This window comes from Bacillus spongiae, from assembly GCF_037120725.1.
In the GTDB taxonomy this organism is placed as follows: Bacteria; Bacillota; Bacilli; order Bacillales; family Bacillaceae_K; genus Bacillus_CI; species Bacillus_CI spongiae.
The window spans coordinates 1-115,343 of sequence record NZ_JBBAXC010000004.1; the positions used below are offsets into that span (position 1 = coordinate 1).

The 115,343-nt window shown below is 35.0% G+C and carries 109 protein-coding genes, 4 pseudogenes and 1 other annotated feature (1 of these 114 running past the window's edge); of the genes and pseudogenes, 18 read left to right on the top strand and 95 right to left on the bottom strand.

The annotated features are described in order from the left end of the window. On the bottom strand, positions 1-318 hold a 318-nt coding region (locus tag WAK64_RS05850), incomplete at its 3' end, for a transposase family protein (RefSeq protein WP_336586019.1). Between the two features lie 181 nt (positions 319-499). Between WAK64_RS05850 and WAK64_RS05855 the strand changes: the two are divergent. Beyond that, a pseudogene (locus tag WAK64_RS05855) lies at positions 500-613 on the top strand (IS1595 family transposase); the annotation flags it as partial. Then, positions 607-759 (top strand): annotated as a pseudogene (locus WAK64_RS22355) (IS1595 family transposase); the annotation flags it as partial. The pseudogenes WAK64_RS05855 and WAK64_RS22355, both read left to right, overlap by 7 nt. A gap of 35 nt (positions 760-794) precedes the next feature. Here WAK64_RS22355 and WAK64_RS05860 read toward each other — a convergent pair. From WAK64_RS05860 to WAK64_RS05935, 16 genes are all read right to left on the bottom strand, one after another. After that, positions 795-1,094: a hypothetical protein gene (locus tag WAK64_RS05860; RefSeq protein ID WP_336586020.1), complete on the bottom strand. Its 300-nt coding sequence runs from the start codon at positions 1,092-1,094 to the stop codon at positions 795-797. 205 nt (positions 1,095-1,299) lie between these two features. Further along, complete coding sequence (locus tag WAK64_RS05865; protein ID WP_336586021.1) at positions 1,300-1,995, bottom strand: ABC transporter ATP-binding protein; 696 nt, start codon at positions 1,993-1,995, stop codon at positions 1,300-1,302. Between the two features lie 15 nt (positions 1,996-2,010). After that, positions 2,011-3,450: an ABC transporter permease gene (locus WAK64_RS05870; RefSeq protein ID WP_336586022.1), complete on the bottom strand. Its 1,440-nt coding sequence runs from the start codon at positions 3,448-3,450 to the stop codon at positions 2,011-2,013. 204 nt (positions 3,451-3,654) lie between these two features. After that, the gene (gene thrB / locus WAK64_RS05875) at positions 3,655-4,560 is read right to left on the bottom strand and encodes a homoserine kinase (protein ID WP_336586023.1); all 906 of its coding nucleotides are present in this window, start codon (positions 4,558-4,560) and stop codon (positions 3,655-3,657) included. Continuing rightward, a complete protein-coding gene (thrC, locus tag WAK64_RS05880) occupies positions 4,557-5,621 on the bottom strand; it encodes a threonine synthase (RefSeq protein WP_336586024.1) in 1,065 nt (354 codons plus the stop codon). The genes thrB and thrC overlap by 4 nt, the downstream gene beginning before the upstream one ends. Further along, the gene (locus WAK64_RS05885; RefSeq protein WP_336586271.1) at positions 5,618-6,952 is read right to left on the bottom strand and encodes a homoserine dehydrogenase; all 1,335 of its coding nucleotides are present in this window, start codon (positions 6,950-6,952) and stop codon (positions 5,618-5,620) included. Before WAK64_RS05885 ends, thrC begins: the two co-directional genes overlap by 4 nt. Positions 6,953-7,179: 227 nt before the next feature. Further along, positions 7,180-7,332 carry a hypothetical protein gene (locus WAK64_RS05890; RefSeq protein WP_336586025.1) on the bottom strand — a complete coding sequence of 51 codons (153 nt, stop codon included), beginning with the start codon at positions 7,330-7,332 and terminating at the stop codon, positions 7,180-7,182. 229 nt (positions 7,333-7,561) lie between these two features. After that, entirely contained in the window at positions 7,562-8,506 is a 945-nt protein-coding gene (locus tag WAK64_RS05895) for a right-handed parallel beta-helix repeat-containing protein (RefSeq protein ID WP_336586026.1), read from the bottom strand. 157 nt (positions 8,507-8,663) lie between these two features. Next, the gene (locus WAK64_RS05900; RefSeq protein ID WP_336586027.1) at positions 8,664-9,956 is read right to left on the bottom strand and encodes an MFS transporter; all 1,293 of its coding nucleotides are present in this window, start codon (positions 9,954-9,956) and stop codon (positions 8,664-8,666) included. 412 nt (positions 9,957-10,368) lie between these two features. Next, on the bottom strand, positions 10,369-10,923 hold the full coding sequence (locus tag WAK64_RS05905) for a kinase (RefSeq protein WP_336586028.1): 555 nt from the start codon (positions 10,921-10,923) through the stop codon (positions 10,369-10,371). Between the two features lie 216 nt (positions 10,924-11,139). Next, positions 11,140-11,682, bottom strand: a complete 543-nt coding sequence (locus WAK64_RS05910) for a nucleoside/nucleotide kinase family protein (RefSeq protein WP_336586029.1) — start codon at positions 11,680-11,682, stop codon at positions 11,140-11,142. A gap of 397 nt (positions 11,683-12,079) precedes the next feature. After that, positions 12,080-12,553: a GNAT family N-acetyltransferase gene (locus WAK64_RS05915; protein ID WP_336586030.1), complete on the bottom strand. Its 474-nt coding sequence runs from the start codon at positions 12,551-12,553 to the stop codon at positions 12,080-12,082. Positions 12,554-12,916: 363 nt separating this feature from the next. After that, the gene (locus WAK64_RS05920) at positions 12,917-13,111 is read right to left on the bottom strand and encodes a hypothetical protein (protein ID WP_336586031.1); all 195 of its coding nucleotides are present in this window, start codon (positions 13,109-13,111) and stop codon (positions 12,917-12,919) included. Positions 13,112-13,274: 163 nt separating this feature from the next. After that, positions 13,275-13,859 carry a uridine kinase family protein gene (locus WAK64_RS05925; RefSeq protein ID WP_336586032.1) on the bottom strand — a complete coding sequence of 195 codons (585 nt, stop codon included), beginning with the start codon at positions 13,857-13,859 and terminating at the stop codon, positions 13,275-13,277. A gap of 125 nt (positions 13,860-13,984) precedes the next feature. After that, positions 13,985-14,608 (bottom strand): suppressor of fused domain protein, encoded by a 624-nt coding sequence (locus WAK64_RS05930; RefSeq protein ID WP_336586033.1) that lies wholly within the window; start codon positions 14,606-14,608, stop codon positions 13,985-13,987. 392 nt (positions 14,609-15,000) lie between these two features. Next, on the bottom strand, positions 15,001-16,173 hold the full coding sequence (locus WAK64_RS05935) for a serine hydrolase domain-containing protein (protein WP_336586034.1): 1,173 nt from the start codon (positions 16,171-16,173) through the stop codon (positions 15,001-15,003). A 107-nt stretch (positions 16,174-16,280) separates the two neighbouring features. Here WAK64_RS05935 and WAK64_RS05940 point away from each other — a divergent pair, with 107 nt between their 5' ends. Next, on the top strand, positions 16,281-17,183 hold the full coding sequence (locus WAK64_RS05940) for a LysR family transcriptional regulator (RefSeq protein ID WP_336586035.1): 903 nt from the start codon (positions 16,281-16,283) through the stop codon (positions 17,181-17,183). A gap of 161 nt (positions 17,184-17,344) precedes the next feature. Here the strand turns inward: WAK64_RS05940 and WAK64_RS05945 are convergent, their stop codons facing one another. The 3 genes from WAK64_RS05945 to WAK64_RS05955 all read right to left on the bottom strand — a co-directional run bounded on the left by WAK64_RS05945 (position 17,345) and on the right by WAK64_RS05955 (position 19,478). Further along, the gene (locus tag WAK64_RS05945) at positions 17,345-17,857 is read right to left on the bottom strand and encodes a hypothetical protein (protein ID WP_336586036.1); all 513 of its coding nucleotides are present in this window, start codon (positions 17,855-17,857) and stop codon (positions 17,345-17,347) included. Between the two features lie 527 nt (positions 17,858-18,384). Continuing rightward, on the bottom strand, positions 18,385-19,152 hold the full coding sequence (locus WAK64_RS05950) for an HAAS domain-containing protein (RefSeq protein WP_336586037.1): 768 nt from the start codon (positions 19,150-19,152) through the stop codon (positions 18,385-18,387). After that, a complete protein-coding gene (locus WAK64_RS05955; protein WP_336586038.1) occupies positions 19,149-19,478 on the bottom strand; it encodes a PadR family transcriptional regulator in 330 nt (109 codons plus the stop codon). Before WAK64_RS05955 ends, WAK64_RS05950 begins: the two co-directional genes overlap by 4 nt. Before the next feature lie 330 nt (positions 19,479-19,808). Between WAK64_RS05955 and WAK64_RS05960 the strand changes: the two genes are divergently transcribed. Continuing rightward, entirely contained in the window at positions 19,809-20,690 is an 882-nt protein-coding gene (locus WAK64_RS05960; RefSeq protein ID WP_336586039.1) for a right-handed parallel beta-helix repeat-containing protein, read from the top strand. 153 nt (positions 20,691-20,843) lie between these two features. Here WAK64_RS05960 and WAK64_RS05965 read toward each other — a convergent pair whose 3' ends face one another. From WAK64_RS05965 to fosM, 3 genes are all read right to left on the bottom strand, one after another. After that, positions 20,844-21,605 carry a class I SAM-dependent methyltransferase gene (locus WAK64_RS05965; protein ID WP_336586040.1) on the bottom strand — a complete coding sequence of 254 codons (762 nt, stop codon included), beginning with the start codon at positions 21,603-21,605 and terminating at the stop codon, positions 20,844-20,846. 201 nt (positions 21,606-21,806) lie between these two features. After that, positions 21,807-22,088, bottom strand: a complete 282-nt coding sequence (locus tag WAK64_RS05970; RefSeq protein ID WP_336586041.1) for a DUF6509 family protein — start codon at positions 22,086-22,088, stop codon at positions 21,807-21,809. Positions 22,089-22,338: 250 nt separating this feature from the next. Further along, the gene (fosM, locus tag WAK64_RS05975) at positions 22,339-22,758 is read right to left on the bottom strand and encodes a FosM family fosfomycin resistance protein (protein WP_336586042.1); all 420 of its coding nucleotides are present in this window, start codon (positions 22,756-22,758) and stop codon (positions 22,339-22,341) included. 640 nt (positions 22,759-23,398) lie between these two features. On the opposite strand from fosM, the gene WAK64_RS05980 reads away from it, so the two are divergent. Continuing rightward, positions 23,399-23,656 carry a hypothetical protein gene (locus WAK64_RS05980; protein WP_336586043.1) on the top strand — a complete coding sequence of 86 codons (258 nt, stop codon included), beginning with the start codon at positions 23,399-23,401 and terminating at the stop codon, positions 23,654-23,656. Positions 23,657-25,482: 1,826 nt separating this feature from the next. Here WAK64_RS05980 and WAK64_RS05985 read toward each other — a convergent pair. Next, positions 25,483-26,421 carry a right-handed parallel beta-helix repeat-containing protein gene (locus tag WAK64_RS05985; RefSeq protein WP_336586044.1) on the bottom strand — a complete coding sequence of 313 codons (939 nt, stop codon included), beginning with the start codon at positions 26,419-26,421 and terminating at the stop codon, positions 25,483-25,485. Between the two features lie 1,564 nt (positions 26,422-27,985). On the opposite strand from WAK64_RS05985, the gene WAK64_RS05990 reads away from it, so the two are divergent. Both WAK64_RS05990 and WAK64_RS05995 read left to right on the top strand, forming a co-directional pair. Then, positions 27,986-28,747, top strand: a complete 762-nt coding sequence (locus WAK64_RS05990) for a right-handed parallel beta-helix repeat-containing protein (protein WP_336586045.1) — start codon at positions 27,986-27,988, stop codon at positions 28,745-28,747. Between the two features lie 758 nt (positions 28,748-29,505). Further along, a complete protein-coding gene (locus tag WAK64_RS05995) occupies positions 29,506-29,988 on the top strand; it encodes a hypothetical protein (protein WP_336586046.1) in 483 nt (160 codons plus the stop codon). Between the two features lie 345 nt (positions 29,989-30,333). On the opposite strand, the gene purN is transcribed toward WAK64_RS05995, so the two are convergent. The 10 genes from purN to WAK64_RS06045 form a co-directional block, all read right to left on the bottom strand. Next, on the bottom strand, positions 30,334-30,930 hold the full coding sequence (gene purN / locus WAK64_RS06000; protein ID WP_336586047.1) for a phosphoribosylglycinamide formyltransferase: 597 nt from the start codon (positions 30,928-30,930) through the stop codon (positions 30,334-30,336). A 107-nt stretch (positions 30,931-31,037) separates the two neighbouring features. Beyond that, positions 31,038-31,226 carry a hypothetical protein gene (locus tag WAK64_RS06005; RefSeq protein WP_336586048.1) on the bottom strand — a complete coding sequence of 63 codons (189 nt, stop codon included), beginning with the start codon at positions 31,224-31,226 and terminating at the stop codon, positions 31,038-31,040. A 231-nt stretch (positions 31,227-31,457) separates the two neighbouring features. Further along, complete coding sequence (locus tag WAK64_RS06010) at positions 31,458-32,168, bottom strand: class I SAM-dependent methyltransferase (protein ID WP_336586049.1); 711 nt, start codon at positions 32,166-32,168, stop codon at positions 31,458-31,460. Between the two features lie 496 nt (positions 32,169-32,664). Next, positions 32,665-33,699: an ABC transporter permease subunit gene (locus tag WAK64_RS06015; protein WP_336586050.1), complete on the bottom strand. Its 1,035-nt coding sequence runs from the start codon at positions 33,697-33,699 to the stop codon at positions 32,665-32,667. Position 33,700: 1 nt separating this feature from the next. After that, positions 33,701-34,570, bottom strand: a complete 870-nt coding sequence (locus WAK64_RS06020) for an ABC transporter permease subunit (RefSeq protein ID WP_336586051.1) — start codon at positions 34,568-34,570, stop codon at positions 33,701-33,703. Positions 34,571-34,759: 189 nt separating this feature from the next. Then, positions 34,760-35,512 (bottom strand): arylamine N-acetyltransferase family protein, encoded by a 753-nt coding sequence (locus WAK64_RS06025; RefSeq protein WP_336586052.1) that lies wholly within the window; start codon positions 35,510-35,512, stop codon positions 34,760-34,762. Continuing rightward, positions 35,481-36,434: a DMT family transporter gene (locus tag WAK64_RS06030; protein WP_336586053.1), complete on the bottom strand. Its 954-nt coding sequence runs from the start codon at positions 36,432-36,434 to the stop codon at positions 35,481-35,483. The genes WAK64_RS06025 and WAK64_RS06030 overlap by 32 nt, the downstream gene beginning before the upstream one ends. A gap of 468 nt (positions 36,435-36,902) precedes the next feature. Beyond that, positions 36,903-37,124, bottom strand: a complete 222-nt coding sequence (locus WAK64_RS06035) for a hypothetical protein (protein WP_336586054.1) — start codon at positions 37,122-37,124, stop codon at positions 36,903-36,905. Positions 37,125-37,187: 63 nt separating this feature from the next. Further along, the gene (locus WAK64_RS06040) at positions 37,188-38,354 is read right to left on the bottom strand and encodes a phenylacetate--CoA ligase family protein (RefSeq protein ID WP_336586055.1); all 1,167 of its coding nucleotides are present in this window, start codon (positions 38,352-38,354) and stop codon (positions 37,188-37,190) included. 380 nt (positions 38,355-38,734) lie between these two features. Further along, positions 38,735-39,406, bottom strand: coding sequence for a VOC family protein (locus WAK64_RS06045; RefSeq protein WP_336586056.1), 672 nt, complete (start codon positions 39,404-39,406; stop codon positions 38,735-38,737). A 283-nt stretch (positions 39,407-39,689) separates the two neighbouring features. On the opposite strand from WAK64_RS06045, the gene WAK64_RS06050 reads away from it, so the two are divergent. Further along, the gene (locus tag WAK64_RS06050) at positions 39,690-44,213 is read left to right on the top strand and encodes a coiled-coil domain-containing protein (RefSeq protein WP_336586057.1); all 4,524 of its coding nucleotides are present in this window, start codon (positions 39,690-39,692) and stop codon (positions 44,211-44,213) included. Positions 44,214-44,259: 46 nt separating this feature from the next. Here WAK64_RS06050 and WAK64_RS06055 read toward each other — a convergent pair whose 3' ends face one another. The 4 genes from WAK64_RS06055 to proC all read right to left on the bottom strand — a co-directional run bounded on the left by WAK64_RS06055 (position 44,260) and on the right by proC (position 48,272). Then, positions 44,260-44,811, bottom strand: a complete 552-nt coding sequence (locus tag WAK64_RS06055) for a VanZ family protein (RefSeq protein ID WP_336586058.1) — start codon at positions 44,809-44,811, stop codon at positions 44,260-44,262. Positions 44,812-44,826: 15 nt separating this feature from the next. After that, entirely contained in the window at positions 44,827-45,264 is a 438-nt protein-coding gene (locus WAK64_RS06060; RefSeq protein ID WP_336586272.1) for an 8-oxo-dGTP diphosphatase, read from the bottom strand. 164 nt (positions 45,265-45,428) lie between these two features. Further along, the gene (gene tyrS / locus WAK64_RS06065) at positions 45,429-46,667 is read right to left on the bottom strand and encodes a tyrosine--tRNA ligase (protein WP_336586059.1); all 1,239 of its coding nucleotides are present in this window, start codon (positions 46,665-46,667) and stop codon (positions 45,429-45,431) included. 104 nt (positions 46,668-46,771) lie between these two features. Beyond that, positions 46,772-46,982 (bottom strand) — a binding site (T-box leader). Positions 46,983-47,423: 441 nt separating this feature from the next. Next, positions 47,424-48,272: a pyrroline-5-carboxylate reductase gene (gene proC / locus WAK64_RS06070; protein WP_336586060.1), complete on the bottom strand. Its 849-nt coding sequence runs from the start codon at positions 48,270-48,272 to the stop codon at positions 47,424-47,426. Between the two features lie 370 nt (positions 48,273-48,642). Between proC and WAK64_RS06075 the strand changes: the two genes are divergently transcribed. After that, positions 48,643-48,750: a putative holin-like toxin gene (locus WAK64_RS06075; protein ID WP_336586061.1), complete on the top strand. Its 108-nt coding sequence runs from the start codon at positions 48,643-48,645 to the stop codon at positions 48,748-48,750. Positions 48,751-49,251: 501 nt separating this feature from the next. Here WAK64_RS06075 and WAK64_RS06080 read toward each other — a convergent pair. From WAK64_RS06080 to WAK64_RS06090, 3 genes are all read right to left on the bottom strand, one after another. Continuing rightward, on the bottom strand, positions 49,252-49,836 hold the full coding sequence (locus tag WAK64_RS06080) for a histidine phosphatase family protein (protein WP_336586062.1): 585 nt from the start codon (positions 49,834-49,836) through the stop codon (positions 49,252-49,254). Positions 49,837-50,456: 620 nt separating this feature from the next. Further along, positions 50,457-50,663: a helix-turn-helix domain-containing protein gene (locus WAK64_RS06085; RefSeq protein ID WP_336586063.1), complete on the bottom strand. Its 207-nt coding sequence runs from the start codon at positions 50,661-50,663 to the stop codon at positions 50,457-50,459. Between the two features lie 11 nt (positions 50,664-50,674). Continuing rightward, a complete protein-coding gene (locus WAK64_RS06090; RefSeq protein ID WP_336586064.1) occupies positions 50,675-51,169 on the bottom strand; it encodes a hypothetical protein in 495 nt (164 codons plus the stop codon). A gap of 505 nt (positions 51,170-51,674) precedes the next feature. On the opposite strand from WAK64_RS06090, the pseudogene WAK64_RS22360 reads away from it, so the two are divergent. Then, positions 51,675-51,893, top strand: a pseudogene (locus WAK64_RS22360) (IS1595 family transposase); the annotation flags it as partial. Positions 51,894-52,218: 325 nt separating this feature from the next. On the opposite strand, the gene WAK64_RS06100 reads toward WAK64_RS22360, so the two are convergent. Together WAK64_RS06100 and WAK64_RS06105 are read right to left on the bottom strand one after the other, a co-directional pair. Further along, complete coding sequence (locus WAK64_RS06100; RefSeq protein ID WP_336586065.1) at positions 52,219-52,935, bottom strand: DUF4261 domain-containing protein; 717 nt, start codon at positions 52,933-52,935, stop codon at positions 52,219-52,221. Between the two features lie 539 nt (positions 52,936-53,474). Further along, the gene (locus WAK64_RS06105; RefSeq protein ID WP_336586066.1) at positions 53,475-54,200 is read right to left on the bottom strand and encodes a toast rack family protein; all 726 of its coding nucleotides are present in this window, start codon (positions 54,198-54,200) and stop codon (positions 53,475-53,477) included. Positions 54,201-54,636: 436 nt separating this feature from the next. On the opposite strand from WAK64_RS06105, the gene WAK64_RS06110 reads away from it, so the two are divergent. Then, complete coding sequence (locus tag WAK64_RS06110; protein WP_336586067.1) at positions 54,637-56,259, top strand: DUF2339 domain-containing protein; 1,623 nt, start codon at positions 54,637-54,639, stop codon at positions 56,257-56,259. A gap of 873 nt (positions 56,260-57,132) precedes the next feature. Next, complete coding sequence (locus tag WAK64_RS06115; RefSeq protein WP_336586068.1) at positions 57,133-57,561, top strand: hypothetical protein; 429 nt, start codon at positions 57,133-57,135, stop codon at positions 57,559-57,561. 534 nt (positions 57,562-58,095) lie between these two features. Here WAK64_RS06115 and WAK64_RS22365 read toward each other — a convergent pair. The 8 genes from WAK64_RS22365 to WAK64_RS06150 all read right to left on the bottom strand — a co-directional run bounded on the left by WAK64_RS22365 (position 58,096) and on the right by WAK64_RS06150 (position 63,632). Next, a complete protein-coding gene (locus tag WAK64_RS22365) occupies positions 58,096-58,290 on the bottom strand; it encodes a hypothetical protein (RefSeq protein ID WP_419465898.1) in 195 nt (64 codons plus the stop codon). Between the two features lie 41 nt (positions 58,291-58,331). Beyond that, entirely contained in the window at positions 58,332-58,493 is a 162-nt protein-coding gene (locus WAK64_RS06120) for a hypothetical protein (protein WP_336586069.1), read from the bottom strand. Positions 58,494-58,836: 343 nt separating this feature from the next. Further along, complete coding sequence (locus WAK64_RS06125; protein WP_419465899.1) at positions 58,837-59,154, bottom strand: hypothetical protein; 318 nt, start codon at positions 59,152-59,154, stop codon at positions 58,837-58,839. A 510-nt stretch (positions 59,155-59,664) separates the two neighbouring features. Further along, a complete protein-coding gene (locus WAK64_RS06130) occupies positions 59,665-59,859 on the bottom strand; it encodes a hypothetical protein (protein WP_336586070.1) in 195 nt (64 codons plus the stop codon). A 432-nt stretch (positions 59,860-60,291) separates the two neighbouring features. Continuing rightward, positions 60,292-61,239 (bottom strand): alpha/beta hydrolase, encoded by a 948-nt coding sequence (locus WAK64_RS06135; protein ID WP_336586071.1) that lies wholly within the window; start codon positions 61,237-61,239, stop codon positions 60,292-60,294. A gap of 82 nt (positions 61,240-61,321) precedes the next feature. Further along, positions 61,322-61,981, bottom strand: a complete 660-nt coding sequence (locus WAK64_RS06140) for a YdbC family protein (protein WP_336586072.1) — start codon at positions 61,979-61,981, stop codon at positions 61,322-61,324. Positions 61,982-62,020: 39 nt separating this feature from the next. Next, a complete protein-coding gene (locus WAK64_RS06145; RefSeq protein WP_336586073.1) occupies positions 62,021-62,872 on the bottom strand; it encodes a GNAT family N-acetyltransferase in 852 nt (283 codons plus the stop codon). A 19-nt stretch (positions 62,873-62,891) separates the two neighbouring features. Beyond that, positions 62,892-63,632: a YdcF family protein gene (locus tag WAK64_RS06150; RefSeq protein ID WP_336586074.1), complete on the bottom strand. Its 741-nt coding sequence runs from the start codon at positions 63,630-63,632 to the stop codon at positions 62,892-62,894. Between the two features lie 612 nt (positions 63,633-64,244). On the opposite strand from WAK64_RS06150, the gene WAK64_RS06155 reads away from it, so the two are divergent. Both WAK64_RS06155 and WAK64_RS06160 read left to right on the top strand, forming a co-directional pair. Beyond that, entirely contained in the window at positions 64,245-65,501 is a 1,257-nt protein-coding gene (locus WAK64_RS06155) for an MDR family MFS transporter (RefSeq protein WP_336586274.1), read from the top strand. Between the two features lie 415 nt (positions 65,502-65,916). Beyond that, entirely contained in the window at positions 65,917-66,396 is a 480-nt protein-coding gene (locus WAK64_RS06160) for a GNAT family N-acetyltransferase (protein WP_336586075.1), read from the top strand. A 49-nt stretch (positions 66,397-66,445) separates the two neighbouring features. On the opposite strand, the gene WAK64_RS06165 is transcribed toward WAK64_RS06160, so the two are convergent. The 9 genes from WAK64_RS06165 to WAK64_RS06205 all read right to left on the bottom strand — a co-directional run bounded on the left by WAK64_RS06165 (position 66,446) and on the right by WAK64_RS06205 (position 72,641). Beyond that, positions 66,446-66,850, bottom strand: coding sequence for an HIT family protein (locus WAK64_RS06165; protein WP_336586076.1), 405 nt, complete (start codon positions 66,848-66,850; stop codon positions 66,446-66,448). Positions 66,851-67,013: 163 nt separating this feature from the next. After that, positions 67,014-67,499 (bottom strand): hypothetical protein, encoded by a 486-nt coding sequence (locus WAK64_RS06170; protein WP_336586077.1) that lies wholly within the window; start codon positions 67,497-67,499, stop codon positions 67,014-67,016. A 209-nt stretch (positions 67,500-67,708) separates the two neighbouring features. Further along, on the bottom strand, positions 67,709-68,359 hold the full coding sequence (locus WAK64_RS06175) for an RNA ligase family protein (RefSeq protein ID WP_336586078.1): 651 nt from the start codon (positions 68,357-68,359) through the stop codon (positions 67,709-67,711). A gap of 12 nt (positions 68,360-68,371) precedes the next feature. Next, positions 68,372-69,331, bottom strand: coding sequence for an AAA family ATPase (locus WAK64_RS06180; protein WP_336586079.1), 960 nt, complete (start codon positions 69,329-69,331; stop codon positions 68,372-68,374). A gap of 169 nt (positions 69,332-69,500) precedes the next feature. Further along, entirely contained in the window at positions 69,501-69,902 is a 402-nt protein-coding gene (locus WAK64_RS06185) for a group-specific protein (RefSeq protein ID WP_336586080.1), read from the bottom strand. Positions 69,903-69,945: 43 nt separating this feature from the next. After that, positions 69,946-70,071, bottom strand: coding sequence for a hypothetical protein (locus WAK64_RS06190; protein WP_336586081.1), 126 nt, complete (start codon positions 70,069-70,071; stop codon positions 69,946-69,948). Positions 70,072-70,295: 224 nt separating this feature from the next. Then, entirely contained in the window at positions 70,296-70,748 is a 453-nt protein-coding gene (locus tag WAK64_RS06195) for a hypothetical protein (protein WP_336586082.1), read from the bottom strand. 115 nt (positions 70,749-70,863) lie between these two features. Continuing rightward, positions 70,864-71,568: an SAM-dependent methyltransferase gene (locus WAK64_RS06200; RefSeq protein WP_336586083.1), complete on the bottom strand. Its 705-nt coding sequence runs from the start codon at positions 71,566-71,568 to the stop codon at positions 70,864-70,866. 176 nt (positions 71,569-71,744) lie between these two features. Beyond that, positions 71,745-72,641, bottom strand: coding sequence for a serine/threonine protein kinase (locus WAK64_RS06205; RefSeq protein ID WP_336586084.1), 897 nt, complete (start codon positions 72,639-72,641; stop codon positions 71,745-71,747). Between the two features lie 638 nt (positions 72,642-73,279). On the opposite strand from WAK64_RS06205, the gene WAK64_RS06210 reads away from it, so the two are divergent. Next, on the top strand, positions 73,280-73,561 hold the full coding sequence (locus WAK64_RS06210; RefSeq protein ID WP_336586085.1) for a hypothetical protein: 282 nt from the start codon (positions 73,280-73,282) through the stop codon (positions 73,559-73,561). 494 nt (positions 73,562-74,055) lie between these two features. Here WAK64_RS06210 and WAK64_RS06215 read toward each other — a convergent pair whose 3' ends face one another. From WAK64_RS06215 to WAK64_RS06235, 5 genes are all read right to left on the bottom strand, one after another. Further along, entirely contained in the window at positions 74,056-76,590 is a 2,535-nt protein-coding gene (locus tag WAK64_RS06215) for an ornithine cyclodeaminase (RefSeq protein WP_336586086.1), read from the bottom strand. 360 nt (positions 76,591-76,950) lie between these two features. Beyond that, entirely contained in the window at positions 76,951-77,283 is a 333-nt protein-coding gene (locus WAK64_RS06220) for a hypothetical protein (RefSeq protein ID WP_336586087.1), read from the bottom strand. A gap of 402 nt (positions 77,284-77,685) precedes the next feature. After that, positions 77,686-78,387: a glycoside hydrolase family 25 protein gene (locus tag WAK64_RS06225; RefSeq protein WP_336586275.1), complete on the bottom strand. Its 702-nt coding sequence runs from the start codon at positions 78,385-78,387 to the stop codon at positions 77,686-77,688. Positions 78,388-78,654: 267 nt separating this feature from the next. Next, positions 78,655-79,749 carry an acyltransferase family protein gene (locus tag WAK64_RS06230; RefSeq protein WP_336586088.1) on the bottom strand — a complete coding sequence of 365 codons (1,095 nt, stop codon included), beginning with the start codon at positions 79,747-79,749 and terminating at the stop codon, positions 78,655-78,657. A 247-nt stretch (positions 79,750-79,996) separates the two neighbouring features. Further along, complete coding sequence (locus tag WAK64_RS06235) at positions 79,997-81,862, bottom strand: LTA synthase family protein (RefSeq protein ID WP_336586089.1); 1,866 nt, start codon at positions 81,860-81,862, stop codon at positions 79,997-79,999. Positions 81,863-82,299: 437 nt separating this feature from the next. Here WAK64_RS06235 and WAK64_RS06240 point away from each other — a divergent pair, with 437 nt between their 5' ends. Next, complete coding sequence (locus WAK64_RS06240) at positions 82,300-82,761, top strand: hypothetical protein (RefSeq protein WP_336586090.1); 462 nt, start codon at positions 82,300-82,302, stop codon at positions 82,759-82,761. 165 nt (positions 82,762-82,926) lie between these two features. Here WAK64_RS06240 and WAK64_RS06245 read toward each other — a convergent pair whose 3' ends face one another. The 4 genes from WAK64_RS06245 to WAK64_RS06260 form a co-directional block, all read right to left on the bottom strand. After that, positions 82,927-83,475: a DUF2812 domain-containing protein gene (locus WAK64_RS06245; RefSeq protein WP_336586091.1), complete on the bottom strand. Its 549-nt coding sequence runs from the start codon at positions 83,473-83,475 to the stop codon at positions 82,927-82,929. After that, on the bottom strand, positions 83,468-83,812 hold the full coding sequence (locus WAK64_RS06250; protein WP_336586092.1) for a PadR family transcriptional regulator: 345 nt from the start codon (positions 83,810-83,812) through the stop codon (positions 83,468-83,470). The genes WAK64_RS06245 and WAK64_RS06250 overlap by 8 nt, the downstream gene beginning before the upstream one ends. A 198-nt stretch (positions 83,813-84,010) precedes the next feature. After that, positions 84,011-85,267, bottom strand: coding sequence for an MFS transporter (locus WAK64_RS06255; protein WP_336586093.1), 1,257 nt, complete (start codon positions 85,265-85,267; stop codon positions 84,011-84,013). A gap of 78 nt (positions 85,268-85,345) precedes the next feature. After that, the gene (locus tag WAK64_RS06260; RefSeq protein ID WP_336586094.1) at positions 85,346-86,617 is read right to left on the bottom strand and encodes an MFS transporter; all 1,272 of its coding nucleotides are present in this window, start codon (positions 86,615-86,617) and stop codon (positions 85,346-85,348) included. Positions 86,618-87,115: 498 nt separating this feature from the next. On the opposite strand from WAK64_RS06260, the gene WAK64_RS06265 reads away from it, so the two are divergent. Together WAK64_RS06265 and WAK64_RS22370 are read left to right on the top strand one after the other, a co-directional pair. Next, positions 87,116-87,424, top strand: a complete 309-nt coding sequence (locus tag WAK64_RS06265) for a hypothetical protein (RefSeq protein WP_336586095.1) — start codon at positions 87,116-87,118, stop codon at positions 87,422-87,424. 483 nt (positions 87,425-87,907) lie between these two features. Next, a complete protein-coding gene (locus tag WAK64_RS22370; protein ID WP_419465904.1) occupies positions 87,908-88,168 on the top strand; it encodes a T6SS immunity protein Tdi1 domain-containing protein in 261 nt (86 codons plus the stop codon). On the opposite strand, the pseudogene WAK64_RS22375 reads toward WAK64_RS22370, so the two are convergent. The 26 genes and pseudogenes from WAK64_RS22375 to WAK64_RS06395 all read right to left on the bottom strand — a co-directional run. Continuing rightward, positions 88,105-88,236, bottom strand: a pseudogene (locus WAK64_RS22375) (hypothetical protein); the annotation flags it as partial. The gene WAK64_RS22370 and the pseudogene WAK64_RS22375 overlap by 64 nt on opposite strands. A gap of 147 nt (positions 88,237-88,383) precedes the next feature. Continuing rightward, positions 88,384-89,190 (bottom strand): NosD domain-containing protein, encoded by an 807-nt coding sequence (locus WAK64_RS06275; protein WP_336586097.1) that lies wholly within the window; start codon positions 89,188-89,190, stop codon positions 88,384-88,386. Between the two features lie 196 nt (positions 89,191-89,386). After that, entirely contained in the window at positions 89,387-89,626 is a 240-nt protein-coding gene (locus WAK64_RS06280; protein ID WP_336586098.1) for a hypothetical protein, read from the bottom strand. A gap of 474 nt (positions 89,627-90,100) precedes the next feature. Then, on the bottom strand, positions 90,101-91,027 hold the full coding sequence (locus WAK64_RS06285) for an alpha/beta fold hydrolase (protein ID WP_336586099.1): 927 nt from the start codon (positions 91,025-91,027) through the stop codon (positions 90,101-90,103). A 622-nt stretch (positions 91,028-91,649) separates the two neighbouring features. After that, positions 91,650-91,787, bottom strand: coding sequence for a hypothetical protein (locus WAK64_RS06290; RefSeq protein WP_336586100.1), 138 nt, complete (start codon positions 91,785-91,787; stop codon positions 91,650-91,652). 266 nt (positions 91,788-92,053) lie between these two features. Continuing rightward, the gene (locus WAK64_RS06295) at positions 92,054-93,049 is read right to left on the bottom strand and encodes an ABC transporter substrate-binding protein (protein ID WP_336586101.1); all 996 of its coding nucleotides are present in this window, start codon (positions 93,047-93,049) and stop codon (positions 92,054-92,056) included. An 899-nt stretch (positions 93,050-93,948) separates the two neighbouring features. Further along, positions 93,949-94,395: a hypothetical protein gene (locus tag WAK64_RS06300; RefSeq protein ID WP_336586102.1), complete on the bottom strand. Its 447-nt coding sequence runs from the start codon at positions 94,393-94,395 to the stop codon at positions 93,949-93,951. Positions 94,396-94,581: 186 nt separating this feature from the next. Next, positions 94,582-94,899: a hypothetical protein gene (locus WAK64_RS06305; RefSeq protein ID WP_336586103.1), complete on the bottom strand. Its 318-nt coding sequence runs from the start codon at positions 94,897-94,899 to the stop codon at positions 94,582-94,584. A gap of 211 nt (positions 94,900-95,110) precedes the next feature. Further along, positions 95,111-95,323, bottom strand: coding sequence for a hypothetical protein (locus tag WAK64_RS06310; RefSeq protein ID WP_336586104.1), 213 nt, complete (start codon positions 95,321-95,323; stop codon positions 95,111-95,113). Between the two features lie 326 nt (positions 95,324-95,649). Beyond that, on the bottom strand, positions 95,650-96,153 hold the full coding sequence (locus WAK64_RS06315) for a hypothetical protein (RefSeq protein ID WP_336586105.1): 504 nt from the start codon (positions 96,151-96,153) through the stop codon (positions 95,650-95,652). After that, positions 96,114-96,395, bottom strand: a complete 282-nt coding sequence (locus tag WAK64_RS06320; protein WP_336586106.1) for a hypothetical protein — start codon at positions 96,393-96,395, stop codon at positions 96,114-96,116. The genes WAK64_RS06315 and WAK64_RS06320 overlap by 40 nt, the downstream gene beginning before the upstream one ends. Positions 96,396-96,687: 292 nt before the next feature. After that, the gene (locus WAK64_RS06325; RefSeq protein ID WP_336586107.1) at positions 96,688-97,350 is read right to left on the bottom strand and encodes a hypothetical protein; all 663 of its coding nucleotides are present in this window, start codon (positions 97,348-97,350) and stop codon (positions 96,688-96,690) included. 74 nt (positions 97,351-97,424) lie between these two features. Continuing rightward, positions 97,425-98,471: an alpha/beta fold hydrolase gene (locus WAK64_RS06330; RefSeq protein WP_336586108.1), complete on the bottom strand. Its 1,047-nt coding sequence runs from the start codon at positions 98,469-98,471 to the stop codon at positions 97,425-97,427. Positions 98,472-99,254: 783 nt separating this feature from the next. Then, on the bottom strand, positions 99,255-99,965 hold the full coding sequence (locus WAK64_RS06335; protein WP_336586109.1) for an SDR family NAD(P)-dependent oxidoreductase: 711 nt from the start codon (positions 99,963-99,965) through the stop codon (positions 99,255-99,257). Between the two features lie 116 nt (positions 99,966-100,081). Continuing rightward, the gene (locus WAK64_RS06340) at positions 100,082-100,987 is read right to left on the bottom strand and encodes an NAD(P)/FAD-dependent oxidoreductase (protein WP_336586110.1); all 906 of its coding nucleotides are present in this window, start codon (positions 100,985-100,987) and stop codon (positions 100,082-100,084) included. A 65-nt stretch (positions 100,988-101,052) separates the two neighbouring features. Continuing rightward, on the bottom strand, positions 101,053-101,913 hold the full coding sequence (locus WAK64_RS06345; RefSeq protein WP_336586111.1) for a class I SAM-dependent methyltransferase: 861 nt from the start codon (positions 101,911-101,913) through the stop codon (positions 101,053-101,055). 97 nt (positions 101,914-102,010) lie between these two features. After that, entirely contained in the window at positions 102,011-102,388 is a 378-nt protein-coding gene (locus tag WAK64_RS06350; protein ID WP_336586112.1) for an RrF2 family transcriptional regulator, read from the bottom strand. Positions 102,389-102,762: 374 nt separating this feature from the next. After that, on the bottom strand, positions 102,763-104,121 hold the full coding sequence (locus WAK64_RS06355; protein WP_336586113.1) for an SMI1/KNR4 family protein: 1,359 nt from the start codon (positions 104,119-104,121) through the stop codon (positions 102,763-102,765). 109 nt (positions 104,122-104,230) lie between these two features. Further along, a complete protein-coding gene (locus WAK64_RS06360; protein ID WP_336586114.1) occupies positions 104,231-104,473 on the bottom strand; it encodes a hypothetical protein in 243 nt (80 codons plus the stop codon). Positions 104,474-104,712: 239 nt separating this feature from the next. Next, positions 104,713-106,893, bottom strand: coding sequence for an MMPL family transporter (locus tag WAK64_RS06365; RefSeq protein WP_336586115.1), 2,181 nt, complete (start codon positions 106,891-106,893; stop codon positions 104,713-104,715). 63 nt (positions 106,894-106,956) lie between these two features. Next, on the bottom strand, positions 106,957-107,388 hold the full coding sequence (locus WAK64_RS06370) for an SRPBCC family protein (RefSeq protein WP_336586116.1): 432 nt from the start codon (positions 107,386-107,388) through the stop codon (positions 106,957-106,959). 480 nt (positions 107,389-107,868) lie between these two features. Then, entirely contained in the window at positions 107,869-111,102 is a 3,234-nt protein-coding gene (locus WAK64_RS06375) for an ABC transporter permease (RefSeq protein ID WP_336586117.1), read from the bottom strand. Further along, positions 111,099-111,791, bottom strand: coding sequence for an ABC transporter ATP-binding protein (locus WAK64_RS06380; protein WP_336586118.1), 693 nt, complete (start codon positions 111,789-111,791; stop codon positions 111,099-111,101). Before WAK64_RS06380 ends, WAK64_RS06375 begins: the two co-directional genes overlap by 4 nt. A 268-nt stretch (positions 111,792-112,059) precedes the next feature. After that, positions 112,060-113,235, bottom strand: coding sequence for a F510_1955 family glycosylhydrolase (locus WAK64_RS06385; protein ID WP_336586119.1), 1,176 nt, complete (start codon positions 113,233-113,235; stop codon positions 112,060-112,062). 212 nt (positions 113,236-113,447) lie between these two features. Next, entirely contained in the window at positions 113,448-114,836 is a 1,389-nt protein-coding gene (locus WAK64_RS06390; RefSeq protein ID WP_336586120.1) for a sensor histidine kinase, read from the bottom strand. Beyond that, on the bottom strand, positions 114,833-115,343 hold the 3' portion of the coding sequence (locus WAK64_RS06395) for a response regulator transcription factor (RefSeq protein WP_336586121.1). Its footprint extends 197 nt past the window's final position; the window shows 511 of its 708 coding nt (coding positions 198-708); its start codon lies off the right edge, out of view — the gene reads right to left on this strand; the stop codon is at positions 114,833-114,835. Before WAK64_RS06395 ends, WAK64_RS06390 begins: the two co-directional genes overlap by 4 nt.

Genomic DNA, 115,343 nt, shown 5'->3' on the forward strand with positions numbered 1-115,343 from the left:
CTGTTCATAGAGATATTCTCTAAATCGGCTTGTCTGATGACAACCAGGCTTAACAGAATCGTAGGTTTCAGAAAAGACCTCGAGGCAGTTATGACAACGAAACCGTCTTACTCGGATAAAAAGGTACAAAGGTTTATGGAGTAGAGCCAAATCCCTTACTTTTCTTGTTCTTCTGTCGTGTACAGAGCTTGCGAGAAACCCACAGTAAGGACAACGTTCTTCTTCACATTTTTTCTCAACGACTACAAAATGAAAATTCGAACCATTTTCTTGTTTAACGACTTTAAATTCTGGCAAATCTAGTGATAGGGAAAGCATTTATAAATCCTCCTAGTGTTTGTTTAGTCGCTAACATTATGACCAGGATTTTATAGATGCTTTCCTATTTTTATGGATAAATCACAAAATTTGGTGATGAACCTAAATAAAAGGCTGTTTTCTATAAATTGTGGCTTTCTTAACCATACTGTTAAAAGGTTAATATAATAGGTGTTTAAGTATGTTGGAAAATGTTTATGAAGAGTTCAGCGATTTAACCAAATCAGAGCAATTAGCCTTATTTAACGCAATGAAACAAGACTTGTTACCAGACGAACCAGATAAAATTACGAAACAGTCAATGAGCGACAAAAACAGCGTGTAAAGAAGGGGATATACCACATTCAACACGTTAATAACTCATTTGAAAAACGAGTAGAGCAAGTTTCAGCGTGTCAAAAATTAAATTACAAAACTGTTGAACTGTTAAGAAGGGCATAAAGAAAGACTCCTTTAATTAGGTAGTCTAATTTTGTTTACTTTATTTGAGAACGGACACTACTGCCCCACGCTACTACCCAAGAAATCACTAGTGAGGCTACAGGGAAAATAATATTATAAGGTGTGTATGTGTAACTAATTTCGTATTCAGAATAATAGTGATTCCTATACCAAGCTTCATATGTTTCATATAAGATGTTTAATAACAACGTTATTAAAGGGGCAACAAACACTTTTTTAGTAAGAAAAGATACGAATACCCCTAATCCAATCACTATAAGCGGAACAATGAACAACTGCATCAGAAAAGGGTCTATTGACTCAATAAATTCCATAACTTTCCTCCCTCCCATTTATCAGAATTATATCATAATAAATTTTATCCTTGTTTATTCAAAAGCAACAATCTTTAAGAAAACAGCCAAATAAAAAAAGCTGACTCAAACAGTCTGTGACGACTTTTGAGTCAGCTAATAACTACAATACGATAGGTTATCTTTATGTTTCAGTTCTTCTAGTAGAATTTACAGAATGACTTTTCTAATATATCCTTTCGCTACTTTTTTCTTCTACATGTAACTTTCCTTTAGAAAGACGTAATGTACAATCTGAAATCGCTGCAATAGATGAGTCATGCGTAACAAGAATAATACATTTATTCTCTTTATGAGCAAGCTCTTGAAAGATTTTAATAATGTCAGAGGCCGTTTGCGCATCCACACTTCCGGTTGGTTCATCGGCAACGATTAAGTCTGATTGACAACATAGAGCGCGTGCTATTGATACACGTTGTTGCTGACCGCCACTTAAAGTCAATACTTTCTGGTGTGCCTGTTCAGCTGAAATCCCTACTTTTGCTAGCGTTTCAAGAGCAAATTCTTTTTTGTTTTTCACGTCTGATCCGGTAATTTCCATTGCCGTTAAAATATTTTGTATCGCCGTCATATAAGGTAGTAGATTATAAGCTTGAAAGACAATCGACACATATCTATTTCGAAACTTCGTTAAGCCGATGTCAGCAATGTTACTTCCTTCATATAAGACACTGCCTTCCTTTGGAACATCCAATCCACATGCTAGTGATAAAAACGTTGTTTTACCTGATCCTGAAGGACCAACAATACTATATAGCTTTCCTTTTTCAAAAGTAATAGTGAGCTTTTTCAATATATCTTGCGTTTGACTCCCGTTCCGATACCAATAGCTTACATCTTCCATTTGAAGTAATGTAGTCATTTTATCCCTCTTTTCTTAATCTTGTTTCGTTAATATCGTTTTTGGCTGTAGGCGTAATACAGTAAGCGCTGGAAGCAATGTCGAGATGATAGCGATTAAGATACCAATTCCAGCTAATAGACCAAAATCACTAAGGGTGATTTGGATCATCAATTCGTCTAATGGATCCACTTCCGGCTGAGCCATCATTTGAGCTCCCCTTCTTCCCATTCCAGCGAAGGACGCAGGCTCATTCGTCGTATCCTCACTTTCAATTTGTTGCGTCAACAGCTGTTCCCCCATTTTATTTGCGACGAGGTCTCCTGTGACAGCAGATATTCCTAAAGCAAACATGGCAATGATGAGAATTTCAACGATAAACTGTCCGATTAATTTTCCTTTTTTCTCACCAAGCGCTAGCAATACACCCATTTCAAACTTACGATCTCGAATCGAGATCATCACGATGAGTCCTAATATTACTGCGCCAGCAATTGTCACTAAATACACGACATTTTCAGAGAACGATGCAACACTAGTAATCGGTCCAATCATTTGTTGGTACAGTTGATCATTCGCATTTAGGTTGAAAACATCAAAGTCAATGCTACTGTTCGCTTCGACTTGCTCGATAAATGGATCAATATTTTTTGGATCATCAACATAATAGACAGCACTATCAATCGTACCTGCAAAGTCCTCACCCTTTAGTGTATTGACAGCTGTAAATGGCACGATTAATCTATTTGCAGGATCGAGAGCTGCGATGGACATACCCATATCATCTGTCGTTTCTGTCGTTTCATAAATGCCAACGATTTCGAGCGTTACACTCGTTTCTTCTTCTTCATTTATTCCTTGTACTTCAATAGAATCTCCTACTGCCAAATCATTTTCATAGGCTAGTGATTCTTCAATCAAAACGATATTTTGATTTTCTTCACTATCCGTAATATGCTCCCCTTCTACTAACGTGGACGTAGACTCTGTAAATTCATCCAATGAGTCAGAATATAAGACCCCTTGAAGCGTAACATCACCCATCATTCCACCTCTCATTTGAAACCCTTGTCCCTGTCCCGTTTCTGTAGATTCTTCCTCTTCCGAGCTAGGGTCCTCCTCGTACGGAACAAAATCACCAGCTAGTCCAACTGAAGTGGAGAAATAGTTGTAGCCTTTTATTTCTGAATAAGCGGTCAATTCATCCGCTTCATCTACAGCTATAGGCTCTCGTTCAATTCGTACTCGTTCACCACCCTCATTTCTTTGCTCCTCCATTGCTTTTTGCATATCAAACTCAAGTGTTACATCTCCTCCTAGACTTTGCCTTGCCAATTCAGCAGATTTCGTCGCAGCAGATTGAATGGCTAGTCCTGATAAAACAAAGACACAAATCACTGAAAAAATAAATATCTGTAGTAAACTTTTTCCCTTTCGAGCTTTTACACTTAACAATGCTCGCTTCATAAAATTCATTTAAAAAATTCCTCCTTCTTTTTGAAACAACCTTCGTATACTTAAAGACTATAATGAGAAATTATGTCAAGAAGATGTCATGAACCAAAAAACTCTTTTGTTGAAATAGGACACCCTCTCCCGCCACAACCCCCGTTAGACATTCAACGCTATCTATTTTCTCCACACAAAAAAACGAGTTCAGCCTATTTAACTGAACTCGTTTTATCTATTTATCAATTTCGACTGTATCCCTTGTTCCTCCACCTTTAAAAGACGGACCGTTGTCTTTTTAAAATATTGTTGTAGCACTTCTCGCAACGCGTCACTTGCTTCCCTCTTCACGAAGCAAGCAATGGTAGGTCCCGCTCCGCTAATAGCCACACCACATGCACCTTGTTGTTTTGCTACATTTTCAACCTCTTCGAAATAAGGTATAAGCAGCTTTCGGTATGGTTGATGAAAAAGGTCTTGACTCATCAATTCCCCAAATAGCTCCCAATCTCTTTTCCACAAGGCAGCTAGCATCATATTGCTAATGGCGGATGCTTTCGTCGCTACGTCAAAATCGATTACCTTCGGAAGAACAGCACGAGATTCCTTCGTTTTCATCTCGAATTGAGGGGACACAGTTACAATGTGAAGAGGAAAATCGGAATATGAAACGAGTTCAAAACCTTCGTTCAGCTGACAGCATACGACTAGTCCTCCATACAAGGAGGCGCCAACATTATCAGGGTGACCTTCAAATTCTGCAGCCAGTTGATGCTTTTGTTTTAACGTTAACTGTAATCCACCCACTACATCGACTAGCTCAATGCCAGCTAGCACTACTGCACCACTCGAACCGAATCCTTGAGCAAGAGGAATGTCACTGTCGATTTCAACAAAATACGGTTGTAAAACGACCGAAAATCTTTTCGCTATTTCTTTCGCGACTTGAATCATGTAATGAGTCTCATCATTTGGAAACTTCGATCCCTTTGGTGAAAGCGTGCGAACTTCCCAGTGAGAATGAGGGTAGACGTTTACGTTTAAATAAAGAGATAACGCAAGCCCGATGGAATCAAATCCAGGACCTACATTAGCCGTACTTGCGGGAACTGTAATCCGCCAATTCGCTTGTTTCATTCGCCTACCATTCCTCTAATATAGTCAATCGCTTGCTGACGATGTTGTGGTAGCTGTGTTCGTTTACTTTCCTTTGCTATTTTAGCAACGGCTGGATCTTTTAATCCATTCCCTGTTAACACTAAGACAACCCTTTTACCAGCAGGAAGCTTCTTCTTTGCATGTAATTTTAAAACCCCAGCAAGTGAGGCACAAGATGCCGGTTCGGCAAATATTCCTTCGGACCCGGCAAGCAGTCGATAAGCAGACAAGATTTCTTCATCACTCACCACATCTATCGTACCACCAGATGCTGTTACGGCTTCAAGAGCATACGTCCAGTTAGCAGGATTGCCAATTCTTATCGCCGTTGCAATCGTTTCTGGGTTCGTTATTATTCGGTCTTCTACGATGGCAGCAGCTCCTTCCGCTTCAAAACCAATCATTTTCGGTAACCCCGTATTTTTTACCTTTTCATATTCACAAAATCCCTTCCAATAGGACGTTATATTCCCCGCATTCCCGACTGGTAGAGCCACGATATCCGGTGCACAACCAAGCTGCTCACAAATCTCATATGCCCCCGTTTTTTGTCCTTCAAGCCGAAACGGATTAAGTGAATTGACGAGAGTGACAGAATCTAGTTCATTAAACATTTGGACAAGTTGAAGTGCTTCATCAAAATTCCCATGTATGGTGATAATCTCTGCACCATACATAGATGCTTGAGCAAGTTTTCCTTGCGCCACTTTTCCTGCTGGAATCACAACAATACACCTCATACCCATTCTTGCCGCATAAGCTGACGCTGACGCTGAAGTATTCCCCGTTGAGGCACAAATAACGGTATTACTACCTGACTCCTTTGCTTTTGCAACAGCCACTACCATGCCCCTATCCTTAAATGAGCTTGTAGGATTGCTCCCTTCTAATTTTGCATAAAGATCTATTTCTAATCGTTCTGAAAGACGAGTAAGCTTGATTAGTGGTGTATTTCCTTCCTGCAATGAGAGCATAGGTGTATTATCCGTAATGGGTAAAAAAGAGCGGTATTCCTGGAGTATTCCCCTCCATAACTTCATACGGTATCCCCTTCTTCCACACGATATACACTTTCGATTTTCACGACTGCTGGTACCTCTCGAAGCTCCGTCATAACCGTACGAAAATTTTCCCGTGATGCCCGATGTGTGACTAAAATAATTTCGGCTTTTTCTTCCGCTAATGGATGTTGAAGCACTTTTTCTAGGCTAACGTCGTATGTTGCAAAAATTGACGTTACTTTTGTCATCACGCCCACTCCGTCATGAATACAAAACCGGATAAAATATTTAGAATAAATTTCATCATCTGACTTTAAATGCTTTTGATATTGTGGATTTACAGAACTTTTCCCATTTACACCAAGACGCATATTCTTCATAACTCCAACTAAATCAGATACGACTGCCGTCGCTGTAGGTAAGCTCCCTGCACCAGGCCCATAAAACATCGTCTCTCCAACAGCTTCTCCGTACACATAGATAGCATTGTATTCATCATTTACAGATGCTAATGGATGAGCGTTTGAAATCAAAGTTGGTAGCACACTCACTTCAACCGCATCCTGATCTCTATGCGCATATCCGATTAGCTTCATCGTATACCCGAACTGTTTGCCGTAGCGGATATCTTCCCCGGTTATTTCTGTAATCCCTTTTACTTTCACATCATCTAACTTTATCTCCATTGAAAAGCCAAGTGTTGACAGAATCGCCATTTTCCGCGCTGCATCAAGACCTTCAACGTCTGCAGCTGGATTTGCTTCCGCAAAACCAAGCCGTTGAGCTTCTGTTAGCACATCATCATAGGAACGTCCTTCCTTTGACATTTTTGTTAAGATAAAATTCGTTGTGCCATTCACAATACCCATCATTTTGGCAATTCGATCAGAAGCAAGCCCCTCTACTAAACTCCTTAAAATAGGAATTCCGCCTGCAACACTTGCTTCATAAAACAAATCACATTGATAGTTTGCCGCGGCTGCTAACAACTCTGGGCCATATAGCGCCATTAAGTCCTTATTAGCCGTAACAACATGTTTCTTCTGTTGTAATGCCTGAATAAGGTGCTTCTTTGTCTCCTCGACTCCTCCCATTACTTCCACAATAATATCAATCTCTGGATCGAGTAGTACTTCTGCTGGGTCCACCGTTAACATAGTGGAATCTACTTGAACCTCTCGTTCTTTCTCGATGTCCTGCACTAGTACTTTTTTTATTTTCACAGGACAACCTACTTGATGAATCAGCTTATCTTGGTGATTTTCAATGACCTTTACAACCCCACTTCCGACCGTTCCTAACCCTAAAAGCCCAATCGATAAGCTATGCACCTTCGACCAATCCTCCTTGTTTTTAACAAGCAAAAGCATGTAATTTTCAAGTGAAAAGAGTGATTTATGAGGCAATATTACTCCCCTTCACAGTAAAGGTCAAGTTAATATTCTTATTTTTCTGAATTGTTAATTTAATTGAATGCGCTTCCATTGTTGAATCCACTATGTTCCTTCTTGTTCCTCCTGAACAGTAGAAAAAATTTTCTCTGCTTATCAAGTATCGATTCAGAAAGTTCTCTATAAGCTTGTCTTCAAGCTCATTCTTACCCTGTATTAAGAAAATGAGTTCGTTCATTATCACCAATCTGTTCAACCACTTGATTCACGGTTACTTCAGTCATACCGCTGTGTCCAAGTATTTTTGCGTACTCCCTATCGTTTAGAGGTAGCAATTTGTTTCTACTTGGCTGAGTCATAGTTCCATTCGCCTCTGTCGTTCATTCCTATATGGAATCTACATAAATGATCTTGTAAAAAGAATACATCAAAAAGGAGGAGCATGTAGACACTACCCTTGTTTTCCTTTTAAGTACTTTACTTTATCCGACACCTAGATGTCCTACCTTGTCAAAATAAAAACTATATGTACAAAAAAGGGGAATATATATGAATACAAAAAAACACCCCGAAGGATGCTTCGAAGGATTAATGACAAAGACCCAATGGATCACTCGTACCACATTTATTTCCTTTAAAATGATTATCATCCTCATCTAGGATATCGAAAGAAACATTACCATCTCCATTATTGAATGCTTGATTAAAGAAAATGTTATTAATTTTAGAATTAGCATCAAGCAAAATCCCGTTTTCCGTATTCATGTTCACGAAATTGCGATTGACCCTACTAAAATTTGACTCATTAATGAAAATCCCATTCACAGTGTTATTATTTACGTCATTTCTTATAACCTTATTGAAATTTGAGCTATCTATTTCAATCCCTACTGACCCATTACTATTAACCGTGTTTTTTTTAATTATACTACGAAATGATCGAATAACGTGAATGCCCTCATCAAGAATATTCCCCCTGATATAATTCCCTACAATTATGTTGCTATTTGAATCTGATGAAATATACCCATGACGCATATTATCATTCACAGTGTTTCCGTCAATCCTATTTTTATCTGAGCTATTTAAAAAAATCCCTTCAAGACTATTGTCATTAATAATATTCTCTTTAATGATATTTTTATCTGAACTGTCTAATCTGACACCAATCGCATAATTTTGGATCTTAAAATTATTTACCCTCACTCCTGTAGTATTTTCAATTATGATCCCATCACCTAGAACATTTGCTCCATCAAGCGTGGGTTGATCCTTTCCTACCCCAATGAGCTTAATTGCCTTTGTACTTATAGTGACGTTTTCTTCATATGGTGCACCTTTGTCCTTAACCAAAATAATATCTCCAGGATCAGCCATACCAACTGCATCATTAATGTTTTCAACTTCATCAGGTACAACGATCGTTTTTTCGTTAATAATCATCATCCCAATTAGAGTGAGAGTAACTAATATTAAGAGCGTGACAAAAACAATGAGAACCAACAAAAAATTGTTTCGTTTTGAAACACCCACATTCTCACCTCATTTTGAGCATTACATTTTTACATTTTATGAACGTAAAAAAATATTATGTTCTATAAACACATTGTTTCGGTAAATACATCACTATCATTGTACCTTGAACTGAAAAACGACCAAGCTCATTCTACTTGTATATTTGGTATGAGAATTAAGACGTTTCAGCTTTATGGGTTGCATCTCTCAACGATATGGCTCGGATTTCCTTAGTAAAATACATATATATACTTATGCTTAGCAATGTTAATCCACCGATTAAAGGCAGCCAAAAAGGTGAAAGGATAGTAAGTAATGAACCAGAGAGTATCATAGCGATCGGTACAATAGCCTTAACAATCGTTAAACCAGTACTAATAACTCTTCCTCTTAACTGGTCAGGTACCATTCGTTGAATCATCGTTATGATAGGGATATCAACAAATGAAGAAGAAATCCCAAAGCCTACATTTAGTAAGCAATAAAAGATTGTATAAAAAATAAGGTGATACGTTTGATTAAAGAGTAATGGTCCACTAATTAGGATTGTTAAACTAGAAATGATCATCGTCATAAGGATTAAAAACTTATGGACATTTATCATTGAGATAAATTTCCCTATGAAAATAGATCCAATGAGCATACCGAGTGGAAATGCAGCTTCAATGATTCCGAAGGACAATGAAGGTAGCTTTAAAACATTTGTAATAATATAAGGGACTGGAATCGTTGATGATAAAGTGATAAAGAAGTTAACAAGGATTGAAAGGACGATAATGCCCCGTATTTTTTTTTGTGAGAAGATATACGAAAAACCTTCTTTCAACTCTAGGAGAAAGTGGTGCTTCTCTTTCTGGTGAGAATTTTTTTCATTGAATCGGAAATTGATAAAGCATTCACTTATACTTGCAATGAAAAAGGAGATAGCATTTATTAAAATAAAGGTTTGTATATCAACAAAGGCAAAGGCCATTCCTCCTATAATTGGCCCTAAAGTATATGATAGTGAAAAGGTCATTCTTGTGATAGCATTGATCTTTATTAAATTTTTTTCATCAACAATATTCGGTTTAGATGATTCTATGCTCACACTAGCAAAGGTGCCTATGACATTTAATAAAAATGTCATTACATAAATCGAATACAAATGAAGTTCATAAAGACTAATGATGTATAAAACAAGAAGCAACGCTCCACTTAATACATCACTAAAGACTAGTATGAATTTTCGGTTCAACCGATCTGTCATAACTCCAGCTACAGGTCCTAATAGTATGGTTGGTATGATGGATAATAGTAAGTTTGTTGCAAATGAAAACGCCGAACCGGTCATTGTCAATACGTACAAACTAATAGCAAATGAAAAAACAAATGATCCAAATAACGACACAATGCTTCCAAATGAAATTAAGATTAAATTTTTCATATCAGATTTTGGATCAAATATTTGAGTTAGTATATTCCTCAATTTTTCCCCCTCCTTTATAGTAAGCTTAATTCATCGGGAAAGGGCAACATCAAGGTAATATTGATGTTTTTTTATATAATAAATGCAAAAAAGGTCGGGTTAACCCAACCTTTTCCCATAATAAAGATACGTATATATTTTCTCCCCTTCTTGTAATGGTAGTTCATACTTTCCAGGAGACTGCTTGATATAGATGATCCAACTATTTTTTCATCTGTTAAAAAATAGTTGATTTCATTCATGGTTTATGGGGTAAAGAGTATGCCGTCTTTAATAAAGTATTCATGTTCGTAGCTACATTGGAGAACCCCAATGAAAAAATTGATTGTTAACGATGTCTCCATTTTTGATACTTAAAGCAACTCCAAATTTTTTTCATTCATTACGGAATGCACAAAAAACCTTCCAGTAGTCAGATACTCTCCTTACTTCCTTCACTATCTGATACAGCTGGTTCTGTTTCTTCAACACTCTCTTCTATTTGCTTTAAAATCAGGTTCAATATATCTGATTGTGTCATATCATTCGTCAACATCGTTTCGCCATCCACGCCAAGGTAGTCTTTTGGATTCCACCAAGCTCGTAAAGAATCTTCTCCAAACTCCTTTTTCTTTGAGCGAGTTTGATGACGCTCCACTGTTTTCTCGAAGGATAGATCAAAATAGTAGGTATACGCCTTTCCTTTATAAAACTCAATTAAATATTGTAGCATTTCACCGTAACGTTGTTTATTTAAAATTCCTTCAACAATCACAAACTCACATTTATCTCTACCATACTCTGTGATTTGGCGAATTAAATCGTGAGAAAGATTTCCTTTTCTATCTTGAACGTTCAACATATCACGTCGAACAGCATCTTGAGAAACTAAAAGAGTCCCTTGTCCAAATTGTTCTTGAAGCTTTTTCGCTATCGTTGTTTTTCCGCTTCCGGAATTTCCTCGAATGATAATTAATTTAGATTCCATTTCAATTCACTCCATTCCGTTTGCCTCACCTATCAATAATCAAATTTCTATTAAATAATAATACAGTCCTACAACTTCAAGCGATTGTTACTGAACCATTTTCTTCTTTTATTGTATGGACTAACAGAGGCGTATTTTATATGTATCTACTTATTTCTTAATAGAGGGTCTTTGAGAAAGCCTCTCTAGCTATATGATATTGAAAAATGGACTGTTTTAACAGCTCGATATTTCAATTAATATGCTTTCAACAATAGTAGAAACAGATTGTGTTCCGTCAACAATAAAGTCTGAATTCGGTTTTATTGATGTTAGCATTTCAACATAGCCCCTTCTTCCTTGCAATATGTAGTTCTCCATTTCCAACAATATCTTTTCGTTCGAACAATTGTTAAAATCCCTTCTTACACGGCGTGCCAGTGCTATATCTAATGGTGTATCAATAAATATTGTAAAATCAATTATTGGACTTATTGCCGAGTTTTTATAAGAAAATGGAAAGTCAAGCACGATATAGTCTAATTGTTGATCCCTTAATGTGTTAATATCACTAATTAATGGACTTAAATTCCATTCATTATAATTTGCTCCTCTATCCACCCAATCAATTATGTCTTCAGGGCCTTCAAACTGATAGTCATCAAAATAAAGAACGTTAGCCTTTTGTAATTTTGCTGTTAATTTTTTTGCAACGGTTGTTTTTCCTCCTCCAGAAACCCCAGCTATTGCAATAACACGTGGAAGCTTTGCCTTTACCAAATATAATTCCCCTCACTTTAAATTAACTGATTCAATTATGCTCTTAAAACTCGAAATTATGTTAACCAGTAACTTTACGTACCTTCTACCAATAAAAGACCTTCTGTTTACCTTTTTTGTAGCTCAACCTTACTTTTAGATGGCTCTATATTCAACAGAGTGACATATTCGAGGTTCAGAGAGTAGCTCAGATAGCTTTATAAATAAACATCATGATGATTCTTCTTTATAGAAGTGAGCAGCTTTTGTCCGGCATTAATCGTTTCTATTAAATTTGAAGATAAAATTAACTCTATCCTTCCTACAGCTAAGGACGTGATGAATCAATGTAACTCCCTCTAGATTCTCCTGTTCATGTCTATAAAAAAATCAGTGACAAGAAACTTAATTTCTTGTCTTATCTTCTCTCGTTCTTAACCTTTTTCACCACAACTTTTTCTTTGCCGAGCGTATCACCATAATCAACAAACCCTAAGCTTGAATACAATTGATGAGCAGCATTATTCTCTGGGTGATAGCCTACTACAATCGTATCCGCATCTAGTAATTTAGCCATCTCCAACATCATTAACTTTGTCGCTACTTTTCCTATGCCCTTACCTTGATAACGTTTATCAACCATTATTCGATATATCCAATAGCCCCAATTTCCATTTAGTTCTTCTTGGACAGAATTAAACATCAAAAAACCAACTATCTTTTCTTCAAAATAGATTGCATAAGGCTTTAACGTTGGTTCAAATTTTGATTGAGCGATCGAAATTGCATTTGATTCAATATAACTCCTTTGGTCTACTGATACATCTAATAGACAACATTCATACCAATTTTCTGAACTCAATTCTTTCAATTTAACCTTAACATTAGTCAATAAAATTCCCCTTTTCCATTCAACATAACAGGAACGCCTTAACGACGTTCCCTCGTAACGATTCCTATTTATAACCTGCCTGAACCTACAATAACATAAATAAATTCTCTTTTTTTCTATAAATATACTATTCATATCATTTTATCAGTTTAAATTGTTGCTAGAAAAGGATGGGCATTTGCCAATACTAACGCTCAACATTTTCACCTATGCAGATCTGCCTAAAGAGTTTGAAGGAAGGAACAATTCAAGTTAGATGGCTAACTACCTTGATTGGTTATTGGACAATAGTGGAGTTGAACAATTGCTTTCTTCGCGTCCTGTCAAACATTAAAACATCCAACAGTTGAATTTACGGATAGTTTATTCTTTATCCTTTGTGGTAAAAAATGAGGCACAAAATAGAGTAAGTGCAAGAAAAATAAAGGATAGTGATAGGTGTTGCTCCTTATAAATAAAAGCCCCGTTAAATTTTTGTATAAACAAGGATATCCCAATAATGAAAAAAATTATTCCTAATCCAACGTTTACTTTTCCTAATAGAGTAAGATTTTTCATACAATTCATCTCCTATCTAGAAATTATCGAATGTAGTGTACAATCCATACATGAGATATACGATTATAATCACTAACTAGTTTCATTTCGGAGAATATTTGTATTTATGAATCACTCTAATATATAAGCTACAAAGATAAAGCTTCTATAATGAAAATACAAGTCACCCACTTTTAATAGGGAAAGTATTTGCTTCGTTTAGCACCCATTTTCGAACAACATCTATTGATTTATGTGATGGGTTAGAACCGTTTATTATTACATCTGCAAACCATTTTGTCGGTTCAATAAACTCGTTATAGCGGTGTCTTACAAGATCTAGATATTCTGATGTGATTTCATCAAACGTCTCTTCACTTATGTCTCTTTTTAATCTCCTTACCAATCTCTCATCTGACGGGCAATCTATGAAAACTTTTAAATCTAGTTGCTTTCTAATTTCTTCAAAATATAAGACCATTAACCCTTCGATAATTACTACATTATACTTTTGAGAAGAACATACTTCTTTAATATCGTTGCACAGTCTTACGATATCCACTGACGTAGGATGATCATAGTCATCATATAGTCTCCCATTATATGGGGCGTTAGCTTTAGGCTTTACTTTATGAAAATAATGATCTGTTGAGATGGCTTTAACGTTAGCCCCCTTTAACGAACTTGCTAATTTATTACAAAAAGTAGTTTTGCCACTTCCGGAACCTCCGGCTATTCCAATTAAAATACTATTTTGAAAATACTCCATAGCTAACTGTTATTCCTCTCTCCATTCTCCAAGCATAGCTCTGTTTCTACACTACACATGTAACATCCAGTGCCTCGCCGATTAATACGATTATAAATAGGAATGTATCCGTTCCATGTCTGTTATTAAATACGGATTATCTTTCTCATCTTCTCAATAAGGAGGTTAACTTTTCTAGAGTCGTCTTTTACAACTTGCAATTCTCGTTGAGTTATTCCAACTAATTGCAGAAAATCTACTCTCCCATGAACTGTATCAGTTCCTTCTGCCTCTGTATCCTGAACAATTAGTAGCGCAGTAATAGCAGACTCTTTCCCAATATGAAGGGAAGTTCCATTTCCAGCAACATATTGCATTGGTTCAAAAAATTTTTCTTTTGTATACGTATAACGAGCAAGATTAGATAGCATATCTGCTGCCCATAAACAATCTTCAATTGAATCCGCTTTTAGTTTAATCGTCATTTCATAGCCCCAACGACTCCATTCACCACCAAAAGATTCTTCATTTGTGTAGAGCTCCGTCATCCCATACGTTAATAGATGTTTGTACCCATTTGAAGATTGATAAATGCTAAAACCATCTAAAAATTCCTCTCCTCCAAAAAGAGAACGCTTATGGATCTCAGTTGCATAGTGTGCAGGTTCCTGATCAGCATATAGTTTCTGAAACACTTCATCTATTGCATCCCACCCTGGTGCCCAGTCTTCTTCCAATGAAGCTCTTTTCTTATATTCTTCTAAAAGCAAGAATACCCCTCCTCACATAGACTCTTTATAAATCATTGAAAAAATTATAGAAGATAAATTCTTCATTAACCTTCTCAATCTGTATCTTCTTTTACTAATTTTGGATGATACTATTATTATTTCCTTTTATATAATAAATCTTGTTTTCAATATTCTACAATATTTAGTTTGATACAAATAGAACGGTTGTTTGTAAAACACTCTTTGGCATTCCTATTTACTATATTTCCAACCATACTTATGTAATCAAGGTCTTCATTCAGCATACTGTGTTTAAAGAGTGTATTCGGTGGTAAAATATATACAAAGAAACTAAGTTTTTTTTGCTTTCTATCTTCTGATTCTTTATAACGATTTTTTTGGTTTAATTTTTCCAAAAACTTTATTAGCATTTACCTTATTGAAGGAATAATATATTTTTCTAAAAGGGGATCTACGTCCATTCCACTTGATGTTTGAACTACAACTAGATTGAGATCAGGAACAATCACCATATACTGCCCATATAATCCCATACCTCTAAAGGTATTGAATCCTAGGATAGATTTTAACCAAAGAAAATATCCATACTTATCCCCATCAAAGTTTTGATTGGTATCACCGTACGGTTTTGTACTTTCATCAACCCATCCTTTAGGGAAAATTTGCTTGTCTTCCCAACGACCATTTCTTAAATATAAATAGCCAATCTTTGCTATGTCTCTCGGTTTCATCATTATCCCTGTTCCACCATATGAAGTGCCTGATTGATCTACTGGCCATTCTACATCTGTAATTCCCATCGGTTTAAACAAATGGATTCGAGCAAAATCGGATAGACTTTGTCCAGTAGCCACTTGTACAACTTTTGATACAACTCGAGCGTCACCTGTGCTATAGTTCCAGAAGTCCGGTTCTTTTCTGATAGGACGATTCATGATAAAATATGCTGGATCTTCTGCTTGCATAAATTGATTCCATGTATCAGATTGATAAAAGCCTCTTTTTGTTTGTTCAGGAAAGTCTATTCCAGATCTCATTGTTAACAATCGTTTAATAGATAGTCCTTCTACCCAGTTATTCTTGTTTTCTATCTTGGCATCGTCGAGATAATTTAATACTTTATCGTCTACACTATTAATTTTGCCTTGTTCAATTGCGACCCCTACTAAAGCAGATGTTATGCTTTTTGTAACTGAATAAATTGGATGAAGTACTTCTTGGTTATACTCTCCCCCATATTTTTCTGCCACAATATAACCATCTTTCACTACAAGCAAACCTTCCATTGGTATGTTTTCTTTCTCTATAAAGTCAAACATATCCTGTAATAAAGCTGAATCCATCCCTACACTTTCAGGTGACGTTCTCTTCCATTCCTCTGCTGGCCAGTACTGTAAGATTTCTTCCATTTTTGTTGGAATAGCTATTAGTTCCTCTTCTGTTTGATTTTTCTCTCCTGCTAAATCAGAATCTTTTTTTATTCCATCTGATAGGTTATCTTCCGTCTCTTTATTGCTACACGCAACAACCAAAAATATCATAGAAAATAATACCATGAATGTCACCCTTATATCACTTCTCATATTTTACCTCCTAAACTATTTAATTCCATTCTATTAGCAGGTATAATATATGTAAAATATATATTATTTATAATATATATAAAAATTATATATAAGTGGTGGAAGAAATGATTGAATTATTAGAATCTTTTAAAGCTGTTGTAGAGTGTGGGTCATTATCTAGTGCAGCAAGAAAGCTACATACAAATCAACCGAATTTAACAGTAAGAATACAAAAGCTTGAACAAGATTTTGGAGTAAAACTGTTTGATCGTGAAGGAAAAAAGCTAATGTTGAATCCCATTGGAAGAAAAATGTATGATCAAACAAAGACACTACTAAATATGTATGATGAGATACGTGGGGAAATTACATTATATAACCAACCTCATTTTGGACACATTCGAATTGGAGGGGGTTTTCAGATTTTGTTAACGTCTTTACCACCATTATTATTAAAATTTAGCCAATTATACCCGAAAGTTACGTATTCTATTAACGAAATTGGACCCTCAAATGATCTATATCGTCTAGTAGACCAATACGTCATTGACTTTGGTTTCGTCGATACTAAACATTCATCGTTTGAAAATATAAATACTATTCAATTAGGAATTCATTCAAACATAAAGTTAATTGTTTCTAAAAATAGCATTTTTTCAGGACTTGACACGATCAATATTAAGGACTTAGAGAAGCTTTCCTTTATTACCTTTAAAAAAGGAACAAAATTAATGGATTTTATTGAGGAAACGCTTGAAGAGAATGGAATCTCTCTTTCAGTTAAGATGGAAATTGATCACATAGAACTGATTATTAAATTTGTTGAAATGGGCATGGGCGCTGCTTTTCTTCCTATATCTACAGGCTCTGACATTTTCGAGGATAAACATGTACAGCTATTGAATGTTAATGGGGTTGAATTTAAACAAAAACCAATTTATTTAATATACCGGAAAAATCGTTATTTTCCTCCTGCTTTAGAGCAATTCATGAATGAAGTAAACGCTCATTTCCATATTCATATATGATAACTTAAATGAAGTTGTTCTTATATTAGAAGAATTCTTAACCTACTACCTCTTTATATTTGGTTATTCTTTCACTAAATATGACCTCAACAGTATAACCTTTTAATTATAGGCTATTCCTTCTCTCGTCCAATGTCGTTCTTCGTTCTTACCTTAATAAATCAATTTTTTAAAAGATATGACGGATAAAAAGACAGACTATGAGAAGGAGGATTCATTCCTGAGGGGTCGACTATGAAACCAAGTTGGCTATAAAAGTAAAAAAATATGAAAAAGGTTACGATAAGAAAAATAGGATGACGGATAAATGACAAGTGAGTTTTGTCCTCTTTCTGCATCGTTTCTTCTTGAATAAAATAAATTAATGTCAGCATAAAGCCAATAAACAGTACAAACATTACGTATATCATGCTGTCCCAATATTTTAAGGGAATCATTTCACCAAGCATAGCACCCATCATCCCACCCATTAGTCCCGATAACATACCATCTAACACAGATAAGACACTTGTAGGCAACCCCAACATAAAACCAATAATCATTCCTATACCCATACTAATTACAGTAGAAAAAAACAGTTGTCCATTAAGAAGGATTCCAACTATCACCCCTCCTAACAATCCCGTCATCATCCCTACAACCATGGCAATCATCATACCTGTCATCTTTGTCATTCTAGTTCTCTCTCTCCAAGTGATGAACATAATCAGTGAGATTAGTAAAATTATAACAATGATTAATACAAATAATGAGGTAGTCATGCATAAACTCCCTTCTATACCGTACATTTTTAGTAAGTATATGAAAATAGACGAACGAATATACAAGTAAAAGATTAACGAAGAAGTCATGAATCCTCTATTATTTAGATTCTATTAGAAGACATTTATTGACCTTCTCCATTTCGCTTTGAAGATTTTTTCATTTCCATGCTTCTAGCGTAGTCAATGAAAAATGCTTCTCTTTATCAAGTTAACTCTCTAATTTGAGACTTTATAAAGTCACTTTTGCAAGAACGCTTCACCCTTAAAACGTTCGTGTGCTGCTGATACAATAATTTTCCTTTTCCTTCTAGTTTCTTATGAACTTTATTCCCTCATTATTTTTTTAGTATTTTCATTGATTACATTTTCCGCTGCATAGGTTCAAGAAAGGGTGCTTTTCTATCATAGAAAAGCACCCTTTCTGAAAGACCACCTATTTAATTATGTTTTTTCTCCTTTTTCTTTTCTTTTATAAAAAAGTAAAGTAAGTAAAGGGCAATACATACTTGTGAACCTATTCCTCCTATTATTACCTTCGTGTTAGTCGGAATGTTGGTCATGTTTATAAGAATCTCTGGAACATATAAGAGAATAGGGAGGATAATCCAGATCCAGGATTTGCCCGAAATCGACATTCCAACGAAAACAAGAATACAAAATACGATGGCTATAACATTCCAATTACCCCCAAACTGAATAGTTGGCGAATTATAGGTTCCATTGAAAAACAATAACGCTAAAAATAAAAGCAATGGAGTAATCCCATTAACCCCAAATATTACCCATTCTTTTATTTTCGAGACGTTGTTACTTGCTAAATACTTAAATGAAACCACAATAAGAGACAAAAACGATAATAAAATCAACGGATACCCTATTAACTGTATTAATGAATAGGATAAACCTCCTGTTAGGGCATCTCCCATTAAAATGTAAGAAAAGGCTCCTAAACAAATTAGAAAAATCGTTTTTAGCACACCTCTAAAATCTATAGGCATCTCACCCGCTATTTGCTCCATATATTCCTTTGGCGTTATTCCAATGATTTCGTCTACGTTTTTGTTGTTTTTTTCGGCTTCAAATAAATGATCTTCTAATTCATCAATAACCTCCTCAATTTCTCTTTCATTTTTCCCGCTTGAAACTAAATACATCCTTAAGCTTACTAAAAAATCGCTGCTTTCTTTGGATAGATTTATAATCATTCCTTCCCCTCCCCCAATACGTTATTTACACTACCTGAAATAGCCTTCCAATTTCTTTTAAACTCTTCCAGCTCATCTCTCCCCTTGTTCGTTAAAGTATAATATTTTCGCTTTGGACCTCCAGATGGAAGTGCCTTTTGAAAAGTCGATACTAATCCCTCTTTTCTCATTCGAAGCAATAGTGGATAAATACTTCCTTCACTAACCATCGTAAATCCGAAGGTATTTAATTTTTCCATTAATTCATATCCATAGGTTTCACCTTTGCCAATAATCGATAGAAGGCAGCCTTCTAAAATTCCCTTTAGTATTTGACTTGAAGACAATACATCCCCCCCTTTCTACAACTAAGTTGTAATACAAGGTAGTTACACAAAAAAATAATAAAGAACTACTTTGTATTACAAGTTAGTTTTAATTTACCATATACCGTTATGTAGTTCAAGGTTTGATTTACATTTTTTTCATCTTAATAGATTCTCTCTATAAGTCCTCCGAAAAATAAAGGATGATTACCGTATCCTACTCTTCAGCTGTTTTACATGATGACGGCATCATATCCATTATCATCCATAATGCTTAGTTATTCATACAAGCACAACTTGTCCTCTTTTCATATACTATAGTAAATCTATTTTTGAAAGGAGGAATGCTAGATGGCAATTCACGTCGTTCCGACCGATTTTCTAACTGTACAAGATGCAATTAATTTTGCTAGTCCAGGTGATAGTATTCAACTATTAGATGGTACGTTTGATGGGTTTGTTGTACCCAATAATAAACCTCGGCTGAAAATTTTCGGAGAAGGGATTGGAGAATCCATCATTGCAGGAGCACCACTTGGAAGCTTTGGCATTATTGTGTTAGCTGACCGAACGTCCATCCAAGGATTGACTGTTCAAGGATTTGCTTTAGGAGGGGTTCAAATTAATTCGGATAGTAATATATTAAAAGATATTGAGTCCGTCTTAAATATGGGGATAAATACGGAAGGATTTGAACTTAATGGTCAAAATAATCTATGTATACGGTGTACATCCCGACAAAATGATTTTGGAATGACGATAAATAGCGGAGAGCATAACTTTATCTACCAATGCATCATGCAAAACAATGAATTTGGTTTTTTCTCCGTCTCAAATAATAACAAGTTGATTAGTAGCGAAATTAAAGAAAATAATAGCTTCGGCATCATCTTACTAGCATTTACTACTCTGTTCGGAAGCTCGTCATTGCGAAATGGTGCTATAGGTATCTTTGTTATCTTCAATAATAATACGATTATTGAAAACATAGTTTGGGACAATGATACTGGGATTCAACTGTTTTTCTTTGGAGAAAATGTAATTGATTCAAATATCGTCCGCAAAAACGACATCAATGGGGGTATTTTTGTATCTGCTATCACCATGGACAACGTAATCCGGTTCAATAAATTAAAACTAAATGAACCTTTTGACCTTATTTCTGCCAATATAAATAACATCTTTGATGGCAATCGATGTGAGAGCAGTAACCCTCCCGGACTATGTATCTGAACCAAGTTCCTTTAATAATTTCCTGTCGAGAAGAGCCATAAAAAAAGGAGAAGCTATTGAAGCTTCTTCTTTCATTCTGTAAAAGATAGAATATTACCTTATTAAATTCTTTCATTATCATAATTGGGAGGTGACACTTTTCCTCTTCAGCTTTTATTTTGTTAATTTAAATACGATAAAATCCGCACAATGTAAGTCTTCCTCAAATAGAGGATACCTCGCTAACATTTCATCAGAAGGGACCGGTTCCACAACGGCTGACAAGGTGAAGCCTGCTTGCTGTATTGCTTTCATATAGCTCGTTAGCGTTCGATGATAGTATACGATTTTTTCCTTATGATGAACTGGAAAGTTTTGGTCATAGACACCTTCATAGAAATATCGGTGCACTTTCCAAAATTGTCTTTCTCCCTTCTCATTTCGTACCCACCCACTGTTAGGCGTAATAAAGCAAGGGTGCAAAATCGAAAAGATGCAAACTCCACCATCTGTTAAAAGGCGGTGCATTTCCCTTAAAGCAGCCTCGTAGTCTTCTAAGTCTTGAAGAACCATATTTGAAACAATCGTATCAAATTGGGCATCTGCCAAAAAACTCAGCTGCTCACAGTTTCCTTGTCGATAATGAATAGGCGCATCACTCGACGTTCTCTGCTTCGCCATTTCAATCATCTTTTGAGCATAGTCAACAGCCGTTACGATTGCTCCTTTTTCCGCCAATAGTCTACTTAAATAGCCCTCACCACAGCCTGCATCCAATACTCTTTTACCGTTTACATCTCCAAGTAAGGAAAAAATGGTTGGATTTAAGAACACCTCTCGATGAATATCCCCATGCTCCGTATAGCTTGAGATGAAGCTTTCTGCATGTTGGTTCCATCTTTTTATCGCATCATCTGTTGTCATTGTTCTTTTCATTTTACGCCCTCTTTTCTATTTTGGCCGTAACGTTACGTTTATGTGCACACTCTTATTTTTCCATACCCTTAAAAAAAGTTATAGACTTATATTTCATTTTTTAATATCATGTAGATAGAGGCATACCATCTTTACATTACATATAAAAAGCCAGGAATTCCCAAAAGGATTCCTGGCTTTTCTATTGTTTTAACCTACAGATTACTCCATATGTTGTTGACAATATTCAAGTACCATGTTTTCTTCTGCTTCTTCTAATGCAAAATCAAGATACTTCTCCGTTGTTCTTTCATAAATTTGATATTGAACCAATCGAGAGGCATTCTCTTCGACAGCAACAATGGCTCTCATATATAACCCATGCTCTGAGAAAAGCTCATCTTCTTCAGGCACTTCAATCGTAAGGAAAAATTCATAACGATCGCCAATTAATATTCCTGTCGGATCTTCAAGCTTTTCAACTGTATGTTCTAAAATCTTCATTTTTTTCTTCCCTTCCATTGTTACAACTACTTTTATGTAAAGTGCTATGTGAAGATTTTACCCCTCTTCGCTTTGATAGTCAAAAATAATAGAACTCTATTGTATTCTACAGTCCCTTTGCTTTGCGATAAACTGAAATTCTTCATCGTTATGTACACAATATCAAAAGATACGAATATTTAATGACCATATACTACTTTTAATAAACTGAGCCCATTCCCTTCAGGAACTTCTTGCCATTTTCTCATTCTTATGAAAAAAACGTCATATGCTGCTTGTCCTTTTTATAATATTGCAATCGATCTGCTAATGTTCCAGTGTGAAACTCAAATTTATGGCCGTCTGGGTTGGTAAAATAAATGGATTGTCTATCTTGTTCATCTCTTTTTCGACCTGGTAGAATATTTACGTCAAGCTTCTTTAATTTCTCCCTCATTTTCAAAAAATCTGCTTCATCGATAGAGAAAGCAATATGCGTGTATGAATGTTGAATCTCGTTACGTGGGATATCTTTTTCTTCATTGAGGGCTAACCACATTCCATTCAAATCAAAATAAGCCGTTTTCCTCCCTTTGACTAATAGCTTTGCATCAAACACTTGTTGATAAAATGCAATCGATGTTTCTAAATCGTTTACTGAAAATAAAAAATGATTAATTCCTTTTATCATGTTGCACTACCTCCATCATATAATAAATCTATTTCATTATAATATTTAAACCCGAGGAATTTCCGTAATTTTTTTGTTATCAGAGTTCTTTTCACCATTTTCTTTTTAAGAGCTATTATACATTTCTCAAATACCTATAATATAAAACTCAACATTATTATTAATTTTTACAGTCCTTATCCTTATTCTGTTACCTACCACTGAGTAGCACTTCGTTCATGGAACGCGTCTTTGCTACAAACCAACAACCCTTATCCAAACGGTTATTGGCAATATTTGTTTTGAAAATTGTGACTTCCCCGTCTTTTACCCTTTTGGATATTTCACAAAAACCTTTTCTACTTATATTTGTATGTGAGGTCATTTGTTCGAATATCTGTATGTAAGACTTCAATCCTTTATGAAATAAATCTCCTTTATTAACTCATTAGGACAAAGAAAATCAATTTCTTCAAGGTCAATTTCCATTAAAAACTCCTCACTTATTCTTTTTTGTCACATCGATTGAATAGCTTTGATTTATAGTATTTTTTGTATACTCTCAACATCTTTGATTCATTACGTATTTTTTTGTTCTTCCCATGCTATCAACATCATATTTATTAAATGAAACCTCTGTTTCATAAACTATAGCAAGGGGGTGAAAAATATAGAATCTGAAATTGTATTCTTTTTACTAGTCACAGTTCTACTTCTCATTCTCTTTTTTTCTGCTGCTTTTGCAGTTATCTTCTTGCTTAAGAAGAAAGATAACTGTTTATGTTTTCTAGGTCCATTCATCGCAATAGGTGCCGTGGCAATTGCTTTAGGAATCATTATCGGTACAATTGAGGTCGTAGATGATCCTGTTCTTGACGAGGAAGTATCTAGTGTCCCTTTCATTCAGAACATAGTTTGATTAAAAGATCTCGACTTTCTTTTTTAGTCGGGATCTTTTTGTCCTTGCAAGGGTACTGTTTTTGATAACACAATAAGAGTAATACATACTAAAAAGAAATTTATCTTCTTAATGTCAGATTCTTTATTAGTTGAGCATTGCGTTAATTCATTTCGTTTCACTGCCCTGTGGAAGCAGGGATTTTTTTACTTTCCATTTTAGATAATCACCAACCAACAGGCTTATCAATCAGTTTGTATCTTTTGTTTTTGTTCTCCTTTTTGTAGGATTCGAATTCATGAATGTTTTTTTACTTGGACATGTCCTTTTCTCCTTTCAAGCAAATACAAGGTCTGCGTATAGAATTCTATAATCAGCACCTTCTTTTCTAGTATGATTTTGGGCACATTAACCGCAGTTAGATTTATATTATGAAAGAGTCCTTAGCTAACTGATGGATATAAGGGATACTTATGGAGAATTCAGTTGGTTTATGAAAACCTTTGATAAATAGGTGGGGAATCCTAAATCTATTATAGTAAGTTTTACCTCCTCAATGGATCCTTCTAATCATTTTAATTATGGTTATAATGAAACACTATCAAATATTTTTGGTTATGAAATAATTCTTCCTGAATACATTACGTCTTCCGATTATAAGATACTTTTCGATAAAAATGATTTAAGTTATGGAAATGCCAATCAACTTAATTATGTAGTATTTTTTTAACCTTCTAATTATGGAAAACAATTTCGTGGAGACCTTCAGGAAATTCTCAATCGAAATAATTGCAGTAGCACTTTAACTTGGGACTGAGGAACACAATCTCCAGCTATTTATAAGGGGGAGTTGTTTACAGTAATAGAACCTAACCTGTTAGAACCATTTCCAATCGAAGGTTTTACAAATTCTAGCTGGAGTTATAATAATAAACTAACGTAAGCTTAAGCTCAGAAACATCTCGATGATAACGGTGCTGTATCACAATATGTAAACATTTCTTCAGATGGCAAACAATATATATTTGGCGTTTGGTTAAAAGCTAAGGAGCCTCTTAAGCACAGATAAAAATCCAAAACCACCACAATACTGAATCAACAGGGATAAAAGTAGATGTTACAACTGATTGGCAGTATTTCTCCGTAACATCTGACCAATCATTTTCTACAAATGATGGAGTAACGGCTGTAATTTGGCCAAGTGCGTATAATGGAACAACAAACTCTGTTTATGTTGGAATGCAAAACTTATTGAAGAATAATTGGTATAAGTACGAGTCAAATCTCAGATTGAAGAAAAGCAGGGAAATGATTTGAAAAGTGTCTCTGTCCCCCTGTTAGTCTATTAATAGGTTACATTGATAAGAAGGAACGATAAGCAGAAAAATGATCTGTTAGTCGCTCCTTCTTTGTTTTTAATACTTGCTTGTAACCCCAACATTATACAAAACACCATCCATTCTTCTTTTAATGTAAGTAACTTTTTTAACTCTATTATCCTCTCCCTTCTACGAGACAAAATCACAACAAGTATAAGAACTAAGAATCAACGACTTTCACTTAAAGGGAATGTAGTATAACTTGTCATCGCAGCTACCTTTTCCGAAAGAGCACCGATAGAAGCTCCGACTGAGGGCGTCGTTATCTTGAGAGATTGGTCGCGGTATGACGGGTGACTAGCTTCGGAGAATCAAAATACGATTGTCTTATGAACTTTTTAGTGGGAGAATTAAGCTTATAAACAAATCCATCATTCAAAGTGAATGGATAAACAATACAATGGTTTTATATACTAAGAAGAATAAGACTGGTTTAAAGAAAAAACATCCCGAAGGATGCCATTGGTATCAATTACAAAGCCCAACGGGGTCACTCGTGTCACATTTATTTCCTTTGAAATTGTTGTCATCTTCATCTTCGATGTCTAAATCCCCATTACCGAACGCACGATTAAAGAACAAATCATTGTTGATAGAAGTAGCCTCTAAGAAAATCCCATCTCTCTCATTTTCATTAGCGGTATTCCCTTTTATCATGTTCTGATTTGATCTGGCTGAGGAAATCCCCTGACCATTCTCATTAAAGGTATTGCCTTTCACAATGTTCCTATATGAATCGTCTAAGAAAATCCCATCACTCTCATTATCATTAGCAGTATTGCTTTTCATCATGTTCTGATTTGAACTGGCTAAGGAAATCCCCTGACCATTCTCATTAAAGGTATTGCCTTTTACCATGTTTTGATTTGAATCTACTAAGAAAATCCCCTGATCGCTATTTTCATTAGAGTTGTTACCTTTCACCATGTTGTTATTTGACCCGATAAAGTTAATTCCAACAACATTTTCCGTAACAAAATTCTTTTTTATCATATTCCTATTTGAACCGTCTAAGAAAATCCCCTCATCCTCAAAGTTTTGAACAATAAAATTCTGTAATAAAACGCCAGACCTGTCAGTAAGATCTATACCTCTACCAGTACTTGTCATAAAATCCCCATCTAATACAGGCTTCTCTTTCCCTACCCCAATCAACTTGATATTATCCGTCTTAATCTCGACGTTTTCCTCATAAGCAGTACCATCCACTTTTGGTTTTACTAAAATGATATCTCCTGGAACAGCAGCATCAACTGCACTTTGAATTGTGTCTTCATCATCAGGCACTACGATGGTTTTTTCGTTAAAGAGTATAATACCTACCACTATCACGACACCTATGAAAAGAATTCCAGTAAACGTGAAAAGTAGTGCTGTTATTGAAAATTTATCTTTGGACGTGTTCAATTCTTCACCCCCTATCACTGCAATTCAAACATTGCTCTAGCAGTGATCCTTTTTTCTTTCAAACATTGGAAAACAAACTTTTTAATCAAAAAAATTCTGACTCCATGACATGCCCAACAGGATTGTTCCTCTAAAAGAGTCATTTTTTTCTCCTCAGTTTTTTATTTGTATACTTTTCATCTTATGCCGATTGAATATTGAAATGAACTGTATTACAAACGATTTGTTGTCGTAACCCAACTTTTTTGTCTATCGATAGAGAAAGAAAAATAACTATCATAGCAAGCTTCACTTAAATGGAGGCGGACTTATTTAGATTAACTAAGGCAGAACTGAAACCTTCCAAAGCTAGATGTTCTTCTTTCGGTCTTACATACAAGAGTAAAACCTCACCTTTATCCATTCGCTGATTTTTAAGCTCTGAAAGAGTTATTCCATCTTTTCCGAGTTAATTATTTTTAACTCTTCTTTCCTTTGTTGTAGCTCTGTAATATGTAATGAGTTTGAAAGATCAACGTAGTTCCCTTCCTTATTAAACGCAAAAAATTTCAAATCATTTAGTGGTTGATAAACTTTTCCCTCACTGTTAGATAATTGATGCATCAATATTTATAGAAGAGATAGTGTATGAAAAAATTATTACATCTAAGATAACCTTTTCTAAATAGAAGGAATCCTGCCTATTGCTTTGTATCTTATAGACCTCGACCACCAAAAAAAAAAAACGTAAAGGCTAAGTGGCGAACTATGTTGATAATCCATCTCAATTATTAATACGGTGACCAATTACACATTGGCCATATTCCATTGTTCAAGGCACGATTCACCTGGACACAACTCTGACGCTCTCGAAGAGATCCTAAACAGGATACTTGGAGGAGGTAACATCGATAAGTGAGTGGGTGAACAATTGTAGAGATTCCTGTTTAGCTCTTGGGTTACGGTTTTAGACAGGATTATTTTTGGTATTTTCTTACTAGGTTCGCTCGCAGAGTCCGCATTTCTTTTCCTAGCATAATTCAATCTACTCGTAGGGCCTCAAAGGGAAACAGCGACGGTCCTTATATTGTTAGTTGTCTTTTTAATACCTCATCATGCTTTGGCCCTTTTAAAAGCCTTTGATGACGTTGATTAAAATCACAATAGATGACTGTATTGAAAATATCCTATTTGAATTTTTTCGAAAACATGACTTTAAAAATGTTGACAGAATGATTGATTAATTCAGTTATTTTCTTGTATTGGCGCATAAGATTTAAAGATGTGAAAATATAGGAGGTAACAAAAATGACCCTTCCATAAGAAAAAAATTGTGCATGAAAGGAATAGGCACTCCCCTATGTTGGCTGGTACGACCAAACGCCATTATTATTGCTATATCATAGCTCGTCCTAGGTTTCGAAAAAATATGAGATGTAGTGGTTGTAATCCCTACAATTCCTTCCTTATTATCGGGATCATTTTTGACGTCACTACACTCTTCCTAATTGTTCAGTTTGTAGACAAAATTTGAAAGATAATAAGCAGCATTTCTGAAAACCGTTCTTTCTAGGGAGGTGAAGAATTGAAAACTGATACCTCATTACTGAAGGCTATACTACTTGTTAATGTTTTAAGTCTTAGTTTATCAAGTGTTCTCACCTTAGGTGTCGTCATTGGGATAGGGATCTTTTTCTTTAACGAGAAAACTATCGTGGTGCCTGATGATGAAGACACAATTCAAGATGCAGTTAATGCAGCTGTTCCAGGAGATATCATTTTAGTAAAAACAAAAGAGGATGGGACTTCTTACAATGAAGAGGTTACTATTGATAAAGATGATCTCAAGCTAATTGGAATAGGAAAAGAGAAACCTGTATTGGATGGAACGGGAGTTATTGGTACTGGGAATGGAATCACTCTTACTAGCACTGCTTCTGGTGTGTTGGTAAAGAATTTTATTGTTCAAAAATTTGAAAAGGACGGCATTTTTTTAGACGGTTCAACTAGCAATATGATAATAGAAAATAACCTTATTAGGAATGAGGAGAAAGGCATTGAATTAGACGATTCGAATAGCAACACCATTAAGAAAAATAACCTTATTGAGAATGAAGATTTTGGTATTGGATTAGACAATTCATCTAGCAACATGATTATAAGAAATACAGTTAAGGAGAATGGTGATAGTGGTATTTTCTTAAATTCCATATCTATCAACAATGATGTGTTCAGTAACCGTGCTTTTGATAATCAGAATTTCGATATCGAAGATGATGATGCCAATAATTTCAAAGGAAATAAATGTGGAACCTCTCAAGGTTTGAATGTGGACTGTCCTAAATAAGAGCCGGCCATCTTATCAAAAAGGCTACTAGGGGTTGGACTGAAAAAATAAGGTCAAGTAGACTACAATTAATAGCACAAATACTCCCATATAAGTAATGGGTGAAGACCAGTAAATTTCGAAAGAATTAAACAGTCATTAAGTATGAAGGGGTACACTTATGGTTATGCCTTAGCTGAAACCAGGTTTAGAACTTATAAAACTGAGTTTCTAAGAGTCCACTATTTTGCTAGTATAAAAAGATTCGGCAAAAGAATTTCAAGCCTATTTTCATTGATTTAATTACATTTGAATTCGCTGAACAATAGGGTATTTGAGACCTTTCGAATACAAACTTGCCCTACTTTAAAAAATTGAATTAGTTGTTGCAAAATATATAGACAGTGTTAAAAGAACTTTATTGGTAATGGATCGATTGTCTAATCATTTACAAATTATTCTTTCACCTACAAGCTTCGAATAGCCTTTGTGATAAACATGTCCCTCGCAAAGCGAGGTCACTCCATCACAGAATTTTGTATTATTCACTACAAATCAAAGGAACATCCCCGCCTAATCAGAATACACTATCCAGTGGGTAGCGTCAGGATTTTGATCTATATGAACATACACCTATACTCAATCATATTAAGACATAGACAGTTTGTACAAAGAATAACTGTTAATAGGAAAGAACATTCCTCAAGGTTAATTCTTTATTGACATAGCGGAAAATTGAACTGACGCTTCTCTCTATTTCTAATTTAGGGGGAGTATCGTTGAGCAATTCTCAAAAAGCAAAAAATAGTGCTTTTTTTAAAATTGGAATTCTTATTTTTCTCATCGGCTTGTTAGTCCTTGGGTTAGTCTTCGTGATTTTCTTTGGTATTAAAGCAACCCAACAACCTAATGAGGATTGGGATATTGAAGTACAATTAACAGAGGCAAGGCCATCTCAGGTTCTGTATGAAAACATTGAACCCCAACCTGTTCTCGCCGAGATTTCCTTCGATACAGACCGGTTTGGTGATGATCTAGTTTCTGATCTTTGTTCAGCTGAAGTGACAATGGAAACAAAAAAAGGAGACATTTCTCAAATCGTTGAATTCGATCCGAACCCCACTCCTGGGAATGGATACACCCTACCGGCAGTATTGGTAGGTAAAAAAGTGACGAGGGTTACCATTGATCTTATTAGTATAGAAGGTGAAGGGGTGTGTAGAATGAAATTCGAGGGAGCAAACGGAACAGACTCTGATTAATACAATTGTTCCCTAGACTGATAACATAACGATTCATTTTGACTGAATTGTCCGTTATAGCAATTGATTAGGCTAAATAAATCATGATTGAATGACCATTTTTTTCCAAAACTAATTACTTCGAGCACTTCTCTAGACCGAGAAGTGCTATTTTATTTCATCATCATTTGATTTTGTAGTGTTTTAACGGTATATTCCCGCACATAGTACATCCAAAACGATTATTCCGTATATTTTAAATCAACATAGGCAACTTTTCAGTTACAAATGATTAAAAACGATTCTCTTTTCCCTTATATACTATGCCTAGTCATCATGCTGCTTGAATAGCATTGCTATCCTTACTTAAACTACTTCTCCTTTATTAATGTTCACTAATGTACTAACTAATAACTTATGCTCTGCTTCCATTACCCTTTTTGCTAATAGTTCGGGCGTGTCCGTTTTGCTAATATCGACTTTACATTGACTAATAATATTTCCTTTGTCATAATCGCGATCCACAAAATGAATCGTCACCCCTGTTTCCCTTTCTCCTGCAGCTATCACGGCTTTGTGAACATTCATCCCATACATCCCTTTCCCGCCGAATTTGGGTAATAAAGAGGGATGTATATTGAGAATTCTCCCATTAAAGGCATGCAACGTCCTTTCCCCTAATTTTTTTAAATAGCCAACAAGTAGGATGATATTAACGTCATGCTCTTTCATAATGGATAAAATTTCAGCATCAACCTTATCTAATGATCCACTTTGTCTTTCACTTACATGATAAAACGGAATGCCCTCATTTTTTGCTCTTTGTAAAGCTTGAGAAGTTGAATTATTACTTATCACAACACACGGCTTCCCTTTAAGCACACCCTCTTTAAAGGCATCAATGACACTTTGCATATTGCTTCCTCCGTGGGAGGCTAGAAATCCAATCTTTAACTCTTCCACCGTTCATTTCCTCCAGATCTTATAAAAATGTAAAGAATGACGACTATATAATTCTTGATTCCTATTACAAACTCCTTCCATAAATATATTAATCTATTAGCAATTTTTCAAATGAGGATGATTTTCTTTATTAAGATTCCGTCTGCCGGGGATTGCTTGCTGAAATCTTCTACCGATGTCCAAATCACAGGTACAGGCGTATTTTTTTCATTCAAAATGATATTGTCAAGTTCCATTAAGGAGACTAGGTCTTCTTTTGTAGATTTCCTAACTCTAACTTCATTAGTTGATTTCATTTAATCCCTCCAATTGGTTGCTTTTTACTTTTTCGATATTTGCTCGAACATTTCCTGTATGGATAATCATTGATATCATAATCCGCTTTTTAAACATTACATTCTAACTTGAAATGACGAGCTATTTTTTCAATTTGTTACACTTATCCATACTAAAATGGTATGAAAAAAAGGCACTATTAAAAGTGCCTTCTATCATTCACCTAAAAAGTATGGGGAGCCTAGCTACTATTATTCTATATTCTTTTGAAACAGACCCACCCAAAGATCGGAAAGACCGAAAAGTCCTTCTTCTTTTCCCATATCTCTCATTCTTCTTATTTCAACGGGGATCAAATTATTAAATATTTTCGTTAGTTTCTCTTCAGAATAGCCCAATCCTCCATGAAGGCTGCCTGATCGATACACTTCCCAGTCGGAAATATTGGCCCCACCAAATTTTCCACCTTCCACAAAACAAGTGAGGGCAAAATACCCGCCAGGCTTTAATGCTTTCTCTACTAAGCTTACGTAATTCAATCTTCTATGTGGGGCAATATGGTGAAAACAGCCTGAATCATACACAAAGTCGAATGCCCCTTCCTCCACTTGCAAATCAAATAGATCGCTATGAATATAATTGATTTTTACTCCTCTTTCCTCAGACCGTTCCTTCGCCCATTCTAAAGAGCTTTGTGAACAATCTACCGCATCTACTTCACACCCTTGTTCCGCTAAAAAGAGGGCATTTCTCCCCGGTCCGCATCCAAGCTCTAATATTTTTCTAGCAAAAGATTGATTCTGTTCAAAATAGGAAACTAAGTTTTCGTCCGGGATATTTTCAAAGAACGGAATGGCCTTGTTCCGATCTGAATAAAAATCATTCCAAAATGGAGTGGGCTCACGTAAAAATGAATCGAGCATTTTGAGTACATCATCATTATGTAGTATCATTTCATTCATGATTATTTCTCCTTTAATGTTAATAAATTCATTTTAACGTATAAAGAACCATTATAGGTTTCAGGCACTTTACATCCCTGTTAATTTACTTCATTAACAAAAGTATAAACAGAAGTATAACACCTCGTTAAACATCATTTTACGTACGTATACGAATCTGAAACATTTAATTAATAGGATACTACACAAACACTAAAAAACTTAATAATGAGGTTTATAAAGACCAATAAACAGGTTACTATTTTTGTGTTTTCGTATTTTTATTACAAATATTACATTTATATTACAAAAATAATGTCCTCAAAAAAATTAGGAAAACCTTCGTCCTATAAAAAACTCGCAACACCAATAGCATAAATGCATGACTTAGCGAACATTTTTATTAACTTGAATAATAACTTAATAGTAAAAAGATCAAGGGCCTGTTAATCCCCTGATCTTTTAAATACTAAATGTATATTTCCAGTTCATTCATGTATTTCATGCCTCTACCTCATTACAAGGATATACGTTCCATAAGGTTAGAGTCCTCATGTCCTTCTATTTTACGCTTTGTTTGAGCTTGTAAACTTTGACTGGTTTCTTTCGCTTTTTCATGTTGAAAATCTTCGATAGCCTTCGTTACTCCTATTAGCATAAGCTTTGCTGCTAAAATCGTAATGGTAATAAACAGAATAGGAATAAAGGGAATCCAAGGGTAGGTTGTCCATAAAAATTCCCACCAATTCCCTAGCAATCCAGACCATTCGTTCAAGTTGGGAACATACACATTATTTTCAAATACGTCCTCCACTCTCTTTGACCCTCCAATAAAACTTTTTAACACGCCAAGATGAGCGATGAGTAAAAGAACTGTCATGAATTCTCGAATCGATACTAGAATAATTTGCGGGATGATAAATGGCTTAATATGTTTCATTATATAATGACGTTTTGAAGCACCTAATACTTTTGCACTATCAATAAACTCATTGTTCATTATTTTATAATATTCATTTGAAAACAATAGCGAAAGGGAAGGAATAGAAATAGTTATTAATATAATTAAGGAAATAATTACTTTCTCTGTCACCCCATAAGAAATCGCATTTTGTTCCATCATTGGACCCACGAAGAATATCCCCTCTAGTAATAAAAACACTAGTAATGATGGGGGAAAATAATTGAATGCATCTAAAATTGGCTGAATCATTCGTCTAAATCTCTTAAAATAAAAATGCAAGATTAACCCGAACAAGACGGCTGGAAAAACTCTTAATACCGTAATAATCAAACCAAATCCAATGGTATACTTTGCCCCAATAATAATTAACAAGAAGATACTCCGATTGACATTATCTGTCCCGAGCGGTGGATATTCAAGTGGTGAGTAAGGTGGAGCTATTACCTCTCCTTCTTCAGAAAACATTAAGCTCACTTTCGGTATGTCATCTTCATACACCACAGAATACAGTATACTCAACAATAACAGACTAAACGTAATTGTAAATCCAATCAGAAATGAAGGATTTTTCACTAACCGTTTGAACAACTTAAACCACCACCCTCTCACCTGTATTTCTTTCCGTGAGCAGACTAAACAACGTTAATAAAATAAAAACAGGCAAATAAAACATAATTAAACTAAAGCTAATGACGTACATATCAGTAAATACCAACATAAAATGAGTGATTCCATATATATTAAATAGTCGCTCAAACACAATTAGGCTCGAAAGCATAAAGAGAATAACTGATTTAAAGTGATTAACTAGACTAAAAGGAACATTTCTCAGAATGTGAATAAAAAAGATATAATGCTTGGATAGTCCTTTACTTCTCACTAAGTCAACATACATTTTATCCTTTTCTTCTTGAATGAGGAGAAAAAAGATTCTAAATAAAAGAATAGAAGGAAGAATGGATAGTACGATGATTGGTGCAGCATAAACATGATCATTTAACCCAATAACCGGAAAAATCATAATTCCTGTTCTTTTATAGAACGCAATCAAGCTGTATTGAATGACGATTAAAACAAAAAGGTCAGGAACAGATTCAATAAGAGAAAAACATCTCATCATTATTTTTGATACTTTTGAAGGCAAAAGATACGTGCAATATGCAAATAAAAGCCCCATTATAACTGACACGAACAAAGCAGAAATAAAAATAATAATCGAATAAAAATAAGCATCCCAAAAAGCTGGGAACATAGGGTAGGTACGATCTGGAAGATTAGAAATGGTCAGTTCAGCTGGTTTTGCTAATGAAATGATAATATTGACTACATTACTTATGTATTGCTTAAAGCTTACATGAGTGCCACCTAAGAAAAGACCAATAAAGGCAGAGAGTAATATAATCCCGAAGGAGACAAAGAAAAACTTAATAATATTATGACTGATTGTTCGAACAAACAAAATCTAGACACTCCTTTTTTTCTAATAGTTTCCATTATACTGAATTTATTAATATATTACTATATTTCCAACGATTCTTTCATATCGAAACGGATAAAAGAAAAATGACCTCGATTTTTTTCGAGGCCATCTCCATCGTTAATACCGAAAGTAGGACGTTTTCACGGTTTATACATTTCGATACCATTACTATTTCGGGATAGAAATACCGAAGGAATCCTTTAATATTTTTGGTAGTTCGTTTTGGTCATAAGGTCGTTTCGTTTTTTGCCCATTAACCGTTGTGATTACTTCATCATCAGTAAGGGTTACTCTTCCCTTAAGTGTCCCTAGTGTCACTATCGTTTTTTGTGTGAAGGAAGATTCTGGACTTTGCTGATTCCATTGGCACACCTCTTCAAAAAATGAATAACTTCTCACTTTTTTAGTGAAGCGGTATTTCACCTTCCATTTCTGTTCATCGTATTTTTGCAAGTCATAATAGGTATCATCAACACGCTTTATTCTATAGTTTCCTCCTACGTCTTTCACCACTTCCCCATCTAAAGGAATTGGGGAATAGCTAGAATCTCCAAACCCTACATCAACGACATACTCCTTCCCATCGATGGTCACGATATTGCTTAAATGGGTGTTTTTTCGATACCATTCCGTCTCACTTTTCGCAACAGTGGAAGCAATTCGCTTTACATCATAACCAAGGCTGCTAAGCAACCAATGGAATAAACCATTCACTTCGTAGCAAAAACCGCCTCGATGATTTTCCACGATTTTTTGATAAATTCGCTCTAAGTTTAGCGTAATTGGTACTTTATGCAAAACGTCCAAGTTTTCAAAGGGGACCGTCATAATATGTTGCTTTATTAATAGTTGTAAATCCTTTAACGGATCACCTGAAAGGGCCTCTACATTAATTCTTTCTAAATATGTTTTGATATCCATATACTTTTTCCTCCTTATTTTCATTTTTCACTAATTCCTTTGGCTTGAATTGTAGGTTGACTCCAATAACCCCCATAATAATGAGCACCGTTCCAATCATGTGATAGATATAAAACGGTTCATGAAGAATCATAACGCCTGAGAGAACGCCAACAATCGTGGCGAGGTTCATAAACACTCCCGTTTGCGAGGCACTAAGCTGTGAGATGGCATAGTTAATAAGAAACGCAGTCAAAAGTGAAGCTGGAATACTCAAATATAAAATCGGCAAAATAAAATCTAGTGAATAGAGTATTTCTACATTCACTTGCTCTTGCGAAGCAAACAAGAGGATATTAAACATAACCATTCCCACAAACATCATTGCATAGGTCATTTCCATTGGTGTAAATTGCTTCGAATATTTGCGAGCAAATACCGTAAACAAGGCCATAAAAACAGCGGATAAAAAGATTAAGGTCATCCCAATAAGACTCCCTTCTCCTTCCACACCACTCATCCAGCCGATGAATACGACACCTCCCACCGAGATAAAAATAGAGAGCTTTTGTACAAAGGATGTCCTTTCCTTTAATAACAAAGCAGCTAACACTAAAACAATAATCGGATAAATAGCGGTAATAATTCCCGCTTCACTTGCTGTAGTATAGTTCATTCCGTATATTTGGAATGAGAATGCAAGCACTGGTTGAAATATTGAAAAGATAATCAGTGGAAGAACAGGCTTCCCACCATAGTGAACCTTTACAATTCGAAATAAAATTAAAAGTGACATTACTATAAAGGCAATCGTAAAACGGTAAGCTAATATATTTAACGGAGGAGCAACACTCACCACATTTTTTAAAAATAGGAAACTAAGACCTCCTAATATAGAACCGATAACCCCTGCCAAAATAGCTAATAGTTGCGTCCGACTCATAACCCACCCTCCTTTACATCTCTTATAAATTCATTGTAAAGGATGCTTAATATATCTACATCAGCGGTTTGAAGGAACCTCTTCTACAACTTTTGGAGGAGACTGAAGCATGTAAAAAGATGCACGGATCAGACTGAATATTGAATAAAGGAATTTTGATAGTTAGACATAAAAACACTTTAGAATGGATACTTTCCAATCCACCATTCAAGCATATTGTCTTGTAAGCTTAATGATTATCACTGGACAAGCCGATGACACTACGGAAAATATCCTTTTACGTATGGAATTAGATCAAAAGAGAGAATACACGTACTCGTAAAGGACTATTTTAAGTTATGTACCGAAAATAGATTAAATGAATCACACTTTTTCATAATGAAAGCCGAAACCTTAAATTAGGAATCGGCTGCTATATCAAGCTATCTTATTGTAAAATGGACGACTATCGTCCTTCCTACACCTTCTTCATTCGCCTTTAAAAATTCCAATAAAAGCGACACCTAAGCCAACTAATATAATTATGAATTCAAATCCACCTAAACTTGATTGATCATCCATAGCGATTATTCCTCCAATGACCGTCACATGTAAGCCGAGAAGCATGATTTTGATTCCAGATGTCGTCTTTTTAATAGAAATAAAAATAAAAAGGGCGGTTACGATTAAGATGGGGACAAGAATAAGCATAATGACCCTCCTCCTTTTTGAAGCATAAAAAACATAAATAAATAGATTTTAACTAACTTCCTTTTACACTTTTTCCACATTCCTTCGATCAATTAACCTTTTTTCTTCTCGATATAGTTCACCTGGTAGGACTCTTTTCAAAACTGGCTTTACTCTAAGTAAGCTTTGTAATTCTCCTACTAAAGAGGAGTGTAGCTCACGATCTGATTCAAGTATTAGCTCTAACTTGTCAACATTCTTCTCCCGTGTGACAATGGCTTGGAAATATGAGTATCCTCGTTCATGAAGGATCGTAGCTAATTGTTTTTCCCGTACAAACATACCTTTTACCTTGACCCCATCACTCACTCTTCCTAGAATCCCTACCATTCTACGTCCTTCATACCCTTCCACCCAACGTGAAAGGTCTCCCGTTCCGAAACGGATGAGTGGATAACTTTTATCGTAAAGTGTTACAACGACTTCCCCTTCCCTACCCGTCACTTCGGTACCTGTAATTGGATCACATATTTGAACATATGCGGAAGAGGTGATTTTTAATCCAGGACCGCTTTTATCTTCAAAGGCTAGACAGCCACAGTCTGCTGTTCCATAAGCTTCGTGAACGGAAAGTCCATATTCTTCACATCGCTTTCGAAAAGCGATTGATAAATTTTCTCCAGTGAAAAACACTTTTTTCAATTTGATTTCCTTCCCAACTTTCCAACCCTTCTCCTCGATGCAATCTAATAATAATCCTAAAAAGCTCGGAGTACCTACAAACCCTGTCACTCCTACATCCTTCATCATTTGTAGTTGGAGTTCACGGTTTCCAGGTCCTGCTGGAATAACCGTACAACCTAATTTTCGTAAGGCTGAATCAAACATAAAGCCCGATGGAGATAAATGATAAGAAAAAGTATTTTGAACGATGTCATTTTCATTGAAACCAGCTTCTCTTAATGCTTCTGAATACCGCCAATAGTCTCCATCCTCCGATTGAGGGTCATATATTGGACCAGGAGACATGAATACCCTTGTCATTCGCGCGATTCTCTCTGTCGCAATACCACCAAAAGGAATATCTTTTTTTTGAAGATCAATGATGTCATCTTTTTTTAACACGGGGATCCGTTGTAAGTCTTTAGATGTGTTAATGTTCTTCGGAGTTAAATTCACCTTTTTCATAATTTCTCGAAACTTTGGTGAATGATCATAAGCAAATAAGATGATTTCTTGAAAAGAAGACATTATTGCCACCTCTTTCATTAATATTCCTTGAATATGTACATTACTTCTCGCTTTCTCTTCTTTTTCCTGTTCAAAAACTAGATTTTTCTAATAGTCTATTCAGGCAAAGATTGTTTATATCTACTTTTTGCTATTGACAGCACCCAATGGATTAGTCATAGAAAATGATTTCAATTATTTAAAACGATTTTAGCGATGAGTGGTCTATTCTTCAAAAAATTCTTTTCTAATAGGTAGATAAGTTAAAACAGTTTAGCACTTCTATCATGGAGATATTCAAGAGAACGACATACCTCTTTTTAAGCAAAAAAAAGCGCAGCCATGTTGACTGCTGCCTAAAAGGGATTTCATTCAAGATATGCTAACCTATTTGATAACGTTTAACTTTCATTCACACCACTAACTACATGATTTCTCGATGTAAACTTAAGCCAACCAATCCCTTCTATCAATACTTCAAACGGATAAAATGTTGCAAAGCGATTAGAGAAGAACCAACGTCGACCTGTTTTCACCATAATAAGAAGACCATGTTCATCTCCAACAGGAGTAAACCCTTCACCATCTGGTCTAAAATTCGGGATCCCTTTTTCATTTAATATCCTCGCTAGCGGGATCACTTCATCAGCCACCACACCTACCTCACTAATATTCAGAAGGTCTAGTGATGAAAACGGTTGTTCATTTCGATTATTAAGGTTGTGCCTAGCGATGAATTCTAATATATTTCCTGCAGGGTCCTCAAAATAGATAGCATGTGCATTCCAATCCTCGAAATATACTTCATCATCCTCTTCTTCTCTGTTTAAGTTTACCTTCGATGATATCCATTCCTTTGCTTCTACCAGCTTATTTTCAGGTATATTAATAGCAACATGATAAACAGGGGCTGATTCAAAATCACCTTTATGAAAGGATAGGTTTGTTGAACCAATTCGAACGGTAAACGCCTGTTGGTTCTCTTTTATTATCGTTAAGTTTAAAACATCTCCATAAAAATCCTTCATCTCATTCAATTTTCTAGTGAACAATTTCATTTCCTTAATGTTCATGAATTTCACTCCCTTGTTATCACTTTCTATACTCATCTTACATCGATTAATAGAAAATAACCTCAGAAGAAGGATTGAAATAAACTACAACTTTTGTCTTACGGTTGATTTAATCAACTTATTTCTATATATGCGACAACTACACTCTAAATGAAATTCACCCTTCAGCTATTACAGAGATACTCCCCTATACACTTCCAGCAATTTTGTAACCATCAATCAATTGATACATATACTTTAAAGTAGATAACGCCCAGAATTTGTTAACAAGGAAGTGAAAAGATTGAACGAAAATTCAGCAAACACAGAAAATAAATCAAGGGACCCTATTCAGCTCCAACAATTAGTCATCCATTATAAATCAGAGTTAAATAAGTACAAAGGAAAGGTAGAAGAATATCAAAAAAATGACCGCTATTCTACTATTAATCAATTAAAAATACAAAACAAGCAATTACTTTTTGACAACGAAGCGTTGCAAGCAGATATCGAAAAAGCCGATGATAAACTGATACAGATGTCAAAAATAGAAACTGAACTGCAATATTTCTATGAGCTACATGAAAAACAAGTGGAACAACTTAAACAAGCTGAAGCTCAAATTGACTCGCTTTCAAAACAGATTTCAGAAACAAAGACATCCTTAGATAATGCAAATGACACTCTTTCTGAAAAAAATAATGATTTACAAATAGCAAGCGCTACAATTGATGAATTAGAGCTTAACATTCAATATAAAACAGACCAGATTACCGGACTCAATGCAAATTTAGCAGATGCAAATCAAACGATTTCGATGCAAATAGAAAGCCTCGATAGTGCTATCAATAAAATATCGCTGCTGGATCAAGAATTGGAATCAAAATCAGAGCAAATCATTGGCCTCACCACCAACCTTAATGATGCAAATCAAACGATTTCCGACCAAAAAGAACATTTAGACAATGCCACTATCGAAATTGCCTACCTTAACACAGAGCTACTCTCTAAAACCGAGCAAATTACACAGCTTTCGGCTCAACTTGAAGAAGCTATTCAATTAAATGCCAGCCAAAATGAAGAGCTGAAAAGTGCTCTCAACCATATTGACCTGCTTGAGAAAGAGCTAAATACTAAATCGGAACAGAATATCGCTGTTTCTAATGAGTTGGTTGACGCTCAACAAACCATTTCAAGTCAAAACGAAAAGCTCGATACGGCTTTCACGAAACTGGAGCTGCTCGACGAAGAACTAATGACGAAATCGGAAGAAAACATTGTTCTCTCTAATGAAATTATTGACGCTCAACAAACCATTTTAAGCCAAAACGAAAAGCTCGATACAGCTTTCACGAAACTGGAGCTGCTCGACGAAGAACTAACGGCGAAATCGGAAGAAAATATCGTTCTCTCTAATAAAGTTATTGACGCTCAACAAACGATTTTAAGCCATAATGAAAAGCTGGATACAGCTTTCACGAATCTGGAGCTGCTCGACAAAGAACTAACGGCGAAATCGGAAGAAAATATCGTTCTCTCTAATGAAGTTATTGACGCTCAACAAACGATTTTAAGCCAAAATGAAAAGTTAGAAACAGCTTTAAATAAAGTGGATCTACTTGATAAAGAAATTATCGAAAAATCCGAACACATCACCGAGGTCACTACTAAACTTGAGGACGCACTTACAACCATTTCGTCACAAAAGGAAAACTTAGATAGCGTTACCTCTCTTCATTCATCTCTTGAAGAGGAACTAAGCGTAAAATCAATACAGATTTCTGAGCTCACTGAACAACTTGAGAGTTCGGAACAAACAATTTTGAAACAAACCGAAGAGCTAAAACTAGGATTTGATCATATAAACCAGCTTAACGAAGAAAAGTTGACACAATCTGAACAAATTTCAACGTTAACCAATAAGCTTGATGAGGCTATGTTTACCATTTCTAATCAGAATGAAAGCTTGGAGGACACACACTCTTATCATGCTTCGCTCGACAAGGAGCTAAGTGCTAAATCCGAGCAGGTTTCTGAGCTTACAAACAAGCTTGGTGAGGCTAACAAGACCATTTCTGAACAAGAAGATAGCATAAATAGTGCCAACTCTCATCTCTCATCACTAAAGGCGGAGCTAGAGACTAAATCTACCCATGTATCTGAGCTAACCAATAAGCTTGACGAAGCTTTAGTTACAATTACTGTACAAAGAGATAGATTAAACTCGACGATTACAAATGGGTCTTTACTCGATGCAGAAGTTATAGCGCAATCAGAAAAAATTGCTGAACTTACCCACAAGCTAACGACCGCTGAAATGATGATATCTAGACAAAAAGAAAACTTAGATAATGCGAACAAGGAAAATTCGCTTCTAGTTTCTGATTTAGATTGTAAAATTGAGCAAATCCAATTGTTTACAAATCAATTAGAGGAAGCCCAAACCACAATCTCGATTCATAAAGAAAAGCTAGATAATGCAAACACCAAAATAACCCAATTAGGGACTGAGCTTCAATCTAGATCGGATCAAGTCAACTCACTGACAAACGAATTAGATGACTCCCATTCAACGATCTCTATTCAAAAAGAGCAACTACAAAAATCAATCTCCACTATTGAACAGCTTGATAGTGAGCTACTATTTAAAGCGAATGAAATCTCTGAACTAACGAACAAGCTTGATGAGGCCTATGAAATCATTTCAGTTCAAAAAGAAAATATAACTTATACAATGACAGAAAACACTCAATTTAATAAGGAATTACAGACTAATTCAGAAGAAATGATGATTATGGTGAATAAACTAGATGAGGCAGAGAAAAGAATTTCAGAGGAAAAAAATAATTTAAATGAGGCGTTGAACGAAATTTCACACCTTGGAATCGAGTTGCAGGCTAAAGCTGAACAAATTAGCTCCCTCTCAAACCAACTAGACGATGCACAAAAGATCAATGTTACTCAAAAAGAAAGCTTATCTGACGCACTCATTAAGGTTGATCAGCTCGACCAAGAGCTTCAATCCAAATCTGAACAAGTAATGACCTTGACAAATAAACTAAAGGAAGCTGAAGTAACGATTTTAGATCAGGAAAATACTATACAATGTTCAATTGATGAAAGTGCTCAGCTCACTGAAGAGGTTCAATCTAAATCTGAACAAGTAATAACCTTGACAAATAAACTAAAGGAAGCTGAAGTAACGATTTTAGATCAGGAAAATACTATACAATGTTCAATTGATGAAAGTGCTCAGCTCACCGAAGAGGTTCAATCTAAATCTGAACAAGTTATAACCTTGACAAATAAACTAAAGGAAGCTGAAGAAACGATTTTAGATCAAGAAAATACTATACAATGTTCAATTGATGAAAATGCTCAGCTCACCGAAGAGGTGCAATCTAAGTCTGAACAAGTTATAACCTTTACAAATAAACTAAAGGAAGCTGAAGAAACGATTTTAGATCAGGAAAATACTATACAATGTTCAATTGATGAAAGTGCTCAGCTCACTGAAGAGGTTCAATCTAAATCTGAACAAGTTATAACCTTGACAAATAAACTAAAGGAAGCTGAAGTAACGAATTTAGATCAGGAAAATACTATACAATGTTCAATTGATGAAAGTGCTCAGCTCACCGAAGAGGTTCAATCAAAATCTGAACAAGTAATGACCTTGACAAATAAACTAAAGGAAGCTGAAGTAACGATTTTAGATCAAGAAAATACTATACAATGTTCAATTGATGAAAGTGTTCAGCTCACTGAAGAGGTTCAATCAAAATCTGAAGAAATAATCGCCTTAACAACCAATTTAGATCAAGCTAATATCACCATTTCCGCTCAAAAAGAAAATTTATCCAATGCACTCTCCAAAATTGATCAGCTCGATGAAGACCTTCATTCCGTCTCCAATCAATTAAACACGCTCACTTCTCAGCTGGACGAATCATATGTAACAATTTCAGAACAGGCTAAAAGTCTCGATCATATCGTCAGTGAAAATGTTGAACTAACACAAATTATTCAGTTAAAGTCTGAGAAAATCATAGAGATTACAAAAGATTTAGATGATGCAATTGGAACGATTTCTGTTCAAAACGATGACTTAGAATCAGCTATCTCCAAAATATCGCAACTTGACGTCAACCTTGTGACAAAGTGTGAAGAGAATGAAGATTTATCTAACAAAGTTATCGAGCTTAATGAAACTACTTCTCAATTAACGACTAATCAACAGGAACTTGAAATAAAATATCAGAAGAGAATAGAAGAAAATCATATGTTAAATGAGGAATTAAAACTATTGGTCGAACAAATTGCTACTTCTGAAGTATTACTAAATGAATTAACGAATGAAAATGAACAGTTAGTAAATGAAAAACATGAGCGAGGGGAGTTGCAATTACAATATGAAGCGGGTGAAGGAGAGCATCAGCCCCGTGAAGACATTCAGGATAGCGATTCTCATTACAAAGATCTCATTGAAATTTTAAAAGAAGAACTCTCCATTCGGGAAACTCAACTTCAACAACTTACTGAAGAAAATCAAAAGCTAAGCTTTCTTATAGACAAATCTGAAAAAGATATACAGGATTCTTCCTTTGAAGCGATGTTAGTGAATCTTATTAATCAACCAACAAATAAAAATATACTGCAACAATTTGATGATCAAATTCACCTTCTATTTGAAAACGGGGAAGGGGAAGAGGAAGAGGTAATAGATGATGCTGTAGCCTTTTTGTTTGATGAAATTGAAAAGAACTTTACCTTGCTTACTGATGAGATTTTTAAATCACCAAATGATTCTGACGAGGAAAATGAATAATCATGCAAAAGAAGAGAGCATGCGATACAAGGTCGTTGCTCTCTTCTTACCTTTTCCTATTTCGTTTTAGTAATTGATAAAGCTTCCAACTCATTACAAAGAGAACTCCACCAACCCATGCCCCGATACTATTCATGAGCCAGTCATCAATATCAATCGACCTTCCTAATGGTAAATTCCATTGTAATGCTTCAATCATCAAAGACAAAGAAGCGCCGATAAATAACGTTCGTCTACTTATATATCGCAACCCTTGCATTAACCAACCGACTGCAAAACCGAAAGGAATGAACAAAACAATATTCGCCATTAAATTTCGAATTGGAACCCAAAGGTCACCATGATATTTTATATTTAAAAACAAATTATCAAGGGGCATAAAATTATAATTTTTCCAACCTATATGACCTTCTTGAGGTGTTAACGTCACTAGCGATATCCCTATTACCGATAAGGTTGTTAAAACAAATGGTAACACTTCTCTCCACCGTAGATGACGATTATTCTTTTTCCATCTATATAAAAACAGGAAAGTTCCAAAGACGATTAGACTAAAGATTGGTACTAAGTTCCCGAATAAATTCCAAAGCGTTACCATTGAAATCTTCTCTGCCTAAGACTCGCGCACCAATTCCTTTGTTTTCTCATTTCCTTCTCCACTCCATCTATGATATATTTCAAATGTTTCTCTTTGAAAAAAGTATGGAAAGCGATCTTTAAACCAAGGCTGCATGGGAAGGCTTGTGGCTTCTTCTTTTTTCACCCATACTAATTCCCCTTCAGGTGGATGCTTTAACAATTCTCCTTCTGTTTCTGTTGCTAAATAATTAAATACGATATAACGTTGTCGATCCTTTTCATTCACAAATTCTGAAATCCCTTTAAACACCATCTTTTTTACAGTAAGCCCCGTTTCTTCCTTCACTTCTCTAATCGCCCCGTCAGCTGGATTCTCAGGGAAGTCAATTTTTCCACCTGGGGCAATGTATCCTGGATGCCCTTTTGAAGATGGACGGTTAAGTAACAATACGTGTTCACCTTTTTGGATCATCACTAACGTATGTAAACGAATTTGTTCTTGCTGTTTCACCTTTAACCCCTCTTTTAGCAAGCTTTTTTTCTTCCCCTACTATTATAAAGGCTCATCCTTGTTTCAAAAAGGGCATATTAAGCTATTTTTACTCAGTAAAAAAAACCACTTTTAGCATAAATTCTCTATTCTGAATAGAAAATCTTCACAAATTTGCGTTTCCCAACTTGAACAACTGTTTCATTTATAGAAATCGTTTGGTGAAGATCTTGTATTTTCTCACCGTCCACCCTCACTCCACCATTTTGAATCATCCTTCTTGCTTCACTTTTTGAAGATAAAAGCTTTACTTTTACTAACAGATCTACAATCAATATTTCTTTGGAACCATTCCACTCCATCACCGGAATGTCTTCAGGAAGAGCGCCTTTTCGAAAAATATTTTCGAAATTCATTGCTGCTTGATTAGCAAGCTCTTTTCCGTAATACATCTCAACGACTCTCTTAGCCAGTTTCATTTTAGCTTCTTTTGGATGTAGGCGTTGATCAAGAAGTTTCTTTTCCATTCCTTCCTTTTCCTCAAGTGAGAAATCTGTGATTAAATTTGTGTATTTGACAATCAGTTCATCTGGAATGGACATCGTTTTTCCATATATTTCATTAGGAGCTTCATCTATACCAATATAGTTTCCTTTTGATTTTGACATTTTCTCCACACCATCAATGCCTTCAAGTAAAGGAAGTAAAAGTATCACTTGCTTTTCCTTACCATAGTGTTCCTGTAAATGTCTTCCCATTAACACATTAAATTGTTGGTCCGTACCACCTAATTCAATATCACTTTCTAACACTACAGAATCATAGCCTTGCATTAACGGGTAAAAGAATTCGTGAACGGAGATCGGCAACCCCTTCGCATAGCGATTTGAAAAATCGTTTCGCTCAAGTAGTCTGGCCACGGTGATTTTACTAGCTAATTGGATAACCTCATCAAATTTCAACGCATTTAACCACTTTGAATTGTAATGTAGCTCCACCTTCTCCATATCCAACACTTTACCGAATTGATCAAAATAAGTTTGAGCATTATGTTTCACTTCTTCATCTGTAAGTTGTTTTCGTATAGAGGATTTTCCAGTTGGGTCCCCAATTTTCCCTGTAAAGTCGCCAATAATTAATTGAATGATATGGCCATTTTCTTGAAACTGCTTTAACTTATTTAACACAACAGTATGTCCTAAATGAACGTCTGGTGCTGAAGGGTCTACTCCTAATTTCACTTTTAAAGGGTGATTATTTTTAATTGACTGAGCAAGCTTACTCTTTAACTCTTCCCCTGGTAAAATTTCTTGAACGCCATTTGCATAGATCGAATATTGCCTCTCAACTTCTCTTTCTTGTGCTGTTGTCAGTTCTATATTCACCTTTCATCCTCCTCTTTTCAATCTAAGTTCACCTTTGAAGTCACTACAGGAATCCCATGGCAACACATGCTTTATATTTTTCTACACAAAAAAACCACGCCCTAAAAAGGGACGTGGTTTTGCACGCGGTACCACCCTTGTTGAAGATTTCTCTTCCACTTAATTCAAATAACGGTTTTCCCGTTCTTCGCTACTTTTTTTCACGAAGAAAGCTCCTGAAGGTAATTCGCCTTTATCTTTGTATCGGTTTTCACCATCCACCGACTCTCTATAACAGGGAGATAAATGACTACTTATTTCATTCATTACTTTTTAAATAATATGAAAATGATTTATTGTATTCTACCTTAAAATGGTATTCAATGCAATCATTATTTTTTAAAAATTTTCCAACGCTTTTTATTGCCAGCGTCATTTAATCGGTTCTGTGTTTGAAAAACGAGTTTGGTTGTATGTATGCCTGTTTTGCATGAAGTATGAGCAAGTCGTTCTGAACTGAGAATCTACAATCCGTTTGATTGTTTCTATTTTAAAATAGCTACTTCGCAAACTATAAAGCTCATCTATAATGCAGAGTGGTCTCTCTTCATTCCGTCAAATAGGAAATCGTAACTGTAGCTACTGACAAAAGACTTTTTCGACCTATTTTTTTGTACAACCAAAATAAGCAGTGGCTTCTACAAAGAGAAATCCACTGCTTGTTTATTTTGAATGATACTTATGACAAATATTTTTAGCTTTTTATATGAAGGTCTGCTATCGAGCAATCGCTACCGCTTTTTCTTCTAATTCCTGGCTCAGTTCCTTAGAACGTTCGGTTGCACCTTTTACAGCTTGAGCAATTGCTTCTCCACCACCATGCTGCTTTAATGCATCTAACCCTGCTGCAGTAGTACCGTTTGGAGATGTGACATTTTTTCGAAGTTGAGTCGGTGTTTCTTCTCTTTCAAGAATCATTTTCGCTGCACCGAGAATCGTCTGTGCCCCAATTTCCCGTGCAAGGTCCGCTTCTAATCCTGCTTCTTTTCCTGTCTTTTCAATATGCTCCATTAAATAGTAAAAGTAAGCAGGTCCACTGCCAGCAATACCAGTAAAAATGTCCATTTTTGATTCTTGAATTTCATATACTTCACCAATGGCACTTAATAAAGCTCTTGCAATGGATGTATGTTGAGCTGTTGCATTTTCTCCTGCTGATATGGCCGTTGCAGATTCTTGCAACATACTAGATGTATTAGGCATGACGCGAATAACTGGCTGCCCACTCTGTAAATGTTCCTCAAAAAATGAGGTTTTTACGCCAGCAAGCACTGACAAAACCAACGTATGTGATGCTAATTTATCTTTAATCGATTGGACTACTGTGGCAATGTCTTTTGGCTTCATTGCCAAAACAACGACATCAACCTTAGAATAATCTATTTCTTTACTAGACAAGCTTGTAATTCCGTATCTCATTTCCAATTCATTCAACCGGTCTTGGTTACTTCGATTTGAAACCATTATATTTTGCTTAGGCAGTTCATTAGTTTGAATGATTCCTGAGATCATGGCTTCTGCCATCGATCCTGCTCCTAAAAATAGTACGGTTGTCTTATTTAACATTCTATCTCTCCTGTTAGTTTCTGTTTTTCCCTTACCAATCGTACCATCTTCCTATTTTCTTTCAAGAGTTATGCGGAAAGTCGTAAGTATCTGTGCGAGATAGTGAGAGAAATCGCTAACAATGAATGGTAAGTGGCTTAAAACGGCTTTAACTGCTTTATAGGAGAGTATATGATTAAATATTGAATGTGGACGATCACTCTTTCACAGAAGGAGAAGAGAGAACCTTCATTTTTTACACTTTAAGCGAAGCAAAACGACTTCAAGACTACATGATGTTACCCTATTGTATATGATACAATAAAGGAGTATAACATACAGGTCAGGGTGGCTTACAGCTGGCATTCCCCTATTGAAAGGGGGTGTTGGGTTGGTAACAGTAAGTGAAATGCTTAATGTGATGATAGGCTTTTCTTCCTTCATAGTTGCATTAATCACATTAATCGTTACCATCATTGTTTTAATAACAAAAAAGTAAACCACCCTGTACATTGGATTTGCGGCCCGTTGTAGGATGGTTCACTCTTTCTTAGACTAAGCCAGACTGTGGCTGCCCAGATTGTATGTTATGCAGAAGTCTTGGTTCCCGCCAAGGCTTCTTTTTTAGATTATGTTATACTGTCTTCATTATACAAAAACCATCGACAGAGGTAAAGAGTTGCTTTTAAACCATGCTTCTCTATTATATCGTGTTACCAGCTTCGATATGCAAAATGTACAAGGTGATTTATTATTTTTTACAAAGCCATTTATTCGTATAGTAAAAATGGGTACACACGCTAATTAAGTTTTACGTTTTAGGAGTTCGATACATTGCTACCCAACCTTCTCTCCCATTTCCCCTGTAGGCTCAGTCTTCTATATTTCCCTTTCTACAACAACATCTTTTGAAATTTTAGAGAAACCTAGTTCAAATTAGCTTATGAGGAATTCATCAAAACTCTGCCGCTAATCCAAATAGTGAGCGATTTATATCGGTTTATGCTAAATGAGAGAGGTCATTTAAAAAGTGGGTTACTCTTTCTTCGTCACGAATTTCGATAAAACTAATACCCGTATCACCATTTTTAAAATAATAGTCCTTCGTTACAGGCATTTGATAAAATGATTGAAGCAGACAATTAATGACACCGCCATGGGCAACGATGGCAATTCTGCGATGTTGCGATGAAGAAAGAATCCTTGAAAAAGCAGATTCTACTCTCATTCGAAACTCGATATGTGATTCGCCATCCTCATAACTATCATGAAGATATGTTGGCTCCGGATATTTTTTCGCTTCCTCAAATGTTAACCCTGCTTGAATCCCATTATTAAATTCCATTAAATCATCTTCAAGCTGAACCGAGCACCCAACTTTCTCTGAAAGTAACTTGGCTGTTTCACTTGCTCTTTTTAAAGGACTTGCCCAAATCATATCAGGTGGAAACTCATTCTTCACTCTTTCCCCCATTACATGTACTTGCTGTCGTCCCTTTTCTGTTAATGAAAAATCTGCTCTCCCCTCATGTACATTAAATATATCTGCTTCTGACTCACCGTGTCTAATGATGATTATCTCCAACTATGTAATCTCCCCTCTTGGAAAAAAAGAATCGCTTGCCTTACTCCAGAGAAGTTGTGACAAAGACGATAGAGCCTTTCGTCAAGCCAAAAAAATAATGATACAACCTTAAGCTCTGTTTTCATTCTAGTAGTATACTCACAAAAAAGAGTAGGTCCTAGTGCTTACTCTTAAAGTAAGAATGAAAGTCGGAAATAGCGTATTCATAATTCTCCTCTGCTTTTTTATTTAGTTTACCATTGGAGGCATCATTTGCCTATACTCTTACTCTTTTACCCATTTATACAAGGCCGTTTTCGCTAGTTGTTTGTAGAAACTGAACTACAGTTGTAAAGTAAATTTCATGGTCATAGTGATTAAATTATCGTTCTGACCCAAAAGACTTATCTACCTTTCTTATTTTATTTACGTCATTTATAAATCGCTTACTAACCTATTTTATTTCATATTAAATTTAAAACAATTGAAGCGTTTACGATGATATTGACCCTCCTGCGAGAATCCCTAGTCTGTGAGGAAGCACGGAATCCAAGATCAGATATCCCATTCGTCAGAACAGCATAAATACAAAAGAGGTCCCGTGCACTTACTGTTGATGATTAGCAAATGCAAAGGGCCTCTTATTCATCAATATATTCCATAATGTCTCCAGGCTGGCAGTCCAGTGCTTTACATATGGCTGCAAGTGTGTTGAATCTAACTCCCTTTGCTTTTCCGGTTTTTAACATGGAAAGGTTGACATTCGTTACACCAACCTTTTCAGATAATTCATTTAGTGACATTTTTCTATCGGCCATCACTCGGTCAAGTCGAACAATTATTTTCATAGGTATCTTCCTTAAATAAACATATCGTTTTCTGTTTTTATCTTTATTCCAGCCTTTAAGATATAGGCAATTCCAGTCATAATCAGGAAACCAAGTAGATACTCAACAGGAAAGACTAAAATAACAATCTCCTGAGTAAATACATTCTTCGGATATAAGTCTAATAATCCGCCTCCAATGCTTATGACAAGTTTCAAAAGCCCGAAATATAATATCGTCATCCCGTAACGATTAAAAATGCTCGAAATTTCAAGGTCGAATGGGGTCTTTTTCTTCTTCATAGTCTCTAGAACAACAATAAACCGGTCCATTCCAATTAAGACAACGATAAATAGCGGAATCGTCAGAATAACCGTGAATTGATAGGTAGAAAAGGAAGGAACTAAGACTTCCGTGTGATTAAAAAGCTTATACTTACTTAATGTGTAAGCTTCATTAGTAAGTAGTAAATTATCAATATAAACCCACAATCCAATAATAACTAACAGTATTTTCGATGTTTTCATGATAGAAATTAATCGTTGAGTATCGATTTTGTCTTCCTCCTTATAATTACTTTAATCGTTCTTGTAAATATTGTAAAACATTTAATATTTAAAGTAAAACATTAAATTATTAAATTAAAAAGATAATTTTCATGTTCCGAATCATGATAACATCAAGAAGGAAAGGACACATTGGCTTCGGTATGGAATTGGAAGTGCTTTGGAGCTTCAAGTAATGATACTAGCAAAAAAGAGATTACGAATTCAACCGTGGTGGCGTTGCAATAAAGCGAGGCATCTCGAAAGAACATAGATGTTTTGTAGTTGCACACGATAGAAATGGTCAAATTCTCTTTCAAAAGGCAGGGAAAGGGCATATTTAGGTTGATGAATTAGATGTAGTTTTAGGACTTCTGCTTTGTTATGTACAGATACAGCAACAAACTACAATATTTTTGCAGTAATGAAGGGGTTGCAACACGAAGCCATCAATATATGCAAAAAGGAGTATAAAAAGAAGGATATCTACCTCATTTAACACGTCAACGGGTATCATAAGCGATTGAAAAAGTGGATGGATAGATTTGAAGGAGTGTCAACTAACTACTTTGATAACTACTTATTTTGACATAGTTTTCTTGAATTACATTAGAAAATGACATCAAATGAAATGGTTAAAGAAATGCTTCTCTCTTCGTGTAGAAAGGTACATTTCATTACTGTTCAGCAAATAAGAGAAGCATAGTTTCTCTTATTTGCTGGTTCGGTTTACTTTACTGTTTCTCATTAATCCGTAAACTGCTAGAACAAGCAAAGATAGACATAGAACTATAAATGTTACAGTATAACCTATATTATTTTCATTGTAATTTTCATAAGCAAACATGCCCATTACAATAGCATTGATAAAAAGACTTAATAATATCAATGGTTGAATCTTTGTTCTATCCATTATTTACCACACTCCCCTTTTTTAATATTCTACCATACTATATACCATCCTTTACTAACAATCTTTGAGAAATGAGCCTAAAACAAAAAAATAGAGGTACTTATCGTACCTCCATTTTTTATGCTGGAATTAACTTAACTAACCCAAATGGATTAAAGAAGGCATCATCTTCCTCATATCTAAATTCAGGGATGAAATGGATTTTGTATAAAGGTGAATTTGGTTCTAAACTAAATGTATCACCATTATTAAAAGATGGATGCTCAACAATGTTATAAAGGTTGAAATTATTAAAGAGGTCTGCGGCTTCTTCTGGTGATATTGAAGAAGAAGCAATGACATCAGGTAATCCAAAAGCTTTCATTCCACACGAATAATAACTTTCCTTATCGCCAACAAGAGTCACAAAGTGAGAATATATAGGGAAATATTCTTGGTTTTCTAAAAGCTGATACCATTCGTCTTTGGTATGTGCAATTCCCGATGTTTCGACTTTTACTGCTAAACCGCCAGATTTTAATAAAGTTGCTCCGACATCTACTACTTGCTTGAGCCCTTCAAACCCATTTACATTTGCTATTACATATACTGTATGGGTATGATGTCCAATCTCATCTAAAAGGTTATCTTCAAAGGTACCTGCATAGGAGAAAGCTTCCTTTAAGTGGCTGTCGTGTTCATACACTTCGACTTCAAAACCTACGTCTTTTTTTGCATGATGAATTATGTAACCAGCCATTAAATACCCATCTCCGTTAGATGCAACAGCCTGTATTAACTCTGTTCTATTTTTCCACTTTCCAGGAACTCCAATAATTACTTGTACTTCTTCCATAAACACACACATCCTTGAATACTATGATATAAAATTTTAAGGTCCTCGATGACCTGTCAATCTCCTTAATTGGAAACAAACAGGATGTAACCCATCATTTAATTTATATTCTTTATTATATTGGTAAAACCCTTTATTTCAATGAAACGAAACCAAGCCAAATAATGAGTTCAGCCAACTGAAGGAAGAGCTTAAAAAGCTTTGACTAATCAGCTTTATATAACTTTTGATCGCCCTTAATGAAACTCCAATAGAGTTATATAGTTTAATAACTCTTTCTAATTATTTCGGTCTACAGCCACACCATATCGCACTCAAGTTCCTCTTTTCTTTCTCGAATCATGCTAACCTATTACAAAAGAGAATTAAAAAGAACCAATGTGATGGTCACAATGGTTCTATCTCGTGCACGATGAGCATTATTAACAGCTTCCTTACATACTTACCCATTAGCCATATCCAAATAATAATTTGCGAAGATGGATCATTCTAAATTGAAATCATGTAGCTTAGTTTCCTTAATACTAAATGATAACCGATTATTGCATTTTCAAATTTACTTCGCCAATTCCCATGTCAACATCTAAGTCAATGATTATATCACTTTTCTCGAACGCTTCATTTACATACACTCCTGAAGACTCCCGAATAAGACCATTAGTAGAAATTGATCCGATACCATTATCTACTTTTAGTCGAACTCCTATATCTTTTGGTAATAGTACAGTTGTTTCGCCTATTCCTGTATCGATTTTTCCTGTAAAACTGTTGGACCTGTTTCCAGTCAAATCAACGGTCAATTCTCCAACACCTGAATGAATATCCAATGATGAGAGTTCAATATCTTGTAAATTTAGGGTACTTTCAGATGCGCCAGTATCCACTTTCAAATCTATTGGCACATCATTTGTTAGCCTTAAATCCCAGTTATTTTCTATATTATTGCCTAAATTAATCCCCTTATCCCCTGCAGGCTCAGACAGTTCAATGACCCCTATTTCCCCTTGTTTTTTATAATTACTTTCAGGAACAGGTCGTTCAACATTATATGATACATTTCCTTCTAACCAATGATCGGTTCCTTGATTTAGTGTCAATTCTCCAACTTTAATATCTATCTCAACTTCCAATGCTTCTGCATCATCTTTTTTAATCATTATTTGTTTATCTTTCTTCTCACCATCGCTTGAAACTGTAATATTTATGCACCCAACAAGTAAAATGCTTAAACATGACACAAAGACAAACAGAATCCCCTTTTTCAATTTAATCACCCCTTATATGTGTCGATACTACAATAATAAGGTAATTATTGGCATGGAAAAACCGGCTTTAGCGTTAATTCTAACTACTTCTAGAGATGTAGATGAAAGTAAACCACACGTTTTAACCGAGATCAGGTCAACCAGTACGCTTTTTCAGGAACGGCCATTCCATTTACTTGAAATGTATCATTTATGATTCACACCATGTTGTCATCAGCTACTCGGTTTTAGTAAAAATCGTTGGCCTTTTCTTTTCCTATGCTGTAGTCATATGTATCTTTTCTACGTCTTTTTATAAAGCAGTACGAATAACTATAAACATGGGCTCCCTTTTCCATTCATTTATATTATTAAAATAGTCAAATAATGATTGACCAGATTAGCGGATTCACTTACGATTTAAAAGGAATAAATTTCATATAATGGGAGATTAATAATGAATGATAAAATTCAAGAACTTCAAAACCGAGTTGAGCAGTTGGAAAAGCAAGTAAACGATCTTGAACAAAAAATGAACACATCAGTCAACCCTTCCCACCCTAAAGCTGTTTCACTTATTGACTCCTCACCTTCTAACCAAAACGAGGAAAATGTGAAAACATGGGGAGAAAATATTGGTCAAAAATGGCTTCCACGCATTTTCATTTTCGTTCTCTTGTTAGGAATTGTGTGGGGATTCGCTGCCGCTGTTGAAGGGAATTATATTACAGAACAAGTTCGAATCGCCATTGGCTTTGGAACAGCCGTCCTTTTTTATTTCGTCGGAACCTCTCAATTCAAAAAACATCGTCTTAACTTAGCATATAGCCTTCTCGGAGGAACGATCGTTATTTTATTTTTAACGACCTTTTCTGCCCATATGCTATATGAATTCATTCCGTTTTGGCCAGCGTTCATATTAAATCTAAGTTGGTTACTATTTGGATTGTATACTGCCTATAAATTTCATTCTGAAGTGATTGCAGTTATTGTTTCAGTTGGTGGATTTTTAGTACCATTTTTACTAAATGGACAAGAAGGTGGGGAGTGGTTATTTTATACTTACGAGACGTTATTGTATATCGTCTTTTTACTCTACTCATTCCGCTATCACTATCAATGGCTTCATTATGTTTCTTTTTTCTTCCTTCCTCTCACAATAATCACGTACCTTTTGTTAAGTGGGACAGGTGGAGAAGCTCCTGCGTATATGATGATCATTCAACATGTCTGTATCGGTTTCATCTTATTTTATAAACTTCCTTTACACTATCGTCATCATATCGCAACATTAATACCGAGTACCATCTTGACCTCCTTATTTGTTCTAGGAACATTTAAAGATTGGAAACTAGATGCAATACTCCTTATAGCTATTATTGCTTATACAACGCTTTCGCTCTCCCTCTTTTACATGAAGTCTGCATCTGAGCGAATAGCTTTAGCCGCTTTTCCAGCACTATATTTAATAGCCGTCTATACAAATCACCTTTTTGACAATGAACTTCTGACAATATTAATCATGTTCCAAGCGGGATTAGGGATTTATTACTCCACCATTTTAAAAAGCCGGCTTATACTATTTACTTCAGGGGTCACGTTTTTAATTGGCGCTATTAGAGTGTATGACATGAGGCTTTGGACACTTTGGAGTTTCGAACTACTTGCATGGCTCGCATTTTTTGTTCTCTGTTTCGCTCTGATTGTCCTAACACATAAGCTTAAGGAATTGTCTTTTCAAATAATTTATAAATGTGGGGTTGTTCTGTTTTCCTTCATGCTATTGGTCTTTCTCTGGTTATTAGGCCCATTACTTACAGTAGATTACTCTTCCATGGTTCAACAAATGGTTATATCTTTATTGTGGCTTTGTTACGCCGTAGGTTATATCCTTTTTGGAAAATGGAAAAACATCCATCAACTCGAAAGCTTTGGTTTAATCATGATCTTTGTCGTTCTACTTAAAGGAATATTTATTGACTTACCTATTTCCTCTCTAGCTATACGGGCCATTTTATTTATCGTCCTTGGCACAATCGGTTTAATCGTTTCGCGATTTTCCTATGGAAAAAACCATTAATACTCACGCCTTATAAAAGGATAGAAAGAAAGTCTTTCTTTTTTGGTTCTGGAACGAGTTATGATTTGTACCACATAAGTTGGAGTTTTTCAATGAAATATGTTTGCCAAAATGCGCTCTTAAAGGGGCGCATTTTCTATGAAAAGCATCAACGTTAAATCAAAGAGGCAAATGGGTGGGGCACATTGTTGTCTCAGCTTTTTTATTTGTTTTTAACTGAATTAATTTCGTCAATCAACTTTTCGGGCGGCTTTCCTATTTCTATGTCTTGAAACCATTGAGAGGCAAGGATTATGGATCACTACTAAAAAATGAATACAATCGTGGCTATAGTAAGTAGGATTATTACCAGAAGGAACCGAACAAAAATAGGTCTTATTTCTTCTTCATTCTCTAGATTTTTAACCTGTTTTCTAAAATTTTTTCCAGCATGAAAAAATAAATATATAAGTAATATTGACAATAAAACCTTCAACTAATAAACTCCCTTTCGTTATTGAATTTCAGATTATAGTGGCTAAATTAGTTTTTCTTATTAGCTAATATACAGGAAACTAAATTACGAAATGTTCATAGTTTGAATTAACCATAGATGGACTTTTGATATAGAACTGATTGAATTTTAATTTACACCATATGAGAATAGTACAAAACTATAAAGGAGTTTTCTTTACCCAATAAACTATTTTTGAACATGAATCTTCGTTAACTTTTCTTGCCTTTGACTCCATTAATCCAACAAGTAAAGATTATTTTACCTCCATTATTATTCATTTTTTCCCGTCCGTTTCATTATGTGCTGCTCTTCGAAATCTTGTCTAGAGATAAAACCTTTCATTATGGGAACTATACTATTAAAGAGGTGACAGACTAATGAATAAAGCTGTACTTTCGATATCCATTCTATCGTTTCTCATTCTAAGCTCTTTCGAAAATATTCCAGAAGAATCCAAAATTAAAACTGAAATAATACCTCAGAATCAACCCCCTCGTATAATGGAAAAGGCCTTTTTACGATATCTTGGTGAAACTATTCTCAATATAATGAATGATTTCGGGGATGATCAGCTATTCACATTTACTAGGATAGAGAGAATCACAAAAGATACCTCAAACGATTCATATGACATTTCAATAAGAGTCATAGGATTCGAAGGGCCACTTAACCCACCTTATAAGCTAATTCGAATGACTATTCGTATACCAGGGGAGAATTACACTAATTATAGTGTTGTGACTTATTCACACAGGTTCGTCTCAGGCAAGGAATTTGAAAAATTCACTAAGTATACTGAAGATTAATTAAAGGCATTGTTTTATAAAAGAGCCTTTATAGATTAAACCATTAAAAAACTGCAATCTCATTAATTACAAATAATGAATAACAATAGTGCCAACGTTCCAGCTAAAATCGTTCATTTAATGGATAAAAAAGAGCCAAATAAGTGGGACACATAGTTGTCTCACCTTTTGAGGATAAAGCAATAATCGGTTGGAAGAAGTATTGTTTACTGTTTACATGTCTTGGTGCAGTGAGTTTCTCCACCCCTTCATTCCGGCACTGTTAACAGACGTCATAGGGGTTTTTAACCTCCGTAAAAAGTTCCCTTTTTTTCATGCCCATTAGAAATCCCCTTAATCCGAAATAGAACTCTCTTATATTACGTTTCATTCATTTTATTAATGCCAAAATTCCTAATAAAATGATAAGTTCTCCTGCAATCCTATTAATTAAGACAAGATGTCGAGTTATTTTTTTCCTAAAAAAACCTACCCCAACACTTAATACATCCACCAAAATGATGAACCAATAAATACTCCACCTATTAATTCTAGTTACGATATTGATGAACCTTCTTCTAAATTAATTCCAAGTCCGCTAAACATAGCCACAAAATTTAATATAGTTGTTGGATTTGTAATCATCAGAATAAAAGTTGAGATGAACATCGAAAAAAGGGTTTCTCCTTGTAAGTTTGCAGCATTATCGGCAGGTTTTTTTATAAAAGTTTTTATCCCTAAATAGAACAAAAAGATAGATCCAAATATTTCTAAGTAGAATTCTTGTTTTACTAAAAAGGTTGTAAATACTGATAATCACTAGCATAAATTAAATTCGCTGTAACAGCTCCAAATTCTGTTAGAAATAATTCTACTCTTCCTCTAGAAAGACTCCTTTGAATACATAATAATCCTACTGAGAATCCTAAAATAAACGCTTTTATGAATAACACTTATTTTCTGCTCCTTTAATAGAAATTTAAATGATTATTGAATCTATTTTTGTTCTGAACCTATTCATGAAGGTAAACAAGAGCGGTTGCTAAATCTCTTACGAACTATGTGGAAGTGTCTAGAAGAAATAATAAGATATTAGAAGGGAGCAGCCATGTTTGCCGACTTCTATGACTCGTCAAACACATAATTGGAGAAGAAAAATCTTTTGGGTAGTGAAATAGAATTAAAGTAGCGAGTAGGCTCAACTAGAGGGAAGTCCCTTTTCGCCTTGTTAATGCTTAATGCCCATAAGTAGATTAATTAAAGGAAGGCACCTTAAAAAAGGTGTTCCCTTTAAAATTATTCATACTCAGCAAACTCAGTTTTAAAATAGGTATTTTCTAAGCCCATCATATATTTTAGTGTTTTGCCCAAAGCATAATGATTCGGAAATTCTTTTTCAATGACACAAATAATATTACCTCCTTTTCCTGTTGTTAAATTGGTTAGTTGTAAATATTTATTGTTATCGTAAATATACGAAACAATGTATTCGTAGTAATCATTTTCCTTGGCTACTAGATTCATACCAACATTGTACAACCTAACTCTTGCTCCTGCCCAGATTTTCTCATCATCATTAACGTCATTTAACAGTATCCATTTCGATTTATCCAATATTTCACCCTTTTCTTGATACGGTCGTTTTTCCAATTATACTAAGGTTTTGGTATGTTTTGAATATTAACAACCAAAAAAGTCCCAATGTCCTCGTCCATCTCCTCTTGTGTCAATCCAATGTAAAACATAGTTACGCTTTGTACGGTATGGTTCAATAAGTATTTAAGTCTATGTATATTTTCTTTTGTAGTGGTATGCAAATATTATTCTCATTGTTTGCATTTCTATGAGTTCACGACATTGTTTAAAAATTCACTTAAGCTTGAATACGTGACAGGGGTGACCACCTTTTTGACTCGGAATCAACCAAGAGTTTTCATCCCTTTCTTTTGTGAACTCTTCAATTTCGGTAGTTAGTCTTCATTAATCATATGACGTCAACTATTTCCTAGACAGAAAAAATACACCACTATTAATATCGTGGTGTATAAACTGGCGTATTTAAAATAATGAGGTATCACTTATTGAATAGCTCATTTCTCTTCAGTACTATTTACGATAATTTCGTTATGTGAGCTTTTCGTTTTCACACAACACTTTACGATAAAGGAAGACAGCTAGGCTAATACACAACATTACACCTACTAAATTTAAAAATGTCGCTCCTCTATTATCAGATAAAGCAAACAATACACTATTCAATGCAAATATTATCGTAACAAAATTAGTAGTAATAAATAATCGATTATAAGAGGGTCTCATTTTCATTTCCTCCTTCATGTTTAATGTTACTACCCATTCCAGCTTCTCTTCATTTTATCGATAAATGAACTGGACTGTATATGTCGAATTATATCATATTTTATGAAATTCGTTAATGTTCACACTACATTATTTACTGTTTCAATATCACTTATAGCCTAACCACCAATTGTTTGAAAAAGCTAATACATGCACACTTCTTTCTCATTTATTCAATAAACAATCATTTATCGCTTACTATGAATCTTCCTTTGCAATAAAGTTGTTTTACTACTAAGCTATATTTTTCACGTTCCTTCCCCTTCACGGGCTACAAAAAAGATAAGACATACAAAACCCATTACATCCTGCTCTGTTATGGAAGAAAACTGGAAAAATGATATAATAAAAAGAAAGTTCCTGTTTGGAACTTTCCATCAAACTAGTAAGTGTTTAAAGTGGGGACGTTATAAATTCGACAGCTTCACGTAAAATTTGATCAAAGTCGTCTGGATAGTCGTGATCCAAATTTTTAACGAGTTTAAATGTATGGGGAATGTTGTGTTTCTTTAAGATTGCGACTAATTTTTCACTACTTTCTAAGCAATCTTCATCTTTATCGCCACAAATGACATACCCTTTTAAGCCATTTTCACTAAGTATGTGCAAGTTCTCTTCCCATTCATCCAAATCTGGTAGCCACGGTGCAACAAAGATAAATCCTTTCGCTTTTACTTCTTCCGTCATTAAAGAATGTAAAGCAACTTTAGCCCCTGCTGAAAAACCGCCAATAAGTGTGTTTTCCTGATTCATTTGATTCGTTTTCATAATGGTGTCAATATGGTTCTTTAGCTCACCTGTCCCCTGTTCAACATCCTCCCAATTATAGGCTTCTGAAAATTCAATTTGCGAAGATTGGGGTAATGCTAGCATATACTGTTTAGACACAATTGACTTCCAATATCCTTCTGCCATTTCACGATTTTCCTGATCACCGTGCAATGCAATAAATAAGGAATTGGTTTCCTTATCTTGAGGCATTATCAAGTTCAAGTCGGGCTTGACCGATTTTTTAGCTGCCTCTTCTCTTTCCTTACATAGTTGAACGAGCTTTTGAAACTCATCATATTTACGAAGGACGTCTAAATCCTCATCTTCTATCAAATATTCATAGCTATACCAAAATTGATGGTCAATGGTCGCTTCCTTAAAAAGGGCTAACGCTTCATCTTCTAGTCCTGAAGCAGCCGCTAGCGAGTATTGAAAGTTATACAACTGTGCCTTATTCCCCTCTACGTGATCGGCATGTTTTGAAATATAATGGTAAGCTTCTAGGCTCCCACCTTCACCATAAATGGCTAAAGTTTTATTTAATACTTTTGTATACGTTAGTGATTCCATTTGTGAACCCTCCAAATAATAAGTTTGATAGATTGAATTTTTTGATAATAATAGATTCAATAATAAGATACCCGTTTATTACCTATGAAGAGAAAGGCTTTTCTCTATTTGCAGGAATAATTGTCCACCTCGGGTTTATGTCAATTATATTTCCTGTTACTTGCTTTGTTGTCCTCTTAACATGTGATTGTTTTTTTAACAACGGCAGAGATTTTGCAACATAATCATCATGTGACTGGTGATCCTTCCAAATCGAAGCGACCAAATACGCTTCAGAATTCGATGAACTATGGCAAAAGACTCCCGCTAACATTCCAGATGCTTCTTCCATGCCTTTATTCCATACATCATGTTGTGCTTTTTCAAAATTCGTTTGCTCGCCAGATTCAACAAGACAATCGGCCACACGAATTACCTCTCCCGTATGGAACAATTTTGTTAAGTCCGTTGAAGTTAAATTAGAGAGCTTTTCGAATGTCGAAACAGAAATCGTTGAATACGTTACTTCCTGATTACTCCCTGCAAACAATTCATCATGCAAATGGTCCATAAAATATTGGTAGGAGGCACTATCTCTCCAAAAGGCTAGAATCCCTGCTTCTAAAGGGTTTTTTCTATCCCAACCACCGAATTGACCTAAAAAACCTTCCGCATATTTTACATTCTCCCATCCTTCTTGAGCCTTCGCGAATGCCGTTTTATTTTTCTCTAGTACAGTACATTTAATCCACTTGATTAGCATACTGAAAACCCCCTTTCACTTAAGTCAGCAACATCTCTTTTACCCAAAAACTTGGGCAGCTATTCCAAATAATGTATGATTACGCTTTGGCAACTTCGTTGTGTTTTTTACCATAACTGGCGGTTCACTCACTTTCTCAAAACCAACCCGCTCTAAGTACACCATTAGTTCTGGATGACCTTTTGGTACATCTATCCTTACGTTGCCATGATGATTTAACGCTAGCCTATCAATAAGCCTTGTTGCCCATTCTTTACTCGGTGCGACAATGGGTCCAATAATCAAATTAACCGGCCCTAAAATTGATAGGCTGTATCCGATTATTTTTCCATCTTCGCTTTTCACAACAACCGCTTCCTTTGCTTGCTTGATTCGATTCTTTAAGAATGTCGCTCGATTCTCCCCAAAAGCCCCTTTATCTATTTCTATCACCTGAGCCATATCCTCTGCTTTCATTGGGACTATTCTCTTTTCTAGCTTTTCATTCGAATGCCTACTCGAATCCTTATTACGAATATACTTATGAACAGACTCCACTACTTGAAAGCCCATCCCTTCATACATCGGTTTGCCTTCAGCGGTGGCAATTAGCATCACGGTCGTAGAGGTGGAAATACTTTGTAAACAGCTTTCAGTTACTTCTCTCCCAAGTCCTTTCCCTTGATAAGCAGGGTGAACAATAATCATCCCAATTGAGGCTAATCGATCACCATAGGGGATTACAGCCCCACATGATACAAGATGACCTTGTTCATTTCTGTGACCAATAACCTTGCCTGACGCCATAACTGTGCTTACTTCATGCTCATCATAATCCCATCCAACCGAGGCGGATAGCATGATAATTCCTCGAATATCATCATTCGTAAGTACATCCATTTTCATATCCATTTAAACTCCTCAAACCGTATTAAATGTCCCATATCAACGTTTTCACGATGGCCGCTATCTCTCTAGTGTGAACAACAGGTATTATCGGAAATGGAACAGACGCTCCTACTCCATATGGCGTTAAATCAAGCGAATCGGCAATCATTTTCGCACGAAACAAATGGAAATCACTTGTGATGATTAGTACTTTAGTGTCTGTACTCTCTTCCATTAAAGGAATCGAGTAGGCAATGTTTTCATATGTAGATGTTGCTTGATCCTCTATAATAATTCGTGCCTCATCTATTCCTTGTTTTAGTAAATAATCCTTCATTACGGCAGCCTCTGAAGTGGTTTCACCTTGACCGATCCCCCCAGTAACAATCACGTCCGTACTTATGTTGTTCTGGAGATACTCTACGGCCGTATTTAACCGATTTTCTAATAGCAGTGAAGGTTGTCCATTTTTTATACCTGCCCCTAAAACCAGCACATAGTCTACTTTTTGATTACTCTGATCGTTTGTATGATACAAAATTAATGACTCCATGATGAATAACATCGTAACGGACAAGATAATAAGCAGCTTTGTTCCATGACGAAACCATCTTTTTTGTAACCACATATGCTTCCAAAAAGGAAACGTCATAGCAAGGCTGAACAATACTAAGCCACCTACAATAAACAATAGTATGCCTAGATTAAAATTATTTTTCGTCAATAATAGCAATCCGTAAAGGAAAAATAGGCCGCCCGTTATATAGAAAATACGTTTTATCAATACAACCACTTCCACTTTTTTATTCCATCTCTATATATTACCATAAGAATTAAATCGTGAAGATGGAATGGTCCCCATCTTTTAAAAAGTTTGTTTTCAATTCCTTGCTTTTCATCATGTTATTGAGAATTACTTTTATCCAACTCTCTTAGTAATCAATTAACCTTAATATTATTAAATTCTGCCATCCTTCCAGAGTTCTCATATTCAAGATTACTTTTGATTAAACGGGTATCTCAACATTTGGAATATATCTTACTATCTTCTTATTTAATCTCCATTTACTAAAAGCGCTCCATTTTCGTTTAACACAAGGCATGTCCTTTTCACTCCTATAATCTCCTTAACTATCACTCTAAACCTCTGCTGAAAACACCATTTATTGTCAACTGTATCTATTACAAATTTTAACTAGAAAAATAGTTTAATTACTATTTTTCGGTAACGTGAAGAAATTGGGAAATAGAATCTCTTCCCTCTATCTCCACCTGAATCCTCCCTAGTCCCTATAAAAAAAGCTATTCTTACACCTTCATTTGTATTATGATGTGTATAGCTTAAATGTACAGACAGAAGGTGAATAGATTGAATACAATTAAATCACTCCGTGAAATGGATCGAAACGTTTGGATTCGTTTTGTCGGAGAAGGAATCAATGGTGTGGCATTTATGATGCTCATGCCGTTTTTCGCACTATATTTAAAGGATAAAGTTGATTCGTTAGTTCTAGTGGGAATTGTGATGGCGATTGCACCGATTGCTTCCGTTTTTGGAACGATGATTGGCGGGAAAATGGCCGATTTTTATGGAAGAAAGCCAATTATGGTTGGTTCCATGGTTGGAAACGGAATCGTTATGTTAGGATTTGTGTTTTTTGATACATTTTGGATGTTTGTCGTGTTATCTGCATTATTAGGTTTTTTTAACTCGCTTTTCCACCCCGCGGCAAGCGCTATGGTCGCGGACGTAACCGCTCCTGAAAAACGTACAGAAGCATTTGGCCTCTTACGTATGGGACATAACATTGGGGCAGCAACAGGCCCGCTATTAGGTGCTTCCATCATTTTCGTATCAAAAACAATCGTTTTTGTCATCGCAGCTGGTACAACACTTTTCTATGCCGCGATTGTTGCATTCTTTATCTATGAAACGTTGCCAAAGCAAGAAAAGAACGACTCTGCAAAACAAGAGGAAGAAAAGGAAAAGCTCCCATCACCATTTAAAGTTTTGCTTCAAGATCGACTACTGTTGCTATTCGTCTTAACAGGTGTCGTTATTTCGATGAGCTTCTCACAAACAGAAGGAATGCTGCCATTGCATTTTGACAATGAGCTAAAGCATATTCCGGAAACATTAAATCCATTCCCTTATTTAATGGCCTTTAACGGACTATTAGTCGTATTGTTTCAGTTCCCTATATCTACATGGGCAGGAAAGAAGAAAATAGGCTCTGTCATGTTATTAGGTGCCTTTTTATTCGGACTCGGTCAAATTGGCATAGCATGGTTTCCAACCTTTTTTTATTCGCAAAAAAGTGATTTTGCCATTATCTTAATTATCTTGCTCCTTGTTTATGCCGTATACACATTGGGTGAAATGATCATGAGCCCTGTTCAAATGACCTTTATTGCAAACATTGCCCCAGAACATTTACGTGGTACTTATATGGGGGCAGCAGGATTGCAATGGATTTTAGGTGGCGCGATCGGTCCGCTTATATCAGGATATCTGCTTGACCGTTCACTTGGAGTCGTTATGTTTACTATGCTTGGGGTCGGTTGTATGATTGCTGGTGTGATCTATCTACTCATTGATAAAATGACGAATACAACGTCCGCTCAAAAAGAGCAACGTCAAGCATCAATGTAAAACTCCTCAACTCATATGAACGATTCATAAACGAAACAAAAAGGTCTCAGAGTGAAAACTCTGAGATCTTTTAATGTGGAGATGTCTTCTAATCAACTCTAACTGGCTTTACATGGTGGAAATGTAGGATACATTCCATCCACCATGGCCCTCTCATCATCACTGCTTCCTATCGCGCCTCCCTTACCTCCTGTCTGGTTAAAGCATTCGAAAATCATGTCCACTTTGATTTTAAATTAAATCCGCAATGTTTTCTCCCTTTGGCTATGTGAGTGAAAGCTAGCAATTAGAAGATGCTTGAGTAATGGAAGATTACTATTGCTGAAAAAGAAAACATTTGAAATAATTGATAATGAAGCAAATTCGCCATTTCAACAATAAATGGGTGGAAGGTCAACTAGAAAAGGAGATTCAAATGAAACTACTATTATTAAAAGAACTACCTAAGCAAAAGATAATTGATTTCTTTCATTTGCATTGGGGAAGTCCGAAGATGGTTATTTCAAGTGGTATTTATGATTGTTCTACTTTAGATGGCTTTACAATGATAGATGAGGAAGAGAAGATAATCGGACTAATCACCTACATAATGAAAAATAACGAATGTGAAATTATTTCATTAGATAGCATTGAAGAAGACAAAGGCATCGGCACTTCTCTTGTTCAAGAAGTAGAGCGAGTTGCTTATCAAAACAAATGTAAGCGTATAAAACTTATCACGACAAACGACAATTTGTTAGCTTTAAAATTTTATCAAAAAAGAGGGTTTGAATTATCAAAAATCCATAAAAATGCGGTTCAGCATGCAAGAAGAATAAAACCCGAAATACCTTTAATCGGTCATGATGGTATTCCGTTAAGAGATGAGATTGAAATGAAAAAGGTATTAAGCTAAAGGAAGCACTAATGGAAGAGCTCCCTTTGAGAAAACGTGGCTATTTTGCTTACTTATCTTTCCTTTTATTCTCCGAACTTTTGAACATATGTCGAATTCCCTTGCCAGCCAGTGGTTCATCTTTATATCTAGGAATCACATGAAAATGAGAATGGAAAATATGCTGCCCCCCTACTTCACCACAATTCCATCCAAGATTATATCCCTCTGGTTGATATTTTTCATCTAGAAAACTTTTTACTTGTTTGAGAAGTGTATAGGTTGCATGCCACTCTTCAGCTGATAAATCAAAGGCTGTCTCCCTATGTTCTTTCGGTACAATGACACCTGCCCCTTCAAGCTGAGCACCTTTTAATTGAAATTGTTCTAATTGTAAGAACATGCAATATTCATTGCTTAAAATAACGTTTTGATTGGACATTAAACTTGGATGACAAAATACACAATCCTTCACATCATATCCTCCATATAGTAAATGTACCCCTTTTCAGCACGATTGGTTCACTATGAAAAAGGTTGTTCCGTTAATAGATTTCTTTCATCTTTAGGCGTAATCGTTAATTAAGTTGCTAGGTTCATAACAGAGTTTATTTATTATACTAATGGACATTCTAGCTTTATAACTTTTCCAGCATCATATTCTTGTTTTTTAAAGTAAGTTGAATGTTTGCACCAGATAAAAATAGCACTTCAAAGCTCAAAGTATGATCATCCACTACTATAAATTCTTCAGCTAACCAACTATCTACCGTTCGATTGAAAATAGGAGCAAAGGTATCTTGAGTTAAATGGTTAAAATGGAAAGTTGATATATTGAAAAAAGAAAGTTTCCAACGATCGCTATCACTCTTAAGAAAAAAGTCAATGGTTGTATCCAATAGACTAGTGTGATGAATCGCCAATTTTTCTAACTCATAATCATGAAAGCCCCACCCTTTAAACCGAGTGTACACCTCATGTGGTAACCTACCTATTAAGCTACTAAATGTTTTTGCGTATATAGCACTATTATTATTCCACTGTCGCTCTGCAGCTTCAATTTCTTCTTCACTTAAACTTCCATTATTCATACTTGTCATTAAATCGTAATCAAAATATTTCATGATAAAGAGTCTCTCCAATATGTATTATTGACCTTCATTTATCAAATTTTCAGTTGGTAACATTTTTTTACCGCGAGATATTAGGGCCACAATAACTCAGCTTGTCTAAATGAAAGTCATGCTACGTGGAACGTTTGAGGCCTCGGTATACGATGGTTCTTATTTCATTTATCGCCCCTATACTAACTAAATCCTACCTCTATGCATTTTCATTTTTTCTTTAATTCCTCTTCATTTAATTTATTTATAATTAATTCTTGTTTCATCCAGTGTTCGCTTGTTTTGACATGATTTTCACGTACAAATTTTGCAACCGAATTTTTAAACTCACTATATGGAAAGGAGTCAGCCAGCCTTACTACGTACCCCTCTTGCTCTCCGCCTAAAGAAGAACTTCCGCTATATAAGTTTTTAATCAATCTTTCATCATAAATACCTTTATATAAAACAGGGGCTATGTTAAGGTTCAACTCTGTTGCCCATTTCTCCGTATCAGGCCAGGATAAACATACATTATCCTCACTCCATATAGAAAACATATAAAAATAGCTTTCTAATTTTTCATAATAAATAGAGTGCTTCGCATAGACGTTCTCCCCGCATACCCTCCAATTTTCAGGTATCTGATATCCAATAGTGGATTGCAGCATTTTAACCCAATGCCTAGACGGATGGTCCTGGCTATCCTTGGACCTTGCATGAGTACAGTCACAATAAATAGATGTATTCTCTCCATCTAATTTTTCTGTCACAACTACTTCTTTACCCGTAAAGCAGCTCATATCTTTTAAGACTTTATCATCATCTGTTGCACCCTCTGACCATAGTAAATGGAACGTTCTAGGATACTTAACCTTCATTTTTACTACACCTCACTTTGCATATCTATCTGCCTCGTTAAAAAAATACAACTTCCATAAGTTTTCATCACCTAAAAGGTGATAAATTTCGCTAGCACCCGATTCGCCACCATAGGCAATTTTCATATGCATCTCAATTAACCCTATCGTTTTCAAAACAAAGTCTTTTTCAAACCCTAGTTCATTCAGAAAATGACAAGCTATTTGAGCTGAGACTTTCTCGTGCCCATAATAAGAATAATAACCCTTATGTTGTTTATATACCTTACAAAATGGCTTTCCTATATCGTGAAATAATGCTGCAAGTTGAAGAGCTAATTTATCATCTTCTCCATACTCTTCATTTACATATTCAAGCACACTATAGGTATGTTCACATAATGGCATCGAATGATACGGATTTTCTTGATTAAAACGATAGATATCATTAAAAATAGAAATGCTTTTCAATCGATTAAAAAGTTTATCATAGGTTGAACCCTCTTTTATCAATGAAATAAATTCTTCTTTTGAAATCCCATAATCACTAGATTCATGAACAAAATGCATATTATCCCATCCCTCATTAATATAAGGGAAATCCAATTTTAATCTCATTCTTTTCATTATTCTTTCAGGGACAGTTCTTTTCCTATTATTATTTCTTTCAATTGTTTTTTCGTAAGGCACATCCAAGTAGTAGCATTCTTTTTCTATTCCATCAAACTTATTGATAAATTTTTCTCGCTTCTCTCTTTCTATATTGGTAGCATCAATAATGGCACTTCGACCTTCAGATAAGATTTCCTCTACTTTTGTATATACCATTCTAAAAATATATCCAGGATTCTTTTGCTTCGTCCTATCAAAGTACTTTTCTTGTCTTACTGAATCTGAAGAGACGACTTCTGCCTTTTCTTTTTTGGCTATTTTTTCAACGAACGTACTCTTTCCGCTACCAGGAAGACCAATTAAATAGATTAATTTGACCATTTCGGTTTTCCTCCTTCCCTACTTTCTAAAATTCTCCTTTTTGCAACATCCAACGTACTATAGATAAGTGTTTACACTCTCTTTTTGATACAACAGACTATCCTTACCCCTATCATGTCTTTCGCGTTTACCTTAGCCTATACTAGTTATATTGCAGGTTACCATAATGTTAGTTTACACTTAAATTTGACTTCGAACATACGACCTCTATTAACTCGTCAATTGTCCCAGTACATTTTTCAACTTGGGGTAAATGATAAAATGTACTTGTAGTTTCTACATTGTTTACTTCATCGTTTGGGGAAAAGAGATATATTTTCTTATCTTGTCCAAGTGCAATTCCAAATTCAATATGACTACCCTTTCCTGCTGGAAGCAATACAATCACAATTTCAGCTTCCATGACAGCATTTTTCTCCTTCTCCCCGATGAATGTTAATTCTTCTAATGTTGAAACTCTTTCATTTATCGTCCAATCATATGTATGGATAAACCCTCTATCTTTTAATTTTTTACAAACATATCTAACTTGCTCTTTATTCTGAAAGCTCGATGCTACATAGAACTTCATATTTCACTCTCCTATTTCCATCAAGTATTAGGTTGAAAAAGGATTATTTATCCTTTATTTCCTTTAGCAACTCTATTATTTGTTCGTTTTGGCTATATATTTTTTTTAGCGTTTTTTCAATGATCATTGATGAAAAAAATACAATAAAAAGAATAGCTAACTCAACCATGCAAACCCTCCTCTACGAAAATTAACATATTATTTATAAAATACAATTTTATCCAATTAATCCAAAAAATTTAGTCATTAGAAAAGCATTACAGAAATGGTTAAAAACGAAAGGACAAAAAATGCTTCCCTTTCTATGTCGTTTTTTTATTTTATCTGTTTTAAATTTTATCTTGATTTCAAATGGAATAATTAGAATTCCAATATTGCGGAGTTTCTAATTAGTCAATCCCAATAGTTAAATATTATCTGCCCTACCGTTTCAGGTCTCCAATAAGAAATTTGTTCCAGTTCAACGCTATTTAATTCCGTTTGCTTTAAAAGATCTTGAGTTAAAGGAGCATTTAATTCACCTGTACCTATCACTCGATATAAAGATGAAAATTTCTCATAGAGAACAGGTTTGTTGATAAATTTTATGTTTCCAAATTCAACTATTGAGGCGAATGCAAGATAAGGAAAATGTTCATTAAGTAGAATATAAAACTGATTATCTTCAATCTCAACGTGAGCATAATAAAAATTTGTTGGGTATTGAGGCGTAATAAAATCTACTACTTTTCCATTGTTACGAGAAATAACATCGAAGCATAATTGCTTGAATTGTTTCCCGTCTACTTGTGGGAGGGTATTGACTTCTGAATTATAAAAACCAGTTACTCCATTTGAAAGTTTCAACCTGTGTTCACCATCCGTTATACACTGAATTTAGATAAAAGAAAACGATCATTAGTATTCGTCATTGCTAATACGAATGATGGATTTCGAGGTGCTCAAATATCAGTATTTTCATTTAACTGAGCCTTATTTTTAGCATCGAATGAGCATTTTGCTGAAATTCATATGAGACTTTAACCTCTTCGACTGTACAACCGTTATTCGTCAAATAATGGATTATTTTATCTAAATGCTCATATCGTTTTCCTTCTAAATCAACTAACGGAAAAATACGAACTTCTTTTTTTGTCACCCTCAATAATTCATCTAGCGTTGTTATGTGAAATTGATAATCTAATCGGTCAGCATATGTAAATAGAAAATGAGCAGAAAGAACAATATCAAATTCCCCATCCCCAAACGGCAAAGAAGGCAGCGTCACCGGAACGTATTGTTCACTTGACTGCTTCATATCATTCGTACAATCTTTTAAAGCACTCAATCGGTGATTCTTAAGATTTTCTACATTTTTAAAATAATTCCATCTATAATTACTTTTTACTTTTTCCATATGTTCCATAGCGTGTTCAATATCCTGAAGGCCTTTGTTATGAAGTTCTTCACCCGAATGATAATACGCAATATCACAGCCTGTTATATCTATACCTAATTGATTCCCTGTAGCAGTAAAAGAACAAGCTCCTGATGGACAATCCAATACTTTTTTTCCACTCAATTCTTCAACCGAAAGAGAAAACATATCCAAATACTCTTTAAACGTTCTCCCAATAAAAATAATTCGATCTAAATCTAGCTTTTTACGTTGCTCAGCTATACTCATCTAACTCACCACTTATTATAAGAATTATATGAATAATATCACAGCCTATTAGAAATAAAAAGATTACTTCCTTCTATTAATCAAATACAATCTTAGTCAAATAAATGATTTGATTAAGAGCTCTCCTCCATCCTTTAAAAAGTTTAAAGATGTTTATGTTTTCGAAAATAAATTTTTTAAGCTAAGGCACCATCCCACGCTAATTTAAACTCTTTAATACTATCGTATCTCATATCCCTATCTTCACTAACTGCACGTAAAGCTATTTCGTAAAGGGTTGTTCCGGCATCCCATTTTGAGAATGAATGGTCCGTTTCTCCACCTAATACACTAAATGCAATAGCGCCCATTGTGAATACATTCGTTTTTGCATCTATAGGTGCACCTAAGGTAAATTCTTCTGGTGCTTTTGAGCGTTTTGCCCCCCAAAAATTCTTCCCTATATCATTTACCGATGGAGCTTTCCGGTAGAAGTCGATATCACATATTTTTGTACAATCGTTCGAAAAATCATATAAGATACTTCCATCATAAAAATCTACAGCTACATACCCTTTTGATTCGACGAAAGCATGAAACGAAAAGATCGTATCTAAAGACTTCAACCGCTTCTCAATAGGCAAATGTCTATACCGAAAGAATGGTGATTTAGGATGATTGTATTTTGCTGGAGGTGGAAATGACCAATGTGAATGTAAGCACTCCCCTTCGAACCATTCAAATACAGCTACATACCCACTCTTCACAGAAAAGTGATCAACCAACTCGATTAAATGTGGATGTTTTAATGTACTATATAATGGAATGGCTTTCTTTAACCGGGTTACGGCATCTTGTGGATTCCCCGAAAAGTCTAATGGCCTTGAACCTGCAAATTTAACAAATCTTTTTTTGCCATCCCTCTCAAGTCCAAAGCAAATATTACCTGAATCTTGTTCATCAAATACACTAAATACATGACCGAGGGAATGTAACCATTCAAAGTCATGTTTTTCTTGAAGCTGAAACGTAACATCGTTTAAAGAAATTCTTACTGGATTATTTTTTTCTGTTTTATTACCTATCTGATTCATTTAATCTCCTTAATTTTATCCCTGTTTAGATTTTCCTCATAAAGCAATTGCCTATTCAAACCTACCATTTTTTACTAACTTAATCTAGAGTATGATTGTAAGAGAAGCCTGCCCTCATTTCATTAGGTCGAATGAACAACCTTTTTCAACAACTATTCTTTCAAAAATAATAGTAAAAGCTTCTAGTATTGGCTCTTTTGTTATTAACCTTAGTTGCGAATTAAAGATAGAACATGAAATCACAATGATACTAAGTACCCACATTCATACAGGCCTATATTACTCTTTTTTAACTAATTGAGAATCTTTTACGATAAACAATTGACAGACCTTAAAGGTTTATTTTATGATTAATTTAATTAATCAAATATCATCTCCTAAAGGGGAGTAGCTTTTACAGCAAAGTCGTCAATACGGAGTATTACACTCTCGGCTTTGTTGGCGACGGTACATGACGTTGTTAGCAAGACCTTTATCAGTTGGTAAAGGTCTTTATGTGTAAAAAAACCTTTACCAACAATGGTAAAGGTTTTTTTTATAAGATGGCGTTCAATGTCATTCACAAGCCCCATTTTGATGATTTCTAGATTACGAATACTATTTGTGAAACAATAAACTTAAGATAGGAGATAGTTTTAATGACCATTAAACGAATGAAAATGATTCCTTGTCATTGTGAAGGTACTCTACCATACTGTGATACATGTGGTGGTTCAGGAAGATTGAATGCAAAACATAATCAAGCAATAGCAGAAGAAATAGATCATATTGAACAACTCGTTGCACTTCAACCAGCACCGAATGTAAAAGCAAATGATAAACACTTAATCTATTCTATTGTAAAACAATTTCTTGGGAACATGAACATTACCGTGAAGATGGAAAATAAAACGTACAAGATCACTTTTACGACTATTTAAGATGCCTTTTATCTGCAAAAATGAAGATAAAGCCCCTTAGATAGAGATTAAAATATTGTAAGTACTAGGATTATAAAGTGTAATACAATAAGACTAAAAACGTTTTATGGGAACGATTAAAAGAAACAGCAGTTCTAGACTATTATTTAGTTTAATTTCAACATACTCATCGTATATCTGTTTTTCCATTTCCCCCAGCGATTATTGTTAGTTTATTTGTTCTTTGAACACCAAATTATAAACCCTTAAATAGCAGGCTTTTCAAGGGAGTCCGTCTAGAAAATCGCTGCAGGAAAAAAAATAAGAAAGTACTATACAAAAAAATGCTTTATTTGTATATGTCTCATATAAAACCAACTTAACACCCTGTATTAATAAAAATAACTCTGTTCCCTTACTACTTGTGAGTGGCCATTTCACACTGAAAACTCTTATAACTCTTGTTTTCCATTGCTAGAGTTGTTATGACTTTCAAGTGAAATTAGCGGTGTGCACTATATACAATAAGCTTGAATTATTCCATTTGTTTGCGCTATAAAGCTATTATCATTTTCATTTACAATAATAGACCTATAGTACTCTTTAGAATCAAAAGCTTGACTATTTATCACGTCACCTTTTTCATTAATGGATGCTACCATTTTGATGTGACTATTTGAAAGGGACCATAAGTACACCTGTTTTTTTGAAATCCATGTAACACTGTTTTCAGATGCTTTAGGAATAGAAGAATACTTCCACTTTAGATTTCCATTAAGATCGTATCCCTTCAACTCAGTCTTTGTTAATACAGCAATGGTAGAACTAGCAGATGTAATAGATAAGACGTTCTCTTTTTCTTTTAACTCTACATTCTCTCTTAAATTTTGATCAAAAATTTTAATTGCTCTATTTCCAACTCTCAAAATCAGTTGTCCACTACTAATTTGATGAGCTTCGTTAATTGCTTCAGAAAATGTAAATTCTTTTTCAACCTCAACACTTTTAATTACGTATTTCTTTTTCCCTTTCCGTGTAATATAATAGCTGTTCGTGGCTACATTGTTTAAACCCGCTCCAAACGGGGCAGAACTAACAGTTTGTCCATTTTCTTCGTCTATTGTTAACCCCCACCTCTTATTATCAATTAAATTTAAAATACCTTTCTTTCGTTCCGAACCCCTGTCTACAGAAAAATTCACCACTGCATTATAATGAGATGTAAAATTAAGATGATAGCCATGATGCTCGACCTTAATTTTATTCACCATTCTTCCTTCCTCAGAGTAAATCAAAATATATCCTGGAAGATACGTAATGTCACTTTCGGAAGGAGCGCTTGTGAAAATAAACTTTCCATCAGGGGATAAGTACAATGAACTCATTGAAGAAAAAACATGATTTCTCCATATGACATCTCCCTCAAAGTCATAGCAAGTTAAATAGTGACTCATAGTATCTTTCATTAGTTCCTTGTCACTTAAATTTCTTAATTCATTACCAGATTTTCTTGGTCCCTTTTCAACCACATATATCCTTTTACTTTGAATGTCAATTTCTCTACTTCCAAACCAGTCCTCTTCACTTGTTACTTCCCACATTTGACGGAACCTTTTAGTCTCGGAAATCTCTACAGGTACTTCCGTTGTGACATCCATTTTGCTCTCTAGAATATTTTTCGACTCAAACTGCTTCCATACATGGTTGTCAGGGGCTAGCCAATAATATCCTTTTGTACTTATTCCACCGTCAAAAAATACGTTCCTACCAGAGAAGGTAAACAACTCCATTCCTGGATGTCCCTCGGAACCAGTAATAAGGTTCCCTGTACCCTTCTCTAATTCGTACAAACGGTTGTCTTCACATATAACGATGTACTTTTCTTGATTAGGTATTAAAGATATAGTAGAAGCTTTTTTAGGAAGATTAGCTCCATAAATAAATTTTCCTTTTTTATTCAGCCAAAAAGTTTCTCCTGTATTAAACGAAACAATTAATTTATCATCTAACCACCTAATGTACCTACTTGAATTTTTGAAGGTATTAATCCAAACTAAATCCCCGTCTTTATTCCAAGCACTTACTCTACCTTTTTCTTCTAGAATAAATACCATATCTGTAGCAGGATCATGGGCAAATCCTGCAAATGGAGATGCAAATGTCATACGTTTGAAACCCATCATAAATTGATTGGCAAGCTCTGTAGCATAGGCACTTATCGCTTCCTCTTCTGTCCGAGGTGAGGATAACGACTGCTGAAGCTGATTATATTTATTTTGCATTTCCCGCTCTTGTAATTCTCCAATAGAAATTCTAGTTTTAAGGTTCCCGTGAACATCTAATCGATACAATCTATCCATACTAGACACAAAAATATCAGTAGAATCAATTGATACCTCAAGTAAGTAAGGGGTAAATAAGAACTCTCCAAACACATTCACTATCTGCTCTTTAAATGACATTGCCCAGTTAAGTTTTCCGCTGTAATCAAAACAATACAACTCTCCTGGTCCATCGTAAGTTTCACGTGTTCCCACTAGCCAAAAATCATTGCCCATTGCAAAGTTAAATGGTTGCCACTCAAACTCAAAAATATGAAACTGTTTTGTTTCATGGTCAATCATAGCAACGCTTTCTTGTTTATGTAGAATGATTGCCTTTTCATTTGCAGTAGTAGCTCTCATCTTTTCTAATTTTGTATCTTTCAGTGGTATTTGCAGGACTTCTTTAGTTGAAGTGATTTCAATCGTGCCGGCTGCTTCTGCTACTATTATATTATCGGAATGATATAAGTTTCGGAATTGCCTGCGAGAGCGCTTTTCAAACCCTATTAATGTTGGATTTTGCTTCTCATATTTAAAAAACTCATCCCAAGAATCTTGTGAAGTAAAGTTGAGTTCACCTCCCAAATAGTGGTTGAACCTAGTCAATCGCACTTCACTTATAAAATCACTGCTATTCGGTTTGTTTTCTCCCATCCTTGATACTGTTTCATCCACGTTACTATTACTCGAGGTAATAAATTCCTTAATTGATTTAAAAATACTCAAATTACAACATCCTTATCCATTATTTTCTAAGACAATTATAATCCATAATAAGTACATAGTCTGTATCATTACGTCTAATTTATCTACTTATTCAAAAATGAGAACTTATTATTAAAATTAGAGGGGTAATTCTTATGCCGCTCGGAAGAATATTTACGGAAGGGAGACGTTTAATTCATGTCATTAATAAAGAAGATAAAGGTAGATCCGTGATCATTTGTATAATATATCTGCAAACATCTATCGTTGATGTCCAGGAAGCTACAAAATAGAACTATTGGTATTATTTATAAAAAATCATTAATAATAATGCCTAAACCTTAAATCCTACGATAAAGTTAATCCAAGATGTTTTTCATATTATAAATTGCGTTCATCTTTTTCTTGAAAGTAAATTACAATACTAATAATAATCACTGGCAGAGAGCCTAGAAGTATACCAACTTTAAACCATATATCCTCAATAGTGGAGAAGGAGATTATATTAAATAATAGTAATACAGAATTTATTAGATACATCTTCGTTCTTTCTGTGACGTTTAACTTAATTGCAATGAAATTAAACAAGAAAAACAATGAACAACCTAATAACGCAAGGGGAATTAGCGATCCCGTTATCCCCATGGCTTCCCTGATAAAATAGGCAAATAGCCAACCAAGTAATATAACTCTAGTAAATTCATTATTTTCCATCTTCTTCTACTCCTTTCTATAGACTAAGTGGATGGTGGTCAGGATACAATTTGTGAATTTTACCATTTCACAAATTGTAATAGATATAATCCGTATAGTAATTATTATATGGTTATAATTTGATTATAAGAACTTAGATAGTCATTCATCACCTACCTACCGTTAACACTATTGAAGATGGTAAATTCAAGCTAAATTAGGATTTCATAAAGGAATTGTGGAGCTATAAATAATGCTGCCCATCAATCTCGTTTTTAAATTTAAACCAGCAAAGACTAAAAAAGATCCTCCCTTTACCGTTTGAAGTTAATTTGAAAATAAACGGTAAAGGGAGGATTTAAGATACAAGGAGAAAATAGTAAAGAGAGAAAATGACATCACTATTAAAGAGAATACATAATATTATAATCCGTATTCTTTAAACTCTTCTTCACTACCATGAAAAACATTGACATCAATGAACTTTTCTTCCCCTTTATAACCTTTTAATTGTTCTCGATCGGTGTACTGCCAAAATGTCCAATCTCTATTATCTGGCAATGAAGGTGTCGTGATAACATCTCTTATCCAAATATCACATTGTTCAAAACTATTTTTTATGTACAAATCATATGCTTTTTTTGTCGTGTAAAGAATGACTCGTTTTCCATAATGCTCTTCTAGCATTTTTACCATTGTTTGAAGTTCTTTCTCTACTTGGTCGCGCTTTGGAGGATTTTTTTCTTTATCACCATAAAACTCAACATCCACCACTGGCGGTAAGGCCTCTTCATGAATTGGCACTGTGTTGATAAAGTTCTGTGCTTGCGTTTTTCCCTCACTGTCATAGCTGAAAAAATGATAGGCCCCAATACGTAAAGATGTACTTTCTGCATTTTTCCAATTTTCCTCGAAAAATTTATCAACAAACGAGCTTCCTTCAGTGGCTTTCATAAAAGCAAACTGTAAGCCTTGCTCCTGAAATTGTGCCCATTCTATATCCCCTTGATAGGCTGAAACATCAACACCTTTCACAGGATAGTTTTTTGCAGTTGAAGCATTGGGAATGATAATCCCTTGATACCATAATAAAATCATCAAGAGTAACGCACTTATTAAAAACATAGTTGGATAAACGATGAATTTGAACCTACTCTTTTTTATATCAACTTCTCTAATTTTCAACCTCTCTCATCCCTTCCAAATCTACAATAAAGTGCATCGCATATCAAACCGCTTTAACTTACTAGTGAGCATCATTTTTCATCCAACTTATTGTACTGCTGTAAGTTCCTTGCGGTCAGTATGTCGATGACCACTTTTTACGGTACATAACTCTTCCTCTTACAGAAATGAACAGATTATTAAAGGGAGTCCATCCTCTTCGTAGTATCACGGTTTGATTTTACTCAATCGCTTTCTATCTATCGTTACTTTCGTGTTATAAAGATCTTTTAACATACGAATCAATTTCTCTAAGGTGATCATAGGTGAAGTGATAAACCGGCTTTTTTGTGAAAAGAAATCGGACCCTAAAATGGACGTAACAATGATTGACATGATAAAAATAACCAATAATTGAGTATCTACATTCCATTTATCCATAAAATCACTATGTCTCAATGGAAAGATAAATATAGGATGCATGAGAAAAATGCCAAGTGAGTTATCACCCCATTTAGTGAAAATACTCTTCTTTTCATTGATAACATTTAGTATAAGAAGACATATCCATGCGGACAAAGCAAAATGTAATATCATTTTTAATAAATAACTCTGATCCTCTGCTAAGAACCGATACGTTCCATAACTACCTTTATATAACCATTCCATGTTAGGGATGATTTCATTAATTAGAAATACTGTAGCTGCCGTTACTACTAATAAAGCCTTTGCTTTATTAGTAGATATGGTAGTGTATAGTTGCTTCAACATTTCTCTCGACATAAACAATCCCGCAAAGAAAAATGGTGAAAATGTAATGGTACGCTGATAACTAAATGTGTACGATGAAAAATTCGGATAAAATTCCCTCATAAAATCTACTATTGCGTCTGTATACCAACGTGAGAAAAAGCTTATTATAATTATAAACATTAATAACAAAATTTTTCCACTATTGTTTAATTTTAATCTTCCGACTATTCCCGCTAATATGTACCAAAATACCATACTAACAAGATACCACAAATGAAATATTGGTTTATCGTAGTTAAATTTGAATAGTTGGGAATCACCTGTCAAGAAAAAATAAAAATTGCATGCAGTCTGAAAGATTATATACAAAATAATGAGGTTGATTACCTTTTTCACTTTCATCCTCTTTGCTAGAAATCCGCTAATAAACACAAAAAGTGGCATATGAAATGTATAAATGAACACGAAAATTTGATAGTAGTTTTCTTTATTCAATTCTATAAAATGTCCAAAGACAACTAAAAACACCAACATTCCTTTCATGTTACTGAGCTTTATATCCTTTCTCAACAGCTTCACCCTCCCTTACCTATAGGGGTATTTTCGGAGACGTACAATAAGTAGGTTTTCTCTTTTTCATCTATGTTTTGTATAGTGAAAAATTTGCTTCTTCACCACTATAACTATTTCCTAAGTACTAACGATTGAGTTTATCTCCTTTTAGGATAGGAGAGAACTTACTATTAAATAACAAGCAAGTCCTCTCTCACCTAATGAAACACGACTATTCATTCAACCCATTTTCAGTTATCACTTTTTAAAAGGGTTTTTCTTCGTAAAACCTTAATAAATCTCCATATATCGTTTTATCAGAGTACTCAAGCTCCGTTTTTGCTTTCTCTTCTAAAGGCTCACAGCTTGCGCCATCAACCTCTTCCCCTGTGCTTTTGTCATAACATGTAGATTTCGTATAGACGTAGTCTTCTGTTATCACACTTCCATCTCTTAGTACAGTAAACTCCTTTTTATCAGTAGAGAAGATATCTGCACCAAAATGCACTTCATCTTTCATCTCGACACCTAGTAAGTTTAGAAGGGTTGGTTTAAGATCAATTTGTCCTGACACTTTTGAAATAACCTCTGGATCTTTGTCTGTTACACCAGGGATGTGAATAATTAATGGAACTTTTTGTAATTGTACAGATTGAAACGGTGTGACTTCTTCCTCTAAATATTCACCCATTGCTTTATTATGATTTTCAGATATTCCGTAATGATCTCCGTAAAAGACAAATATAGAATTTTCGTATAAACCTTCTTGTTTTAACTGTTCCATAAATAGCTTAAGAGATTCATCCATGTATCGTACTGTAGGAAAATAACGGTTAAGTGTACGACTATTTGACGTAAACTCGTCCACCCACTTATCCTCTTGATCTAACTCATATGGAAAATGATTGGTTAGTGTAATGAATTTAGAATAAAAAGGCTGCGGCAATTCCTTCATTTTTTCTACTGATTGGTTAAAGAAGTCTATATCCTTCAAGCCCCAACCAATCGAATTTTCTTCGCTCACTTCGTAATCATCTACTGAAAAGAAACGGTCATAACCAAAGTTTGGATAAATAACATTTCGATTCCAAAAACTTTTATTATTTGCATGGAAAACGGCTGAATAATAATTTTCCTCTTTTAAAATCTCTGGTGTTGCACGGTACTCATTTTCAGCATTTGTAAAGAAAACAGCCCCTCTACCTAATGGATATAAGGAATTATCAACCAAGAACTCACTATCTGACGTTCTCCCTTGTCCAACTTGATGATAGAAGTTATCAAAATAATAACTGTTACTAATTAAGTCATTTAGATACGGCGTAATCTCTTCCCCATTTATCTCATTATTTATCACAAAGTTTTGTAATGATTCCATCGAAACCATGATGACGTTTCGGTCTTTAGCAATTCCATGCAGCTCCTCATTTGGCTTTGTGTAATTGGCTGATAAATAGTTCTCGATTTCTGTAAAGTCACTACTATTAGCAAGTGCTTTTTGTGCTTTCGTTTTTGAGGTTAAGACGAGGTCATAAATATGATAATTATATGGACCAATATTTTTCACAAGCATTTCACGGTCAAATGTACGCGTTAACAGCTGTGGACGCTCGATTTCTGCAAGTCCTAAGTTAAATAAAGAAACCGCTACGACCATTAATAAATAAATACTTTTCTCTCTGAACGTAAACACCGCTGACATTGAACGCTTACCTTTATTCCGAATAATAAAGGACAAGAAAAGGACATCAATAAACATGAAGATATCTGTAATCTTAATTAACTCCAAAATACTATCACTTAAACCATTAAGGTTAGAGGTAGTAAAGAGCAAAGGAATCGTAATAAAATCTGTATATTCTCTGTAGTACACTACATTGGCATATAGGATAAAGGAAACGATGAAACTCGTAATAACTATATAATAATTACGACGCTTTTCCTTCATAAACAAGGAGACTCCAAACACAACAAGTAAAAAGCTTAGAGGATTTATCAAAAGGATAAATTCTTGCATCCCGGATTCAATCTTTATATCAAAGCTTGTCTTATAAACAATGTACGTCTTCATCCATAAAAACAACGTTGCAATAAGAATGAAAGACATTTTTGACAATAATGTTTTTTTCATCTTTAATTCTCCCTTAATTTTACATATTTATATTCACTATATTATAGGCTTTAACTAGTAATGGTATGGTACTTCATCTATTGACCATCATACAAAAAAATCCTTAGTTTTTAGTGAAGAAACTTCTTAAGAATTTATTAAGAAGTCTTAAAGTCTGGAATAATGTTATACCATAAACCTCAATAGCTGGAAGTAGTGGGGTTTTTCACCAAGAAATTTTTATCTATCCTGCTAAATTATCCTTTACAGCTATTTATTTCCTTTTAATTCTTCGTCTTCAATCCCCTTTTACTATTATCGAATTCTTGTACTCCATCATCAACTAATTTTTAAATATACAAGTACTTACCAACTAAATAGAATAAACTCAACATCTTCATCCATACTTCTGGGTAATCTATCATTAACAAATATTGAATAAAGATGGTGATTTATAAATGAAACGAGTATCTGTATTTGCTTTAGTATCTTTGTCCCTACTTACGATGGTTATTTTTGCTTCTCAAGATAAAACTAATGCTGAACATAAACATAATTCAATAATATCTGAACAATCCAATGATCAATTTATCATGAGTTTGTTCCAGCAAGAAATTCAAAGAGCGGTAGCAAATTATTATAACGAAGAAGTTGGTACTCCAGGTTCAATTTTTATTATGTATTATTGGGATCATCCAGATTATCATATTATCGAAGTTGATCAATCAGAAAAAGGACATTTATTAGAATATACTTATAATGGAAAGAAGCAACACTATCCCTATGTGGTTAAATTCACAGTAGAACCACAAAAGAATGGAGTCTTAGGAACGGATACAATCACATTTGGTATAAGGCCCCAAAGTTATACAAATGACCTTGAAGTAAATATGTTAAATTATGAACATAAATCTCAATAAATTCAATAAAGGGGTCCCTATAGGGACCCCCTTATTGAAAAATCTTCATCATCCATATAAACCCTTACCAGGTTTCACATAGGATCTACTAACAACTTGCCATGTATTTCTTTATTATCTTCCTAGGTAAAGGAAAATCGGTAATGCCTTCCCTGTTACTACTTATCAAAATGTCTTTCTTTTTAACTTGTTTACTCTAAAGTGATACGCAATAAATGGTAGCCCACCAAATATAAGAATAATGGTCGAAATGAGTGCTAACCCATAGCTTACTTGTCCAACGATTTCAGGTACCCACCCTTGGTTACTCATGAAATATAACAAAAACAGAACAACCGTAGCAATGAAGGATATCAGTGTAACTTTGCCCATTTGTTGTTTTTCGACTGTATACTTTTCAATCGTCGACACACGATCCAAATAGATGGGGGTTGTTCCTGCTGGTGCTCCAAACACATGGGCACTATCTGCTGAACAAACATGAGACCAACCAGCTGCTTTAAAATAGGAGAAATATTCCTCATCCGCTTCCAGTTGGTAATCTAATGAATAGTCTAATTCTTGACTTGCTCCTTTTTTTAATTTATACCCTAATCCTAATAACGAGAAGCCCTCTAATACCCACCCATCTTTGGCATATTTACTTAGTTTTTTCATATCTTTTTCTTCAGAAAATGCAAGCCCACCATTTAGCACGTATTTTGTTTTAGCCATTATTCCCATCTCCTATATTTGTAAATATTTCTTCTGCATGTAAAATCATTTCCCGCTTCCGGTCCATTTCTTGTTTTATTAATTTGATGCCCTTTTCCGTTGTCACATACGTTTTCTTTTTCTTTTCAGCTTCTTCAACTAGTTCAATTAATCCAGCTTTTACTAATTTCTTTATGGTTGTGTACAGAGAAGCTGGTCCAATAGATACACGATTATTTGTCATGTTCTCGACTTTATTCATAATCAAGTACCCATGCATAGGCTCGATTAGTGCTAATAAAATGTAATAGGATGTATCCGTCAGCTCTCCCATTTCCAATGAATCGTTTCTCGGCATTGTGTACCTCCTTTTATATCATTAAATGATATATCATTAAATAGACTATATCATTTAATGATATAAGTCGTCAACATAAAAAAATGACTGCCCATTTAGCAGTCATTTCACAATAATGAATGAACAAGTAGTCCCTACAGTACCTAACCCTTTAAATAAAAATAACCCAGTCTCTCTTAAGTAATCCACAACCTTAGACTAATTAGAAATGACTGTATTTGATGTTTGACCTGTTTGATAAGGAACGGTAGCAAATGTAACAGCTAACATTATGGCCCCTCCTGCACAACCAACACTTGATATCCAAAAGGTTCCACTAAGCCCAATATAGCTAGATAGTAAGCCTGATAGTATTGTGCCTATCGGGACAATGCCCCCCATTACTGACATTAACAGACCAAAAGCCCTTCCCCTATAGTCGTCAGGGATTATCTGTTGCATCATCGTCATCATAAAGGCCCCTGCCATCCCCGTTCCAACTGAAGCGATAAATAATACTACCATACCCGGATATAGATACGGAAACATTGGAAAAAACACTATTACACTTTGCAGCAAAAAGGCTGTCGTTAAGCCTAATTTAGGTGTGATCCACTTTGATATCCAGCCTGAAATAAAGGCCCCAGTCAGGGCTCCCAAACCAAGGGATAATTCTAGAAGGCTATAGCCCTTGGCACCTGCTTTTAATATTTGTTGTGACCAAGACGGAGTAAGATAGAAAAACGTTACAAAAAATAGATTGGTTAATAAAACACCTGGTAGCATAAATAATAAAATCTTCTCATTTTTTATGACCCTTACGCCATCCTTTATATCATTTAAAAAACCTTTTAAAGAAAACCTCCCTTCTGGAACTTGATTTGATGGCATCTCACGTTGTTCATTGACAAATCGTTTTAAAATGAGGAGAAAAGTTGCCGAGATGAGAAATGTCATGGCATTAAATAGAAAAAAATACGTTTCGTTTACTAAAGTAAGCAGAAATGCTCCTGCTGTTGCTGCCATGATTGCCCCTATTCTTGTCACCATTACAAACAGGCTATTCCCTACTGTCAACTCGCCTTCTGGTAAGGTTAAAGGCATGAAAGCGCGGGAGGCTGGCATGAAAAGGTTATGACAAATATTTAGTAGTAAAAATGAGATCGCAATCACCCAAAAGGAATAAGAAAAGAAAGCAAGGTAAATAGATAAAAAAAGCACGATTATAAAAGAAAAGACGTCTGTAAAAAGCATGACTTTTCTCCGCGAAAATCGATCGGCAACAACGCCTGATACAAACATAAATAGTTGAGGAATGGTAATCATCAGGCCGAGGAGAGCCACATATTTCCCTTCTCCTGTCATAAGTTGAACATACCAAAGTACGGACAAATAAAACAAAGCATTCCCAATCGTAGAAATAAAGTAACCTACAAAAAATAACGAAAATGCCTTATGTCTAAAAACACGAAACATATTCACGACTCCTTCTTCTTGTTTATGACATACCCAATCTCCTTTTAAAGCGAAGAACATGTATCAGTCAAAGGAGATTTAATGGCCCTCCCTTATCGGGTGGAGAGTGTTGACCTCATTCATTCTTAAGAGCGGGTGAAGCCCTACCACTAGTCCAAGTAGCATGGTCATGATTCCACTAGCAATAATGGTATTGACTACTCCTATGTATTCAGCTATATACCCTCCTACATATACACCAATTGGAAAACCTAAGCCAGCTATTAATCCATATACTCCAAACACACGCCCTCGAATTGTATTCGGCACTAGCCTTTGTTTTAACGTTGGGGAAATAATGTTGTAGGGTGCATAGACGACTCCACCTAAGAACATCATTATATAAATGACCAGAATATTTGATAAAAAGCCAAAGCTAGTTGGAACCATACCCCAAAGAAAAATTACTAATCCTAAGGCATATGAATAAGGGATGTTCTTATTCAATCGTATCCAACCTAATGATCCGATAAATGAGCCAATGGCAAAGCATGTCCACATCAGCCCTAACGCCTCTGCACCTTCATTTATAATGTCATTTACAAATACGGGTAACATTGGTTCTAGAGGGGCATAAGTGAAATTGAAGAAAAACGTCACTAATGCGATGACCACTAATGATTTGTATGTAAAGATAAACTGAAACCCTTCTTTTGTATCACGATAAAAGCTACTCCACTTCCTTTTTAAATCAATGGGTCTATTTCTTTGTTCGAGCCCTTTATGATAGGCAGCATGAGGAATACGATAATACAATAAGGCAGCCACCATAAAACACATTACATTCATAAAGAGGGTTATGGGGGCACCAACTAAAGCTGTACTAAATCCCCCTAATGCTGGACCCACAAGCGATCCAAATTGACCTGTCATCATAAAAACCGCATTACCTGTCTCTAACTCTTCTTTCTCAAGAAACTCAGGCAAAATCGCAGATGTACCAATCGTCGTAAAAGAAGAAAGCATTCCATTTATAAAGACTACTAATACGATCACCCACAAAGAAAGAATGTCAAACCAATAGAAGATTGGAATGAGGGCAAGCAACGTCCCCCTCACTATATTTTCAAGCACCATGACCCTCCTTCGATTGTATTGGTCTAAAATCCCCCCAACAAAAATACTTGATACTAACGGGGAAATAGTAGCAGCTGATATGACGATCCCAATAGCGAGCGTTGAACCCGTTACTTGGTATACAAACCACCCAAGTGCTATCCACGACAATTTTCTCCCTACATTTAATACCGCAGAAGCAAGGAAAAAACGGCGAAAATATACATTCCCTAATAATTTCATATACTTATCCAATGACAACCCAACCCTTCACTCTCAATCTTTCTCTATCTATCAAACTAAGAATAATCATTTTGTCAAAAAATATCATCCAACATTTGGTGGAACGGATCTAAGACTTATGACGGATAGAATAAAAGTCATCATAGCTAGTACTTTCATCAATCGGTCGGTATTGATGGATATGAAAACTTCCATTATTAGAGTGTTTCATCGTTGCACGGAATTTTCAGGACAGCGAATGTATACTAGGAGTTGTTACCAAAGGAAAGAAAACGTTTAATCAGCTCAAACAAAGTTCAATTATTTAAATGAAGTTTGATCAAAAATCCTGTTGTTTTTTTCTTATTTCAAAATGGTCCATTACCATAAAAATTTGAATTCTAGAATATCTAAAATCATTTTGGTTTATATGCTAAAATTAGAATACGAAGTTAGTAGATTGGACTTATATTAACAAGCAAAATAGTCCATTAAGGTTTATCCTGAAATCATAAAAAAGAGGTGACTTTGATGGAAGTTAAATTAGAAGAATTTTTGGAGGATCCGTGGTGGGTGATTACTAAGAGTATGGCTGAAGTTCTTAACAATGAACTAATTAAAGAGTTGTCTCCTAGTCACGTTCTCTATGGAAAAAAGTCAGTCGCAGTAGCAAGAAGAAACGATAATGATGACGTAATTTATTGGGTTAATGAGATAGATAAATATGCAATTGTACATTTAACTTACAGTAAGGAAAACTCATCAGCGTTTCCGAGTACAAAGCTATTTACATTACGAGAATTAGAAAAACACTGTAAAGAAGTATCGGAATTTTTTTAAGAAAAAATGGGAGCAAATGAGAAGCAAAAATAATATAAACAACAAAACCATAAGGAGAAGATAAATGTTTAAATCTTTTTTTAACTTTTTTGGAGTGAAAAACACGGTGATTGCAATCACGACAAATTTAGTGATATACAAAGAAAAACAAAAGGATTTATGACTCTTTTTGATAAATATGAAGGGGTTTCTTTTGGAAATGGTCTATATAGGTTGCATAAGCTGGATAATATAAAACAATGGAATAAAATTGTCCTTGAAGCCTTTCCAGAGTTTGAAGGTCGAATTGAATGCTTTGGCTATGATTGGTTGGGAAGACATTTTGCTCTTGATTTTGCTAGAATAGAAACAGGACATGCTCAAATTTTAATGTTTGAGCCAGGAACGGGTGAAGTATTGGAAATTCATAATGAAGAAATCCCTAAATTTCATGATGCATGTTTGGCTTCGTCCTTTTATAATGAATGGCTATCTATACACCCAATGAACCTTCAGCCTGATGAGTGTATAGGTTATAAAGTATTATTGTTCCTTGGAGGAGAAGATACAGAATTCAACTTAGAAAAACGAGAAATGGTTGTTTATTGGAATCTATGTTCCCAAATAATTAGACAAACAAACTCTGCTACCTCATCCTGGGAGTGTATAAAGGTCTTATCCCTTTTCCAACGGTGTACCGTGCGAACACTTACCCCTACTCTTTCCGAAACATCTTCCATGGTTAGCCTATATAAGTCATTTTGAGCCAGTATTTCCGCACATTGTCTTTGTGCTTCGGTTAGCGACTTATTGACTCCTCTTTGTGACATCATGCATTCTCCTTTCCTATTTCATTCCTATATGTGTTTAACCTTGATTAACTTGTCACATTCAAGGCGAATAAAAAAGGTAAAAACATGTAGTTTCTACCCTTGTTTTCTATATAATGTGACTACCTTAGAAAGGATACTTACAATGAATTATTTACATAAGCCTTCTGGGCTACTTGTATCACATTTATTCCCTTTCAAGTTATTGTTGGTACCAGGATTCCCCTCATCGTTTATATCAAAAGTAACAACTCCATCACCATTACCAAACGCACGGTTGAAGAAAACATCATTGTCGTTAGAGGATGTATTCAATAAAATACCATTAAACCCAATGTTTGTGACTGTGTTTCGTTTAATTAGGTTGCCATCGGAATTGGATAAATTAATACCGTTGGCACTGTCATTATTAAGAGTATTGCCATTAATTAAATTGTTATTTGAAAAGCTTAACGAGATAGGGTTACTATTTCCACTAGAAGTATTACCTTTTAGTATGTTCCTGTCAGAATCGGATAAAGTAATGCCAAGACTATTATCAATAAACGAATTATCTTTAATCATATTACTCTCTGAAGTTAATACTTGTATAGCAATACTATTTCCTTGAAAATCAAAACTCCTCACTAACACCCCTGAAGTGGTATTAAGTCTTATAGCAATACTCGGTGAATCAATTACAGGTTTTTCTTTTCCTATTCCAATCAGCTTAATCTTATCTTGGTTAATAGTGAAGGATTCGTTATAAGGAGTACCATTCTCTTTCACTTTAACCAATATTATGTCACCAGGTTCAGCCATACTAACTGCACCTGAAATAGTCCCTACTTCATCTGGTACAATAATTGTTTTTTCGTTCATAATGACAATGCCTATAACAGTGAGGATTGCAAAAAAGAAGAGCGTAGCAAAAACAATGAAAATCCATACAAAGTTGTTTCGTTTTGAAGCACTCACATTCTCACCTCATTTTTTTAACAAACACTCTTACACTTTATGAGGAATGCAAATGTATTATGTAATGTTCTTAATTCTCGCTCTTCAGTGGTGAATATTTTTCAAGGCAAATAAAACACCTAATAAACCTAATGAATTTTACTCAATAATCTTTGCGTTGATTGCATTCGGCAGGACACAATGGTTCCACCATTTTTCAATTGAGACATTGTTCTCTAATTCTCTCTCTAATGCAATCTACAATGAGTGTTGATCTAATGCTTCCCTGTCTCAAGCCATCCATTTGTCTTCCTTTAGAAATAACATAAATTCTTAACTCATTTGATTTTACAAGTCCCCCCACGGAATCTTTATTAAACTCGTGCAACTCAATGAAAACGTCATTTAATTCCATGACAGCTTCCCACAAAATATGATTCTCAAAAGTATCTCCCACAATATTCTCCCAAATAAATTTCTAAGAACTCTTCAGGAGGTTTCTCCTTCACCTTTATAGGTGTGGCTCACGTTGACATGTCGTTCACCGTGAGAGGATGAATTTACCTGAGGGGACTATTATAAACTTTAAACTTGGGAACTAATAAAAAAACTAGAAGTGACTTACATAATATCTCGATTTCAAGCTTCAACAAATGGACGCGATGTTACAGAACAAAGATAGAAAATAATTAAACTAAAATCGTCTTCGTAAAATATTTAAAGAGCCTTTTTTAATCCTTTATTCAAAAAGAGGCTCTTTTTATTTGAGAAATCCACATATTAAGACGTGCTATTGATCAATCTTTTTTATCACCAAACATGTGAAGAAAGAGAATGAGTGTAAGTTGAAATGCGTTACAATTAATTCCTTACATATAAGATATAAAACAACCATTTCAATCAGAAATGGCTGTCGTGCTCTTTCTATTCTTCAGTTGGAAATGTATTCTGCATAATCATTGTTTTCACTAGAATTAGCAGTTAGAATATGTGTTAAATCACTCAATTCAAAGTGATTACTCCAGTGGACATAATGTCCACTTTTTACCGGAAAGTATGTTACCGGAAGATTATGTTTCTTTAATTTTTGTATGTATTTATTTGTTCGTCTATACTCTTTATCATCCATATTTTCGAAAGTACCATAAACTAAATAGGTTGGCACATTTACATTTAGAAGTAATTTTGGCAATTTTAAGTTGTAGTAACCAAACATAAGGTTAAGGCCCTCAACTGAGAAATCAATAGGATTTTTAAAGGCTATTTTGACGTATTCATTTTCCTCAATGGCAGTACGCTCACAAAATTGCTTAACACTCGCTTCGATGTTATCCTCTACTGTTTCGTTCTCTTGCATAAATAATGGCGCAAGCCTCTTTAAAAATGGTTTCCCCAATAATCGAACACATCCATTAATGAGTGGAAACATATAAGCAAATGGACCAAATTCTGACGTAGGGATTCTAGGATAAGGCTTATGCCCTTGGTCCAGTAAAATGAGCTTATCAACCTTATTTGGATAATACAGAGCGAAAGCTAAAAGAATAGCTCCCCCCAACGAATGACCAATTAAGGTAGCTCTTTCTATATGCTGTTCTTCCATATACTCATTCACCCAATTTGCAAGTACCAAAGGAGTGATTCTTTGTTCAATCCCTTCACTTTTACCTAAACCAGGTAAATCAATCAAATGGGTTTCAAACCTGTCACTCAATTCTTCTGCAATATTGAGGCCTTCCTTTCCAGAGAAACCAGCAGCAGGAAGAAAAATTACGGGCTCACCTTCTCCAAGTTTTTCAACAAAATAATTATGAATAATGGTTCTCACCTCAACAATATCGTTATTTGATAACTCCATTCTTTTGTCAAAAGCAGTACGTTCCTCCTTTAGTAACCAGGTTAACTGCCTACTAGATTAAATTCGCTTTATCTAAACTTATTAAAAATGAGTATTCGACACGAATATGAACATACCTTCCTTAGAAATTAAAAAACTGTCAATATTGACAGTTTATTTTGTTTTATATTCATTTTGTAGCGAACTTTTAGTCCAATAATATGTTTAATCAATCTCTTTATACATTTTCCTTCATCATTTGACAATATGGATTAATCAATACTAAGTATTTTATTCACGTTGCACATATATTTCTATAAGGGGTCCTTTCCTTAATAGCCAATAATGCTCCGACGTATAGAATATAAGAGGATTAAATTTTAACCATTCACCCTTTTTCCTTCACATTTACGAGCCGCATCGCAGCCTTCCTCTTCTTTCTATACTAGTGGTATTATGTAACTGTACTATGCCAGCCCTAACATCCAACTCTATGATTTTACACCAATCCAGAATTACATCAAGTACATCCCTATTAAGCCCGTTTACATGCAGAACTCCACCTTCTTTAATAAACATAATAAGGAAAGTCATCAGACGAAAACAACAACGTCTGATGACTTTTGTCATACCTTATCATTTCTTAATAGTCAATCTCGTCATAATCTTTTGGCTGAGGCAACGGCTGTCCATTTTCTCGAGTCGAAAGGTCACGAATATATTTTTCTTCATTTTGAGGACTTACTGAGTCCTTTTTCGGTTGCTTTTTTTCCTTTGCCACACTCACCTCTCCTTTCCAACGTTGTACCTATAATATGTACTAATTGTTAAGGCTTCACCCTCTTATAACTAAATATGTTGAAGGAGTGTGAGAACGTGCTATTTAACCCCTCTATCGCCTTAGCAAAACGAACTTAAAGAATTTCAATGAGATAGCTCAACTTGGAAATAACGATAAGTAAAATCCTAGGAATACCCTAATGAAAATATCAACGATGACCTTTTGAAAGCTATATTTCAACACTTATTTTATCGTGATTTCCTTTTTTATTCATCGATAGTCTTCAATTCTCCATCCAGCCCCTTTAATATTGGATTCACCTCCATCATAAAGTCCAAGAACTCTTCAGACATTCTAGCTGTTAGTGTTAAAGCAACATTCCATTTTGCTTGGATTTCGTCAAATTTCCCATCAGCCTTTATATTCTGAAATCCTGCATTTAACATATCAATCAGTTCTTGGTCTCCTTTGGTTACAGCAATTGCATTATAAGGAAATTCTCCCACCGAAGTTCCGTTTTCGTTTTCTTCGACTTCTGCTTCTTCTTGAAGTGCTTCCATGACATATTGAAATAGACTATCACTTAAAATCTGAATTCCATATTCTCTATCTTGCCACAAAACAGCATAGATAGTGTCCATAGCATCAACAGCGACATCGGATTGCTCATTTACTACATCTTGAAGCACCTTGTCCGATGTGTCAAAACGACGAATCTCAGCACCCGTTTCTTCTGCAAGAATATCAGCAATTCTTTCTGCTAATGAACCAGTTTTCACTGCAATTACATGATTTTCGTGAATATCCTCAATTTCTTCTATGCTGCTTCCTTTTTTAGAAACAATGCTTGACGATGCATTTGTAATTCGATTAGCAAAGTCCACTTTTCCTTCTTTTTCAGGAGATGGACCTAATGAAGTAGTAGAAATCGCTGCGTCTAGCTGTCCAGTTTGGAGAGAGGGAACGATGGAACTAAAGTTCATCGATTTAAAATTTACGTTAAGACCTTGATCTTCTGCAATAGCTTCTAAGACATCAACGTCAAACCCAGTTAGTTCTCCATTTTCATCAATAAAAGAGAAGGGAGAATTGGCATTTTCAACTCCTACCGTAATGGTGTCTCTTTCATTTGCATTCTCTTTTCCTTGATCGGTTTGATCATCCCCAGCTCCTACAGGTTCTGTACCCTCTCCACTGAATCCACATGCGGATAAAATAAGTAGTAAACAAGCGATGGTACCAATGAGTCTATTTTTTTTCATGGGTTTATCGTTCCTTTCTTTTTTTTGCATATCAATCCTATGAAAGTAGCTATGCTAAGAACACCAGATAATGAATGGTGTAATAATTTTATGTCGCAAGGAAAATACTGCTTGAATTGTCTCAATATAAGAGCCTATCATGCTGAATGTTGTATTCCTTACACCCATTATTTAACCATCTGTATCTGTATTTCATATGAAAGCCATCTGAATTCTGTGTGAATGTACCTCATTAGGAAGATTTTTTCTAATTGATAGCAAAGAGACTGACAGTAAATATAAAAAACCCTAAACAACTAGAATTTAGGAGTTTTTGTAGTGTAGTGATTATATGTCCTTAGCAACACAATCAAGATAGTAGCACGTTTGTCATTATGCGTTGATTTATATGTAAAATAGAAACGCATATTCCAAGAAGATTGGACCAATACACGAAAAGACGCACTATTCAATGAACTGTACCCCAATTGTTCGCCACAATTTATCAAATGGAGATGTTGTTTTTTATGAAATTAATGCGGTGTAACAATTTTTTATGGGAAAAACAATTGTGAAGCTACTACATAATCTATAGGGGTGCCCCACAGTAATTTTCACCAATGGATAAGATTGTACGACGGTTAGGTGAAGAGTATAATTATCATGTTTCCCCTGAATATTGAAGTGTATATGGTATACTCCAGGATTTCGTTAAATACCCTTAAAACATTCATCACATCTGAATCTGTATTAAAAGTATCCCAATCTGAACGAATCAACTGCATTTCATCCCTCTGTATACAGCGATCAAATGACTGGGCTTAAGAGAAAGCAGAGAAACTGATTGAGGCGGCTAAAATAAATCTATTTCAACAAAAATGTGTATGTTCTTCTGCTAAAGCATCCATAACTAATTGAGGTTATTTTTCTAGAATTAAATAATCTTTTGTTTTAGATACGGTAATACCATTTTCATTCGCAAATTCCATTAATTTAGTAGCTACTGTATGAGGTTCAAAGTTAACTACTCTAATATTGGACCCTTTTTTGACTTGTATAATAATACCCTTCGTTGTCCACCCTATACGTTTACATTTCATTTGTTTGATTTGATTAGAATATACTATTTTTTTGTAAATCGTCATTTCTATTAATTGTATTTGGTAAGTAACTTTCTCTTTCCCAATCTCTAATTTATATCGGATAAAAAATGATAATAGAATAACTCCACAAATTAAAAGTTTACCAAAAAAGATTTCATAGGATAAATGTAAGTTCATCACTAAACTTACAATGATTGACATTACGTTTATGGCTAATAACATTCCTAAAACCCTTCTTTGAGTTCTTGCTATATAAAGCACCACTATCCCCTCCTTCCAGGTAGTAAATAAGCTCTTCAACAACTTCCTAATTTTAGCATAAATGCACACTTCGCCTTTCACCAATTTAAGACCCTTTTCATGAAAAGAACGCCTATTTTATTACAGATTAGTGGCCATTTGTTATAGACTTGAATTTCAAGAATTTATCACTTTATTTAGACTGAAGTTTCAAAAAGGGATTTCCCCTGTAAAAAATGGAATAAATACGCCAAAAATAGAAGCTATAAAAAGAACCCAAAAGGTTTTTGAAGATAATCTATTTTTTAGTAATGGACTATCTTTTGATATAAGAATGGAAAGTAGGATGGTATATATTCCAAATAGGATGAACGTTAATCCAAACCAAACCACCCACACGTTCCCCATAAAGTTAATTCCTGCATTTTCATATACATTTCTCAGAACATTTACAGTTAAGAACAAACCGAGAAGTAAAAATACAATTAGTTCACTTATTGAAACAACATAGATTTTCCATAAAGCCATCTGTTTTCCCCCTTTTTTTAGTCATTCTGCCTGATAGAATGAAAGAGAGCTTGTCATCGTTTTTTTAACTCTTGATTGCGACCAACTATGGAAGGCTTCATCACAGTTTATATTGCATATCTTCTTCCACTAAAGCTCTCTATAATTGAAACTATATTATTTGAGTACTTTCCACCTCATAGGCAAACTGTTACCGGAGTCATTATTATTTCTATTTATTTTCCTTTATAACTTTGAACGACAAACTTGCCAAAATAAATGAAACTACAATTAGAACTGGGGCAACTACAAAAGCTGCTAATAAGTCTGTTTTATAATTCCATGGTACAAATGATTCCCATAATTCACTTGTTATTTTCCATAACACAATAAAAATAACTATTGTAAATACAAAGTAGATGATTTTCTCTATTACGATTTTCATCTTTGTTACCCTCTCCTCACAAACTATCATTTTTCCTTTTTCACATAAAAAAGCGTTACTAACAACACTTCTTAAACTATAGAGCCTGATAGCTAAATAACCGAATTCAAGATTAATTAAAAGAGATCATAACAGTCTATAACAAAAGCCTTCGTTTGTTGCCATTACTGATTTGGTCTACCTTAATACTTTTTCCAAACAAATCTTTTACCAACTAAGTTAAACCCAACGGACTCGTAAAGTTTATTTGGAGCCGGATATTTTTCTGGCATAGCAGTATAGACAGGCGATTTTTCTGCACCAAGTTCTTTAGCAATACTTAACTCCTATAGCAATAATGCTTTGCTAATACCTTTCCCTCTATATTCATGGTAACAAGATACTGCTTCGATCGTAACTAGCTTATTTTTTTCATCGAACCTTCCACTACTTAAAGCTACTACATTATTATCTGGACCGATAACTACTAAGTCTAACTCTTTTCTATAAGTTGAAGTTTCGTAAAAATTATGAAAAATACTCTTATTAAATAATATTCCATAGCATAGCTTATAGGCCTTATACACTTCATCGTGTTCAATAAGATTCGGTACCGATTTTATGTAAAACCCTTTTGGTAGTTCCAGGCGATTTATTGAATTTTCTAGGTTAAAATCCCTTCTTACCCAGTATTCCTCGGACTTTTTATACCCATTTTTTAATAAGACATTCTCGTAGTCAGTATCGTTTTCATAAACCTCCCACTCTATTTTATTATCAGAATCAGAATAAAACTTTTCCCCAACTTTTATTAGTTCATCAAAGATAATCTGTAACTTGCTGCTAGACAAAAGGACCCTTCTTCAAGAATGCCTACTAACATCTCATCATCAAACCATAGAAAAACATTTTCTAACGCCTCGTTTATACTCTTACTTGGTTCGTCTATTCCACGTGACAATGCACATTGAAATTCAAATAAGCTTAAATTATTATCAAACCTTGTCCCATAGGATTCATAACTTTTTTCTAGAAATGTACATATCTTTTGGTAATCACTTATATCTTTATATCTTCTAAAAGTTATTGTCACTTTTTATCTCTACGTCCATTAGTTTATTTTTAAAGAGATTCCTTTTACGACAAACCTCCCAATTCTGAATAACACTTTATTAAAAAGACAAACACTCCATTAGTAGTGTTATAAATTAATCCGTTTAACTGCCCTGTTGCTTAATACCAATTATTTCAAAGTACGTCCAATTAGACAATCCTAAAATGAAAAGGCACATTTCTATGTTAGAAATGCGCACCCGATAATGGAAAATTCAAATATGAGATAACTTATTTTCTTCAGTTTAATCTCCTGCTCATAAAGTCCTATTCTACAGCTCCCAACCAATGCCCAATTCTCCAAATGAGATTTTGCTTTCTTTAAGACCTTCTTCATCATCTGATTCAATCATCTTGATTTCACTCTCAGTTAACATTATTTTATCATTCGGGTTGCTTATTTTTCTTTCAAAGAGAGAATGAAGGAGACTAACTTGAGATTCAGTCATATAGTAATCCTCTATCCACTCATTTATTGCTACTTCAATATTCAAAGCTTGCCTTTCAATTAAAAATCCACCATTTTTTATAAATTCTTCGTCGTTATCGTTTGAATTAGAACCACCCTTATTTCCCCAAAATGCAGTAGTTATTACAGGAGCGACACTCCCATGAATATCATCTAACAAATATTGTAGAGATTCGTTAACCGCAACATCAATTACTTCTTGTGGAGCCCCATTAAAGTAATTAAGTGCAACTGTATAGTTAGATTCTCGCTCACTATCTTCATTTCGAAAAGCACCTACCACATAGTTCGTATGAAAAGTTATCGTGCCCCGACCACCAGAACTATTTTGTACATTGTAATTAATATCATCCCAAGAATGTTCATTTGCTAATTCAGGATAGTGAGCGACCATGATGGCGTGTGCTATTGAGGCTAATATGCACCCTTCCCAAAGCTGGTCGCCTATCTCATTTATTTTATTCATTAATTTAATCCCTTCCTATTACTTTTATATTCTTATTATTTTCGACTTTCTAGAGGCACCTTGCCCAAAAAAGTTCATATTCCATCAGCCATATTCAAAATCGCTTCAATGATGACATTAGGTTGGTCAAACATCACATTGTGACCGCTATTTGGAACTAAAATAAGTTCACTGTTATTGGATATATTGGTTAGTTGCATTTGGGAATCTTTCCAGATTTGATCTATATTACTCGCCTCTTGTTCTGAATACCCTAATTCAGTTGCATTTAATTGAAGTTCTTTATTTTCATCTGGTGTAATGATTGTTAAAGGCTTATCATCCAAGTGTTGAGTGTCTTTCACTAATTTCACTAATTTCTCTAATGTTCTTATTTGTTTATCTTCTTGATCTAATAATTTTAAAAAGGGAGTGTCATATTGAACATTGACATACTTTTCTAAGGAAAGGTAATCGGGAATTAAATCAGCAATCATATTCTCCCCAAATAGTCGTGCGAATCCAAATTGAGAAAAAATGCGAATGAAAGTTAGGTCTTGTCCCTCATAATATATATCATTATATGATGTAGCTTTTTCTGTCAAATACTCATTTCGTGCATCAACAAGAATTAAGCCTGAAACCTTTTCAGGATACTTATCTGCAAAGAGACGAGTATAAATCCCTCCAAGTGAATGCCCCACTAATATGACAGGGGAATCAATATTTGAATATTCAAGAACTTTACTCAAATCATTAATTGTCATATCAATATTAAAGCCATTTGGAGGTGGATCACTCCATCCATACCCCGCTCGGTCATAAGTAATGACTTCGGTATGCTTTGATAGCTCTTTTTGAATGTTTGACCAATCGTAAGACCATGAACCAAATCCTGCTTCAATAACAACAGGTGGCAGCTTCGTTTTCTCCCCTTTAATATTCACATGTATTTCTCTGTTTCCGACATCAATCATTTTTCCGTCTGGAGGAAAGTTGCTTTTAACATTCTTGTAACTCGTATATTCATAAACAAAACCTACTACTAATGTAAGAAGGATGATCGTCATCAAGGTTATTCCAAGGAATTTTAACCTTCTAAATCGTTTATGAACTTTCCTATGTTTTATCTCCAAATTCATCACAACATCCCCTTTTACTAATCTATTATTCTTTTTATCCTATTATTTTCCCTTTAATATCATAAAAAGACTAAATTTAGTTAAAGGTGGCGCTGTTCATTTGGTAAAAATATACTTTGGCTAGTGTGAACTTATGGGCTTTCTCTTGCATGAAACCTTCCTCAATAATCTTATTAAAACACAAAAAGACGCACTATTAATTAGTACGTCCGACCATAATATGTGAGCGAGTTTTTTCTGGTTGACCTTTTATCATAAGATCTTTTATTATAGCCGCAGTCAGGATAAAACCCAGCGCCCGCGGGACTAATCCTCGTCAGCCAAACTGTTCGCCATAAACATGATTCACAGGCTAGTTGGGACATAAATTCCGATTAACAAGCGAACCTATACATTACAAGGAGCATAGGGTTTATCTTTATAGAGGAGCATTTCCCCACTAATTACATGCTTCTACCATGATTTTATTAGATTTTGTTAATTTAATGACAAAAGTATTCACTGGCACTCCTCTCTCCTTTCACAATATTGTAGAATATAAAATCTATGAATCTGAATCAATGTTTGACTTTTCGTAAAAGTGAGGCTTCTTTCTACATTTTATTAATTGGTGAGCGATTATATTGAGGCGTGAAACAGAACACTATCATAATAATTGGAGGACAAGCTAGGTTTCCCCTCTCTTGTCCATTACAGTTCTTTTTAAGTTTTTGCTCCACTAATTACTTGTTTCATACATTCCTTCTTTTACTAGTTTTATAGTAAAGAAAGCCATGTCCACAGCTACCAAGGAATCATGCCACCTTCGTTCAATATTTTCCCATTATAACTTTTGTCACTGATTGCATACTTTACAATAACTTGTGCACCTTCAGCAGGGGTTTTCCCAAGTGGAACGTTTCCATTCTGATTAGTTGAGATCAAGCCAGGTGTAACTCCAAAAATCTCAGGTCCATCTGACTCAAATTCCTTTCCAAAGGCTAATGTTAAAGAGTTGACTGCCGTTTTTGATGAATTATATCCTAATGTATTTAATTGAGGTAAATCACAATTGTCAAATATCGTTTGTGAGGACATATCTGTCGTTATATTGACTATTTTTCCACCATTAGCTTCTTTAACTAATGGTAAAAAAGCTTGAATCATTTGGAATGTTCCTAAGAAATTAATTTCAAATGAACGAAATAGTGTTTCTAATCTCAATTCACTAGGAAGGATATTAATATCTAGTACAACCCCATCGTTATTAACTAATAAATCTAAGTTATCCGTTACTTCTCCAATTTCATCTACTGAGTTTAATATAGATTCAGTATCAGCAATGTCTACTTGAATAAGGGAAACATTTTCTAATCCTAAAGACTCAACTGCTTTTTGTCCTAGCTCCTTATTACGAGCTCCCAAAAAAACATGATAATTTTTTTCAGCTAATTGGCGAGCAATCTCGTAGCCAATACCTTTATTAGCACCTGTAACAAACACATATTTTGTCATTATTCATTCCCCCATTATTGATAAGAAAGGATTTACCTTAATCCTTTCTTGAGGTCAAGTAGGTTTATTTAATATTTTAAATACTTTATTCGTTTCACATAATCTCATACATTTACTCAAAAACGTTCCATCGTTAAATCAGTATTAACAGCTACGGCCGTTTTATTTCCTTCGCCTGCAGACATCATTAGCGATGAAGGAAGTACTTTTTCAGTTTCTCCAGCAATGTAGATGTTTTTTTGTGTTGTCCTGCCCATTCCATCTGTTACAACAGCCCCTTTTTCGTCTATTTCACAACCTAGCTGTTCAACAAATGAAATGGGACGATAAAATGTTGGTATAACAAACCCTCCTGATCTGGCTATTGTTTCTCCTGATTCAAATTCAACTTCACGTAAATACCCATCAACACCTATTAACTTTTTAACTGGCTCCACCATTATCTTTATATTACGCTTTTGTAGCTCTAAAGCACTTTGTTCACTTATTCTAGCGCCATTTGTTATAAGAACTAAATCTTTAGACCAGTTGTAAACTAATTTAGTCATATGGAGCATATATTCTTCATCTTCTGCTATAACAACGAGTGGCTTATCTCTCATCTCCCACCCATCACAATATGGGCAACTAAAAATGCTTTTTCCATAATAATCTCTAACAGATAGTATAGGGAATACCTCTTGAACACCAGTGGCTAATACGATTTTTTCCGTACTATATTCTTCATCATCTTTTGTTCTCACTATAAATCTTTCATTAACAATATCTTTAGTTATCTCGGTAATCTTTGTATTAAAGTAAGATATGGAAGGATATTTCTCTAATTCTTTTAACCCTATTTCTCTAAATTCATGAGGTTTCGTCCCGTCTCTTGTTATAAATCCATGTGATTCTTGAGTAACTCTGTTCCTATTGGATCCGTCGTCAAACACTCCGATATTTCTTCTCGCCCTTCCTAACGTTAAGCTAGTACTTAACCCTGCAGCTCCTGCACCTACAACAATACAATCAAAAATATTCATTCGAATCATCCTTTTCATTTTTTTATAAAAATCACTATTAAAGACCTTTTATATCTGTAATTAAATTAAAATTGAACAAGTACCTTTCCAAATCTCCCTCCCATTCTTAATGGGATTTTACCTGTATAGGTTCTACGTAAATATGATTCAGATTGTTTTAGTAACTTATCTTCTAACGGGATTCCATATTCAACAAACCATTCAGGTAATTTAGTTACTGCGTCTTCGATATCTATTTCCACAGTTTTTATATGCCTTTCAATCAAAGATTGATAAGAGTAACCTTTTAGAAAAAGTAAATGTAAAATATATGCCATATCAGACGAACCAATTCCTTTCAGCTCTATTTCTAGAATGGGTAAAAGTTCATCCATGACATGATTTTCTTTTCTGCTAGACATGCCGCTAATATAACAATATTTCTTCGCATAACTAAGTGTCTTTTCAACTATCTTCCAGTTTTGCATAACAGGGCTCATTGATGAAAAAACGAAATCATAGGATTGTTTACGAGTATCTTTCAAAAAGTCCTCAAAAGGCTTTTGAATAATATTCACTTTGACAGAATGCTTATTTGCATGTTCCTCTAACATGGTTGCTAAATCTAATGAAGGTTCAACAGCAGTAACCTTTGCTCCTTTTCTTGCCATAGGGATGCTAAACACACCAGATGCTGCCCCAATGTCTAACACAGAAATCCCCTCAAAGCTAACACCTTGTTGTTCAACCCATTTCAAAATTCTATTTACTCGTTGTCTCCCTTCATTACTAAACGAATTTGCGTTATAGGAATTCGCCCATTTTTTAAACCCTTTGCTATTATAAGATCCCATTTGCCCCAGCCTTTGCATTATTTTCAAATTTGTATTTGAATCATTTTCCCAGGCAGATTCCCATGTTTTTTGATTAAATAAGTCATTTTCCACTTATATTCCCCCTTCAGTTTTGTTGTAAATTCATTGACATTAAAGACATTTTATATCTACGATTAGAATATAAAACAACATTGACCGTTGCTTTATTTTAAATTAAGTCTGAAATTTTACGCTTTCTTAATTCTTCTTCCATTTTTTCTTCTGAACTTAACATGACTTTTTGGATCGGACAATCAGGTCCATGATCATAACAATCAAATAATGAAGACCTTCCTTCGATTGTGTCAATGATATCGAGAAAAGAAATCGATTCCCATCCATTTGACAATGAATATCCTCCATTAGCTCCTGATGCCGAAGTAACCATGCCTTCCTTCACAAGTTTTGTCAATATTTTAGATAAATATGTCGGTGAAACATTTAATTGCTTGGCAAGAACTTGGACTCCAACAGGTTTATTAGCATTTATTGTGGCTAAATATAACATCGTGTGCAAAGCGTGGCTTGTTGCTTTTGTAAATTTCATTTTTTCAACCTCTTCATTATAATTAAAGACTTCGAAGGTCTTTAATAACGATTATAGTTAATAGTTATTTTGATGTCAATGTAAGAGCCCTCACTTTTTACTATCACCTAGATACCAGCCATAAACTTCCCCTATATACAGTGAAATTGATCAAACCACTCCTCCACTTATAAAAGCTATAGAATCATTACTACACTAATGTACCTGTTACCTAAAAACAAAATTAATTCTTACAGTCACTTTTTTCAAACATAAAAAAGCGCGATGGTTTTTAATCATCGCACTTGATGGAAACGCTTAAAATTAGAATTATATGAAAATACTTCAATGTTCTTTCATTTTTGTCCTATAGATAAAATACATTCTCTAATAGCTTAATAAAATATATTAATATTTTGTAAAATATTCTCTAGGATTAACTTTCGCTTTCTTAGAACTTGTTTATCGTGTAATTTTAGAAGGAAATCAGTAAACTCCGATTTATCAGGAAGATTTGTTATACCAAAAGTATATTTACTGTCTTTGTTCTTCTCATGTACATACTTTTCTAATACGTGAATTACAGTTACTTCATGCTTTTCTTCTAATGAAGTCCACCTTTCTAAGTCATGCCAAGAAAAGTTAGATGTAAAGTATAACTCTTCCCACCCTTCTGTCACAGGCAATTTCACATGATTTTCCATCCAAGTGATAACATCCCTCGAATGAAATTCACCAAGGTGTGAAAGTGCCTCATATCCCGTTACCTTAAAATTAGGTCGTCGTTCAAGAAAATTAAGTACTAAGGGGAGTCCTTTTTCCTTACTTATACACATCGAAGTTAGATAGGATCGTAACCCTGGATCGAGCTTATCTTCTTTAGTTTCCCATAGGCTTGTCACCCATGATTCTGCGTAAACTCCTAATACCCCTCCTATAACCTTACAAATAATCTTTTGATCCATATATGCCTCTTTTTTATTCAATTCTTCTAGGAGGAAACTAAGTAGCTCATCTTTCCTAAATTTCTGAAGACAGTTGATTATTTCTTCATTTACTTCATTACGATAAATAACAAAAGCTATTAGCTCGTTCATGTTATTTTTCACATCATCTATCATTGTCTCTGAAAATGATTCAAACCAATTCTTCCATCTAACAGCTGCTAAATTTGTTGTCTCGAGCCCAGAATCATCTAGAAAGTATTTAAGCTGCCATTTTTCACTACCAATACACCCTAATTCAGTAATCTTATATAAGTAATCGATAAAAGAATCCGCAACATAAGTAATGGTGTCCTCTTCGTGGTCCCAATAAATAACTGGTTTCTCTTCACTTTCAACAGACATATCAAAAGCGTATATATCTCCGTTACCTGTATGAGAAAATTCTAATTTCCCCCTAAGTGCCTTCCCATAATTATCTTCGTCTTCCATCAACTCATCTGCTAATATATTTAAATTCTGTAAGAAATCAATATTCCAATTTATCTCCCCTGAACATATTTCGCTAAATTCACTTGGAACCATAGTATCGTCCGAAAAAGAGTAATATAATGAAACTGATTTACCTAGATTTTGTAAAACATTTTTATAAGAAGGCGGTAATTCATATCCTACCTCTATTTCTTTAGCCTCAATTTCCTGTAGAATAGCTTTGTCGCCTATTTCAATAGGATATACTGTACCGTTATTATCCTCTAACTTACTTAGTATTTGCTCCCATTTTGATAATAAGAGATTCATTTCATCCATTCTATTAACTCCTCTAGTATGTAAAAATATCACTCAATTGAATTTGACTAAATTGTGGGACTATACCATTATTGTTTATCTAGAGAAATTCCATTTGGTTTATTTATGTTTATATAATAGATTTTTCAAACAGACTTCTGTAATGGTGTAGTTTAAATTGAATTTCTAAGTATTGAATTCTATTCCAAAACGTCTCTTCATCTAACTTTTTAAAATCATTTATTTGACTTTCTGCTAGGTTGTGAAATGCATGGGCAATATGAAAACACTCATCCTGTGATACGCTATTTTTAATGTCTAAAAATGCTTGATATATTAGAATTCTATAAGCATTTTTCCTTCCCTCATCCACTATTTCCACCCCATAATTAAATGTATTAATGCCATAATCGTACTTTATGTATTATTAAGTACGGCCCATCAAACTCTCTCCTTATACTAGTATATAATTCAATATGATTTTTAATATTATCTCGAATTCAATCCTTCAAGGTAATAGCCTTTCAATGAACTTTTTCATCTCTTCACTCAACTTTATTTTCAAAACTAATAACAACGAAGCGTGATCCAACTCACGCTTCGTTGTTTTGTTTACTCTGATGCTTCTTCAAGCTTCACTTTTTTGCCTTGATTAAATTTCAATCCGAAAAACCACCAATTCCAATCTCCTAGCAATTTCATTAGGGCAGGAACTAATACCATTCGCACAATCGTCGCGTCAATAAAGATCGCAAGAGCAATTCCCACGCCCATTTGTCTTACTGGCATCACGCTTGTGAAGGCAAAGGCACCCGTTACGACAATCATAATCGCTGCCGCAGAGGTAATAATTTTACTTGTCGATGTTAACCCTTTAACAATTGCTTTATTATTATGCTGTGTTTCTAAATAAACCTCATGAATTCTGGAAATTAAAAACACTTCATAGTCCATAGACAACCCAAATACTAAGCTGAAGACTAATACAGGTAACATTAGCGATATATCAACCGCATCAAAGCCAAAATGTCCTCCTTGGAATATCCAAGCAATTAAGCCAAATGTTGCACATAAACTTAAGATGTTCATCATGATCGCCTTTAGTGGAATGAGAATTGAACGGAATGCTATGGATAAAATAAAGAAAGTTGAGATAAGAATTAAAGCTAAACCATACGGAGCTTTATCATATATTTCTTTAAAAATTTCCTGCTCAAATTTGATTGAGCCACCCAATTGTAATGCTAGCTCCGTATTCTTTTCCGCCCATTCCTCTACCCATTCATACCCCTCTTCTTTCGTTCGGGAAGGATCTAAATAGACGTTTAATAGCATTTTATCCTCAGCAACGTATTGGTCCAAAATAGGCTGTAATGGATTGCTTTCATTTTGCTGGGTAGCTCCATAAAACGTTTCCACATCGTCTATGTTAGCAAGGCTAAACGGGGACTCAATCGTCTCAACGAGCGACTCTTCCTCAAGATTTGCTATTAATGCTTTCACCTTTTCTAAATTTTCCAATGACAGTATTTCTCCGTCCGCCTCGGCTACAATCGTTACTTGATTTTCGACTCTTTTTTCATCCTCAATAAATTCTTGTGTAAAGGTATCGTATGCTTTACGAGACTCGTAGGTTGTCGGTAAAGAATCCGTTGTCTCAATAGCCAAATTCATGTCACGCAGTGGAATCAATGCTACTAATAAAATGGCCAATGACATGATGCTCATGATAACAGGTCGCTTCATTACAAGGTTGGCGAATTTTTCCCACACACTTGACGTTCCTTCCTTTACTTTTAAAATCTTGAGGGCGTTTATTTTAGGACCGACAAACGATAACAGGGCTGGTAAAAACGTAATCGAAACGAGTACCGCAATCAGAACGACGGTCATCCCACCTAAGCCTACATTTTGGAATATATCAATTTGAATAAACATTAAACCAAATAAGCCAATAAAAACACAAAGTCCTGAAAATACAATCGACCTTCCTGCGGTTGCAACCGTCACCTTAATCGCATCCTCTGTCGACCGATGCTGTATCTCTTCTTTAAAGCGGTTAATAATTAATAGGGCAAAATCAATACTTAAAGCGAGCCCAATCATTGGGACAATATTTAAAATAAAGATGGATAAATTCGTAGAATAACTAAAAAAGTAGACAATTCCCATGGTCATTAAGATTGAAATAACGCCGATGACAAGCGGAATACTAGCCGCAACAAGTCCGCCAAATGCTAAGATCAAGACGATTAAGGCAATCGGTAAGCCAATCGTTTCTGCTTTCGCTAAGTCTTTTTGACTTGCTTCATTCAAGTCTTTAATGATGACGGGTTCACCTGTTAAACTAACCTGTACGCCCTCAGCTGGAGAAATATCTGCACGGAGCTCCTCGATTGTTTCAGCAAGCTCACCTGCTTCTTGGTCGAAAAGCAATAAGCCGTATGCATAGTCTTCGCGCATCATCTGTTCCTGCATAAATGGGGTGATCACTGACTCTACTTGCTTTTGTTCACCTAATTCCGTTAAAGTATCAGTAATTGCCACTTCAAAATTGGCTTCGCTAGTCGTCTCCCCTTTTTCAAATAGGACAATGATGGAGGATTTTGCTTGACCGAACTCCTCCTCTAAAATCGTTCTCGTTTCTTGATAATCTCCGTCGTATTCAAATCCATCTCCACTTAATACTCCAGGAAGCTTTAACGCAAAAAAGCAAAAAACAGTAATTAAGACGAGCCAAAATATGACCATAAGCTTTCTGTACTTATAAGTTACTTTCCCCAATAAATTCATTTCATCCCCACCTCTATATTCTTCCGGATATTCACTTTAAAACTTGAACTGTCCTATAACAACCTACCTATCCTTAATAAACACATCTTGAAACCGCTCTAATTGTCTGCCATCCGTTTTCTTAATGGCGTAACGAATGATGGGAGATAGGAGCTTCATGACTCCTTTTGCTGAACAGGTTGCCTGTAAAGTAACGGACGTCGCTCTATTTTCTGCTTTAAAAGTATACGTATAGTCTGCGCGAAAATTCCCTTGAATTGTAGTTAACGTAAGGCGATAATGGTCTTGAAAATCGGTCACTTTTGTTACTTGCTGTTTTCCTCTTGAATAGGAAGTAAACTCTGTCCCTTTTTGGATTGGGCCATCTGTTGTTTTTCGCAAAGAAGAAATGCCTGGCATCCACTTTGACGCATTTTGTTCCAATTCAATAAAAGACGCCCATACATTATCGGGCACATCATGTATCATGACATTTTCGAAAAAAATATCTCTCATTTATACCCCTTCTTTCAGATCCTCGTTCCTTTAGTACAGTAGTCGGTTGTATACTTTTTTTCCGTCATAAATAAAGGAAAAGAATGCAGTGTTGAAGACCCTTTCCCTCTCCCTTATTAGGACAAGGGCTTGACTAAATTTATTTTTCCTGTTTCACCATATTACAGCTTAAACTTATGTATTGTAGAAATAAGAAGCATCCTTCAACCATTCTCGCTTATGTGACACATCCGTTTTTATCATTATACCCTTATTTTATTCCTTTTCGTTAACGTTCCATTCAATTTCTTCGGATTCATAAATATCTGTGTTGTTTTTGTACTTTTTCCCTATAAAAAATTAAATGAACTGTTACATGAACGGAATCAATCCGATTTAAAAAGGACTTACCCTTACAAATAGTTATCTCAGCTAGCCAATAATATAAAGAAAGGACAGTCATTAACGACTGTCCTTTCTTTTATTCATAACTTCTTACATCTATTCATTGATTAATACAATGACCCGCTTATCATGACCGGCATAATCTATAACTAAAAACAAATCGTTTTTGTCAACTGGAATCTCATAAGTATGAAGAGATGTCATACCCCCTGGGGCAATAATTTCATAACCTGTCCAATTTTCTTTTTCTAACACGGTAAATTCCTTTGCTTTATATTCATTGCCTTCACTATCCATTATGACGAACCGTTGCGGAAGATACTTATAATACTCCCCTTCATAATGCTCTTCAGCATTAAAGACGATTGGGAACGAAAGATATTCATACCCTTCCTTCGGAGCTACTAAATCTTTTGGCGCCTCTTGAGGAATTCCTACATGTAATTCTTCATAATTATATTTGCTGTTCGATTCTCCGAATGTTAATAGGTCAAACCCACTTTCCAAAATATAGTCAGGCAATAGATCAAAAATATCTTTATCCTCTTTATCTTCCTCGACCGTCTTATCCGCTGCTACTTCTTCAACCTCATACTGATTCAACCCTCCAGATGTACCAACAACGGTTTCTTCCTCATTCGTCTTATTAGAGGCTTTCTCGCCTTCTTCAGGAACGGCTTGAGCTAATAGCACAAAGATTCCTACTACCAAACTAGCAGCTAGCGCTCTATAAATCCATTTTTCTTTTTTACTCACAGTCTTCGAATAAGCGGAGCCTTTTAAGCCTTCATACGATTGCTGTCTTACTGCTTTTTCTGCCGGGAAAAGCGCCCCTACAATACCAGTAAGAACAGGAATGAACATTAGCGACAGTAGAAAAAATAGTTGTTCAGTTGGAAATGAACCATACATGAACCGAATGATGACCATGGCGAATGACATTCCTACAACTCCTGCCATCAGTCCGATATAGCCACCTTCTAATAAAACGAGTATTCGAATGCTTCGATTTTGCCAACCGATTGCCTTCAATAAGGAGAGTTCATCTTGACGTTCAGAAATATTTTGCCAAATAATCTCTGTAGTCGTCAGAATGGCAATGGTCAACGCAACCACCAGCGCAATATAGTGCATTGGACCAACTTCCATCGCAACGTACTGTCCTAACCATGTAGCAAACATAACCCCTTTTAAATGGAAGGTAATAAACAAATAAAAAACAAGTAAACTTGTCGGTAAGGAGATCGCGATGACCGATAATAAGCTTCGCTTCCATTTTGACAATACATAGGTCAAGCTTAAAGAAAATACTGAGCGAACTTTTACAATCGATCTTGACACCTTACTATCTTCACCTACTCGCATTCCTTCATACGGAGTAATCCTCCTTACAAGAATCGCTGGCAATAATGTTCCCGCCCAGTAGACGGACAATCCAAATACCCCAATTAATAAAACGCGAAGGAACGAAGTATTAATATCATTCGTAATATAAAAACCAGCTAGAATCGCCCAACTAATGATTGATACGAATATTCCAAGAATGGTAGATTCCATAAAGAGTAGTTTTGATAAATCTCCTCTTCTCCAGCCCATCGCAAGCAACACGGAGAATTCTTTCCGTCTCGCAAACATCATAATAAGATTAGAAGAAAATACATAAACGATGGCAACCGCTATCACTGTGCCAATTACACCTGAAAGTCCAAATTTTGCTTCTTTAAATATGGAGATAGATGAACCGAGTTTCACCCACGGCTGTTCGATCCACCCAATCGCTGAAATCCCTTCAACCTCTGGGATATATGTGAGGGCAGGTTGTGGTGAAGACCCGAGGGTAATATCGGTTAATAGTCCCGTTTTTTGCCTAATTTCTTCCGCCGTCTTTTCAAGTATTTCTTGTGCGTTTTCAGTAAATTGATCGACTCCCATTACTTTAACTCGGATCGCCGAAATAGGCATATCTCCTACAATGCTCTCAGCCGCTTCTATAGTTGTAAGCATTAAAGGGGGTTTTGTGAGAAACCCTACTGGATTATTCATCGGCTTCATTTCAATAGGTGGATTAATTGGTGCATTTTGATCATCTAATACCCATGAGGCCTTAGATGGAAAATAGGTTTCCATCGGCAGCTCCGTTAATGGATCCTTGGCAACCTTTAGCTTTTGTGGATCAAATACTCCTAAATAATTTAGTCTGACTCGTTTCCAATCTTCAAACTTACCACTTCCATACGGTACTATAGGACGGTACAAATTTTCAAATTTTATCAAACTATCCGCTGGTCGTTCATATGTTTGTAATTCATAAGCAAATGGCCAACGATCCGAAAATGGACTAGTTACGGGAAGAAAATTTACGGGTGAAGGTTTTAAGGCAATCCATTGCGATTTATTAATATTTGATAGAGACTCCTCGCCAAGAACCTCCTTCAATAATAATTCATACATTTCATCAGAAGTAAATGTATAAGTATCGCTTGAAACCATCTTTTGTTTCTTTAAAAACTCTTCTCCACCATTTTCTTTAACAAGCTCCATCGTTTCAGCTTGCTCAGAACCTTCAAATGGTAAATCCAGCCTTTCAATTTGAAAGGAAATTTCACTATCAATAAATTGCTTATTACTTATCACGACGGGTATAACCGTTTCAGTGAAATGATCTAATTCCCGTTCATCAACCTTGTCACCCTTTGAAAAATACCTACTAATATCCGTTGAAATAATAGCTTCATCAAGTCCAACAAGTTGAGCCTCTGCTTCAGGGTCAATTCCTGCTAACATGACATTGGTAGAATGAAACAAATCTCCTCCAAAACGACTAACACCGTACTCTTTACCTAGCCCATCAGACCACCAATAGCCTTCAACAACATAGCTGGAACTATTAGCTTCTTCCACTAGTTCTTTACCAGTATTAGTCACTTCCTTAATGGTCAAACGGTAAACCCCAGGGTCTAAATTCACTTGATCAAAGACAATGCTTGGATTAATATTTCCAACCATTGCAATGGGGGCGGCTACGTCAATGGACTCTAGCGATTTTATCGTTTCATAATCTTCTAAACTTATTCCTCCAGCGATGCCACTTAAATAATTGGGCTCCAATAAGTTTAATTCTTCCGTAATACTTTTTGTCCCTTCAGGGCGAACGACAATATGATAGCTTGAATTCCACCTTTTCTGTAATTCATCGACAACCGTACCATTATTCGCCTGAGTGATTCCAACAAGGTAGCTTAGTCCTGTACTTATAATCAATGCGCCGATGATAACGAGAATAAATCTTTCTTTATTTCTCCACCAACTATTCCATAAAAAGCGAATCATACAATTACTCCAGAAGTATCCGACTTCATTCTTCCATCCTTCATTTCTATGATTCTTCCTGCTTTTGCAGCAAGCGTCGGATCATGTGTGACAAACAAGACGCCACATCCGGTTTCACGGTTTAATTGGTGAAGCAATTGAAAAATTAATTCGCTCGTCTCAGAGTCAAGATTTCCCGTCGGTTCATCCGCTAACAGCCAACTTGGATTATTGATTAATGACCTAGCAATTGCAACCCTTTGCTGTTGACCACCAGAGAGTTGGGAAGGAAGGGAATGCAACTTATCCTCTAAACCTACCTTTTCAAGCAATTGAACGGCTCGCTCCATTTTATTAAATGACACCTTACGAGTTAATAAGGGAGATAGTACATTTTCTAATGAAGTCAACGTTGGGAGCAAATGAAATTGTTGAAATATAAAACCGATATGTTCGAAACGAAAATCTGCTAATCGTTTGTGATTTAATTTAGCTAAACTTTCTCCCTCGTATAAAATATCTCCTGAAGTAGGATTATCTAATGAACCTAATAGACTTAATAAGGTCGATTTCCCTGAACCAGACGCACCTACAATGGCAACAAATTCTCCTTCTTCTAATTCGAGAGAAACATTTTCTAGTGCGTTCGTCTCTATTCCATCTCCCTTAAAAGTTTTATAGATATTTTCACATTGAAATTTATTTTTCAAAAAAACCCCTCCATTTCTATATATTACAAATATATCAGAATATTTACAAACGATAAACTATTCTATTATATGGAAATGATAGAAGGACAAAAATAACCCCATCAGAATCTATAAAAATCTGATGAGGTTACATTTTCGCTGTTTTTGTATATTAAAATACTTTGACAAAGGTGATAAAAGGTTAAATTTTTACCAACACAATCATGAAGACGAAAGATATGAACTTTTCATTTACATTATTTGTTACTGTTCACATAAGAAGTACGATTTATTCCTCTTTCTTGTCCTTCGTGATGCCTAAATCAGCTAGCTGTTGCCAATTTCCGCCCATATCCTTCGTTTGGAAAACATCTTTTTTGAACGTTGCAAAAGTCAGTTCATCTGCCTTTTGAGGGTTTACTGTAATATAGGCAATCGCATCCTCTTCTTTAAGTGAAGGAATCGAAATTTCTTTTTGTTCTTTAGTACTAATATCAAACTCCACTAACTGATTGCTCTCTTCATATATTCCCATAAATAGTTTTCCTGCTTGGTCAAACGCAGTGGATGTAACAGTAGCGTTTACGAGTGGTTCAAATTGATTTCCGAAGTCTTCGGAATAAAAAGCACCTACTTCCGTTACGACCACTACTTTTTCTTCCTCCGTTGGATGAACTGCGATATCACGAATAGCGCCCTCAAGTCCATTCATTTCACTTTTTTCCCATGTACTTGCTTCATCTATACTATAATATACACCAGCCTCATCCATTCTCGAGTTTGGCTCAGGATTCAATACATAGATAGCATGAGAATTGTATCCAACTGCCATTTCATGAAAATCCATTTCACCACTTAAGTCTAGTGTTTTTAACGACTCTCCCATATCATCACTTTTTATGACACCGAATGGATTTCCCAAAGAGGAGCCAGGAGCAGGATGCCCACTACTATAGAAACCTTCATCTACCATTGAAAAACCCATAAAATCATGCTGCTCTTCTTTTGTATGAAGGTTGCTCCATGTATCTTCAGCATACAGATTTACCCCATCATGTGCAGCAATATAAAGATTATCTCCATCAGCTGAATAGCCTAATCCATGGATATGCTTCAATTCAAGGGATTCATCGCTTTCTAACCTTGTCGTCGCCCATCCAATCGTTGCAGCAAGCATTACTGCCCCTGCAATCACACTGGTCATTAGTTGAATGCTCATTTTTTTACGTAATAAATCTCGGTCATTCTTCTTCATATTTGTTGAAGTTGCCAACTTTTTTCTAGTCATATTCCATAAAATAAGACCAATTACTAACAGAACGAGTGATAGGATGGCCCCAACCCCTAAATAAGTGCTTATTCCGATTTCTGATTTATGTTCGTCCCCATTTCCATCAGCTAATACCGATAAAGACAAGATGTTCATTGCCAATAAAAATAGAATAATTCCTCTGATTTTTTTCATTTATTCCTTCTCCTCTTTCTTAAAAAATACATACCGGAAATGATTAGGACAGGAATCGCTAACCACATGCATATAATAGAAAAATTACCCAAGAACATATGCAGACTATAATGCCCCATCATTGTCCCTGACATCGCTAAACAACATATTCCAACTAAAATAAAGATGATCGCCACAATATAATCAAAATTTTTCACTTTCATTACCTACCTTTATGCGATAGGAAAAGACACTGTAAAAGTGGTTCCTTTATTAACGTCACTATTCACTGTAATGTTTCCGTGGTGTAATTCAACAAGGTTTTTCACGATCGCTAACCCAAGACCAGTTCCTCCTGAACCTCGCGACCGTGACTTATCGACTCGGTAAAATCGGTCAAATACATAGGGAATATCCTCTTGTGGTATTCCCACTCCCGAATCCATTACATGAACCGTTATGACTTCTTTTGTTGGAGCTAACACTACTTCAATTAAACCCTTTTCAGTATACTGAATGGCATTCTCCATTAGATTGATAAAGACTTGTTCTAAGCGGTATCCGTCACCTAACATAAAACTGTTTTTTTCTGACTTTTGTAATCTAATGCTTATTCCTTTATCAATCGCTTTGAACTTCACTTTTTGAAACACATTCTCAAGCACTTCTTCAAGGTCCACCTCATGAAATTCTACTTGGAGCTTCCCTTCTTCTAATTTTGACAATTCGAATAGGTCACTGACAAGCCTAGAAAGCCTTTTCGATTCGTCTTCTATAATTCTTAAATATTGCTCTTGTTCTTCTTTAGAGGAAACGAGGTCTTCTCTTAAAATTTTTGCATAACCCTCTAAGTAAGTAATTGGTGTTTTAAGTTCATGAGAAATATTAGCGAAAAATTCTCTTCGGTTATCCCGAAATGATTTCACTTCAATCGCAAGCTCATTAATTGCCTTAGATAAAGAGCCTATTTCATCATTTGATTGAATCATTAATTTCGTGTCAAAATCTCCTTTAGCAATACTTCTAGCTGCCTTTTCCATTTGTAGTAAGGGTTTCGATAGTCTTTTGGATACGATGATAATGATGCCGACAGATAAAAGGACGGCTCCGACACCTGCTAGAATAAGAGCCTCTTGTATTTGCTTGATGGAGGAATCCATTTGACTAAGGGATTCGATAACAAAGATTGCCCCGATAAATTGCTGCTCATGAATAATTGGTTTCCCTATACTAAGAAACCTCTCATCATCAGAATGTCGAACCAGCTCTTCTTCAACAGGGAAGCCTTCTGTTAACAGCTTGTACTTTACTTGGTTAATCGTACTTCCAACTTGATAAATACTATTCCCTGAATTCGACATCACTTTTCCTTCATCATCGACGACGACGATATCTTTATTCGTTAATTCTCCTAATGTTTCAAGCATTCCAATCACTTGTTGATCAAGCATCGTTGTCGTTTGTGCATATTTCGTAGACAAGGAATCCAATTCTTCTTTTATTTGATTATAATAGAAATAAACAAACACTTTATTTGAAACAAACCCTAAAGGGAATAAGATAATCATGATAACGAGAAGAATCGTCAATCCTAGCTTTGGCACGACACTATTTATCTTCATATTGAATCTTTCACCCATTCAAATTGATACCCTACACCCCAAACCGTTTTGATGGGATTAAACGATAGTTTCATTTTCTTACATTTGTCTCGAATGTTTTTTATATGAGTATCGACCGTTCGATAATCTAACACTTCATGAATCCCCCATATTTGATCAAGAAGCTGATCTCGTGTGAACACTTTATTTGGGTTAGAGAGTAAATAGAGTAATAAATCATATTCTTTAGGAGTAAGTGTCATATTCGATCCGTTCGCCTTGACACTCCTTGATTCCATGTTAACTGTAAGGTCTTGATAAATAAGTTGATTCCCTATAGCAACTTCATTTTTTAAACGACCAGTTGTTGACCTTCGTATCAGGGCATTTACTCGTAAAAGGAGCTCTTCAACATCAAATGGCTTGACTAAATAATCATCTGCTCCTATGCCAAACCCTTGCGATTTATCAGCAATATCTCCCCGTGCCGTAATCATTATGATGGGAACATTACTTTCTTTTCTAATT

What these genes read in the sequence shown, in the direction of transcription:
- WAK64_RS05860 (WP_336586020.1), bottom strand. Translation starts at nt 1,094, where the DNA reads ATGGAATTTATTGAGTCAATAGACCCTTTTCTGATGCAGTTGTTCATT.
- WAK64_RS05865 (WP_336586021.1), bottom strand. Translation starts at nt 1,995, where the DNA reads ATGACTACATTACTTCAAATGGAAGATGTAAGCTATTGGTATCGGAAC.
- WAK64_RS05870 (WP_336586022.1), bottom strand. Translation starts at nt 3,450, where the DNA reads ATGAATTTTATGAAGCGAGCATTGTTAAGTGTAAAAGCTCGAAAGGGA.
- thrB (WP_336586023.1), bottom strand. Translation starts at nt 4,560, where the DNA reads ATGAAACAAGCGAATTGGCGGATTACAGTTCCCGCAAGTACGGCTAAT.
- thrC (WP_336586024.1), bottom strand. Translation starts at nt 5,621, where the DNA reads ATGAAGTTATGGAGGGGAATACTCCAGGAATACCGCTCTTTTTTACCC.
- WAK64_RS05885 (WP_336586271.1), bottom strand. Translation starts at nt 6,952, where the DNA reads ATGCTTTTGCTTGTTAAAAACAAGGAGGATTGGTCGAAGGTGCATAGC.
- WAK64_RS05890 (WP_336586025.1), bottom strand. Translation starts at nt 7,332, where the DNA reads ATGACTCAGCCAAGTAGAAACAAATTGCTACCTCTAAACGATAGGGAG.
- WAK64_RS05905 (WP_336586028.1), bottom strand. Translation starts at nt 10,923, where the DNA reads ATGGAATCTAAATTAATTATCATTCGAGGAAATTCCGGAAGCGGAAAA.
- WAK64_RS05920 (WP_336586031.1), bottom strand. Translation starts at nt 13,111, where the DNA reads ATGAAAAATCTTACTCTATTAGGAAAAGTAAACGTTGGATTAGGAATA.
- WAK64_RS05925 (WP_336586032.1), bottom strand. Translation starts at nt 13,859, where the DNA reads ATGGAGTATTTTCAAAATAGTATTTTAATTGGAATAGCCGGAGGTTCC.
- WAK64_RS05935 (WP_336586034.1), bottom strand. Translation starts at nt 16,173, where the DNA reads ATGAGAAGTGATATAAGGGTGACATTCATGGTATTATTTTCTATGATA.
- WAK64_RS05940 (WP_336586035.1), top strand. Translation starts at nt 16,281, where the DNA reads ATGATTGAATTATTAGAATCTTTTAAAGCTGTTGTAGAGTGTGGGTCA.
- WAK64_RS05945 (WP_336586036.1), bottom strand. Translation starts at nt 17,857, where the DNA reads ATGACAAAGATGACAGGTATGATGATTGCCATGGTTGTAGGGATGATG.
- WAK64_RS05950 (WP_336586037.1), bottom strand. Translation starts at nt 19,152, where the DNA reads ATGATTATAAATCTATCCAAAGAAAGCAGCGATTTTTTAGTAAGCTTA.
- WAK64_RS05960 (WP_336586039.1), top strand. Translation starts at nt 19,809, where the DNA reads ATGGCAATTCACGTCGTTCCGACCGATTTTCTAACTGTACAAGATGCA.
- WAK64_RS05965 (WP_336586040.1), bottom strand. Translation starts at nt 21,605, where the DNA reads ATGAAAAGAACAATGACAACAGATGATGCGATAAAAAGATGGAACCAA.
- WAK64_RS05970 (WP_336586041.1), bottom strand. Translation starts at nt 22,088, where the DNA reads ATGAAGATTTTAGAACATACAGTTGAAAAGCTTGAAGATCCGACAGGA.
- fosM (WP_336586042.1), bottom strand. Translation starts at nt 22,758, where the DNA reads ATGATAAAAGGAATTAATCATTTTTTATTTTCAGTAAACGATTTAGAA.
- WAK64_RS06005 (WP_336586048.1), bottom strand. Translation starts at nt 31,226, where the DNA reads ATGAAATCAACTAATGAAGTTAGAGTTAGGAAATCTACAAAAGAAGAC.
- WAK64_RS06010 (WP_336586049.1), bottom strand. Translation starts at nt 32,168, where the DNA reads ATGAATGAAATGATACTACATAATGATGATGTACTCAAAATGCTCGAT.
- WAK64_RS06025 (WP_336586052.1), bottom strand. Translation starts at nt 35,512, where the DNA reads ATGGATATCAAAACATATTTAGAAAGAATTAATGTAGAGGCCCTTTCA.
- WAK64_RS06030 (WP_336586053.1), bottom strand. Translation starts at nt 36,434, where the DNA reads ATGAGTCGGACGCAACTATTAGCTATTTTGGCAGGGGTTATCGGTTCT.
- WAK64_RS06035 (WP_336586054.1), bottom strand. Translation starts at nt 37,124, where the DNA reads ATGCTTATTCTTGTCCCCATCTTAATCGTAACCGCCCTTTTTATTTTT.
- WAK64_RS06040 (WP_336586055.1), bottom strand. Translation starts at nt 38,354, where the DNA reads ATGTCTTCTTTTCAAGAAATCATCTTATTTGCTTATGATCATTCACCA.
- WAK64_RS06045 (WP_336586056.1), bottom strand. Translation starts at nt 39,406, where the DNA reads ATGAACATTAAGGAAATGAAATTGTTCACTAGAAAATTGAATGAGATG.
- WAK64_RS06055 (WP_336586058.1), bottom strand. Translation starts at nt 44,811, where the DNA reads ATGGTAACGCTTTGGAATTTATTCGGGAACTTAGTACCAATCTTTAGT.
- WAK64_RS06060 (WP_336586272.1), bottom strand. Translation starts at nt 45,264, where the DNA reads ATGATCCAAAAAGGTGAACACGTATTGTTACTTAACCGTCCATCTTCA.
- proC (WP_336586060.1), bottom strand. Translation starts at nt 48,272, where the DNA reads ATGTTAAATAAGACAACCGTACTATTTTTAGGAGCAGGATCGATGGCA.
- WAK64_RS06085 (WP_336586063.1), bottom strand. Translation starts at nt 50,663, where the DNA reads ATGAAAATAATTGTTCGACTTGACCGAGTGATGGCCGATAGAAAAATG.
- WAK64_RS06090 (WP_336586064.1), bottom strand. Translation starts at nt 51,169, where the DNA reads ATGAAAACATCGAAAATACTGTTAGTTATTATTGGATTGTGGGTTTAT.
- WAK64_RS06100 (WP_336586065.1), bottom strand. Translation starts at nt 52,935, where the DNA reads ATGGAAGAAGTACAAGTAATTATTGGAGTTCCTGGAAAGTGGAAAAAT.
- WAK64_RS06110 (WP_336586067.1), top strand. Translation starts at nt 54,637, where the DNA reads ATGAATGATAAAATTCAAGAACTTCAAAACCGAGTTGAGCAGTTGGAA.
- WAK64_RS06115 (WP_336586068.1), top strand. Translation starts at nt 57,133, where the DNA reads ATGAATAAAGCTGTACTTTCGATATCCATTCTATCGTTTCTCATTCTA.
- WAK64_RS06130 (WP_336586070.1), bottom strand. Translation starts at nt 59,859, where the DNA reads ATGAGACCCTCTTATAATCGATTATTTATTACTACTAATTTTGTTACG.
- WAK64_RS06135 (WP_336586071.1), bottom strand. Translation starts at nt 61,239, where the DNA reads ATGGAATCACTAACGTATACAAAAGTATTAAATAAAACTTTAGCCATT.
- WAK64_RS06140 (WP_336586072.1), bottom strand. Translation starts at nt 61,981, where the DNA reads ATGCTAATCAAGTGGATTAAATGTACTGTACTAGAGAAAAATAAAACG.
- WAK64_RS06145 (WP_336586073.1), bottom strand. Translation starts at nt 62,872, where the DNA reads ATGGATATGAAAATGGATGTACTTACGAATGATGATATTCGAGGAATT.
- WAK64_RS06155 (WP_336586274.1), top strand. Translation starts at nt 64,245, where the DNA reads ATGGATCGAAACGTTTGGATTCGTTTTGTCGGAGAAGGAATCAATGGT.
- WAK64_RS06160 (WP_336586075.1), top strand. Translation starts at nt 65,917, where the DNA reads ATGAAACTACTATTATTAAAAGAACTACCTAAGCAAAAGATAATTGAT.
- WAK64_RS06170 (WP_336586077.1), bottom strand. Translation starts at nt 67,499, where the DNA reads ATGAAATATTTTGATTACGATTTAATGACAAGTATGAATAATGGAAGT.
- WAK64_RS06175 (WP_336586078.1), bottom strand. Translation starts at nt 68,359, where the DNA reads ATGAAGGTTAAGTATCCTAGAACGTTCCATTTACTATGGTCAGAGGGT.
- WAK64_RS06180 (WP_336586079.1), bottom strand. Translation starts at nt 69,331, where the DNA reads ATGGTCAAATTAATCTATTTAATTGGTCTTCCTGGTAGCGGAAAGAGT.
- WAK64_RS06185 (WP_336586080.1), bottom strand. Translation starts at nt 69,902, where the DNA reads ATGAAGTTCTATGTAGCATCGAGCTTTCAGAATAAAGAGCAAGTTAGA.
- WAK64_RS06190 (WP_336586081.1), bottom strand. Translation starts at nt 70,071, where the DNA reads ATGGTTGAGTTAGCTATTCTTTTTATTGTATTTTTTTCATCAATGATC.
- WAK64_RS06200 (WP_336586083.1), bottom strand. Translation starts at nt 71,568, where the DNA reads ATGAGTATAGCTGAGCAACGTAAAAAGCTAGATTTAGATCGAATTATT.
- WAK64_RS06205 (WP_336586084.1), bottom strand. Translation starts at nt 72,641, where the DNA reads ATGAATCAGATAGGTAATAAAACAGAAAAAAATAATCCAGTAAGAATT.
- WAK64_RS06210 (WP_336586085.1), top strand. Translation starts at nt 73,280, where the DNA reads ATGACCATTAAACGAATGAAAATGATTCCTTGTCATTGTGAAGGTACT.
- WAK64_RS06220 (WP_336586087.1), bottom strand. Translation starts at nt 77,283, where the DNA reads ATGGAAAATAATGAATTTACTAGAGTTATATTACTTGGTTGGCTATTT.
- WAK64_RS06225 (WP_336586275.1), bottom strand. Translation starts at nt 78,387, where the DNA reads ATGTTTTTAATAAGTGCGTTACTCTTGATGATTTTATTATGGTATCAA.
- WAK64_RS06235 (WP_336586089.1), bottom strand. Translation starts at nt 81,862, where the DNA reads ATGAAAAAAACATTATTGTCAAAAATGTCTTTCATTCTTATTGCAACG.
- WAK64_RS06240 (WP_336586090.1), top strand. Translation starts at nt 82,300, where the DNA reads ATGAAACGAGTATCTGTATTTGCTTTAGTATCTTTGTCCCTACTTACG.
- WAK64_RS06245 (WP_336586091.1), bottom strand. Translation starts at nt 83,475, where the DNA reads ATGGCTAAAACAAAATACGTGCTAAATGGTGGGCTTGCATTTTCTGAA.
- WAK64_RS06250 (WP_336586092.1), bottom strand. Translation starts at nt 83,812, where the DNA reads ATGCCGAGAAACGATTCATTGGAAATGGGAGAGCTGACGGATACATCC.
- WAK64_RS06255 (WP_336586093.1), bottom strand. Translation starts at nt 85,267, where the DNA reads ATGTTTCGTGTTTTTAGACATAAGGCATTTTCGTTATTTTTTGTAGGT.
- WAK64_RS06265 (WP_336586095.1), top strand. Translation starts at nt 87,116, where the DNA reads ATGGAAGTTAAATTAGAAGAATTTTTGGAGGATCCGTGGTGGGTGATT.
- WAK64_RS22370 (WP_419465904.1), top strand. Translation starts at nt 87,908, where the DNA reads ATGAACCTTCAGCCTGATGAGTGTATAGGTTATAAAGTATTATTGTTC.
- WAK64_RS06285 (WP_336586099.1), bottom strand. Translation starts at nt 91,027, where the DNA reads ATGGAGTTATCAAATAACGATATTGTTGAGGTGAGAACCATTATTCAT.
- WAK64_RS06295 (WP_336586101.1), bottom strand. Translation starts at nt 93,049, where the DNA reads ATGAAAAAAAATAGACTCATTGGTACCATCGCTTGTTTACTACTTATT.
- WAK64_RS06305 (WP_336586103.1), bottom strand. Translation starts at nt 94,899, where the DNA reads ATGGCTTTATGGAAAATCTATGTTGTTTCAATAAGTGAACTAATTGTA.
- WAK64_RS06310 (WP_336586104.1), bottom strand. Translation starts at nt 95,323, where the DNA reads ATGAAAATCGTAATAGAGAAAATCATCTACTTTGTATTTACAATAGTT.
- WAK64_RS06325 (WP_336586107.1), bottom strand. Translation starts at nt 97,350, where the DNA reads ATGAATAAAATAAATGAGATAGGCGACCAGCTTTGGGAAGGGTGCATA.
- WAK64_RS06330 (WP_336586108.1), bottom strand. Translation starts at nt 98,471, where the DNA reads ATGAATTTGGAGATAAAACATAGGAAAGTTCATAAACGATTTAGAAGG.
- WAK64_RS06335 (WP_336586109.1), bottom strand. Translation starts at nt 99,965, where the DNA reads ATGACAAAATATGTGTTTGTTACAGGTGCTAATAAAGGTATTGGCTAC.
- WAK64_RS06340 (WP_336586110.1), bottom strand. Translation starts at nt 100,987, where the DNA reads ATGAATATTTTTGATTGTATTGTTGTAGGTGCAGGAGCTGCAGGGTTA.
- WAK64_RS06350 (WP_336586112.1), bottom strand. Translation starts at nt 102,388, where the DNA reads ATGAAATTTACAAAAGCAACAAGCCACGCTTTGCACACGATGTTATAT.
- WAK64_RS06355 (WP_336586113.1), bottom strand. Translation starts at nt 104,121, where the DNA reads ATGGATGAAATGAATCTCTTATTATCAAAATGGGAGCAAATACTAAGT.
- WAK64_RS06365 (WP_336586115.1), bottom strand. Translation starts at nt 106,893, where the DNA reads ATGAATTTATTGGGGAAAGTAACTTATAAGTACAGAAAGCTTATGGTC.
- WAK64_RS06370 (WP_336586116.1), bottom strand. Translation starts at nt 107,388, where the DNA reads ATGAGAGATATTTTTTTCGAAAATGTCATGATACATGATGTGCCCGAT.
- WAK64_RS06375 (WP_336586117.1), bottom strand. Translation starts at nt 111,102, where the DNA reads ATGATTCGCTTTTTATGGAATAGTTGGTGGAGAAATAAAGAAAGATTT.
- WAK64_RS06385 (WP_336586119.1), bottom strand. Translation starts at nt 113,235, where the DNA reads ATGAAAAAAATCAGAGGAATTATTCTATTTTTATTGGCAATGAACATC.
- WAK64_RS06390 (WP_336586120.1), bottom strand. Translation starts at nt 114,836, where the DNA reads ATGAAGATAAATAGTGTCGTGCCAAAGCTAGGATTGACGATTCTTCTC.